Below are 106,873 nucleotides of genomic sequence, written 5' to 3' on the forward strand. Positions count from 1 at the left end.
TCCTGTACAGGAGCTTTTTTTTGCGTTGTAGTGGGATGAGAACTCCTTGGGGAGTGTCGGAGCATAAGCAGCGCTAGCATAAACTTCGCAGCCACAACCGTTGGGATAATATTCCTCTTACGATGTATAGTAGCAGGTTCATCTACAATCTACGTGGATGTCAAATAAAAAAACGGCCGTGATCCCATCCGAAACGGAGGGAGACTACCGTTTTTTCATACATCCAGCATGAACAAACTATTTATAAATTTACACTGTCGCCTTCGCCTTATGTGCAAAAAATTGCGGCAAATGCTCCTTATGCGCTTCCAGCAGCTCATCCAACACGGTTTGAGCAATGTCACCGCTTGGAACGAGTGGATTCAGTGTGAAGGCTTGCAGCGCTGTTGCGTAGTCACCTGTAACCGCCGCTTCAATCGTCAATTCTTCCATCGCCTTCATCACTTGCAGCAGGCCGCGCTGTGCAGGCGGGAATTTGCCAAAGTTTACAGGTTCAGCACCATGCGCACGAATTACACTGGTAATTTCAATCGCGCTGTCATAAGGAACATCATCAATTGCACCATTGTTACGTGTGCTAACCACCATCAATGTGCCTTTGTTGTTATAGATGGAATTAATAATTTCACAGGCTGCATCGCTGTAATGCGCACCGCCACGTTTGGATAATTCCTCTGGTTTGTAATCCAGATTCGGGTCTTTATATAATTCAAACAGGCTTTCTTCGAGACGTTTGACGACTTGACCCCGTGTTCCTTCGTTTTTGGCTTCCTCTAATTCTTCCTTCAGCATGTTGTCTGTCATGTAGTAATACCGATGGTAAGGGCAAGGCAGCATTTTCAATTGACGAACCTGATCATACAGAAAGCGCATGTTCTTAATATTTTCAACGACTTTCTCTGGCTTTGCGCCGGGAGCGTACAATCCTTCAATGACTTGCTCTGTTAATTCGGCCCCGGTTTTGTCATAAACTTTGTGCCAATGAAGGTGGTTAATCCCTGCAAATTTAAAGAACAGCTCGTCTTCCGGTTTGTCCAGCACAGCCGATGCACTCTTGATCGCGCCGATTGGAACATTACATAATCCGATGACTTTGTCCCACTGACCATAACGAAGTACGGCTTCGGTGACCATACCCGCAGGGTTGGTGAAATTGATAAGCCACGCATTCGGGCAGAGTTCTTTCATATCTTCAACAATGCTCAGGATGACAGGAATGGTACGGAAGGCTTTGAACATTCCTCCGGCACCGTTGGTTTCCTGACCGATCATACCGTGTTTTAACGGAATACTTTCATCTTTAATCCGGGCTTCGAGCAAGCCTACCCGAAATTGAGTCGTTACAAAATCGGCATCAACCAAGGCTTCCCGGCGATCCAGCGTCAAATGCACTTCACAATCAATGCCTGCTGCCTTCACCATCCGTTTAGCCATGGCTCCCACGATCTCCAGCTTTTCGCGTCCTGCCTCAATATCTACCAGCCACAATTCCCGAATGGGAAGCTCTGCATAACGTTTGATGAAGCCTTCTACTAATTCCGGAGTATAGCTGGAGCCGCCGCCGATAGTTGCTATCTTTAAGCCTTTTTTCATGATTGTTGCCTCCTGAGTACATTTTTTTAAACCGCTTTCTTAAGCTTCTATTTCACTGTAATCTCTGTAATGCATTACAGGTCAAGTGCTTTTAAAAAACTTATTTTGGGAAGGTGACAATTATAGGGTCGGGCACACGAACATGCTAAACACGAACATGCTAAAATAGAAAGAACGAGGTGAGGACTATGGCGAATATTCATGAAATTGCAAAGCTTGCGGGTGTATCCTCGGCAACGGTGTCCCGTGTCATTAATAACCATCCGTATGTGAGTGAACCGACTAGACAGCGTGTACAGGAGGTCATAGACCGACTGGATTACGTTCCTAATTTGAATGCGATTTCTTTAAAAACGGGCATGACAAAGCTCATTGGAATTATTTCAGTTTCTTTTAATGATTCATTGAATTTATTTGTGCGTGGTTTTACGATGTATGCTCAGGAACATGGTTTTAATATAGCGCTTTTTATTACGAACGGAGATAAGGAGCGGGAGCTTGAAGCACTGGAAATGTTGCGGAGAAAGCAGTTGGATGCCTTGGTTTGTATGATTCGCGTCAATGAGTGGAGTGTGATCGAGTATTATACCAAATATGGTCCGATTGTGACATGGCAGCGTGTGACTATAGAGGCAATCCCGTCTGTATTTATGGATCAGTATCAGGGCTATACGCTGGCGCTGGAGCATTTGTATGCCAGAGGATATCGGAAAATTGTAAATGTATATGGCAATATGCGGGGACTTAATACGAAGGAACGCATCCGGGCCTATCATGATTTTTGTGAAAAATATGATTTGGACGCTGAGGCCTTCACGCATTTTTATGGTTTAAATTCAATAGCAGAGGGTGAACAAATCGCTCACTGGTGGGGAGAACAACCTAACAAGCCGGATGCGTTCGCTTGTTCTACCGATTATTTGGCAGCAGGACTGCTGACCGAAGCACGAAGGCTCGACGTTTCTGTGCCGGATCAATTTGCGGTGGTCGGCTTTGATAACACAGAAATTTCGCATTTGCTGGATTTAACAACGATTCATTACCCGATTGATAAACAAGCTGAGAACGCATTCATCCTGATTCGCAACACCCTTGAAGGGCTGGATGAAACGTTACATCATTTGGAGTTTAAATTAGTGGAGCGAGCGACTACCTGATTTGGGGAAAGGACTTTGGTTTGATATGCCAATATCAAGAAAAAGTATATTGACACATGCCAATATTTGGTCAATAATTTGAGGTAGGATTATAAAAATTGGATTTTTTGTGTGAAAGGTGGTTATGACTTGGAACATACACCTACGGTTTTAGCGAGTTGGACAATTATTTAAGGGAAAACAACTTGACTTTAGCAGAATTTGCGGAGTGTTCAGGTGTTCATCAAAGAACGCTTAATAATTGGATTCTTAAGCATCGTCCTGTTGCTATACATCAGCTTGATCGAATGACGCTGGCTATGGGATTACCAGAAGGCTCTTTTTACGAACGATACATAGAACATTACATCATCGAACGTTCCCCGGATTGGCGGCGAATTGAGCCAGTGTTGTATCGCTGTGCTGAACTGGATAAGCTGGAAGCGATTCAGCGTGTAGTTGGTCATATCATGGACAAGCTGTTGTATTCCCCGAAACTATTTGATGCGGCGGAACGGTTATTCGCACAAGGTCGGCACGCTGCTGCGTTGTTGCTCTATGAGGGGGTTGCGGAAGGAGAGAAGTACCAGCACTCTGAACGTCTGGCCATCTGTCAGTATCGTATGTTTACGATTCAGGTTGGAGACGATCAAAGCCGAAATCTCAAGGTAGCTACGCTATTTGAGCCCTTTGTCGAACGTCTGGATGAAATAGATCAACTGGATGCGTTGAAGGATTTGGCAAACGTGTACAGGTCTTTGCGTCAATGGGACAAAGTTGATAAAACAGCTCGCATAATGAAGGAGAAAGCGAAAATCCAGTATTCAATAAAGCATCAGGAGAAACGAAAGCCCAGAGAGCATGAAAAGAAAACAAGGGGTCCGTTATTTGGATACATTGCTTATGCTGACCTGTTGTGTGCAGGTGTCTATGAAGCCCAAGGCGATTATCAGCAAGCTCTACAATATACATACGCCTACGCTAATTTAGATTGGGTCAAAGAGACGGACGAGGATACCCGACACTGGGTTAACTTGTTCAGACATTGGGCAAAAGCTAATGTTATTGTGAATAAGCTTTTATCTGGAGATGTGAGTGTGCTATACGAATATCTTAACTATATTGATGCATCGTCAGATACAACTCAAGAAGATAGGGTTACTCAACTGCTGAACATTATGATAACGGCTAACCGATATCAGCTAGATGTAAATGATATACTTAAACAGTTTGAAACAGAGATTGAGTCTTTTTCACATCAACCGTCATCGGGTGATATTTATGTTCAACAAGTGATGCCGGATTATTTCGCGTGGTTTGGTTACGAAATGGCCTACTATTATTTACATCAGGGGATGTACAGTGATGGCTTTAAACATTTGATGAATGCATCGATAAAAGCGAATATACTAAATAATGAGACATATTTTATAAATTGTATGGGTTTGTTTGTGCGTTTCCAAGCCCATGCATTTCCTGAAACCAAAGCAGGTTTTTTCAATCTCATTGAAAAGGTGTGGTTAAATAATGTTAAAAAAAATGGTACTGCTAATCGTTGCGAGTAGCTTTTTGTTTATTCTAACTGTACCAGTGGAGTCGCATAATCATGATGATGGTATTCAACCTCTTGTACAACATGGAGGATTTTAAACGGATAGGAACAAATGAAATCCCCGCTAACCTTAACTGGTCGGCGAGGATTTTTTTGTTGAAGGAATTACCAAACCGTTCACCGAATGAATTATTGAAGTGATCATTATGAAGCATATACATATAAAGTGATTACAGTCGGATATCGAACTGTTTGTAGCTGTATTAAGTCAGGTAAGAGTGTGTGTCGTCCAGCCACTGAGCGAAGACTTGATAGAGGTTATAGACTATGGTGGGGCTGTAGAAAAGTTTTCGCCTGAGCCGATCAAGATTAACGGAAAGTATTTCATGCAGGATCAGTTTGATTTTAATCCTTACTTTTTATTATCATTTACTAATTTTAGTATCGGATTAAGGAAATCTTCAAAATAGAAGCTCCCTCCTTCACTGGGAGTAGACACTTTAGTGTGGTCAAAAGATTCGAAATCTTCTGGTGTTGAAATATGATAAAGTGAGCTATTTTCCATTAATTCTCCTAAATCCTTATATTCATATTTCGGACGGGCAAAGCAAAGGACTCCAGGATATTCAAGTATATATAAGTGAGTATCAGTCAATCTATATTCCATACAATACCACCTCCAAAAATTATGTTATAAAATTCATGATACATTACCATGAAAATAAAAACAATTTAATACAAAAAAAGGGAGACAATAGTGATGCATATGATATATAATTAATGAAGTTTATGGAAAAAATAATTTTCTCTAAATGAAACTATTAAGGAGAGGATCAAATTGAAAAAATTAGTTTGTTTAGTCCTGTCATTAATCTTTTTGTCAGTAGCCTATCTTCCAACAGCAACATATGCTGAACAAGGGAGTGAACAGTCTTATGTTACAAAATATGATATTTACATAGACCCAAACTCAAAAAATGATCAGTCTAGCCCCCCGTTTAACTCTTTTAGCGCTGTAACTAATGATGTCTATGACTCTTCGTCGAAAATCATTAAACCAACAGGCTATGCAGGGGAGTTAATAGTTACATGTGATCAAATAGCGGGACGGATGTATTGTAACTGGAATATAGTCCTGAGTTCACAATATCAAATTAGTTATGTGAACTTTGATATGCATTTTCAAAAATCCGGTTTAGGTACTTGGGACACAATCGGGAGGAAAGGGATTACTAAGAGGGGTTCCTTAACAAATAGACAGGGTGATCACGAAAGTTTCTACATTGCTGATTGGGGGAAAGGTTATTATAGAGCTAGAGTAAGCGGTAATATTACTACTGTGAGTAGCGGTGTAGCTTACATGCTGCCTCAGAATTCAAATACAGTCCCATTATGATCCTACTTTGTTTCGGCGTATTGTAATTAAAATCCCCGCAACCTTAAGGTAACGGGGATTTATTTTATTATTTACTTTTTTCTGAATATGAATATCCCAATAAGTGCAACAACTATTATAGCGGGAATTCGCCATGAATGCGGTAGAAATTTAGTTAACCATAGGGCAGCAAATACCGTGGCTATTGCCAAATAGCCTAATCGTTCATTGGGTTCAAATTTCTTCCTATTGAAGAATACATTCAAATAGCCTATCGGCGGGGTTATAATGATCATTAAAATTATGACCATTGGTCTTAAATACCACTTTCTTTTCATTCTTCCTCCGTTATTCGTCGTTGTTAACTAAAGGAATTATCAAATCCATTGTCCATTGTTACAGTCAGAATAGCGCGTTCACCAGTTGGTTATGTTGGTTCGATTACATTATAAACTTTTTTTCATCAGGAAGCGTTTTGAGATCTCCATCCCCTACATTCGTTGCAAATGCACCTTCATAACCTACACCCCGATTATAAAAGCTTATTCTCATATTCTTTGAATCACTTTTAAGCTTATATGAATCAATAGTTCTATCTGTGCCTAAATCAATCATAACCATCTTATCTTAAGGAAGTAAATAGATTCGATACATAACCCCTAGTGATAACTGAGGAGCTGGTAGTTCGGTAGGTCATAAGCTGGATGACTATCCAGACGGGACGAAAATTAAATTTATTGTTAATTAAATACTTTTTATTAAAAGAAGGTTGTTTTTTTAATTGATTTATTGTTCGACAAAATTCCCCTTACTTCTCACTATACAAAGTGTAATGTTTATAACTGTTTGAAATATTTGTATAGGAGGAGAATTATTATGAAAATTTTCAAGAAAGTGTTCGTCCCTTTATTGGCATCAGTATTACTCTGCGCGACTGTTTTACCTTCGGTGAGTAATGCTGAACAAGTCACTAAGCCAGAGGTAAACCTAGTTCAAACAGAAGTTATTCAGACTGATCGTGGAGAGGCGACTGTAACAACCAACTTTAATGATGACAATCATAGAATAACGACTGTTGTTGAGAATGGAAAAACAACTAAAATTGAGTATTTCACAAAAGATCAAACTTTGCTGATTGACGGTGTAAAACAGGAGAACTTTAATGTTAAAGAGAGCCGTTCTGATTTTTCGTTAAATGCTGTTCCTTCAGGTGGAACCTTTGTAGGCAAGTTTGATTACTCCTATGATTGGGTGAATGTAGGAATAGCTTATGCAGCAGCGGCAATAGCAACGGTTACTAAAGCTCCTGTATCAACCATTCTCACAATTTTAGGCGTTGGGGCAAGCTTGAATACCCAATCTTATTATACGATTTATCAATATTCTTATCCTAGAAAGTGTGAAGCTATTCCTTACGCTAATCATACGGTGTTCTATCAAGATGCTTCACGAAACAAAGTAACTGGTACGGCTGACTCTGCAAAGTTCTTTAGTTCGCAACCATACCCTATCGGATGTACTCCATGAACAAATTTTTAAAACGTTATACTGGTATTTTGCTAGGCTATGCAATAGGTCTGGGAATATTTTATGCACTGGGGTATAAGTTTCAAGCTATGATGTTTTATATTATTTTGACTGGAACTGTAACTGGAGAGATAATCAATTTTGCATTGTCGAAACGAGAGAAATGAATCGGTCTATCCCTTGATTGCATTAAAAATCAAGGGATTTTTTTTCATTATTTATGAAAAGAGATCAAATTGCAAAAGGGTTGTTATCCAAACCAAAGGAACCTCTGTCCCCACTTTAGTAGTGGAGACAGGGGTTCCTTTGCGTAAAACTTGTGGCTTCCCATTTTATGCGAACTTTTGGGAAAGTCCTTTTTTGGTAGGAGCATCATTAAAAAACCTAAAAAACATCTTTTTGTTCTAAAATATTACATATAGGAGGGGATCATGCTGATGAATCAAGGTGTGACTTTACTTCGTGTCGAGAGAGCCAGGAGGAAACTTTATCAAGTCCAGAAAAAGTACGGATTTTTAACACATCCCAAAGTGATCGAACAATCCAAGAAGCTGGATGATCTGTTGAATCATTACCAAACGGGCAGATCAGATCATTAAGCTAATGTGTATTACGTGTTGCATCATATATCTAAGACCAGGATTGGAGGTAATGAAAAGTTGAATCAACGAAAACCTGTAACCCCTTTTGGGTGGGAGATCAAACAAAAACTGATCGAGAAAAGAATGGATCAAAAAACGTTTTGTACTACATATCAAATTCCGGCCTCCAGATTGTCCAATCTCATTCACGAGACACGTAAGGCTACGAGATATAGAAAGCAAGTATCCGAATTGCTTGGAATTGAAGAATAGCGTATCTTTATCTAATTCTGGAGAAAGTCAGTTCTATCTATACGCATGAATTCACACCAGCAGGGAAATGAGTACAGGCAGTGTAGCAAGAGATATGACAGCACTGATGACGAAAGCAGAGGCCGTTTCCGATTCCAGACTTTCAAAACGTGTAGCAATCATGGCAGCGACGGCTGAGCCAGGGAAGGAAACGAGTAATACCGCCTTCACCGTATCGGCAGACGAAAGGCCGCACAGGTAGGCAATCAGCAGCATCAATAGAGGCTGTACAATCGTTTTTAACAGCGCGATGGCAATGGCAGTTATACTGAAACTGATATTGCGCACGCCGATGGTCACACCGACCGCGAATAAAGCGGCCCCGGACGTAATATCGCCAATTTGATTGAACGATTTGTTCAATAAATCCGGGGAGTGGAAGCCGAACAAGGTCAAAATAACACCAATAAGCGGCACCAGCGCCAGCGGTTCTCTTAAACCGTGGAGAATGGAGTCCCAAACAAGCTTCCCGAGGTGGCCATTCCGCTCTTTGCCTGAGTTCCGGCTGGCGACGGTAGCTATAATGGTAGCCGCCGGATCAAGAACGGCATTGACTACGATCCCGGTAATCGCAATCGGAATGGCAACAGCAGAGGAACCGTAGATGGCACCTAGCACTGGAATGCCCATAAAGGCAAACGTCGGTTGGGCCGAGTTCAAAGCAAACATGGATGCATCCTTTACCGATTGCTTCACCGCAAACCGACCCACCAGCAGGAGGACGGCATAAAAGCCGACAATACCTATGAACAGAGCCAGCAAGAAAGGCCATTGCTCGATAAGAGATTTCCTGCTGGTGGTCGTAATGCCGATAAATAAATGCGCGGGCAGCGCAAATTTGGTAACCAGTGAATTTAGGGCTTTCGAGGAAGAGGCATCGAAGCTTTTGTAATGGCCTGCCAACCACCCTAAAATAATGACGAAGAAAATAGGCACCAAAATATAAAAGATATGTCCGACACTCATGGATTGTTCCTCCTGAAAGCCCTCTTAATGCGGGTGGTGTATTACGTTTTCCACTGCTTTTACCTTCGCATATTCCGGTTTCCACATCGCATCTCGAATGGCTTGTTCAACATCTGAAATATGTGCCTGAGCTACCTGATCCTGAATCGCGGCCTTCGCTACCGCAACCGCAACAGCGTATGAAACATCCCGTAATTTTCGGATATGAGGGAGCAGCGCACCGCCAGGCTTATTCGAATCTACGCCATTGGCAACGGCATCTGCTGCGGCTGTAAACATGGCAGGGGTGATCCTTTTGGCTTTGACTACAATTGCGCCAAGACCAAGTCCCGGGAAAACAAAGGCATTGTTTGCCTGTCCAATCTCAAATTCTGTACCGTTATAGGTGACGGGCTCAAAGGGACTTCCGGTAGCGATTAAGGCTTTGCCATCTGTCCACTGAATCAAATCCTCAGGTACCGCTTCTGCAAGGTTTGTAGGATTGGACATGGGCATGATAATCGGGCGTTCTACATGCTTGGCCATTTCCTTGATGATCTCTTCGGTAAAGGCATCCGCTACGCCGGAGGTTCCGATCAATATCGTAGGCTTTACCTGACGGATGACCTCTAGCAGCGGTATTTTTTTGTCATCAGACCGGGTCCATGAGCTGACTTCATCTTTGTTCCGCACATACGGCTTCTGATAATCCAATACATCCTCCATATCGTCCGTTAGCAGACCTCGATAATCAAAGGCCCAAAACGGCTTGAAGGAATCCTTCTCTGCAAGACCGTCCACGATCATAGCACCGCGAATTTGGTCGGCGTTGCCGATTCCCGCTGCCCCCGGGCCGAACACAAGTACTTTTTGCTCACGCAGCGGAATCTTGGTGACGCCTACCGCCGAAAGAATTGCAGCCAGGGTTACCGCTCCTGTGCCTTGAATGTCATCGTTAAAGGTGAGAATGCTTTGACCGTATTTTCCGATAATATGGCGTGCGTTCACACTACCCACATCTTCCCAATGCAAAAGCGCTTTTGGGAATTGAGCTAACGTTTTGCTGATAAAGGTATCAATAAACTGGTTATAAGCCTCTCCGCGAACCCGTTTATGGCGATTGCCGATATACAGCGGATCATTCAGCAGCTTTTCATTATTCGTGCCCACATCCAGCACAATCGGCAGCACCCGCCCGGGATGAATACCAGCCGCAGCTGTATACACAGCCAGCTTGCCAATCGCAATATTAATGCCTCCCACGCCCCAGTCACCAATCCCCAAAATACTTTCGGAATCCGTCACTACAATCAGATCTACATTCTCACCACTCAAGCCAGAATTATAGAATGCTTGTCCGATGCCGTTCGGGTCATCTATCGATAAATACACGCCTCCGGGGCGATTATACTCATGACTATATTCCTGAATCGCGGTCCCCACCGTAGGTGTGTAGACTACGGGCAGCATCTCACTCAAATGGTCGGTTAGCAGCCGATAGTACAGCACGACATTTCGATTGTGAAGGTCATTCAGGGAAGCGTTTTTGCGCAGCATGGTCGGTTGTGCCAAAAATTGCTGGTACGCCCGGACGCTCTGTTTCTCCAGAGAAAGGATGGTCGGCGGAAGAATTCCTTCAAGACCCAGTTCTTTGCGTTCCTCTTCGGTAAAAGCGACCCCCTTGTTCAAAAGAGGATTGGCTAATATATCCTTTCCTCGAAGCGGGGTGGATAATGACCCGTCCTTATTTACATAAAATGCTTCCATAGAAATAACCTTCTTTCACTTCGTATTGATGACCATTCGTGACGAAAGATGACATGTTGTCCATAGTATGGACGTGTAAATCTAATTTATTCGCCTAGTTTTCTATGACAAAATAACCATAATACATTCTGTTTTTGATCAAAAAGAACTATATATGAAGAATGGGGTGCAAGGTCTTTTGACGCTTATTTTTACAGAGAAAAGTGGTTCTAAATGCTTGTTTTCTGCTAAATGTAAAATATCAGTCTCAATTCGACATTATCCATATATATCAAGATGTGTGAGCTATTTTATTAAAAAAATATGAAGGATTTGTAGCCATGTTTAATCCCTATAAGCAAACATTTTTAATTCCTTTTTAAGAAAATAGAACTACCCGGAGGAAAAGGAGATGTTTGTGTGCAGGGACCTATAGCCATTTTTAGCGATAACCACAGGGCTATTGATTATCCCAACGTGATTTATTTTTACGAGTATATTCAGTGTGAGGATCAGGAGGCTACTTCAGTCTATGAAGACGCATGCTGCTGCCTGATTGATTACAGGGAGCCTGGACAGGCTGTACGGATAGCCAATCAGATCCGTAGTCGCTTTCCGCAGATGCCGCTGTTACTGGTGACGGATGTATCGCATCCGTTCAGTGATCAGCATATGGTGCAGATTACCGGAATAGGTCGTTTGCGCCTGCTTTTTTGGCAAGCCAATGACAACGAAGAGATGCTTTCCGAAATTCAAAGCTTGCTCTATCCCGAGTATTCGGCCAAAAGCCAGCATATTGCTTTCATCTTGTCTGTATATAACGAGGAGCAGCGTTTTGTTCATGTCAAGAAGTTTGCTGAACGGCTGCAAGCTTTTATCCGCAGTCATATTGTGGAGGGCTCTATTTATCTCATTGATGATGGCAGTCATGATGGCACGAATGCCTTGATCAAAGCGCTGGAGGCGGCGACAGACCTGTCCGTGAACCGGATTAATCAGAATCTGAGTCCGCTGCTTCAAACCAGGGAACTGGGACGCAATACCCGCAAGGCAGGAACGTATCTGGAAGGGATGCGCACCATCGGCGCGGATTACTACGTATTTGTGGACGCGGACGACTCCTTTTTTATTGAGGATATTGCCAGAATGATTAATGTCGTTCAGCAGGGCTACTATGATGTGGTGATTGGAACCAAGGACATGACAGCTGAAAACCGTTCCTTATTACGATCTGTAGTCAGTTTCGGCAAACGTGTCATTTCCCGGCCCTTTTTACCGACAGGCGTGGTGGATTCCCAGACAGGGCTTAAAGTGATGAGCTCGGTCGCTGTGAAGCGGATGTTCCCGCATTTGAAGGAACAGCTCGGGCTGGCGCTGGATCTGGAAATGATGTTTATCGCCAAGCGGCTCCAGCTTCGGGTGCTGCAATTACCCGTCAAATGTATTGACCGGGACGGATCGCACATCCATGTCTGGAAGGATTCGATTCGTTTTTTGCGCTCCATTATTGATATTTGGCGGCTGGATCGGCGGGTGAGATAAGAACGTGACAAACCGCTTGCGAACGTTGATGTTTCCTCTATTTAATGTGCTGCTAAACGGATTTAATTTTTTCTTCCATATTGCAGCGAGCTGGTATCTTACCGGACAAGCTTATGGTCAGGCGAATGCGCTGCTGGCCCTCTTTGCACTTTTGTCCGTTTTGGGCCTGTCTATTCAGCTATTAACAGCCAAGCTGGTCTCCAAGGGAGACAGGAAGCTTCCATTGCGTAGCCTGCCACTCGGTTCCCTATTGCTAAAAGCACCACTGTTGCTAACCGTGCTTGCCATGGTAATTTTGCTGGCATTTCATCCGCTGCTGCGCTCGCTATTAGGTGTCGAATCCGGCCCGCTGTTCATGCTGTATGGCTTGGTAGAGCTGCATATTCTCGTCAGCTCTTGCCGTGGAGATTTACAGGGCAGGGAACGCATGCTGGCGCTGAATGTGAACTATTACTTGGAGGTTTTAGGAAAGCTGAGCCTGTTCTTTATACTGGCTGCATCAGGGCTGAAGCTGGAAGCCTTACTGCTGGCAAGCTGTGGGGGAATGCTGCTGTCGCTGCTTCACGGCTGGGCTGTTTCGGTTCGGGGCTTATCTTTACTCGGACGGACTGGAGAACGTATACCTTCCGGGCTATGGAAATCACTAGGTCAGGATTTTACGGATAGTCTCATTACGAATTTATTTATTTTGTTCTGTATCTCCATTGACATGCTCTATGTGCAGCATTACTTTCCCGAACAGGCCAGCGGTTATGCGATTGCGTTGAAATACAGCCAGTTGGTCTATTACGTGTCGTACAGCCTGATAGCTGCCTTTATTCCAAAGCTCGGTGCGCAGGGTCATGATCGCCAAGCTCTGGGCAAGCTGGTTGCCGTCTATGCCGGATTAATGGCTGTTGCAGCGATCTGTGTATATGTGGGCACTACCTTTGTATTCCCGCCTTCTATTCCCGTACTATTCGGGTCTTCATACCAGTCGGCAGAAGCCTATATTCCGCTGGGAGGATGGGTGTATTGGCTGTTTTCTATTGTGCTGTTCTTTGTTCATGTGCATGTATTGGTGGGCAGACGCAAATTTATGTTCGGGCTGCTGGCCGGAGCTGCGACTTTACTGGCAGCCTTTCATATTGCACATCAAAACCCGTCTGACTTTCTGCTATCTGAATTGATTGTTTACGGCGCCATGTCTCTCTACTTTGTGGTAGATGCCTATGTATATTTGTTCAAAATAAAGATAAGAGGGGATTCAACCCGTGAATACAATACCTGAACAGGATGGTAAAACCGTAGTTCTGTTGCTCTCCTGGCGTGACATTCGTTCGCCTAAAAGCGGGGGAGCCGAAATTTTTACCCACGAAATGCTCAAACGCTCGCAGCAAGACCGTTTTCAGTTTATTCATTTTTCGCCCAGGCTTGAGGGGATGCCCGAGGAAGAAATCATAGACGGAATTACGTATATCCGAAAAGGAAACATTTATAGCGTCATTTATTATGCCATGCGCTATTATCGCCATCATCGTAAGCATATTGATTATGTGATTAATCAGGCGAACACACATCAGTTTTTTACACGTTTCTGGGTAGAGGCATCCAAGCGTATTTTCTTTATACATCAGCTAACAAGGGAAATATGGTTTGAAAATGCCGGATTCCCGCTAAATCATATCGGATATCGCTTGGAGCCATTGATGCTCAAGCTTGCTCGTAAGGATCGGACAATTACCGTATCCCCATCTACTCGTTATGATCTGCTCAAGCTGGGCTTTCACCCGGATCGTGTTCATCTGTTGCCTGAAGGCATCGAGTTTGAACACTGGCCTCGGGAACAATTCTTAACCAAGGAGTCCAATCCGACCTTTATGTACGCCGGGCGCTTTGTGAAATATAAAGGCATTGATCTGGTGGTTGAAGCTTTTGGAGAGCTTAAGAAAAAATTTCCTCAGGCTATGTTATGGATCGCTGGAAAAACCGATAAAACCTATGTGGCAGAACAATTATTGCCGATTATGAAACGGTATGGATTGACCTACGGAGAACCGGATGAACAGGGACAATCACAAGCGGATATTACCTTTTACGGATTTGTTTCAGCAGAGCATAAGCTGGAACTGATGAGCCGCGCCCACGCGCTCGTATTCCCTTCCCTGCGTGAAGGCTGGGGCTTGACGATTACCGAAGCAGCGGCTGTGGGGACTCCCAGCATCGTCAGTAATTCACCCGGACTGGTGGACGCGACGGATTTTGGGAAAAGTGGATACCTGTGCTTCCACGGCGACGTCCGGGGATTATCTGAACAAATGGAAAGAGCAGCAAACGGCGGCGAAGACTATATGGCCATGCGTGAGCGGGCGTATCAGTATGCGCTGGGATTTCATTTTGATCATACAGCGGCTGCGTTTGAGCAGTTGATGGGAGATTGGGTAAAGGAGGCGGAACAGAGTGGACAAAGTGGTCATTCTCTTCTCCACGTACAACAATGAACGGACGATAGAGCCTTGTTTGCGGAGCTGTATGTGGCAAAATTACAAGGATCTGCATATCGTGATTGCCGATGACGGCTCGGAGGATCAGACGGTGGAGACGATTCGTGCGCTAGCCGCAGGGAGTCCAGTACCCGTAACGATATTGGAGCTTCCTCATGGAGAGCGGGGAGTCGCGAGAGTCAAGGCGGTTGAGGAAGCCGGACGTTTGGGTGCCGAATACATACTTGTATTGGATTCCGATATGATTTTAGCCGAGCATTTGATTCAGCAGAGCATCGACTTTTTTGACCATCATCAGGACATCGGCGCATTGGTCGTTCCCGAGGAGGCCTATTCGGAAGCGACCAACTTTTTTTCCAAAGTCAAAGTCTTTGAGCGGAATGTGATTAACAACGCGGGTGACACCTTGGGAAAACGTTCGATTGAAGCAGCACGCTTCTGGCGAATGAGCGCTTATGAATCGACAGGCGGATTTAATGCGGAGCAGATTGCTTTTGAAGAAATACAGCCAACCCTGCGTTATATAGAGTCTGGCGGAGTCATCCGGCGGGCGGTGTTTACACGTGTATATCATGATGAAAAACAGGTCTATTTGCGTGATGTATTACGTAAAAAAGCTTACTACTTCTCGGTGATGGATCGTACGCTGTCGTCTGAGGAGGGGGGATTGCGGAAGGCGCTGGAACGGTGGTACTTTTTCCGTCCGGTGCTATATACATGGAGCAATCTGAAAAGCTATATTCGTCACCCGCTGCTAACGGCGGGGATGCTGTGGATGTATGCATGCCTGACCCTGATTGGGGCAGCCGCCGTGTTGAAGGGCGGCGCCCGTCACTCAGGCGATCTCGCTAAGGCGGATAAGGCGTAAGGATGAACGGCCCAGGGTCAGCGTATCCACCGTGTACAGGTCGAGATCGGAAGATTCCGACTCATCATACGGTATATACAGTGAGTGTGCAGTTAACTGAATGCCTTCCTGTTCAGGATGACGAAGCGAGCTGCCGACAGGATACAGCTCAGCAAGTGCAACATGTACAGCGGTTACGATATCTTGCTCATTGAGCAGCATATAAGGTCGGTATGGAGCATTCAGAATGCTGTCTAAAAATACCGACAAGTTGGAAGCCGCGTTCTGGTCTGCATACAGGCGGTTTCGGTTGAGCTTGGCTTCATCAAGCGCCTCGTATAGAATCTTTTTCAGTGTGTCATCATCCAGCTCCAGTGGTTTTGTCAAAAAATGGAATACGCCCACTTGATTAATCGCGGATAAAATGGTCTGCGTATGCAGGTGACCTGACAAAATGATCCGCACGATATGGGGATAATCCTTCTTGATCATGCGAAGGAAGGTAATCCCGTCCAGACCAGGCATAAGCAGATCGGAAACCACGACATCAATCGGGTGCTGTTCCAGCACCTGCAAGGCTTCTTTGGTGGTATGAGCGGTATGTAAGGTGAACCTTTCTTCCGACAATGTCCGTTCAAGCAGGGACAAAACCATAGGGCTGTCGTCAACAAATAGAATGTTTTGGGGTGTCATAAGAACTGCGCAACTCCAATCAGGAAGTAAGAAATGAGGAACTACATGTATAATATCAGCGTTTTGGCATTTTTGAAAGATGTCAATACAGAACGAGCGCTGCGTCTTTTTTGTGAACGATTCGACTCGACTGAGCATGCGCTCTGGGAAAAAGGAATGCGTCTGCTTCACCAGTATCATGCTGCACGGCATGCGGGAGTAACCCTGACCGTCTCCAGCGCACTTCAGCATATGGACGATCGTCATGATATTTACATTGTTGATCTGCGCGAGTATAGCGAAGAAGAGCTGGATCGTTTATATATTGCAAAAACCTGCGAGTTGCTGCTGCTGACGGACGGGGCAACGGAAACCGCTGCGAGGTTTGCTGCACTCCAGCGCCGGACTCCCCGGCTGCTGTGCGCACGGCTGCCGCTAGTCAGCTACGAGCTGGAATGTCTGATGCAGGCCATTCTGGGCCGAATTGAACCGAATGGAGGGGACAGGAAAGCATGAAGCGATGGGCGTTGTTGAAACCGGGTTGGCAAAAGCTGATCCTGTACCTGCTTGTTCTGGGCATGACCATGTTTCTGGCCATTGTGCTTCAGTGGTTTATCGTTCGGGAGTTCGGCAGTCAATTGGCAGATATTCAGGACGAGCAGCTCCGGTATGAAGTGCAGGAATTGTCCAGTCGTATATCCGAGCATTACGCGACATGGCAGGCTGAGCTGAATGAGCTTGCATCCGGCCTTGGCAAAAACATACTGAACCAAGGGACGCGTCAGTATACTGATGGCTTAAAGCGTGAAAGCGGGGCATTTTATGTGCTGGATGAACAGTATCGTGTGATCGCAGGACGTGACAACCGTGAGATGAAGAGCGCGGTGCAGCAAATTAAATTGCTGCAAAACGGCTGCGCCGTAAGCCCCTTTGTGACAGAGGATCATCAGCCTGCCCAGTATATCGTATGCAGGATTCAAGGGGCGCAGACGGGCGGATTTATGGTGCGTACCATTGACTCCGGTATGCTCAGCGGCATGATCAAGAATAAACCAGTCAATCAGCATGAGACTTTATTTTATAATGATCAATTCAAGGTTGTAGCTTCCCTCAACACACCGGATATTAATCGGACAGACATTACGGGCGTGACCCGCAGGCTGCTGGAGGGCAATACGGGCGTTGTTGAAGATCAGGGAGTGAAGCACGGAATAGGGTTCAGCCGCATGGGGGAGGAGGCTCTTTACATTTCCGTTAAGGATGTCGATCAGGACACTGCCCAGCGGATAAGCTCTTTTCGCAAAAAGGTGTGGCTGGTCATGGTTGTGCTATTGTTTATGCTGTGGGCCATGCTCGTACAGTTTCGCAAACGGATCGTGAAGGATACGCTCGTGAATAATCAGGTGTGGGACCAACGACGGGATGAAGATATGCGTCAGCAGCAGGATACGTATTACTTGCCGTTAATGCAGACGGTTGAGCAGCGGCTACAAGAGTTGCAAGAGCAGACTACGCGCCTGACAGGCGGAGACGATTTGAAGCTGTTAGGCTTTTATCATGATCTGGCGAACCGCTTTGAGGCAGCCTCCAGTCAGGGAAAGGGAGCAACCCATGAGGAATTGGAATATTTCCGTGAGCTGAATGAAAATTTCATTCAGGGACGTCTCAAACAGGAATCCTCACTGGGAGGTCTGCTGACTGGAGTCCGCACCTTGCGTGACGAGCTGGAAGAGAAGATGCACGACAATAGCGGAATCAGTTTCACAGATATGAATGAAGTGTTGTCAGAATCGCTGAAATGGGCGAACCGTTCGTTGAACATGAAGGATATTCAGGTCATCTTGCGGCAAGAGCCAGTTCCGTCCATTGCAGCCCAAGCACCGTTGCTGTACAAGACGATTCAGGGACTGCTGGAAAACGCGGTGCAGGCGATGGGACAAGCGGATGAGCTACCAGAGCATCAGGATCGAAGCCGAACGGGTCTGCGCACCAAGCGGCAGACTCAAGTGCTTAAGGTCAGCTCGCGGCTGGAAGAAGGAGAAATCGTTATTACCATTGAGGATACGGGCGGCGGTATCGATGACAAGATGCGTTGGAGCTATTTCCAGCCGGACTATTCCCAAAACTCGCAAGAGCATACGTTCAGCCTGTATCATATGGATGCCTATCTAAAGACGATCAGTGGCCGCTTAAAGCTGCGTAATACGGATCAAGGCTTGCAGGCAATCGTTCGTTTGAGAAGATAATCGGAAATTTCAAGAGAGGAGGGGGCCAGGCATGGTGAGAAAATGGATATTTCGATACCGCTATGATATGGCAGCAATCTTGCTGATGCTGGCTGTGATTGGCGTATATCTTGCGCCTATCTATGGACCAGGGCAAATCGTATTTAGTGATATTGCCTTTGGAGCCACCTCTCATCGGTATCTGGAGGAAATTATGGGGGTATGGAACGAACGGTGGTCTACCTCTACCATGTTCAATGCTCCCCGTATCCTTTATATCTTGCCCTTCTATGGACTTTCGTTGCTATTCGGGGAAAGCGGCCCGGTCTTGCTGAAGTCGTTTATCACGGGTCTGCTGTTTGTTTCGGCATTTTCGATGTATGCCTTTGCCAAGCGGCTGGTCAGTGTATATTATTCACCGAGCTTTACGAAAACTCGCATTTTTGCCATCATGATCGGCGCACTGTTTTATGCACTGAATCCGTGGGTTATATTCCGCATTCAGCATATCTATTTGCTCTGTGGATATAGCTTGTTCCCGTTAATGCTGCGTTTCTTTTTCAGCGCGGTTGATCCCAAATTTCAAATTCAGCAAATTAAAAACTATCATCCTCACAAGCTGTACCAGCGGAACTGGATAGACTTGTTTCTGTTGGCTGCGGTATTTACCGTCAGCGCCGCTGCGATTCATTATTTTTTCTTCGGCATGATTTATTTGGGCTTGTTCACCGTGCTCTTACTGATCAAACTGACCTGGACGCACCGCAAGGCCGGTCGCACCTATTTACAGCCGTTATACGGCAATTTTTTGCGTAAAGGGATCATTTTTGGCGTGTTCTTCGGCCTACTCAGTTTTTACTGGTTGTCCCTGTATCTCGGCAGTATGGTGATGGATGCCCAGGCGTCGCAGCATAATATCAACGTCGTCGATACTTTGTCCCTGTTCAGTCGTAACAGCAGCTTATACAATGTGGGCTATTTGCTGAGCTATTGGTGGCCTATGTTTTCCTTTTCCTCACTGCCTGCGATGTTTTATGTGGGAGGGGGTTTTTTACTGCTCTTGATTGGCTATGCGATGGTGACGCGCTCACACAAAAATCCGATCATTCTGATCTTTTCGTTGCTTACGCTCCTGTTTCTCGTTGCCGCCACCGGGACAACCTTCCCGTCCATTGCCAAGTGGTTTGTCATTCTGGTGACGAAGACCCCTGTGATTGGCTCGGTTTTCCGTGATCCCAACAAGTTTATCGGGCTGATTGCCCTTAATTTCGGGGTACTGCTAACCTTCGGCGTGATTCAGATTATGGAATGGTTTGGATCATCGCCGCTGCAACGAGTGTATAAAAGGCTGGTGCTGGTCATTGTCGTCCTGTGCCTTGGCGTGTATTTTGCACCCTTGCGTACCCAATTCATTGAGGGATATTACAAGCCTGTTCAAGTGCCGGAGGCTTATAGCCAAATGGCTGAAAAGCTGACAGACCCGGACCGCTTCGACAGCAAAGCCTTGTATTTTCCGATTGCAGATAATATGATTCAGAGCTTTAACGGCGTAGCCACGCCCAAATGGAATAAGGGTAAGACAGCAACCGAGAAGGCAACCGGGGATTTTCAGGTATACTCTTCTCCTAAAAATACAATCTTTCATCATGAAGGCAATGACCCCGGTATTACATATTATATGAACTTTCTGGAGTATTTGCTGGACAACGGACTAAGCTCGCGGTTAGGCTGGCTATTCTCCACTTTTGGGGTCAATCAGCTGGTCTACCATGACGAATATGAGGGACAGGAGAAGCGGCAGGATTTCCACCTGTCTCAGTTGGAGGGTCAGACCGGGCTGAAACGCACGTACAAGAACGGACTTTTTTCCATATTTAATCTGGGTCAGCCGCCCCCTTACATGAACATATTAACGAGCAAAATTGTAACACCTTACGGGTTTAGCCGACTGGAGAGCTACAGCCATCTGCCTGGATTTGATTTTAGTCGCTTCGGCGTATTATTCAGTGCGTTAAAGCCTGAGCTAAAAACCATTCAGACGGTCAACAAGGGGGATTATGTGGAAGCGGCCTCCTTTAACGATTTGCTGTTGTCACAGCTTCCGGCAGAGGATTATTTGCGTCCGTTTGATGTCATTGAAGATGGCAACGCCTTTTTAAAATGGTCCAAAACCTTTGCCTCGACCAACGATTGGTTATGGTATTTATCGTCCCAAAATATACGGAATTTCCCGTTTGATATGGAAATGGACGCTGGAATTGCTGTCACCTTTGCCAGTAAGAAGCTGGATGTGGCCCCTTATCAGATGAGCAGCATTGAGGGGAAAACAGTCGTGGATTTTGATTCTATGCTGCGGACCGAAACCTTTTTCAAGCCGGATAATCCGCAGTTGTTCAGCGTGGAGGCTAACCCGCGTGAGGAATTGAATAATGTGCCAACCCTGCACGGCGAGATTATGAAGGGAGACCCGAGTAATATATGGCAGGTCGCCAGATCCGGTTTGCTGGAAGCCAAGGAAAATAACCCGTACCAGTTTCAGATCACCGTCTCTGGACGCGGCACGAACAAAATGCATGTTAAAATGAGGTTTTATGATAAGCAGATGCGTGAGCTGGGGGTTAGCTATGTCGTGGCACCTTCGGAGGGATACAATTTTGACGGTGTAAAATTTTACGGGGAATATGTGTCCCCGCCGGGCAGCTACTGGATGCGAATGGATTTGTTAACCCTGCAACGCCCGCAGCAAAAGAACTACTGGTGGATTCATGATATCCAGTTACGTGATTTGGGACAATATAGTAAGCCTAACGCATTTACGATGCACAAAAAGCTGGAACAGCCGCAAACCTCGCATGTATATGCGAGAGTGTTTATGAATAAGGCAGGCGGGAAGCTACAGGTTACGCTGCCGGGTGGAGTGGTTAACATCAAGACCCATGATGAAGGCTTGAATCAGTTCGAATGGGTCGACTTGGGGGAGCATGCCTTTCCCAAAGGGGATACCCCGATTACGGTGAATAACCTGCAAGGCTTTAATGCGGTCAATCAATTTGCGATTGTACCTGTAGACCAACTGGATGAACTATCTTTTCCGGTGGAGCAGGCATTGAAGCGAGGCAAGCTCTTTTTCACTCTGGAGGCCGAGAGCGATTTTAACGCCCAAGGAAATGTACAGTCAGAGCGTGCTCTGCCGAGGCTCAGCATGGGACGGGGAATCAGCTATCAGCAAGGTACATTAAGCAGGGATGTGGAGATCGCCAAAACCGGAACCTATTCCACAGCTATTTTAGCTGATCTACCTGCCGGGTATCATGGGGCATTGACAATGAAGTGGACGAATGAAGAGACAGGCAAGGTACTGACAAGAACGATCCATACAGGTGAATCGTATACGCGGTTGCCCGTTACCTCTTCATCCGAAAAACAGGTCATTGAAACGGTGCCGAATCAGGATGGCTTTGCCAAACAAATCATTCAAATTCCCGGTCTGCTGAACGATTATGGACGTGTAGAGTTCAAGAATCTGTTTTTAACCAAAGGGAAGTATCGCTTAACGCTGGTGCTGGACAGTCAGGTGCCGTCCATGAGCGGGTATGGAGATATTCATCGGATGGCTGCGCAGGAAGTGGCGGTTATGCCAGAGGATAACACGAAGGAATCTTTAACCAATGATGTAGGCTGCGTGGCGGATATTCAGCCTGGCAAGACGAGTCTGTCATCAGGCGGCGAGGGGTTGTCCATTCGTTACGCACCGAGCTATTCATGTGATTGGAATATATATGCGTCGAAGAAGATGAAGGCTGAGCCGCTGCAAGAGTATGCCGTACAACTGGATGCGCGGTCAGAACAAATTGGGAGTCGGCATATGAAGGTTATTTTTTTGAATAAAGCCTCCCAAATCCTCCAGACCTCTTATATTAACGAGGTGGAGGAGCGAGATAAGGAGCAATGGAATCATTATGATCAGATTGTGAAGGCTCCGGCAGGTAGCGTCTTTATGCAGTTTCAGATTTTGGCACATGCGCATAAGAAGCAGTCAGGCTTATTTCAAATGAAGAATTATTCTATCGTCCCTTATCAGGCGATGATTACAGTGGATCAGCTTACGGTGTTTGAGGGGACGGATATGGAAACCTTTTTTACGGCTCCCCATGCTTCAGAAAGTATTCAGGCTACTCGTGAAAATTCCATGGAACGCAGCTTTACGCTGTATAATCCGACGCATCAGCAGGTGCTGATTCGGGAAACCGAGTCGCCCAATCCACTGTGGGAATTCAGACTGGGAAGTGAAACCCAGCGTGCCCGTCTGTCGGTGAACGGAGTGACTACCGGATTTGTAACCAGTGGCAGCGGAAGCGGCAAGGTCGTCATTATTCTGGCTTCCGCCTACCGTTTTGGCTGGATACTGTTCATCATTGGGATACTTGGTGGAGCGGCTTGCTTTCTTCCATATCGGCGATGGAAAAAACGAAAGATTCCATAGAAGGAAGTTATCATGATGCAATTCAGTAGCCATTAGAGGGCACGGCTACATCTCGTATTTGTACCCTCGGCCCCAAACGGTGCGGATGTGCTGAGGATTTTTGGGATCACGTTCAATTTTTTTGCGGAGACTGGAGATATGTACGTCAATCGTGCGATCGAGATAGGCACCGTCTCCGCCTTTAATCCGATCCATCAGTTCGCTGCGGGTAAAGACTTTGCCTGGATAGCAGGATAGCTCTTTTATAATGGAAAATTCAATTTGAGTCACTTCAACCTCCCGATCATCGACCAACAGGCTGTGACGGTAATCATTCACCCAGACCCGCACTTTTTTGAGTTTTTTGGTTATGGATTGGGACTCGGCAGGCATGTTGCGGCCACAGCGGCGCAGTAAGGCTTTGATACGGGCGGTTAGCTCTCTCAGGTTGAATGGCTTGCATAAAAAATCATCTGCTCCGTCTTCCAGTGCTTTAATTCTTATATTCAGAAGGGTATTGTTGGAGATCACCAGCACAGGAACCGTCGTATATTGACGGATTTGGCCGATTAGTGAGCATTCGACCATACCGGAAAACATAAGATCGGTCACAATAATATCAGGCTTAAAACGCATAAGTGTCGGAAGTGCTTGTTTGGAATCGTAAATAAGTTCGGTATGATAACCTTCTTCCTGAAGATGAAGGGCGATCATATCTGCCAAACTTTTTTCATCTTCAATGATAAGTATTTTAATGGACATGACTGACAGCTCCTGTACAAACAAGTATACAAATACATGATGTAATCATGCATAAATTGCGATTTATGCATACTTATGTAATCGGCATATTTATGAAAAACGAACAGTGCCATGTGGCATGTATTTATTAATTTAGAGGAAGAAGGTTGCATAAATGCGTATGATTTTATTATCTGGAGGTTCTGGTAAACGTCTCTGGCCTTTGTCCAATGAGAGTCGCCCCAAGCAGTTTCTTACGATTCTGCGTCATGACGAACGACCTGAAAGTATGCTGCAACGGATTTGGCGGCAGTTATCTGAAGCAAATTTGGCAGGGGAGGCCTATTTTTCAACGAGTGGAACTCAAGCTGAGCTGATCCGTGGGCAAATTGGGGCGGACGCTGTGGTAATTGAGGAGCCAACCCGGCGGGATACATTTCCGGCCATTTCCTTGGCTGCGGCCTACTTACATGACCAGGCAGGTGCGTCGCGCGACGAGATTGTAGGGGTCATGCCGGTGGACGGATATGCGGGGGATGAGTTTTTCGAGCATTTACGCAGGCTTCCATCTATATTGGAGCAATCCGGGAGTGACATCGCACTCATGGGAGCTGTTCCAACGGAGCCTTCTGACAAATATGGCTATATTGTTCCTTCGTCATCTCCCTCCCCCAATCAGCCGTATCTCAGGGTTAGCTCATTTGTGGAAAAGCCGGATTTGATTCGTTCGGAGGCGCTGATCCGGGAAGGAGCACTATGGAATTGCGGTGTGTTCGCTTTCAGGCTTGGTTTTTTATTGGACATGCTGGAGCAAAAGGGTCTATCATCGAACTATGAATCTCTTTCGACAAATTATGCAGAATTACCCAAAACAAGCTTCGATATTGCGGTGGTGGAACAGACCCGTCAGCTTTCGGTGCTTCCGTATCGTGGGGAGTGGAGGGATTTAGGAACGTGGGATTCGCTGGTGCGGGAAAGGAGCTCGGAGCTGAGCGGCCCGGGCTATATTTCGGAAGCTTCTCATGATTCGCATATTATCAATGAACTGGAGATTCCAGTTAGCATATGGAATGTCCCGGACATCATCGTCGTTGCCGGACCGGATGGTGTGCTGGTGACCGATCGACAGTCGTCCACCGGGATTAAGGATATGGTGACGGAAATTGAGATTGGCCCTCGCTTTGAGGAGCGTTTTTGGGGGAAACAAACGGTGTTGTCCCACCAACAAGCGACCAGCGGCTTACAGACAGTCACCAAACGGGTAGTCATCTCTGCTGGAAGATTTATCAGTTATCATGAGCATCAGTTCCGCAAAGAGGTTTGGACTATTGTGTCCGGGGTGGGAAGCGTCTGTATCGATGGAATAATGCAAACGGTCAACCCCGGTGAGGTTATCGTCGTAGAGTCGGGTACGAAGCATTATATAGGTGCTGTCGAGGGGGATTTGGAGTTCATCGAATCTCAAATTGGGCATATTGTGTCAGAAACCGATATTATTAGATACGAATTTCCCGACTCCATTTAACACTAGATATCGTATGAAGTAAATCTATAATAATAGGACCCAGCCGGTACAGACGATGCTATCATAAGGTAGTGAAGGCGAGTTAGGAACTGTTTTTCTTGAAAACCTTAAATCATCTGAAAATTCCCCAAAAAGGTATCCATGCGGTGAACGCGTGAATACCTTTTTCTGCATGTAAGCTTGTCCGTAAGACACGGTATAGGACGATGCTTATAAAATCAGTTTCTTGGAAATCAGCCACTCTTTTACCACATCCGTACTGAGGTCTCTTTCAGGTGTCCATTCCACTTTATCTACCAGCTTGCCATGTCTGAATTCCGCAATGGTGGGGGTATACTTTACGTTGTATTCCTCTTTGAATTTATTCCATTGAGGCTTGTCCTTATGAATTTTGTGAACATTTAAAAAAGTGATTTTGGAGCCCAGATCATACTGCTCGATCATCTTATTAAAGTTAGGCTCAAAGCGGTTGCAGTCACCGCAACTGGGTCTGCCAACATAGACAAACACACTTTGATCCTGCTGGATCAGGTTTTTAAAACCATCAACTGTAACCGCATTCAAATGATCGTATATTTCGGGATAATTGCTTTTACTCGCTTGAATCTCTTTGTCTTTTTGCTGAACAACCTGCTCCAGATCCTGAAACTTGAACAAAGCCGAAATAGCGATAGCAATGACGAGCAGCACAATCACGCTTAAACCGATAATATATCCTTTTTTCACAGAAATCCTCCTTTATTTAACAGTCTTATACACACCATAAACGATATTTCCATTTTTCGCTGTAATACTTGTCTCATTTTTACTTTTTTTCTACGAATCATGACATAAACATAAAAAAGGATATACTTGTAAAGAACTTAGTTGAGGGCAAATATAAGCTGCAGTGGGAGGAACGCAAAAGAAGCTCCCCGCAAGGGAAGCTTCTTTTATACGTGAGGCAATGTTACTATGTTAATTCATAATTAGATAACTACTGTCATCAAGTAGTCTTCACGTTTCACTTCAGATTCTGCTGTTTTCAGAACATCCAGGTACTTAGCAGAATTCGTCACAATGATCGGCGTAGCCGTTGGGTAACCTGCGGCTTTAATTTGCTCAATGTCAAATTCGAGCAGCAGTTGTCCTTGAGTAACGATGTCGCCTTCTTTTACGCGCTTGTCAAAAAATTGTCCTTTCAGCTTCACTGTATTCACGCCAACGTGGATCAAAATTTCTGCTCCGTCATTGGAAGTAATACCGATAGCATGTCCGGTCGGAAATACCGTCGTAATTGTTCCGTTTACAGGAGAAGTCAGTACGCCCTCTGTAGGTTCAATCAGAATTCCTTTACCCATAGCCCCTGAGGCAAAAGCGACATCAGAAGATTCTTCGAGTGGCAACACTTTACCTTGCAGCGGACTTACGAGAATTTCCTTCTCAATCACAGTTTCTTTCTTCTCAGGTGTTGGTGCTGCTTTGACAGTTTCTTCTTTTGGATCATCAAAGCCCAATACCATAACTAGCACCATTGCAAGTACAAAGGCAACGAGCAAGCCGATGACAAGCCACAAGAATCCAGCACCAAAATAAGTAGGCAATGCCAACAAACTAGGCAGGGAGAAGGATTTTGCAGTCGCTCCGCCGGAAGCGATAATAGCCCCTCCAATACCACCGGAAATACAAGCATAAATAAATGGCTTTTTCAATTTCAAAGTTACGCCATAAATCGTTGGTTCTGTAATCCCAAAAACAGCCGCCAGCGTAGAGGAACCTGCCAAAGCCTTCATTTGAGTATTGCGGGATTTCAGGAATACGCCTAATGTTGCACCAGCCTGAGAAAGTACGGCTGCTGTAAGCATCGGAAGCATCGTGTCATAGCCCAATGTTGCAATATTCGACAGCATGACCGGAACGAAGCCCCAATGCACGCCGAAAATAACAAACACTTGCCAGAATGCCCCGGCAACAGCACCAGCGACCAGCGGGCTTAAATTGTATACCCAGGTAAAGCCGTTCGCCAAGCCTTGACTGATCATGTTACCTATTGGACCAAAGGCCAGGAATGTCAACGGAATAACGACCAGCAAAACCAGCATCGGAACGATAATATTTTTCACCGATTGATGGATAAAGGAATTGAACCAGCGTTCCACATAGGACTGAACCCAGACTGCGAGAATAATTGGAATAACACTGGAACTGTAATTAATCAGAATGATCGGAATACCCAGAAACGCCAATCTTTCCGGGTTGCTTACCGCTGCTATAACCGCCGGATAGACCAGAGCTCCGGCGATTGCGACCGATACAAAGGTGTTTGTCTTAAATTTACGGGATGATGTAACAGCCAGAAATACTGGCAGGAAATAAAATACGCTGTCCGAAGCAGCGCTTAGGATCAGATACGTACCGCTTTTATCATTAATCCAATGGAGTGACAAAATTAATGCCAGAATCCCTTTGAGCAAACCGGCTCCGGCAAGAGCGCCCAAGAGAGGCGAAAAAATGCTGGAAATGACATCGACGGCTTTACCAAGAAAGTTCGTTTTTTCGGAAGACTCTTCCTTTTTCTCACCTGCATTTTCGGCATCCTGCAAATTCGTTTCTGCCATCATATGCTCAAATACTTGGCCTACATTGTTGCCGACGACAACTTGAAACTGGCCGCTGCTTTCAACCACCGTAATGACACCGGGCGTTGCTTCCAATGCAGCTTTGTCTGCTTTTGTACGATCATTTAATTTAAATCTCAAGCGTGTAGCGCAATGGAATACCGAATTGACATTCTCTTCGCCGCCAACGAGGGTCACTATTTTTCTGGATAGCTCTTTATCGCTCATGTTCAGAACTCCTTATGGGTTATTCTTGTTATGGATAGGACTCTCTGTTTACTTCATGTTGCTAAGATGCGCCGGCGTGCATCTTTTTAACCTTGTAAACAAGAAAAACCTAAACTCGTAGCGAAAGCAACACGTCCTCTCCTTAAAGAAGAACGTGGATTTCGCCATCAGTTTAGGTTTTGCCTGCCTTACCAGTCACAATCCTTATACGATGAAATTATGAAGTTTTTAGCCAGATTTATGGTTTGGCTTGTTACTTGGCAATGTTATTCCGCAATATTATTTCGCTCGGTCACTCGATGAATATGAATGGTCAGATATACATATTCGTCCTTGCTTAAATATTGATCGTATGTTTTTTCCAGATACTCATTGATCTTTTGCGCACAAGCGAAAGCTTCGGTATACGTCTGCTTTACCTGGTTGTACAAAAATTCTTCGCCACTGTGAATGACCTCTTTACGAATCACCCGCATCGCAAAATATTGCAAATGTGTCAAAAATCTCGAATAGCTAAAGGAGGACTCATCCAGCACAATACCGTAATGATACGTAATAATATTCAATATATGCTGAACAATCTCGGTCATTTTCAGCGTAGACTTCATTTCGTTACCGTCGATCCGAGCATTCACCATATGCAATGCGATAAAGCCCGCTTCGTCTTCGCCCAGCTTCACACCAAGCGTATTTTCAATTTTTTGCAGAGCATCCAGCCCAACCTCAAATTCTTTCTTGTAAAAGCGCTTAATCTCATACAGCATCGCGTTTTGGAGCGCGAGCCCCTTCTCTTGCCGCTGTATCGCAAAATGAATATGATCGGTCAGCGTTAAATAAATGTTATCGCTTAATTCCGTATCCAGCACTTCCGTTGCATGGGTCACAATTTCATTTACGACCTCCAGATGCGATACAGGAATATCGTTCAGCAGCTCCGTTAATTTGGCTGTGAACTCGTTTTCATTTAACATGAAGATTTTATCTATTTTATGATCATCGACTTGGTCCCCAGCTACCTTTTTGAAGGAAATGCCTCTTCCCATCACGATGACCTCTTTGCCTTTGTCGTTTTTAGTCAACAGGACGTTGTTATTGAGCACCTTCTCAATAATCATTGAAGTTCCCCCTCCCATCCTTTACCAATAAAAAATGCCTAAGCACAATTCAACACTATTGTTAGCAATAGCACTCAATTGAACTCAGGCATTGCCCGCATCACCGGTCACAATCCTTTATATAGTGCTATTGTAGCACAAAAAAAAGCGATTTCAACATATTTTATTCTTATTCGACAAAAAACATTACAAATGAATCAATTTCATAAATGATTAAGCCAACGAAATGTATACTACATATAGACAAACTAAACTATTTTGATCTATATGTATTCTTTATTAAAGCTACTGAGGGTATTATGAAATTGATTCAAACACAGGTCCTTTCGCCTAGCCCCTCAGTTAAGCGTTACTCTAAGTAGTCGTGCGTTCAATGAGGCTGTATTGCAGGGGTTGCAGCTCCATTTGGCGGCCTACGAGCTGAGGGGAAAGCATGTAAAAGGCATTTTGCGCCTGAGCTTCAATTGGATTCTGAACGGTTGTAATGCCCATCGTATGCGAGAGCTCCGTGTTATCAAACCCGACGATCGCCAGATCTTCCGGCACGCTCAGCAGTTGTCTGCGTGCTTCGCAGAGAATACCAACCGCCACATAATCGTTGGAGCACAGAATAGCCTGTGGGAATTCGTCCCGATACTGTAACAAATCGCGCACTACCTGCTCACCGTCACGGATGTTATAGATGGAAGATTGATTCCAATGCTGCAATACAGGAAGATTATGCTGCTCCATGATATACGCATAGGCTCGTTGTCTGCTGTGGGTGTTGATGCTGCTTGGGCGGCCAAAGGCATTGGCTATACGAGTATAGCCTTTTTGTATCAAGTGTTTTAGCGCTAGCATGTATCCTTCGTATTGGTCCATGGCGACGGAGCGAATATCGGTATGATCCATTCGTTGCCACGACACGATCGGGCCATACTTGCAATAAGTGCTTAACAAATCGGTATCATTTACACAGGAAATGATGACCAGCGCATCAACTCTTTTTCTTTTCAGATCTTCGAAGGCCTGAAGCTCTTTCTTCTTGTCTTCTCCCGAAGTATAAATTATCGTTTGAAATTCGTACTGGCCCGCCACCTCTACAAAGCTATTCAGAAATGCGAGAACAATTTCATTAATGGTTGAAGTGATGATGCCAATTTGAAGGGTCTGACCCTTGGATAAGGAAATGGCGTTCCGGTTGGGAACGTAATCCAGCTCCTGCATGATTTTTAAAATCTTGCTTCTCGTCTCCTGGCTAACATGGGGGGACTTGTTTAACACTCTGGATACCGTAGCTTTGGAAAAGCCAGCCAGTTTGGCAATTTGATCAAGATTCGACATGCTGCTTCTCCTCACATATGAAAAATATTTGACATGAAACGCGTTACAACGTTTAGGATGCTTATGAGGGCATTACTTCTATTTTATAGCATCTGTCGATGCATTTCAAAAAAACGTTCCTTATGTTGTGGTATTATTCTGGCAATACTTGCGATATCGTAAAGCTAAGCCTTTAGGAAACGAGGGGATTTGCGAAATGACGATTCAAATTGCATATTTAGGATTTGGCAAAAGTACAACCAGATATCATCTGCCCTATGTTCAGATCAGGGACACCTTTCAAGCATCGAGAGTGTTCACACGCCAAGTGCGGGAGGACATGGAAACGGCCTACCCGGACATTCAGTTCTCGGATCAAATTACGGACGTTCTGGGCGACCCGGAAATATCACTCGTCGTTGTATGTACGCCAGCGGCATTAAGCAGCCTTCCCCGTCAATCGTTGATTTCCGGCGATAGACTCGCCATCAAGAAAGGAAGTTACGCTATATGAAGCTCGGAATGATTGGAACTGGATGGATCAGCACAGAATGGGTTAAAGCCGTGAAAGAAGCTGGCGGCTGGGAGATTACAGCACTCTTTGTTCGAAATAAGGACAAAGGCGGAGTTTTTGCCGCTGGGTGTCAGCTTGAAAACATTACGCTGTATGACAGTTTGGAAGAGATGGCTCAATCCGATATTGATGCCATTTATATTGCTACGCCCAATTCCTTGCACATGCCGCAAGCGCGTCTTTTTTTGGAGCATGGCAAACATGCGATTGTCGAAAAACCGATCAGCCTGACAGAACAGGAATTGCGAGAAGCTTACGAGTTGGCTGACCGAAATGGTTGCTACCTGCTGGAAGCGGTTCGTCATATTCATGAGCCTAATTTTTTGCGCCTTAAGGACAACTTGAAGCGCGTGGGCAATATCCAGGGTGGCACCTTGTACTCCATGCAATTTTCCTCCCGGTATGATCAGTTGCTTTCAGGAGATACTCCTAATATCTTTTCTCTGTCTTATGGCGGGGGTGCATTAATGGATCTGGGTGTGTATTCGCTGTATTTTGCCATTGATTTGCTTGGAGCCCCGACATCAGGCTTGTACCGTGCCAAAAAGCATGAGAATGGCGTGGATTTGGGTGGCCCGATCCTACTGTCGTATCCCGATTTTACACTGGTGATCCAACTGGCCAAAAATGCTGTAACCACCAACCGTGTTGAAATTTACGGGGACCAGGCCACTATGATCTCCAGTGGTGTCTCTGGTATCACGGACGTAACGGTTCTGGATGTCCGTACTCAGGAAACAGATACTGTAAGTGCTCCTGAAACTCATCATTTCATGTTTTACGAGGCTCGGGAATTTTATCGGATCATTGCCGAAAAGGACAAAGACCGCTACGAAGAATTGAAGTCATTGAGCATTGAGGTTCAGAAGATCAGCAATGAGCTGCGCCATCAAAATGGCATTTATTTTGAAGATGGACAAAAATAACTAAAGAAAAGAGGCTCTCATACTATGACTAAGATATTAAAAGGATTTCCGAAAAACTTTCTGTGGGGCGGGGCAACCGCAGCCAACCAATTGGAAGGCGCTTTTGACGTAGATGGAAAAGGATTGTCCAGTGCGGACGTGATTGCTTATGTACCCAAAGCAGAGCGTACAAACGATCATGCTATGGAGGTTTCGTCCGAGCGACTCGAAGACGTTTTATCTGGCAAGGTAAATGCCCGTTTTCCAAAGCGCGAAGGTGTGGACTTTTTCCATCATTACAAAGAAGATATCGCATTATTTGCGGAAATGGGCTTTAAGGTATTCCGCATGTCCATCCACTGGTCGCGGATTTTCCCGAATGGCTATGATGCCGAGCCGAATGAAGCAGGACTGCAATTTTACGACAATGTATTTGACGAGCTGCGCAAGTATGGGATAGAGCCACTGGTGACATTGTCCCATTACGAAACACCGCTAGGTCTGACACAGAAGTATAATGGGTGGCTGGGTCGCGAAGTAATACAGCACTACGTCAATTATGCTGAAACGGTGTTTACACGTTATAAGGATAAAGTGAAATACTGGCTGACTTTTAATGAGATCAATGTGATGACGATGAGTCCGTTCACAGGTGGTGGTGTGGTCATTGATCGTGTAGATAACAAGCAGCAAGCGATCTATCAAGCTCTGCATCACCAGTTTGTGGCGAGCGCATTGGCGACAAAACGAGGCCATGAGATTATTCCAGGCTCTCAAATCGGCTGTATGCTGGCTCGTATGGAAAGCTATGCACATACGTGTAACCCGGAAGACGTGCTGAAAAGTCAGCATGAAAACCAGATGAATCTGTTCTTTACGGATGTACATGCCCGTGGGGAATATTCAAATTATATGAACCGTTATTTTGAAGAAAATAATATTGTCTTGCACACAGAACCCGGCGATGCCGAAATTCTGAAAAACAACACGGTCGATTACATCTCATTCAGCTATTACATGACCTTGATCGTCTCTGTAGGACCGGAAGGCGAGAAGGCAGCGGGGAACCTGTTTGGCGGCGTGAAAAATCCATATTTGCAATCCTCTGACTGGGGCTGGCAGATTGATCCGATCGGCCTGCGTGTTACGCTGAACACATTATATGACCGTTATCAAAAGCCGCTGTTCATCGTGGAAAACGGCTTGGGTGCATATGACAAGGTGGAAGAAGACGGCTCCATTCACGACACGTATCGCATTGATTATTTGCGCCAGCATATCGCTCAAATGAATGAAGCGATTGCGGACGGTGTGGATCTGATTGGTTACACTAGCTGGGGACCTATCGACCTTGTGAGCATGTCTACTTCCGAAATGTCCAAGCGTTACGGATTTATTTATGTTGATCTGGACGATGACGGTAACGGAACACTGAAGCGCTCCAAGAAGGATTCGTTTGACTGGTACAAAAATGTAATTGCCACTAACGGCGAAGAACTGTAATCCAAGCTAACTGAATATAACCCGATATGGTCTGGGTGCGGGTGCGGCGGAGAACATCATGAAGATGAATCTGGCTGCGCCCGCCCTTATTTTATAGGCTCATCTTAAGATAACCAAACGACTTCACAAATTTTTCACTTGTAAAAAGCTGAAAGTTTTCTGTATAATAAAAAACAATTTCATATGTCTGGTTGATGTTTGCGGGAGATGGAACGTAAGTTCCGACCGAAGGGGCAAAACTCTCAGGTGCTTGGGCTGATTACAGCAACAAGCGGGACCGTAAACGGACAGAACTCTGGAGAGACCCTTAATTGGGCGCCGAAGGTGCACCGCAGATATCATCTGCTTAAACTCTCAGGCAAAAGGACAGAGACGCGAATAACCTGTGACAGGGGATGCCCTAGGCTTTTTTATGAGCTGTTAGTGGCTGAATCCTGCACAAGATGGTTGTATTTTTTCGTGCCTTTAACCTCTCCAGGAGTCGAATCAGCGGATTTGACTCTTTTTTGTTTTTTAATATGCTGGAGGAGCGGGTTGAAATGAATTTGGTACATGTGTTAGAAGCGATTAGCAGTTGGATATGGGGTGCCCCTCTGATCATTCTCGTTATGGGAACAGGTCTGTGGCTGACCATACGGTTGAAAATGTTGCAGGTTTTCCGCCTGCCTCTGGCGATCAAGCTGATCGGAAAGGCCCCAAATGAAGGTAGTGGGGATGTCAGCAGCTTTGCGGCCCTGAGTACGGCGCTGGCGGCTACAGTAGGTACAGGAAGTATTGTCGGCGTCGCGACAGCGATAAAACTGGGCGGACCGGGCGCCCTGTTCTGGATGGTTGTTGCAGCCTTTTTCGGGATGGCGACGAAATATGCCGAAGGTGTGCTTGCAGTAAAATACCGGGTGAAGGATCGGAATGGACAATTTTCCGGCGGCCCTATGTATTATATTGAAAAAGGGCTTGGACGCCGCTTTAAACCGTTGGCGATGCTGTTTGCTTTTTCCGGGATGCTGGTAGCGCTGTTCGGGATAGGAACATTTCCTCAGGTCAAAGCGATTGTATCCTCAACCGAAAACAGCTTCGGTGTTCCGCCAATTGTAACGGCATTGATTATTGCTACCCTTACGGGACTCGTTACCATTGGAGGGCTCAAGAGCATTGCCAAGGTATCGACCAAAGTAGTCCCCTTCAAAACAGGCTTGTACGTGTTGATCTGTATGATCGTACTGATTCGGTTCGCCGATCAGATTCCTGCCGCACTCGCGCTTGTGCTGCATTCGGCATTTTCCACGACGTCTGCGACGGGTGGATTTGCCGGAGCTACGATTATGCTGGCGATGCGCAGCGGGGTAGCCAGAGGGATTTTTGCCAACGAGGCCGGATTGGGAAGCGCACCGATTGCAGCCGCAGCCGCCAAAACCAAATGGCCTGCGGAGCAAGGGCTGATTTCCATGACAGGTGTGTTTATAGATACGATGATTATTTGCGTGATGACCGGGCTGACGCTGCTGGTTAGCGGCGTATGGAGCGGTCCTACCGATGCGGGCTTGATGACGCAGCAAGCTTTCTCCAGCGCATTCCCGCTTGGTGCGGAACTGCTCACAATCATTCTGATTATGTTCGCGTTCACCACGATGCTTGGCTGGAACTACTATGGAGAACGCTGTGTTGAATATTTGCTGGGTGTCAAATGGATTAAGCCGTACCGTTATCTGTTCATTGCGCTGGTTGCCGGAGGCGCGTTTATTAAGCTGGATGCGATCTGGTTACTGGCAGATATCTTTAACGCCATGATGGCTTTCCCGAACTTGATTGCACTGCTTGGCTTGTCGGGAATTGTAGTTGCAGAAACCCGTACCTATATGGATTCCTTGTATCCTGACAAGAAAAAGGGAATACTTGCAGGTGCCAGTGCAGGAGCAGCTATAGACATAGAAGAAAAAGGACAAACAGTCAGCTCGTAAAGTCCGATATATCCGGATTTAAGAATATTGACTCTGCAAGATCATTTGCCAGGATAACGAAAGGGAGTGTCCCTCAGCCATTACAGGCTGGGAGGACACTCCCTTTTTGCGTTTTAGAGCAGGATAAAGCTGGCTCAGTAAATCTAATCTTTGACCGCTCCAGCTGCAAGATCGGAAATAAACTGGCGGCTAATGAAAAGAAATAAAATGATAAGTGGCAGTACAGCCAACAGGGTGCCAGCAATGACCATCGCATAATCCGTATTGTAAATACCGTTTAATTGGGACAGCGCAATCTGGAGCGTAAATTTGCGCTCATCGGTTAATACGATTAACGGCCATAAATAATCATTCCATGCTCCTATGAAGGTGAATGCGCCGAGAAAAGCGAAGGCAGGACGTAGAATCGGGAGCGCCACATTCCAATACAGCCGAAAAAAGCTGCATCCGTCCATCCGTCCTGCATCCAGCAGCTCCTTTGGAATGGATTCCTCTGCATATTGGCGTATCCAGAAGATGCCGAAGGCATTCACCATCCCCGGAATGATCAGCGCTTTGAACGTGCCCACCCATCCAAAGGCGGCCATCATGACAAAGGAGGGGACAAGCGACAGTTGGGAAGGGACCATCATCGTAGCCAGCAGAATGATGAATAATGCTTTTTTGCCCGGAAAATCAAACTTGGCGAATGCAAACCCGGCCAGTGAATCGAAAAACAGCACCAATAGGGTAACGGAGCTGGCTACAAAAAGCGTATTAAAAAAAGCTCCGGCAAAATCAATCTGCTGCAACACTCTCGTCACATTGCTCCAGAAGTGGCTTCCAAACCATAACTGCGGTGGAAAACGATAGATGTCCGAAGTTGTACGGGTAGCCATGACGATAAGCCAGTAAAAAGGAAACATCGACAGAATCATTCCCGCCAACAGCCCGGTATATAAAATAACGGATTTTACACGTGCCTGCATCATGTTGTAGAACCCCCTTTCTGCCGTTATTTTTTACCTTGTACGAGCTTCCAGTTCACGATGGAGAACAGGGCAATAATGAGGAACATGCCCCATCCGACGGCTGCACCATATCCAAAATAGTTGTTAATGAACGATTCACGATACAGATACAACACAATGGTCATGCCACTTGCTCCGGCACCGCCGTCATTACCGACCAGCACCTGCGGCTCGGTGAACAACTGCATGCCCCCGATGGTGGACGTAATTACGGTAAACAGGATGACCGGACGAAGCATAGGAATGGTGATGCGAAAGAAGGCTTGCGCTCCGGTTGCTCCATCTATTTTCGCAGCCTCATACAGCACATGCGGAATACTCTGGAGTCCGGCCAGGTAGATGATCGCGTTATAGCCGGTCCATCTCCATACAACCATGGAGGAAACGGCGATTTGGATCCCCCACGGCAGATTAAGCCACTGGATCATAGGCAAGCCCAGAAGTTGCAGCAGGTAATTGAGAAATCCGAAATTATTGGCAAATAAAGCGCCAAAGATGATGGCAACAGCCACAATGGATGTCACGTTCGGCAGAAAAAATCCGACCCGCCACAGGGTACGCATTTTGACAAAAGGTGCATAAAGCAGGAAGGCAATAATCAGTGCAAAAAATAGCATCGGAATCGTCGAGTACACCCAGATCGCAAAGGTATTACCCACAGCCTGCCAAAATTCGTTATCTGTCACAAGGTAGCGAAAGTTACCCCAGCCGTTATAGGTCATGTCTCCGATACCATCCCATTTATGAAACGCCAGATATAATGAAAAACCGATCGGAAACAAGCCGAATATGCCAAACAGCAGGTAAAAGGGCGAGATTGCGGCATATACGGCACGGTGCTTCCAGATTTCTTTCAGCATATTGACCACACGCCTTTTTTAAATTTTTGATTTTTTACCGCTGTAATTCCCGTTCTATTCGGTCCATCGTTTCCGTCCATAATGCATCGGGATCGGCATTCTGCTTGGCGACATTGGCAAGGCGGCGGGTCACAATGCCGTGGATGACAGGATATCGTTCGCCGAAATAACTGCTTTTGACATTACGTGCGGAGGCGGCAAAGATCAGTCCGGTGGCCTGACCGCCAAAGAAAGGCTCGGGTGTCTCCATGACAGGATCGTTATAGACGCCGGGAGTGGACGGGAACAGCCCGATTTTTTGGTAGGCTTCCAGTTGGTGCTCCGGGTTTTGCAGCCAGGTCAGGACTTCAAAGGCTTCTTTGGGATGTTTGCTGGATTTGAGGATGGAAATGAAAGATCCACCCAAATTGCCGTCCCCTCCAGGGGCACGGGCGACTCTCCACTTGCCCGCAGTATCCGGCGCGGCCTCCGTGAGAACCTGCTTCATCCAGATTGCACCTACAAAAGAGGCAACTTTTCCGTTATTGACCGAAGCATTCCATTCGGGGGTCCAGCCATCCGCATTGGCGAGTAGATGCTTCTTGTGAAAAGCCACGGCGGTTTGCCAGCCCAAACGGATATGAGGGGATTGATTACCGATGTAGCTGCCGTCCGGCTTGAAGTACAGGTCTGTATTTTGAGCAAGCATCTGATTGTAAACGTTTACAATATTATCAGTTAAAAACGAACGGCTTCCGAGCTTTTGCTGAAGCTGTTCTCCGGCGGCCATATAATCGTCCCATGTGCGAATCGTAGCACTGACCTTTTCAGGATCACTGGGCAGACCAGCCTGTGCAAAGAGATCGCTGCGATAAAAGAGGGCGGTGGGACCTGTATCCATCGGAAAAGCAATCATTTTGCCGTCAGGGGTAATGCCCTGATTCCATTTCCACTCCAAATACTGATCCTTGAATGGATCTGCTCCCAGTGTTCTCAGATCATAAAAACGATCCGCACTAGGAAATAACTCTACCATCCAGTCGTTCAAAGCTACGATGTCCGGTTCACCGGAATGGGCTGCCAGAGTCGTCTTAAGCTTGGCTTTGAAATCACCGCCGATTTTTTGGGTGTTCAATTCAATGTCGGGAAACTGCTTTTCGGCACGAGCGAGTAGTTCATCGTCAATAGAACGGTTCCAGTACCATAATGTAAGCGTTATCTTTTTGTGATTTGGCAAATTGCTTTCAGATGAATGACTTTCAGAGGACAGAGGGCCGCTACAACCACTAATCATAGTGAGGAAAGCAAGACATAACACCAGCCATCGTACTGTCTTCACGTCATTTCCCTCCTTGCTGTCTGAGATGGTCTACCTGCTGAACAAGTTGTGAATGGTTTAGCTCCATCATATGAATCTGTTATCCATTTATGTGCATAATACCTTAACCAAAAACAAAAAAATTGAAATAAAGCATGTATAGAAATTAAATACTCTAAAGATACTATCGAAAAATGATAAAGCAATAAGTCAGATATTATGACAAAAGTATCTCAATCGTCAATGCTGGGCAATATCCTGGAAAAATCCAATGATGAATTCGAAGAACGACTTCTCTATAGCGGTGTGCAGTTCCCCAGCAGGATAGGACAGATAGATTGTTCGCATACATCGAGGCTCCCTGATTTGAAGCAGCTTGATGTCTTCGGTTACGATGTTTCTCCACAGGATAGAAGGAATAAAGGAGATGCCAAGTCCTGTTTGAATCAACCCTCTTACCGTAGCCGGATCATCACTTTCAAAGACGATGTTCGGTTCAAAAGGGGTATGAGTAAAAAAGCGGTCCGTTGTTTTCCTAAGCGAATTACCAGGTGTAAGGCTGATAAACTTCTCATGCTCTAGATCTTTCAGGAATACGGTGTCCTGAGCGCTCAGAGGGTGAGATTTTGGTACGCCAAGCAAAATTTCCTCCTCCAGCAGAATCGTATGCTCGTTGTCTGCCAACTCTTCGGACGTAATCGCAAAATCGTACGCCAGTCCTTTCTTCACCATCGCAGGGTGCTGGGTCAGGTTGAATCTAATTTGAGGGTAGAGATCGCGAAACTTACCGACAAGGTTGGGCAATAGCATAGAGCCGACGGCGACGTATAACGTGATTACCTCTACCTTTTCGTTCTTCATTTCTTTGACTTCGGATATGCCTTGCTCTAGCGCTGAGAGCGACTGATTCACTCTTTTCAGGAACTTCTTTCCATATTCATTCAGCACGATATGTTTTCCTTCGCGGTCAAATAGCTGCACACCCAATTCCGTCTCCAGGTTTCTAATCATTTTACTTAAGGCAGGCTGTGAAATAAACAACTCGTTCGCGGCACGTGTGACATGTTCATACTTCGAGGTCACTTGAAAATACTTAAGCTGCAAATAATCCATTATGGAGTATCTCCTTTATAACCATAAGGTTATCAATTATATGTGAATATATATATTTTACAGGTATTTGCTTACTTATTACAATTGACAATGTAAGAAAATGAATCCGCTAAAGGTGGTGAGATTCTGAACATCGTTTTTACATTTCCCGGCCAGGGGTCACAGGTTCCTGGAATGCTCCAAGATGTGCCCGAGTATGTGAAAAAGGCAACAAGTATCATCGGAACTGAACTGCGTGATGATGAGGAGGCCATGGGCTCAACGGTCTGGATTCAGACGGCACTCTTCGTTAAGGAGACGGCAATAGCCTACCGCTTGATCGAGCAGGGAATCCGGCCCCAATTCGTGGCAGGGCATTCCATTGGTGCATTTCCTGCGGCGGTCATCGCGGGAGTTCTCTCGTTCGAGGATGCGCTTCGGATCGTATGGCTCCGTGCCCGGTTGATGGAAGAAGCCTTTCCTGAAGGCTATGGAATGGGTGTAATTATTGGGCTTACGAAGGCAGAGGTTCAACAAGCCGTGCTTCTCTCCCATAGTGAGGCGACGCCAGTCTATATCTCGAATATAAACGCAGAGCAGCAAATCGTCGTATCCGGATCATTGGTAGGGTTAAATAATGCATTTATGCATGTGAAAGAGCTTGGGAGCGCTAAAGCGACGCTTCTGAAGGTTCCGATTCCTTCACACTCCCCGCTGATGTCAGAGGTAGCCAATAAGCTATTGCTGAAAATACACACTTTTTCTTTGCGGGACGCTCAAATACCATATTTGGTAAATCATACGGGCAGAAAGACGAAAGCCAAGGAAAAAATTGCAGAGGACCTTGCCCTAAACGTAGCATATCCCGTCCGGTGGATGGATATGGCGGCTGTCTGCGTCGAATCGGGAGCTGACTGTTTCATCGAAATGCCGCCGGGCCATACTCTTTCCAGACTTGTCAAGCAAGCCCACAAGAGTACCCGGCAAATGGCCGTGGACGAAATCGGTCTGGAAGCGACTCAGTATCTGATTAGAAAATGGAAGGAGCAAGAAGAATGAATAAAGTACTGCGATCCTGGTCACAAAAACGTGATAAAAAGCAGGAAAAGTTAGGAAAAGTGGAAAAGTGGCTGGACGGAAAATATATCGACTCCTCCCGAATCGTCGACCTGATGGAGGCGTTAATTGAGCCAGGCGCGAAGGTCGTCCTGGAAGGAGATAACCAGAAGCAAGCGTCTTTCCTTTCCCAGAAGCTGCTGGAAGTCGATCCTGGCAAGGTGCATGATCTGCATATGATTATGTCCAGCATTTCAAGACCTGAACATTTGGATATTTTCGAGAAAGGCATCGCCGGGAAGCTGGACTTCTCCTACAGTGGCTCCCAAAGCCTGCGTGTTGCGCAAATGATTGATGACGGGATGCTTAAGCTCGGTGACATCCATACGTATTTGGAATTGTTCGGACGTCTCTTCATTGACCTTATTCCAGATGTGGTGCTGGTAGCGGCAGACAAATCAGATCGCGAGGGCAATCTGTATACCGGAAACAATACGGAAGAAACTCCGACGATCGTGGAAGCGGCCGCTTTCAAGGATGGGATCGTGATCGTGCAGGTTAACGAAATCGTGGACGAGCTGCCGCGAACCGATATTCCAGCGTCCTGGGTCGACGTCATTGTACAAGCCGACAAACCGTACGCATTGGAAGCACTGTTTACCCGTGATCCGCAGAATATTACTGAACTGCAAATCCTGATGGGCATGATGGCGATCAAAGGCATTTATGGAAAACATCAGGTGCAGTCGCTTAATCACGGCATTGGCTTTAATACTGCAGCGATTGAGCTTTTGCTGCCGACCTATGGTGAACAGCTTGGCCTGAAAGGGAAGATTGCCAAACACTGGGCCCTGAATCCGCATCCGACTTTGATTCCGGCGATTGAATCCGGTTGGGTCGAAAGCATTCACAGCTTTGGAGGCGAGGTCGGTATGGAGAAATACATTGCGGCTCGTTCAGATGTGTTCTTCGTCGGCAAGGACGGATCTATGCGCTCCAACCGCGCAATGTGTCAGGTTGCAGGCCAATTCGCTGTAGATATGTTTATCGGATCAACGCTACAAATGGACAGTGCAGGCAATTCGTCTACCGTTACTTCCGGCAGACTGTCCGGTTTTGGAGGAGCACCGAATATGGGGCATGATCCTCGGGGACGGCGACATGCGACGCCTGCCTGGCTTGACATGATCGAGCGCCCGACGGAACTCTCCAAAGGCCGGAAATTGGTCGTGCAGATGGTTGAAACATACGGTGCCAACAAAAAGCCAGTATTTGTGGATTCGCTAGATGCCATCAAGGTGAAGGATGAATCTGGCCTCGCCATTACGCCGGTCATGATTTACGGGGATGATGTCACCCACGTCCTTACCGAGGAAGGCATTGCATATCTCTACAAGACGGACAGCATAGAGGAGAGAAAGAAGGCGCTCGCGGCAATCGGAGGCGTAACACCTTTAGGAATGGAAAGTAATGAGAGCGATGTAAGCCTGTTGCGTGACAGAGGGATCGTGGCCTATCCGGAGGATCTTGGGATTATGCGCAGACAAGCCAAGCGCTCGATGCTGGCAGCACAGACGATTAACGACCTCGTAGATTGGTCAGACGGATTGTATGATCCACCGGCTAAATTCCGGAGCTGGTCTTAAAGCCATGCTCACGATGAAGCATTCAGCCTTCGCGGCTTCTCTGGCTGCCAAAGCTGTAAAGGCACTGATGGAAGAGGCTCTTCTTACGCCCAAGCCTGGACTTGTCGATGCCAGAGACAATGGCTCTCATACAGATATGTCCATCAATCTAATGCTTGCATCCGCAAGAGTATTGGAGGATACGTTTCGGGAAATAGCCATTGTGTCATACCTTCACCCGGTGGACCAGACTTTGCGCGAGCAGATCGCTCTAATCGGGCGGGAAGGCGAAAAGGTGATGCTCAGGGCTACGAATGGTGTCAATACACATAAGGGCGCCATTTGGGCCCTGGGGCTTTTAACGAGTGCACGGGCAGCCTTTCCAAAGGAGCGGGACCCTCATCAGATCATGAGCATTGCAGGAAGAATCGCATCGTTCCATGACCGATACCGCCCGATGCAGCAGACGAATGGACGAACGGTTAAGAAGAAATACGCGGTAGTGGGGGCAGAGGAAGAAGCGAAGCTAGGCTTTCCGCACATCCGGGACGAAGCTTTGCCTGCTTTGCTGCGCGCCAGGGCTTGTGGGAAGAAAGAGGTCGAAGCACGCTTAGAAGCTTTATTGGCCTTGATGGCATGTGTGGATGATACCTGCATCCTGCACCGCGGTCAGTTGACGGATCTGATGGCGATTCAGAGTATGGCCGCAGCGTTCCTTGCAGCAGATGGATTAAGAACCCAGTCGGGCAGAAAGCTGCTCTACCGCTTGTCCGAGTATTGTAATGTTAGACAGCTCTCACCCGGAGGCAGTGCCGATCTGCTAGCTGCCACATTATTTCTAATCGATTGATACTTTTAATTGGAGGTGTTTCTGAAGGATGGAAAAATTACAGTTTCAATACCAGACTACGAAGCCCATCTGTAAGCCGGCACATATCGGTGTTGTCGGTTCGGGAGATTTGGAGATTATTGTAGAGCCTGTAAAAGGCCAGACCACCAATGTCAGCATTTTAACAGGCAGTGAAGGATTTGAACAAGTATGGGAGAATGTGCTGACACGTTTTTTTACCCGTTATCCGATTACTGCCAATATTACGGTTCATGACTTCGGAGCCACTCCGGGGGTAGTAATGCTTAGATTTACGCAAGTGCTGGAGGTGCTTGACTATGCAGAATAGTTTTGTGGAGCTGAATGGACGCGAGAGAGCTAGGGCGCTACTGGACGAGGGGACTTTCAGGGAGTTGCTTGGACCGTTAGACAAAATCCAATCCCCGCACCTTGAACCGCAAGGTATTGTTCCTCAGAGCGATGACGGAATCATTCTGGCTTTTGGCGAAATACGCAAACAGAAGGTCTTGATCATTTCGATGGAAGGCGCTTTTCAAGGAGGGGGGATTGGAGAAGTCAGCGGCGCCAAAATTTCCGGAGCGCTCGAACTGGCACTGGAAGAGAATAAGAAAGGGAACAAACTATATCCCGTCATGATCTTTGATACAGGGGGGGTTCGGCTACAGGAAGCGAACTATGGGTTGTTGTCGATTTCGGAGATTGCCACCCAGATCGTTGCCCTGCGTAAATACGTCCCTGTTGTCGGACTGATCCCGGGCCGCGTAGGGGCATTTGGGGGGATGTCCATTACTGCAGAATTGTTTACCACTCTGATTGCTACGAAGAAAGCGCGCCTCGGTCTGAACGGGCCGGAGGTCATAGAGCAGGAAGCAGGGGTTATGGAGTTCGATGCCAGCGACAAAGCCTTAATTTGGAACACAATCGGAGCCAACCAGCGCTTCCAAACCGGATTGATTGACGTAATGGTGGAAGATACGACGGATGCCGTTATCGAAGCGATTGATACTGCGCTCAAGGCACTGGCGAAGCCTGCTAAAACAGAGCAAATTGATTTCTATCTGACCCTGTTAAACACTCTTGATCCTACAGAAGCTTGGACACCTGAGCGCTATCGCGAATTTTACACGCAGATACAGCCTGTGCAGCAGCCTGTCCCGCTGGCAAAAGAGGGCGCGTCCGACATTTCGGATAGTAGAGGTTATCGCTGGTTCTCCCGCTTGACGGGCATTGCTCACCCAACCAGCGATGTTCCTTCAGTGCTTGCAGCAGACGTGGATAAGAACGGGCAACTGTGCAGATATATCGCCATTGTTCCGAATGCCACCAATCGATTCCCGCGCGTCAGAAAAGGCGAGGTTGGTATGCTTGAAGGCTGGACGGTGGCTCAAATCATTAGGGACGCAATCCGTCAAGATGAGAAAAAGGAAACGAAGCGTCCGATCATTGCCATTATTGATGTACCGAGTCAAGCCTATGGCTATAAGGAAGAAATGGTCGGTATCAGTCTTGCCCTGGCTGCAAGTGCAGATGCTTACGCAACTGCTAGATTAGAAGGCCATTCAGTCATCGGTGTGATTGTCGGTAACGCGATTTCCGGGGGCTTCCTCGCGCATGGGCTGCAATCGAATCGTTTGATCGCACTGGATGACAGCAAGGTCAATATTCAGGCAATGTCCAAGGCTTCTGCTGCTCGAATTACCAAGCGGACGATTGCCGAGCTTGATGAAGCTACCAAGAAGGTTCCAGCTATGGCCTACGACGTTCGTAGCTACAGTACTCTGGGGGCATTATATCAGATGCTGAGCGGTATCCATGCAGACGATCCACAGAGCAGCGATGTAGCCATCGTGGAAAAGACCGTTTCCGAGGCGATCGAGAGTACGAAAGGAGCGCCCCGTGACCTTAGCTTCCGATTGCAGACCAAGGAAGCTATGGCGGGCGGACGGACTGCAACCCGCGGCGTTCGAGATGCGCTTTTGGAGCAATGGTAATCCATCCACATGATCTGATTGAAGTGTCCAATTTGAAATATCTCTCCTTAAATGAAGACAAGGAGTGGGTAACCGCCTCGCTGAGGCGGACCCCCTTTGTGGTCGTTCGCCGAGCCGATCCGTCGGCAGATGGTTATATTCCCGTCGGAGTACGTGGACAGGAACGGAATCAACGGGAAGCTGCATTTCTGGACCCGAAAGGGGTGTGCCAGATCGTGTCTCCCTATGCGATAGCGAAACGTCAGATGTGGAACTTCTTGTCTACAGAGAGACGACAACAGCCTGTTCTTCAGTTGATGGACGTTGTAGCAGAAATGATGGCAGATTGGCGCTGGGGACCAGCGGGAAGTGCAGGATTCGAAATAGCGACAGGATGCCCCGCTGTGAAGGCAAGCAGTGATCTTGATCTTGTAATAGATGGTTCAGAGGCTATTGATTATTCTACAGCTGAAGGCCTGTTGCGCAAGCTGGAGCAGTTGGACGTTCGAATCGATATTCAATTAGAGGTGAAGGAAGGCGCCTACGTCTTGCGCGAGATCCTTGAGAGACGGACCAGCACCGTGATGCTGCGAACTTCTTCAGGTCCGAGGCTCGTCCGCAATCCTTGGCAATGATGAATGTACTATAATAACGGCAAAAGGGAGGAATGCACGACCATTTGACGTATGCCAACATAAGCTCTCAAAGGGGAAGTGCGTATTATGGAAAACACTACCGGCCAAAAAGTTAATATTAATGAAAGTGACATCTTAAAGGTGTTTGCGGTCAGCGGAGCGATCCTGCAAAGCGTTCTGGGCATGTTACTGAAGTATGCCCACACTAACACGGATATGGCCTTACTAGGCGTTATTTATAATTTAGTGAAATATACCGCGCCGGTCTTTATTTTTGCCATCGTGTATGGCATGGTGATGAATAATCAGCATACCAGGGTATCACATTTTTACAAGGAAAAATTCAGCGAGCTCGTGATTCCTTATTTTCTGTGGGCGTCAGCCAGCTTGCTCTTCTTCCCGAACATACAGGTTAATCAACACGTTACTTCGTTTTGGACGCTCATTGAGTCTTATGTGCTCGGTAATTCATCACCACAATATTGGTACACGGTGATGATGCTGCAATTTCAATTGCTGATGCCAGTCATTATTTTCGTCTGCTATAAGTACCTGGCTAAGCCTTTACGGGTCATTCCGCTGCTTATTGTGAGCTTTATAATCTTCGGCGCCTGGGTATGGATGTATTATATCTATGTATTCCATGGAGCTTATGCGACCAGTTTGCTATACCTGGACCGCTTTTTCGTCAGCTATTTTATTTATGCTCTACTAGGCGGAATCGCTTGGGTGTTCAAGGAAAAATTCGACGGGGTGCTCCGACGGATTCAGTTCATACTCATTCCGGTGATGCTGCTTATTCTCATTTGGATAAATCGCGAATTTTTCAGCTTTGGATTCAAGCATATGTCATTTGGCAATCTGATTTATCTGAAGCCGTCCATGACCTTGTACAGCTTGGTAGTGATTTTCCTGATTTACATGCTGGCAAGACATTTGATCAGCGTAAATTCCCGTTCACTTCCCTATTACAAATGGTTTTCTACTTATGCGTACAGGGCCTTTACAGCGAACGTATTCATTCTGGTCATCGTGCTGCGCTTGGTCGGTGACTTGGTAAGTCAGCTTCCTTTATTTGTAGCGCTGCTTTTGGTTTATCTGACGACTGTGGCCTGCTCCTTCGGCGTCGTCTATGCCTTTGCGCAGATAAAGGTAAAGGTATGTCGTGAATGGTTATTTTTGAAACAAAAAAGAGCGCACAGCACCAATCTAAGATAAGTACCTAAAAGAAAATAATACATGTAACAACGTATATATGACACTATAATTTAGATGTATCTAAGTTATTGGCGTATTGACGGCAACCCAAAAGGGTATCTCGATGATTGAAGAGATACCCTTTTCGTGTAAAGCAGCATCGGAGGAATTCAAGAGCCATCGAATCTGAACTTACTTACATCAAACGCTGTATTTCATCTTTTAGAATTTCGGATCGCGTACCGAAAATAACCTGTACCGTACCGCTGCCAAGCCTGATGACTACCGACGCTCCGAGCTGCTTGAGAGCTTGGTCGTTAACCGCTTTGTCGTCTTTGACGACGAGACGCAGCCGTGTGATGCACGCATCGATGCTTTGGATATTGTCCGAACCACCGAGATAGGTCAGCACCTTGCCTGCATGACTGGACTGACTGTCGGATGCAGCACCCGCCTTTTCATTGGGTTTGGGTTCGTTAGTGTCAGGCAGGAGGCTGTCTTCTGCATCGTCTTCACGCCCAGGGGTTTTTAGGTTGAATTTGAGAATGATGAATCGGAACAGGAAGTAATATACGACGGCAAAAGCAAGCCCGACCAGGATCATTCGCAATGGGTGGGTGGAGAGCTTCATATTGACCAGATAGTCGATGAGTCCTGCCGAAAAAGAAAAGCCGAGTTTGACATCCAGTAGGTACATGATCAGGCCACTCAGACCTGTAAGCAGTGCATGGATGCCGTAAAGCAACGGTGCAACGAACATAAAGGAAAATTCGAGGGGCTCGGTAATTCCGGTCAGGAACGATGCCAGCGCAGAACCGATGAAGATGGAAGCGACCGCTTTACGTTTTTCCGGTTTGGCCGTATGAATAAACGCGAGGGCAGCCGCAGGCAGAGCGAACATCATAATGGGGAAGAAGCCGGACATAAACATTCCTGCCGATTTATCGCCTGCGAAGAAACGTGTCAGGTCACCATGAACGACCTCGCCTGCCGCATTGGTGTAGTCACCGATTTGAAACCACGCGATAGCGTTCAATACATGATGCAAACCGAGCGGGATCAGCAGCCGATTAGCGATCATGAATACCATCGACCCGATTCCGCCAAAGCCGACAATCCAGTTGCCGAAGGCTGCAATCCCATCTTGTATCGGACTCCAGATCATACCGAGCAGAATGGCCAGAATCATGGTCGTGAAGGCCGTGATCATAGGGACGAAACGTTTGCCCGAGAAGAAACCGAGCCAATCCGGAAGCTGGATGTTGTGATATTTTTTGAACAGAAAAGCAGACCATCCGCCGATAAAAATACCACCCAGTACCCCCATGTCCAGCTTGACGTCATCCGGGATATATGCAAATATGCCCGGTACTGCCGCCAAAATGCGGGTCAGCACCATGTAGGCAATGACTGCTGATAATGCGGCTACAGCATCCCCGGCCAGGCCAATGGCAACACCGATGGCGAAAATTAACGCCAGATTGCCGAAGATGGCACCCGCCCCCTCGTTCAGAAAAGGAGTGACATAATGATTCAGAAATCCGCCCACTTCGGGACCAAGCGGTATGTCCGTTTCATAGTTAATCAGAGCCAATCCTTGTAAAATCCCTGCGGCGGGTAGTGTGGCTACTGGAAGCATTAACGACTTGCCGATTTTTTGCAGAAATTTCAGCATAACATTCTTCCCTTCTTCGTCGAGTTTGGGAGCGTCGTACCATCCTGAAATCCTTACCGGACAACAAAAAAGAACCGCAAAGCGGATCTCTTTCCTTTCGCTTTCTAGCTCATAACTATGAGCCTGGTCGTATGCCCAAAGACTGGTTTGACCATTTTTTTACATCATAAATCGGGGAGTCTGACATGGTCAACGATTATTTTAGTACATGGAAAAACGTAAATCCGCAGTTGACATCGCTTACATGCTTATATAATATCAAATTTAAGTTAATAATCGTGACGGAGATAAGAGAGCCACGCAGACATCCCATGTTAGAGCACAGGGGGTGGTTTGTGATGGCTTTTCTTTTTTTGTGCGCGGTGAAAGCGATTGAAAATCAGTTGATCTATTGAGGAGGTAGGTTGTATGTCGCCATACGCAGCCGAATTCATAGGGACGATGATCCTTATTGCCCTAGGTGGCGGAGTGTGCGCAGGGGTGTCCCTGAAAAAATCCTTTGCCCACGGCTCTGGCTGGATTGTGATCGGATTGGGGTGGGGGCTCGCGGTCGCCGTTGCAGTATATGCAGTTGGTCAGATCAGCGGAGCACACTTGAATCCGGCGGTGACGCTGGCGCTTGCATTTCAAGGAGCTTTTTCGTGGAGGGATGTTCCGGGCTATATTGTAGCTCAGCTTCTTGGGGCCATGGCGGGTGCCGTGATTGTGGTTTTGCATTATTTGCCCCACTGGAAAGAGACGGAGGACACAGCAACCAAACTCAGTGTATTTGCTACAGGACCGGCTATGGATCATCCGTTTGCCAACGTGCTTAGTGAAATGATAGGTACTTTCATCTTTGTTCTTGCTTTGCAGTCATTCGGTGCCAACTCCTTCGCTGAGGGATTGAATCCACTCATTGTGGGTTTTCTAGTTGTCAGCATCGGCTTGTCCTTCGGAGGGACTACAGGTTATGCTATTAATCCGGCTAGAGATTTGGGCCCGCGTCTTGTGCATTGGTTGCTGCCGATTCCCGGTAAAGGCACATCGAACTGGAAATATGCCTGGGTGCCAATTGTAGGTCCGTTGCTGGGGGGCTCTTTCGGAGGGTTGTTTTACCAGACCGTATTTAAAGGGAATATGACTCTAGCTTTCTGGATTGTGTTGGGTATGATTGTAGTGGTGCTTATGCTTACCTTTCGTTTCAGCCGTACTTATAAAAGTGATAAAGCTCATAAAATGACAGCATAAAATGGATTCATTACAGGGGAGAGATCAACGATGGAAAAATATATTTTGTCACTGGATCAGGGAACAACAAGCTCAAGAGCGATTTTGTTCAACAGTAAAGGGGATGTGGTGTACTCGGCTCAGCGGGAGTTTCCGCAATACTTTCCTCATCCCGGCTGGGTGGAACAGAATGCGAATGAAATCTGGAGTTCCATTCTGGGGGTTATTGCATCCTGTCTATCCGAATCCGGTGTAAAAGCGAACCAGATTGCCGCCATCGGCATTACCAATCAGCGTGAGTCGGTAGCGGTGTGGGACAAAAATACAGGACTGCCTGTGTATAACGTACTTGTATGGCAGTCGCGCCAAACCTCGGAAATCTGCGAAGAACTGAAGCAGCAAGGGCATGAAGAGCTATTCCACAGTAAAACAGGGCTGTTGATAGACCCGTATTTCTCTGGCACAAAAGTGAAGTGGATACTGGACCATGTAGAAGGTGCGCGCGAAAAGGCGGAACGGGGCGACTTGCTGTTCGGTACGATTGATTCGTGGCTGATCTGGAAGCTGTCCGGCGGCAAGGCGCATGTGACAGACTATTCCAACGCAGCCAGAACGCTGATGTATAACATTTATGAGCTAAAGTGGGACGAAGAGCTATTGGACATTCTAGGTGTGCCAAAAAACATGCTGCCTGAGGTACGACCTTCTTCCGAGGTATACGCGCACACCGTGGATTATCATTTCTTTGGTCAAAATATACCGATTGCTGGCGCAGCAGGTGACCAGCAGGCGGCTTTATTTGGTCAGGCTTGTTACGAAAAAGGGATGATCAAAAATACTTACGGCACAGGTTGCTTCATGCTGATGAACACGGGCGATCAACCCGTGGAATCCAAGCACGGACTCATTACGACCATCGCTTGGGGGCTGGAGGAAGGCAAGGTGCAATATGCGCTGGAGGGGAGTGTCTTTGTAGCGGGCTCGGCCATCCAGTGGCTTCGTGACGGTCTGCGCATGTTCCGTGAAGCCAAGGACAGTGAAGCCTATGCAGCTCGCGTTTCCTCTTCGGAAGGGGTGTATCTGGTACCTGCTTTTGTTGGCTTGGGCAGTCCGTACTGGGATAGCGAGGTGCGTGGAGCGATGTTTGGCCTGACACGGGGCACCACGAAGGAACATTTTATCCGCGCAACACTGGAGGCACTTGCTTACCAGACGAAAGACGTGCTTGCCGCGATGGAAATTGACTCCGGCATTGCCGTGAAGACATTGCGAGTGGATGGGGGAGCCGTGCTGAACAATTTTCTGATGCAATTCCAGAGCGATATTCTGGATGCCACAGTAGAACGGCCTGTGATCTATGAGACGACAGCACTGGGAGCCGCATGTCTGGCAGGTTTGGCGATTGGATACTGGAAGAGCATGGATGAGCTGCGCAAGCGTGTGAGGGTGGAGCGATCTTTTACCCCCGGTATGGATGAAGAAACGCGCAGCAGTTTGTATGAAGGCTGGAAAAAGGCTGTGAACGCGACGATGGCCTACAAGTAATAGCTTAAACGAAGGATCTCTTCTAGAGCAACGCAATATCATTTTCGGTTACACGTAAGACATTTGAATTGGGCGTTATATTTTATCCGCTCCACTGTTGTTTACTCTGATTAAAACTTAAATACCCCGTAAGATGGACACTTTGAGAGAAAGTGTCCATCTTACGGGGTACAGTCATGTAACACTGAGATGACTCCCTTTTTTCGTTAAAGAGTTATAGAAAGCTGGCACACTCTATGAGATATGTTATTAGCCCAACTTATCTTAGCTCTTAACCATCGTATGGTTCCAATTTTGCCGGGCTCCGCAGGAGCTGCGAATGACTAGCTCCGGTTCTACTTTAATACATTTCGTTTCCATTTGTTTATTCATCAGGTCAAATAGCACCATAGCGGCTAGTCGGCCTATTTTTTGTTTATCTTGTTTGACAGTGGTCAGTGGAGGATCGGTGTAACGACAGGCTTCTATATCATCACATCCCACCACAGCAATATCCTCGGGTACCCTCAAGCCGCTTTCCTTGAAAGCACGGATGACACCGAAGGCAAGCAGGTCGGTAGCCGCAAAAATAGCCCTTGGTAAATCTCCTTGCTGTATCCACGTCTTCGCTATCTGGTATCCATCTTCCGCTGCGTAGTCCTTAGCATACACGACCCATTCGGGTCTGACATCAAGACTAAACCGTTTTAGTGAAGCAATAAAGGCTTCTTCTCTCTCCTTAATCACCAGGGACGGGCGTTCAATTCCAATAAAACCCATATCTCGGTAACCATTCATGTAAAAATGCTCAACAACCTTCATTGAGATTTTCTGATTGTCGGACATAATGTAACAGGAACTGTCTCCGGTTAATTCAATATCCACACCGATGCAGGGGATGGGGCTGGCGTCGAGATCAAAAACGCTCTTCTCCACTTCATCTCCGGCAATAATAATGCACCCGTCCACTGAAAAATATTTCGAACGAGCCAAATAGTCCTCTCCATTGTCCAGAAATTTTTCATTCGAAAAAAACAGCAGGTCGTAACCGAGCAAGCCAATCTGTTTTTTGAAGACATTAATGATATCTACAAAAAAAGGATGGCTAAAATCGACATTCAGCTTGCCAGCGAATATAACGCCTACCAGATTTGATTTTTTGGTAGCAAGCGTTTTAGCCGAGGAGGAGGGTCTATAGCCTGTTTCCTCCATAATTTTAAGCACCCGCTGCCGGGTGTCCTCACTGATATCCGTATAATTATTTATAATTTTTGAAACCGTTGCTACAGAAACGCCTGCCATACTCGCTATTGTTTTTATATTCATGAAATCCTCCAAAACTAAACTGGTTTAGTTGAATTGACTTTTCATTCTAAATTTAATGATTACTCGTATTCTATGCTACCTCATAGAGGAGAGTCAACAGTGCTTTTAGGATATATTTTAATATAATATGGAAAAATAAGTTTAAATTAGTGGTGGCTCATCTTTTTTTAATATTTCACAAATCTCTATTTACAAATACAGAGCATTCGTTACATAATGGTAAATGTAAACAGCGAAACTGCTTTCGTAATGTGTGGATGTATGTATTCTAAAATGTTATGGGGGGATTCTGCAATGCTAAAAAAGAGTGTTTCTTTACTTCTTGTAACCGCTTTAATCGTGGTATTGGCCGCTTGCGGTAAAGGTAGCGGAACTGCACAGGAGGGGAATAAGAAGGTCACGTTAAAGATTATTCATTGGCAGCAGGAAAATATTAATAACTATATAAAGGAATTCAATAAAAAGTTTGAAGAGAAGTATCCAGATGTTCAGGTGGAGTATACGACGGTTCCTGCTGATTCAACTTATGATCAACTGATGCAAACGCGTATGAATGCTGGTTCAACCGGTGATGCAGACATTATTCCTCTGAAATTCAGCTTCGTAGGCGCACCGCAGGAATGGTCCAAGGGAGCAGCTGATCCAATGTGGAAGCAGTGGATTGACGGAGGGCTCATTGCAGATCTGTCAGATCAAGCTTTTATCAAAAACTATAATCCTACAGATGTCAAAAATGCCATGACCTATAAGGACAAGGTATACGGGGTAAATATGGGTAAGGTGGCACTGACAGGTCTGTTTTACAACAAGGAGATTTTTGGAAAATATAATCTTGCTGTGCCCACAACTTGGGATGAGCTGGTACATGTGATGAAGGTGCTTAAGGATAACGGCGTAGAACCGATTGGTTTCGGCGGTAAGGATGTATGGCCTATTAACCTTGCTGTCCAAGGGCTTCAAGCCTCTATCCATGATGATCAGCTGGAATATATTAAAGGGCTGTGGACAGGGAAGACAAAGCTGACAGACCCCGTCCAGCTTGAAGTGCTGGAAAAAACACAAATTTTGATGAACAATGCCATTGGTGGATTTATGGGGATTGACTATGGAACCCTGCCAAGCTTGTTTGCTACAGGGCGTGTAGCTATGATTGCAGATGGCACGTGGGATGCAACGACGATCCAGACAGCCAATCCAGAGATGAAATTTGGTTATTTCCCGATTCCAGGCAGCAATGATCCCGCAAAAAATAAAAACCTTGCAGGCAAGTACGATATGACATGGATGGTATTGGAAAAGTCGCCAAACAAGGATTATGCGATCAAATGGCTTGAAATGCTTTCCGAAAAGCAGAACTATACGGATTTTGTGAACGCCGCCGGATTTTTGCCGACACAGCCTGATGTGAAGATAAGTAGTGAATTTGTTAATGAAATCCAGCCCTCACTGGAGAACTTCAAGCTCTCTTGGGATCAGCTGTTTATCAATCGTAAGAATGTTGGACAGTACATTAAGGATGCCAGCGTACATGCTGAATTTCTGACGCCTGCCGGTCCGCTAAAGACGCCTTTGGAGCTTGCCCAAAAATCTCAGGCAGACTGGGATGCGGCAGCCCCTAAATAAATCAAAAGGCTTTACATGAACGCAGATTGGCAACTGTAAAGCTCCCATAATAATGTAAAAAGGTGTGAGGCCCATGTATCCCTTCGGAAAGGGTGCGGCCCGGTTAATGCCGTATCTTTTGCTGAGTATTCCGGTGCTGCTCTATTTGCTTCTTGGCTTTGGTCCCTCAATGGTAACCGTACTGTTTTCCTTTACAGATGCTTCAGGGGTTCCGGGACAAACGTGGAATTTTGTTGGATTCGAGAATTATATGACCTTTTTTACCTCTTCCGATTCTGGAGATCGAATCGCTTCTATTGGTCGTTCCCTATATTTCGCCGTAGCTGTGGTTGTGATTCAAAATGCAGTAGGGCTGTTCATGGCCGTCATTATTAATAAAAAGCTCAAGGGTGATGTGTTTTACCGCGCTGTATTTTTCCTGCCCGTTGTGCTTGGGGTAACAGTATCCGGACTGATCTGGCAGCTGATTGCCAATCCGCTTGGCGGTCCTGCGCAAGCCATGATGAACTTTTTTGGAACCAGCTCCAACTTTTTCGGGGACTATGATATTGCATTTGAACTGATTATTTTTGTGCAAATTTGGATGTACATGGGTTACTCGATGACTATTTTCTTAGCCGGACTCCAATCCATTCCCAATGATTTATATGAAGCAGGGTATATGGATGGCGCTTCTGGGTGGAAAGCGTTCAAAAACATTACCTTTCCGATGATTGCGCCGTCCTTTACAGTCAATATGCTGCTGTCCATTATTGGAGCCTTGCAAACCTTTGACATTATTTATGTGCTGACAGGTGGTAAATTCAACACGACGACACTTGCGTTTGATGTGTATGCAACAGCCTTCGGCTCCGGGACGTCGGATTACGGCCTTGCCTCCGCAGTAGCTATGATCCAGTTCCTGTTCGTATTTACGGTGTCGATGATTGCTCTGTATTACTTGCGCAGAAGAGAGGTGGAAATGTAATGAGCAGTACCAAAGGAACAAAATTACTGAGCTACATCATCGTACTGCTCATGCTTTCGTTATATTTATTCCCGCTATTCTACCTCTTTAATGTATCGATGAAGACTCAAAGTGAGTATCTGATTGATCCTGTGGCTATAGCCAAGAGTCTGCGCTTGGAGAATTTCATGGATGCTTGGGAAAAAGGGAATTTCTCTCAGTACATGTGGAACAGTATTTTGTATACGGGCGTATCTACGCTATTAACGTTGGTGATATCCGTGTTTGCAGCTTTTCCATTGGCGCGGGGATACGTTAAGTTCAGCACCTTCTTTTATGTGTTTTTCCTGATATCCATGTATCTTCCGAACCCGCTGATTCCGCAATTTGCTCTCATTAATAGTCTGGGACTTTACAATACCCAGCTTGGTTTTATTATGCTGAAAACAACGGGTACTGGCATTGCCTTCCTGATGTTTGTGGGATATATCAAGTCTGTCTCCCGAGAGCTGGATGAAGCGGCTGCTATGGACGGGTGCGGATATTCCCGCTATTTGTTTACGATTCTTGTACCGCTGATGAAGCCGGTGTTGGCGACAGGCATCATTTTGACAGCGATTGGGGCGTGGAACGATATTATAGGTCCTACCATTTATTTGTCTGATCCCGCGTATCAGCCAGTGACCAAGGGATTGTTCTCCTTCTACGGACAATATATGAACAACTGGCCGCTGCTCGCTTGCGGTATCCTGATTGTTACACTACCGCTGGTTATTTTGTATATTTTCCTCCAGCGCTTTATTGTTGGCGGTGCAATGGCCGGAGCTGTGAAGTCTTAAATCCTGAAAGGATGATACCAAGTATGAGTGAGAATACCTTTTTATTTCCAGCCACTTTTATGTGGGGAACCTCGACCTCTTCTTATCAAATTGAAGGTGGTGTAGCTGAGGGAGGAAGAACGCCTTCCATTTGGGATACTTTCTGTCAAGCACCCGGGAAGGTGATAGGCGGTGACAGCGGAGATATGGCTTGTGATCATTTTCACCGCTTTAAGGAAGACGTGCAATTAATGAAGCAGCTTGGCTTTCTACATTACCGTTTTTCCGTGGCCTGGCCGCGCATTATTCCCGCACCCGGCGTGGTTAACGAACAGGGATTACTCTTCTATGAGCGCCTGCTGGATGAGATTGAGTCGGCCGGGCTCATTCCGATGCTGACACTGTATCACTGGGATCTTCCGCAGTGGATCGAGGACGAGGGAGGTTGGACAAATCGAAGGATTATTCAGCATTTTATGACGTATGCCTCTGTAATCATGGAGCGATTTGGACAGCGTATAAGCTGGTGGAATACGATCAATGAGCCCTATTGCGCCTCTATCTTGGGCTATGGTACAGGAGAGCATGCTCCCGGCCATCAGAACTGGAAGGAAGCCTTTACTGCCGCCCATCATATTCTGATGTGTCATGGGATAGCCATCCATTTGCACAAGGAAAAGGGTCTGACAGGTAAGATAGGCATTACACTGAACATGGAACATGTGGATGCCGCTTCTGAGCGACCTGAGGACGTAGCCGCTACCGTCCGCCGAGATGGCTATATCAATCGTTGGTTTGCCGAGCCGTTGTTTAACGGGAAATATCCAGAGGATATGGTGGAATGGTACGGGGCGTATCTGAACGGCTTGGATTTTGTACAGCCTGGTGATATGGAGCTGATTCAGCAGCCGGGGGATTTTTTGGGCATCAATTACTACGCCCGCAGCGTCATTCGAGCGGCTACAGACGCTTCGTTGCTTCAGGTAGAGCAGGTTCGCTTCGAGGAACCGGTAACGGATATGGGATGGGAGATTCACCCCGAATCCTTTTATAAGCTGCTGACTCGGATTGAGAAGGATTTTACCAAGGGCTTGCCCATTCTGATTACGGAAAACGGAGCAGCGATGAAGGACGAACTGATGGATGGGAAGATTGAGGACACTGGACGTCAGCGCTACATTGAGGAGCATTTAAAAGCATGCCATCGCTTCATCGGGGAGGGAGGGCAACTCAAGGGCTATTTTGTCTGGTCATTCCTTGATAACTTTGAATGGGCTTGGGGCTACAGCAAACGTTTCGGTATTGTACATATCAATTACGAAACGCAGGAACGGACACCCAAACAAAGTGCGCTGTGGTTCAAGCAAGTGATGGCGAATAACGGGTTTTAAACAGAGTATCATGATAATTTAAGCCGTCATGCTGCAATAACAGAGCATGACGGCTTTTAAGACTGCATAAATTTTTGTGTAAGGGGGACTATGCTGAAATATCTTGCATATCCAATATAACAGGGCAGTGGTCGCTGCCCGTAATATGGCAATCAATGCTTGCATCTATCAACATCGGGCGAAGTCTGTCCGAGACGAGGAAGTAATCGATCCGCCAGCCGATGTTCCGTTCTCTCACCTTCGGCATGTAGGACCACCAGGAATAAACATCCGTCCTGTCAGGATAAAAGTATCTGAAGGTGTCTATAAATCCGGCTTCGAGCAGCTGTGACATTCGCCCCCGTTCCTCAGGCGTAAATCCGGCATTGCCGTAGTTGGCTTTTGCATTTTTTAAATCCATTTCCTGATGAGCCACGTTGAGGTCACCACAAACAATGACAGGCTTCAATGCATCCAGCTGTTGCAGATAGCTGCGGAAACGGTCCTCCCATTCCAGTCTGTACGGCAGTCGGGTCAAATCCCGTTTGGTATTCGGAGTATATACATTAACCAGATAAAATTTCTCGAATTCCAAAGTAATGGTTCTGCCTTCAGGCTCCCCATTTTCTTCAAGTCCATAATGCACAGAAAGAGGCTTGATTTTGGTGAAGATAGCTGTGCCGGAATATCCTTTTTTCTCGGCATAATTCCAGTACTGTGTGTATTCCTCCATATTCTCCATCAGGATTTGTCCCTCTTGAAGCTTGGTTTCCTGTACGCAAAAAATATCAGCATTCGTTTCTTTTAGATAAGTATAAAATCCTTTGGTCACACAGGCTCTTAAGCCATTAACATTCCAAGATATTAATTTCATTGTTGATCTCCTTATACTCATCGCGGTCAAGCGGTGTGATTGAATTTATCCTCGGTTGAGTAATGCATAGTGGAGACAGCCTTTCTACATTAAAATAGCTTGTAATATGATACTTGAACCTTAAAAGAGATACTCTCTATCGGTCGAGACTGCGAAGCTTAGGCTAACGATGCTTATGCTCCGACGTCCCCCTAAGGGGATTCTTATCCCACTGGAACACAAAAAAGCTTCCTACAATAAGTAGGAAGCTTCTGCAGTACGTCCCAGGAGGGATTCGAACCCCCGACCGACGGCTTAGAAGGCCGTTGCTCTATCCAGCTGAGCTACTGGGACATAAAATTCAAGCGAATATTAATGTATCACATGAGCAAAAAAGATTCAAGTCTTTTTTCATATTATTTGATTGTTTTAGTCTTTGTGCAGTATAAATTCAGAGTAGGTGTGGTTTTTTTTGCCTTATAAAAGGGTATGTTAGAATACAGGTGAATATGTTGAAGACGAGAGGTTGGACTTCGGCCGCTGTTTCTCATATAATCTACAAATACTTTAGCTTACGGAGGAGAGGGGGTGCCTTGAATAAAGGACTCCAAGGTGACGACAAAAGAAAATAATATTGTATTGTTTCCGAAGACACTGGATTACTATCAAATTCAACTCACTGTGATGCTTGAAAACGAGCGTTACGGAGAGGCGATGGCGATGCTGCGTTTTTTGATGCAGTGTCAGGGACAGGAACAGAAGCAATACGAAGAGTGGGAGGCCCTTTTACAATGGCTGGAGGCCGCATTTCCACAGTATGCCGACAGAGGGGCGGACACGGACGCTACGGCAGAAGATGAGGTCAATGAAGCAGAACTGGCCCGCCGACATGCGCGCTTCAAGCAGGAGCAGGATGCAGGCTACGGCAACAAGCTGCTACATATGGCTATGGATGAACCGTTGTCGGAACAGACGATTTTAGCGCTGGAACAACTGTCTTATCTGGATCTGCCAGAAATCGACGATGCGTTGCTTAACTGGATTAAGGAACGGGAAATCCACCCTCTGCTTCAATTCCGTGTTTTGCAGACACTGCGGCGACGCGGAATGGAAGGGACGATTGAAATCAGCCGGGGAGATGAAAAGGCGGAAATCGAGATTGAGTCGATTCCGCTGCAGCCGGATGAATTTCCTGAGCCGATTATGCGTATTCTGGAGCGGGTGGCCGATCAGACTGAGGTACATGAGCCTACGCTGTTCTATTTTGCGCAGGAGCTATGGTCGCAGTTTGTGATGGCAGTGTACGGTACAAAAGATTACAGATCAATGCTGGTGGAGGAGGACGGGATGCCAGATATTTGGGCGGCAGCACTCCATCAGACGGTATCGGAGAGTCTGAGTGGCCACAAGGATGAGGAAGAAACCCGTGCTATATATGGCATTACCGATGCATTGCGCTTCCGTTTTGAGCAGGTATATCGGTCGATGCGTCTATTCGTAGCGGCGGGAATGAACACTCCATAACGGCCGGAAACGTTTACCTGTGAAGCATTCAAGGAGCTGCCCTTGAAAAAGATAGTAATGTTAGATATACTATAGTGGTTATTTTGTGTGCGTTGATCATATGAAAACTAAGTGAAGATTTTGTTGGAGGGGAAAGCATAAAATGAAAGCAACTTGGGAGAAAATAGAGAAGAACCTTGGGGTTCTTGAAGTTGAGGTTGACGCGGATCGTGTAGCCGCTGCACTCGACAAAGCTTTTAATAAAGTGGCTAAACAAGTAAGTGTACCAGGATTCCGTAAAGGTAAAGTACCACGTCCTATTTTTGAAAAACGTTATGGTATTGAAAGCTTGTATCAGGATGCAATTGACTTCCTGCTGCCAGAAGCCTACAGCCAAGCTGTAGAAAAAACGGATATTTTCCCGGTAGACAGCCCTGACGTTGAAATTGATCAATTCGCTAAAGGCGAATCCTTCAAATTCAAAGCCAAGGTTACTGTTAAACCTGAAGTGACTTTGGGTGAGTACAAAGGCGTTGAAGTGCCTGTAAGCAAACTCGAAGTAACTGACGAAGAGCTGGCTCAAGAGCTGGAGCGTTTGCAACAACGTCATGCTGAGCTGGTTGTCGTTGATGAAGATGCTGCACAATCCGGCGATACGGCTATTATCGACTTCGACGGTTCCGTTGATGGCGCACCATTCGAAGGTGGACAAGCTGAGAAGTATTCTCTGGAGCTGGGCTCCAATACGTTCATTCCCGGCTTTGAAGAGCAAGTGATCGGTTTGCACACAGGCGATTCCAAGGACGTTGAAGTAACGTTCCCTGAGAACTACCATTCTGCTGATCTCGCTGGCAAACAAGCAGTCTTCAAAGTGAAGGTTCATGAACTGAAACGCAAAGTTCTTCCTGAGCTGGATGATGAATTTGCAAAAGACGTAAGTGAATTTGATACACTGGCTGAATTCAAGGAAGACTTGAAAAAGCAACTGCTGGAGCGTAAGGAAAACGAAGCTAAAGCTGCCCGTGAGGGTGCGGTAGTAGAGAAGGTTGCTGAGAACGCAACAATCGACATTCCTGAAGCCATGATCAAAAGTGAAGTGCAAAACATGGTTCGCGATTTCGACAACCGTCTGCGTAGCCAAGGCATGAATCTTGAAATGTTCCTCGGATTCTCCGGCCAAAGCCAGGAAGATCTGGAAGCGCAAATGAAAGTGGATGCTGAGAAGCGTGTACGCAACAACCTCGTGCTGGAGCAAGTGGCAAAAGCGGAAAACATCGAAGTTTCCGAAGCGGAAATTGATGAAGAGCTGAAAAACATGGCTGAAGCTTACAAACGTTCGGTTGAAGAAATTCGCAGTATTCTGGAAGGGAACGGCTCGTTCGCAAACCTGAAAGAAGAAATTTCACTGCGCAAAACGATCGCTTTGTTGTTGGAAAACAGCAAAGAAGTTGAAGCGCCAGCTGAAGCTGCCGAGTAATTCAAACGATAAAATATATGGGGTATGCCGAACAGGCTGCAACGTAGCAATTAGATAGGGATAAGGCACGTAGTGAAAGTTACGTGCCTTATTTTTAACTTAGGCAATCCATATTTTAGTCGTTTATGGAAAGTGCTGTGAGTTGCGCTTTCTTGTTGTACATAAGTCACTGCTGTACATTTGCACATACATACGAAACATGGTTAAATATGAGAAGGTCTCGGCTAAGCACGTTGTATAACAGCCCGCACTGCATGTATGAGCGGATGCAAATATGACACGAGACTCTGAACATGTTAAAATATTTTGTAAGGTATTCCCGTTTCATGCTTGCCGCTTCCGTTTTAATGGGACTTAAGGAAGTGGATGAATACTGGTGTTCATTTCAATAAAGAAAAGAGGTTGGTCGTGATGAGTCTCGTCCCTATGGTTGTGGAACAAACGAATCGAGGAGAACGATCTTACGATATTTACTCGCGGTTGCTTAAGGATCGCATTATTTTCCTGAGTGGCCCGATTGATGACGATGTCGCCAATCTCGTCATTGCACAGCTATTATTCCTTTCTGCGGAAGATCCGGAGAAGGATATCAATTTGTACATTAACTCGCCGGGCGGTTCTGTAACTGCGGGCATGGGTATATATGATACAATGCAATTCATTAAGCCAGATGTATCGACGATCTGTGTAGGCATGGCTGCCAGTATGGGTTCTTTGCTGCTCACAGCAGGTGCTCCAGGCAAGAGATATGCGCTTACCAACAGCGAAGTCATGATCCATCAGCCGTTGGGTGGCATTCAGGGGCAAGCCTCCGATATGCTGATCCATGCGGACTGGATTCTCAAAACGCGTGCCAAGCTGAATCAAATCTATGTAGAGCGTACGGGTCAGCCCCTCGAAAAAATCGAACGTGATACTGACCGGGATTTCTTCATGGAAGCGGAAGAGGCAAAAGCATACGGCATCATTGACCAGGTGCTGTCTAGACCGATTAATCTGTAAAGGGGTGGCTCTATGTTTAAATTTAATGATGAAAAAGGACAACTGAAATGTTCCTTCTGCGGTAAATCTCAGGATCAGGTTCGCAAGCTAGTTGCTGGACCGGGCGTATATATATGTGACGAATGCATCGAGTTGTGCACAGAAATCGTGGAAGAGGAATTGGGTCATGAGGAAGAAGTAGATCTGAAAGACATTCCGAAACCAATGCAAATCCGTGACATTCTGGATCAATATGTAATTGGTCAGGATCAAGCAAAAAAATCGTTGTCCGTAGCGGTATATAACCACTACAAACGTATTAATACGCAGAACAAAATTGATGATGTGGAACTGCAAAAAAGTAACATTTTGATGCTCGGACCTACAGGTTCAGGTAAAACGTTGCTTGCGCAAACCATGGCTAAAATCTTGAACGTTCCTTTTGCCATTGCAGATGCCACTTCCCTTACGGAAGCAGGTTATGTGGGCGAAGATGTTGAAAACATTTTGCTGAAATTGATTCAAGCTGCCGATTATGATGTGGAAAAAGCTGAACGCGGCATTATCTACATCGACGAAATTGATAAAGTAGCCCGCAAATCCGAAAACCCGTCCATTACGCGTGACGTATCGGGTGAAGGTGTGCAGCAGGCTTTGCTTAAAATTTTGGAAGGCACGGTTGCTTCTGTACCTCCACAAGGTGGTCGTAAGCATCCTCATCAAGAGTTCATTCAAATTGATACCACGAACATCCTGTTCATTTGCGGCGGTGCCTTTGACGGTCTGGAGCAAATGATCAAACGTCGTGTCGGCAAGAAAGTCATCGGCTTCAATGCGACTACAGATCAAAAGGATTTGAAACCGGGTGAATATACTTCTATGGTATTGCCTGAGGATCTTTTGAAATTCGGTCTGATTCCAGAGTTTGTAGGACGTTTGCCGGTTATTTCTACGCTGGAGCCGCTTGATGAGAACACATTGGTTCGTATTTTGTCTGAGCCGAAAAATGCGTTAGTCAAGCAGTATCAGAAGATGCTTGAACTGGATAATGTTACTTTGGAGTTTAAGCAAGATGCTCTGGAAGCCATTGCCCGTGAAGCCATCAAGCGTAACACAGGTGCCCGTGGTCTTCGTGCGATCATTGAAGGCATTATGCTGGATGTGATGTACGAGGTTCCTTCCCGTGATGATATCACGACTTGCGTCATCAATGAGCAGGTTGTAAAAGATAAAATCGCACCTGAACTCGGTGGTACAGATAAGGATAAAAAACAAGAAGAGAGCGCCTAAGGATTGATACTTCGCGATCTCTAAAACATGAGAAGCCGGATCTCCACTTCACTAAACCCATATGAGGTTTTATGGGGTGGAGGTTTGGCGTTAATGGGAGAGAAAAGTACATGTTCTTAAGACAAGACACACGTCCCGTTAAAGTCGGGAATCTGACGATTGGCGGCAGCAATGAAGTCATCATCCAAAGCATGTGTACGACCAAAACAGCAGATGTGGAAGCTACCGTCGCTGAAATTCTCCGTTTGGAAGAGGCGGGTTGCCAACTTGTACGTGTCACCGTCAACAATGAGGAAGCTGCCGCAGCCATTAAGGAAATCAAAAAACAGATCCATATTCCGCTCGTAGCGGATATTCACTTTAACCACAAGCTGGCCTTGCTGGCGATTGAAAACGGAATTGACAAGGTTCGTATCAATCCCGGCAACATTGGTCGTCGTGAAAAAGTGGAAGCTGTCGTTAAGGCATGCAAGGAAAAGGGAATTCCGATTCGGATTGGTGTGAATGCCGGGTCATTGGAACAGCATTTGCTGGATAAGTACGGCTATCCTACGCCGGAAGCGATGGTAGAAAGCGCACTGTATCATATCGGTATACTGGAAGAGCTTGATTTTCACGATATTATCGTGTCGCTGAAAGCATCTGATGTGCCTATGGCGATTGCTGCTTATACGAAGGCAGCCGAAATCATCAAATATCCGCTACACCTGGGTATTACCGAAGCGGGTACGCTTTTTACCGGAACCGTTAAGAGTGCAGCGGGGATGGGAGCTTTGCTGGCAGCAGGTATTGGTTCGACTATGCGTATTTCGCTGAGTGCCGATCCAGTTGAAGAAGTGAAGGTTGCGCGGGAACTGCTCAAAACCTTTGGGCTGATCACGAATGCTGCGACTTTGATTTCCTGTCCGACTTGTGGACGTCTGGATATTGATCTGTTCTCTATCGCCAACGAAGTCGAAGACTATATTGCGAAACTCAAGGTGCCGATTAAAGTGTCGGTACTGGGTTGCGCGGTGAACGGTCCGGGGGAAGCAAAGGAAGCCGACATCGGTATTGCCGGAGCGCGCGGGGAAGGACTTCTGTTCCGTTATGGAAAAATGATCCGCAAAGTACCCGAGGCTGACATGGTTGAAGAATTGAAAAAAGAAATTGACATCATCGTCAAGGCGTATGAAGAGACGGGGAAAATTCCGGGTCGCGAGGAACGTCATACAGCTGAGAAGGTATAAGCCAAATCGGTTCTCATAAAGAGGCATAATCATATTCTATTGCCATCATTTAAACGCCGTGGAAGGCAGCTCTGCTACAGAACTGTTCTTCGCGGTGTTTTTGTATTTTCTCTCTGATCTTTTGGAAGACTGCCGTTTAGCTATTGGGGAAAAGGAAATACTGTTTTTCATAGACGGCATTTTAGCGGCATTTTCAAAATGCTGAGATGAGAAACGGAGGAAATACGATGGACTTTACTATGATTTTGTTGTTGGTGCAAATGTTTTTTGGGATTGTCATCGGTCTGTATTTCTGGAACCTTTTGCGGAGCCAAAAGACGAACCGCAGCGCAGTGGACCGGGAATCCCGCAAGGAACTGGATAAGCTGCGCAAACTGCGCTCCATTTCATTAACCAAACCGCTGGCTGAACGCACTCGTCCCGCCACATTACAGGATATTGTCGGTCAGAAGGACGGACTGCGTGCGCTCAAGGCAGCGTTATGCAGTGCGAACCCCCAGCATGTTATTATTTATGGCCCACCAGGAGTGGGCAAGACGGCTGCTGCGCGCGTGGTGCTGGAAGAGGCTAAGAAAAACCTGTCCTCCCCGTTCAAGGGAGACGCCAAATTCACGGAGATTGATGCGACGACTGCCCGTTTTGACGAGCGGGGTATTGCAGACCCGTTGATTGGTTCGGTGCATGATCCGATTTATCAGGGTGCTGGAGCGATGGGGGTGGCGGGTATTCCGCAGCCCAAGCCCGGAGCTGTAACGAAGGCACATGGTGGCATGCTGTTCATTGATGAAATTGGCGAGCTGCACCCTACACAGATGAATAAGTTGTTGAAAGTATTGGAGGATCGTAAAGTACTTTTGGAGAGCGCGTACTACAACTCGGAGGATTCGAATACTCCTGCTTATATCCATGATATTTTCCAAAATGGTTTGCCTGCCGATTTCCGTTTGGTAGGTGCGACGACCCGTTCGCCGCACGAGCTGCCGCCTGCCATTCGTTCCCGATGCATGGAAATTTATTTCCGTGCTCTCCAGCCGCAGGAAATTGCTCGTATTGCTGAGGATGCGGTCCACAAGCTGGGCTTCGGTCCTTGCCCGGAGGCGGTTGAAGTTGTACAGCGCTACGCCACAAATGGCCGGGAAGCCGTCAATATGATTCAGCTTGCTGCCGGATTGGCACTTACGGAGAAACGGGAACGTCTAAACGCCTCGGATGTGGAATGGGTAGCAGGCAGCAGCCAAATTCAACCGCGTCCTGACCGGAAAATACCGGGTCTGCCACAAATCGGATTTGTTAACGGTTTGGCCGTATATGGCCCGAATATGGGCATGCTGCTGGAGATTGAGGTTACAGCAGTTCCGGTTCCTGCGGGAAAGGGAACCTATAATATTACGGGTGTAGTTGATGAGGAAGAGATTGGCGGTGGCTCCCGTACGCTACGGCGTAAAAGTATGGCCAAAGGCTCTGTGGAAAATGTGTTGACCGTTTTGCGTACACTCGGTTTATCGCCGTCGAATTACGATTTGCATATTAATTTCCCCGGAGGAACACCAGTAGATGGCCCGTCGGCAGGTATTGCGATGGCAACAGCTATTGCTTCTGCAATGCGGGGAATTCCGGTGGATCACGAAATTGCGATGACCGGAGAGGTCAGCATTCACGGGCGTATTAAACCGATTGGCGGCGTATTAGCCAAGGTTGAGGCTGCTTTTCAGGCAGGAGCTAAAAAGGTGATCATTCCGCAGGACAACTGGCAGTCTCTTTTTGACAGCATTGAAGGCTTGAAAGTCATTCCGGTGCAGTCGGTTACGGAAGTATTCCGGCACGTATTTGGAGATCAATTGACGTCAGATTTACCTGTACACACGCCAATTGAGACTTTTCGCCCATCCCAATCTTCCCTGTTGCAGGCCGATGGGACGCATAACGGGACGATATCGGACACAGGATCTTGCTAATGAACTACCCTTTCATTGGTTTTTTCATAAAACATTTGATAAAATATGAAAGATAACAACGTGAAGGATTGTAAAATCCGGAACCTGAGAATCACTGGAGGTGCGAAAGCGATGGGACCCAACAAGACAAAAGGTCGTCGTTTTCCTTTGCTGCCTTTAAGAGGACTTCTCGTCTACCCGAGCATGGTTCTGCATCTCGATGTGGGCCGGGAAAAATCGGTCAAGGCTTTGGAAAAAGCGATGGTTGAAGATAATTTGATTCTCCTGTGTTCTCAATCAGAAGTAAATATTGAAGAACCCGCACAAGAGGATATTTTTAGAGTCGGCACGGTAGCCAAAGTGCGCCAGATGCTCAAGCTTCCCAATGGAACGATTCGGGTGCTGGTGGAAGGGCTGGAACGTGCCGAGATTATTCAATATACGGACAATGAGGAATATTACGAAGTACTGGCGAAGGAGCTGCATGAGGCAGAAAACGTGCATCCCGAGACAGATGCGCTTATGCGCACGGTTCTGACCCAGTTCGAGCATTATATCAACTTGTCCAAAAAGGTAACCCCCGAGACGCTCGCTGCGGTATCCGACATTGAGGAGCCCGGACGGCTGGCTGACGTGATTACAAGCCATCTAACGCTCAAAATCAAGGAGAAGCAGGATATACTGGAGACGATCGACGTAACTCAGCGTCTGGAGAAGCTTCTGGATATTTTGAATAACGAGCGTGAGGTACTGGAGCTGGAACGTAAAATTAACCAGCGCGTGAAGAAACAGATGGAGAAAACGCAGAAGGAGTATTACCTGCGTGAGCAAATGAAGGCGATCCAGAAGGAGCTTGGCGAGAAGGAAGGTCGCGCGGGAGAAGTAGAAGAACTGCGCAATCAGCTAAGTGAGCTGGAGCTACCCGCTCCTGTGAAGGAGAAGGTTGAAAAGGAAATCGACCGTCTGGAGAAAATGCCCGCAAGCTCTGCCGAGGGCGGGGTTATCCGTAATTATGTCGATTGGCTGTTAAGCTTGCCATGGAACAAGTTTACGGATGATGATCTGGATATCGTCAAGGCTGAAGAGGTACTGAATGATGACCACTATGGACTGGATAAGCCGAAGGAGCGGGTGCTGGAGTATCTGGCTGTTCGCAAACTGGTGAAGACCATTAAGGGGCCGATTCTGTGTCTCGTAGGGCCACCGGGGGTCGGCAAGACCTCGCTGGCTCGTTCCATCGCCAAGTCCATGGGGAGGGAATTTGTCCGCATCTCGCTCGGGGGCGTGCGGGATGAAGCGGAAATTCGTGGTCATCGCCGCACTTATGTGGGCGCGATGCCAGGGCGTATCATTCAGGGGATGAAGACGGCAGGAACGTCTAATCCAGTCTTTTTGCTGGATGAGATTGATAAAATGGCTTCTGATTTTCGAGGTGACCCTTCGGCGGCGTTGCTGGAGGTGCTTGATCCCGAACAGAACAATACGTTCAGTGACCATTTTGTCGAGCTGCCCTTCGATTTGTCCAATGTGATGTTCGTGACGACAGCCAATGCTGCGCACAACATTCCGCGTCCGCTGATGGACCGGATGGAGACATTGTACATTCCGGGTTACACCGAGCTGGAAAAGCTCGAAATCGCCAATCGTTATCTACTGCCCAAGCAGAAGAGAGAGCATGGTTTGGAAGAGGAGCAGCTGGACATCGGGGAGGATACGCTGCTGCGTGTCATCCGCGAATATACCCGTGAATCCGGCGTGCGGAATCTCGAACAGCAAATGGCTTCTCTGTGCCGCAAGGCTGCGAAGTCAGTGGTATCCGGCGGAGAAGGCCCGATTCGAATTACACCGGATAATCTGAAAGATTATTTAGGCGTCGCCAAATTCCGTTACGGTGTAGCGGAGCTGGAAGACCAGATTGGTACGGTTACAGGCTTGGCGTGGACAGAGGTCGGCGGTGAAACGCTGATGATTGAAGTGACGGTCGTGCCCGGCAGTGGAAAGCTGATTCTTACAGGTAAGCTGGGAGACGTTATGAAAGAATCCGCGCAGGCAGCATTTAGCTATACTCGCTCCAAAGCGGTTGAGCTGGGCATTGCTACGGACTTTTATGAGAAAAATGATATTCATATCCACATTCCGGAGGGAGCGATTCCGAAGGATGGGCCATCGGCGGGGATTACCATTGCTACAGCGTTGATTTCAGCGCTGACCAACCGTCATGTATCCAAGGATGTGGCTATGACGGGTGAAATTACCCTGCGCGGCCGCGTATTACCTATTGGCGGATTGAAAGAGAAGTCGCTGGCAGCCCACCGGGCAGGCTACAAAAAAATTCTGCTTCCCAAGGATAATGAACGGGATCTAAAAGATATTCCCGACAGTATCAGGCAGGATGTTGAATTTGTTCCCGTTGCCCATATGGATCAGGTGCTAAAGCATGCTTTGGTTGAGCAGGCAAGGGTACATTAGAGAGGAATTAAGGACACGATGAAAGTAACAAAAGCAGAATTTATTATTAGCGCGGTTGGCCCCGATCAGTTCCCTGTGGACGCTTTGCCGGAGATTGCTCTGGCGGGGCGTTCCAATGTAGGGAAGTCGTCACTGATTAATCGGTTGATTAGCCGTAAAAACTTGGCGCGCACCAGCTCTACGCCGGGGAAAACACAGCAGCTCAATTATTACCGGATTAATGATGATCTCTATTTCGTCGACTTTCCGGGTTACGGCTACGCAAAGGTATCCAAAACGTCCCGTAAAGCCTGGGGGCAAATGATTGAGTCGTATTTGCTGGAACGGGAGCCGCTCAAGTTGGTGCTTCAAATGGTCGATTTGCGTCATCCACCGTCTAAGGATGATATCATGATGTATGACTGGTTACGCCATAACGGACTCCCGGTATGCGTTGTAGGCACGAAGGCAGATAAAATCCCCAAAACACGGCGGGAGAAGCATTATAAAGTAATCAAGCAGGAACTCGGAATACTTCCTGGGGGTTTGTTTATCCCCTTTTCATCTGAAGAAGGCATGGGTAAGGATGAGCTATGGTCGGTCATCTCCAGCTATATTGAGAACGACGAAGACGAGGAACAACCGGAAATCTAAGAAGAAGGACGTCCATGGAGGGCGCTCTATCGGAAAAGATATATGCGAAGAATAACCATGGATTTATTCCATGGTTATTTGTTTTAAGACTGGTTCAAACTATATCAAACGATAGAGAATATTTTGGATGTTGGAGTTTGCCATCCAATTTTCATAAACAATTCATAAAACAGCCGGAGGAGATTCGGACTTCTGTGATATAATTAACATAGTTTATGATAACAGTGGTTATTCTTATTACAGTTTAGGCAGGTGAACTTGCAATGCACATCGTCGTTGTTGGGTTGAATTATCGTACGGCGCCTGTGGAAGTCAGAGAGCGTTTTACATTTGCGGAACAAGATTTACCAAAAGCGCTGGAACAACTCAAACTCACCAAAAGTGTGTTGGAGGGCGTAATTGTCGCAACCTGCAATCGGACTGAAATATATGTCGTGGTGGACCGCCTTCACATGTGCGGTTATTTCATACGCAGTTTTATGGAGCAATGGTTCGGTATTCCCCGCGATCAATTTACACAGCATCTATATATATATGAGGACGAGCAGGCCATCCGGCATTTGTTCCGTGTGACTTGTGGCCTGGATTCTATGGTGATCGGAGAAACACAAATTTTGGGACAGGTGAAGAACGCTTTTCTTCAGGCTCAATCCCAGAAAATTACGGCAACGTGGTTTAATATGCTGTTTAAGCAGGCCGTCACATTGGGCAAGCGTGCCCATTCGGAGACGTCCATTGGAGAAAGCGCCGTATCCGTCAGCTATGCAGCAGTTGAGCTTGGCAAACGGATTTTCGGGATGTTTACCGATAAGAAGGTGCTGATTCTCGGTGCGGGTAAAATGAGCGAGCTTACCGTTAAGCATTTGTACAGCGGGGGAGCAGCCGAGGTCATTGTGGCGAACCGGACTTTGTCCAGAGCGGAAGATTTGGCTTCCAAGTTTCACGGAACGCCGGTCACGATGGAGGAAGGTATGAATCGGTTGGCGGATGTGGACATTGTCATTAGCTCGACAGGTGCACAAGGATATATTCTGGATCGGGAGCGGGTTGAAGCCAGTATGAAACGCCGTCGGTCCCGGCCTTTGTTTATGATTGATATCGCGGTTCCACGTGATTTGGACCCGGCTATTGGCGAATTGCAGAATGTTTTTCTTTACGATATTGATGATCTGGAAGGCATCGTGGAGAGTAATTTGGAAATGCGTCGTACCGAGGCTGCCAAAATTGAGCATATGATCGAAGGGGCACTTGGCGAGTTTTATCAATGGTTAAAAACGATGGGAGTGCGTCCGGTGATTCGTGCTTTACAGGAAAAAGCAGAGTCTGTGCATCAGGATACGCTGGAAAGCTTGTTCAACAAGCTTCCCGAGTTGGATGAACGACAACGCAAAGCGATTAGCCGTTTGACGAAAAGCATGCTGAACCAGATGATGCATGATCCGATCAATTCGGTGAAGGAACTGGCTGTCCAAAAGCAGGGGAATGAGGCGCTTGAACTGTTTAGCCACATTTTTGCTCTGGAGGATCGTTTGGAGGACGCCGCTCAGAAAGTAGATAAAAGCGATGCATCCGCGTTAATGAAACCGGAGGCCGGTATTCATGAAAAATCTGGTCAGGCCCAAGCCTCGCCAGCGTCGTTTGCGCCGGCTGGCCTGTAAAGGCGGGTGAGTGGACGTGGCTTTAAGCACGCTTATATATGATTCGATGATTTATGTTTTTGCCCTGAGCCTTCTGTTTGTATTCTCGGATGGCATTCGCCGTAATGCGAGTGCCAAACGGACAGGTACAGGGCTTCTTGTTGTCGTTCTTGTGCTCCAGCTTGTATATATGGGAATAAGAACCTGGAACGAAGGACATCTTCCAATTTTCGTAACCTACGATTTTTTATTTCTGTTTTCATTTATTTTGGTCCTGATTTCTTTAATTCTCTCACGCTATCAGCGGTCGGAATTTGCGGTATTGCTGCTTAACATTATTAGTTTTGCGGTTCTTGTGCTCAATAATATATGGATGGAGCCCACCGACAATCCGCTTGGAAGTTGGCATACGGTGCATGGGCTGCTTCTCATCCATATCGCTTTGGCCAATCTTGGCTTTGTAGCCATGACGGTAGCGGCTGTATTTTCTGGGCTTTATCTGTTTTTGCATCGTAAATTGAAAGTCAAGAAATGGAATGATACGATCCGGCGTCTGCCGAGTCTGGAAATGATGGATCGGTATACCCATATGGCGCTGTTGATTGGTACTCCTTTGCTTGGGGTCTCCATTGTAGTTGCCGTCATTTCTATTATTGCTGAAGAACGCTGGCGTCTGCTACTGGATACTAAAGTATTGATGACAGCGATAGCCCTGTGCGTGTATATTGTATTTTTAGTGAGCAAAAGATTCAATCAGAAGTCGGGCCTCGTGATGGCAAAATGGGCATTGGTGGGCTACACGCTATTGATTCTTAACTTTTTGCTGAATTCCTGGTCTGTATTTCATCAGTGGACGGGAGAGTGAATGGCCATTTGCAGCATTTTGTGCCGATTTCGCTGAATTGTAAAAATAAGATCTGCTGTATTGTGGGCGGTGGAAGGATAGCGGAACGCAAGGTAAAGGGACTGATGGAAAGCGGGGCGTTCATTACCGTCATCAGTCCGAATATAACGCCGGATTTACAGGTTCTAGCCGATCATAAGCAGCTCCACTGGGTAAATCGCGTATACCGCGAGGGTGACCTCCAGGGAGCCTTTCTTGTATATGCGGCGACCGATCGGAGAGATGTGAACGATGCGGTTGCGCATGAGGCCGGACAAAGGGGTATACTGGTAAATGTGGCGGATCGTTCGGAAGAGGCGGACTTTATAACGCCGGGCATCATCCGGCGGGGCAGGCTAACGATCAGCGTATCCACCGCAGGTGCAGGTCCGGCTGTTACGTCCGAAATTACATCGGCTTTGGATACGCTGTTTGGTTGGGAATACGAACCGTATCTGGATTTCATGTACGATATGCGGCAAGCGATTAAACGTATCGTATCTTCCCCGCAGCAAAGGGCGAAACTGCTGAGACGTTTGGCGAGTAGCGGAATTTTGGAGCAAATACGACGTCAGGAATTTACGGTATGGACTCAAGAAGAGATAGACACATGGATTGCGCAAAATCAGGAGGAATAGCATGCGAACAATTGTGGTAGGTAGCAGACAGAGCGCGCTTGCGCTAACTCAGACCGGGCATGTCATCGAGGATTTGAACGCGTTGTGCGCGGAGCATGGGCTGGATATGCAGTTTATCGTAAAAAAAATATTGACCAAGGGCGACCGGATTTTGGATGTAACGTTGTCCAAGGTGGGTGGCAAAGGGCTGTTTGTCAAAGAAATTGAACAGGCCATGCTGGCTGGTGAAATTGATATGGCAGTACATAGTATGAAGGATATGCCGTCAGAATTGCCTGAAGGGCTAGTGAACGGCGCGGTGCCGCGTCGGGAGGACCCGCGGGATTGTCTCGTTACCCTGGGATTCAAGAGTCTGGAGGACCTGCCGCAAGGGGCAAAGGTCGGCACAAGCAGCCTGCGCAGAGCTAGCCAGATCAAGTCATTACGACCGGATCTTCAATTGGAGCCTGTGCGCGGTAATATTGATTCCCGCCTGAAAAAGCTGGAGACTGAAGGATTTGACGCCATTATTTTGGCTGCGGCAGGTTTGAACCGGATGGGCTGGAAAGACCGAATCACGTCCTATATACCGGAGGAAGTCTGCTTGCCAGCAGTCGGACAAGGAGCGCTCGGTATTGAGTGCCGTGCAGACGATGAAGAGCTGCTGGCATTGCTGCGCCTGTACAACGACGAGGATACCTCGGCTACGGTTGCGGCAGAACGAACCTTTCTGGGCGTGCTGAATGGGGGATGCCAGGTGCCAATCGGGGCTCACGCAGTCTGGGCTGACCAGGAAATCCGCCTCACGGGCATGGTAGGCTCGCCGGATGGCGAAGTTATTTTGAAGGAAACGCTCCAGGGAAATGATCCGCAAAAGCTGGGAGAAGCGGTGGCGGCCAGCTTGATCGCCAAAGGAGCGGAACAGATTCTGGCGCAGGTGAGGGGGTAATGGAATGGCGGGAAAGGTATATTTAGTAGGCGCAGGACCTGGTGACGCAAGACTGATTACGGTCAAGGGCTGGGAATGCATTCAACTGGGTGATGTTATTGTCTATGACAGACTGGCAAGCCCGCGCCTTTTGGGTTTGATGAAGCCGGGTGCCCAAAAAATATATGTCGGCAAGCTGCCGGATCGTCACACCATGAAGCAAGAGGAAATTAATCAGTTGCTGGTGGACTTGGCCTTGGAAGGAAAAACGGTTGTTCGGCTCAAAGGGGGAGACCCCACCATCTTTGGTCGGGTTGGAGAGGAAGCCGGGCTGCTGCGTAAACACGGTATTTCCTATGAAATCATACCCGGCATCACTTCAGCAATCAGCGTACCCGCCTATGCGGGCATTCCGGTTACACACCGGGATATGGCCTCATCGCTGTCTATCATTACGGGGCATGAAAGTCCGGACAAGCTCGACAAGAGTATTCATTGGGATAAAGTAACGAACGCAACGGGCACACTGATCTTTATGATGGGTGTGGCGAAGATCGGCTATATCAGTGAGCAGCTGATGAAACACGGCAAATCGCCAAGCACACCCGTTGCTTTAATCCGTTGGGGAACCCGGGCGGAGCAGGATACACTGGTGAGTACGCTGGCAGATATTGAGGCCAAGGTGAAAGCCGCGAATTTTCAGCCTCCCGCCGTTATCGTCGTCGGAGAAGTGGTTAATCAGCGTGAACAGTTAAAATGGGCTGAGGATATGCCTTTGTTTGGCAAGCGGATTTTGGTTACACGTGCGCGCGCCCAGGCCAGCAGTCTGGTTCATCGGATTGAGGAGCTCGGTGGAGAGCCTTATGAATTTCCCGTCATCCAGACGGTTGTCCCTACGGACGAGCCAACGAAACGGCAAATTACTGAGGCGTTTGCACGATTGCCTGAATACGACTGGGTATTTTTTACCAGCGTTAACGGAGTGGAATACTTTTTCACTCATCTGAAGGAACAAGGCAAGGACGTTCGTTCGCTATTTAAGGCGCGTATTGCCGCAGTCGGACCGGCTACAGCGGCGGCACTTCGCACGCACGGAATTGAAGCGGAGCAGATTGAAGGCCCTTTTCAGGCAGAGGGCTTGCTCGAAGCGTTTGAGCAGGATTTGCAGGCAGGGCAGAACGTATTTCTGCCAAGAGGCGATCTCGCTCGGTCCTGGCTGCCGGAGAAGCTTAGAGAGCTGGGACTTGAGGTGACCGAGGCCGATTTGTATCAAACCGTGCTGGCGGCAAACGCACAGGATGATGAGCTACTCAAGCTGCTTGAGGAACGTGCCATCCATGCGATTACTTTTACTAGTTCCTCAACAGTAACCTTTTTTCTGGAAGCACTCAGGCAGATGGGAGTCGAAAATCCGCTGTCGCTGCTGGAGGGAGTGACGATCGCTGTGATTGGCCCTCTCACTGGAGAAACAGCGACCCAAGCGGGCCTGAACGTCAGCTTCATGGCGGAAAAGGCAACCATTGAAAGCCTGATCCAATCGCTATGTGACTGGAAACAATCAAGCGCTGTGACATCATAATTATATTTTACCAATATGGATGTATAAAAACTGGAGGTTTGCAATCATGAGTGTTCCTTTTACCAGACATCGGCGTTTGCGTCAATCCGCTGCTATCCGCAGTATGGTGCGTGAGACGGTATTGAATCCAGCTGATTTTATCCAGCCGATCTATGTAACATTCGGTACAGGAGTGAAGCGGGAAATCAGCTCCATGCCGGGTGTGTACCGATTTTCTCTGGATCAACTGGAAGAAGAATTGAAAGAAATTAGTGAGCTTGGCATTCCTGCCGTGCTCCTGTTTGGCATACCGGAGACGAAGGATAGCTTGGGGACTTCGGCTTTTGTGGACGATGGTATTGTTCAGGAAGCTACACGTCTGATCAAGTCGCGTTATCCCGAGCTGCTGGTTGTGGCTGACACTTGTTTGTGCGAGTTTACGGATCATGGGCACTGCGGCATGGTCCACATGCATGAGCATGATGGTGAGGTATGTGGTGAAGTGCTGAATGACGAATCTCTGGAGGTGCTGGTACGTACAGCCGTTTCCCAGGCGAGAGCGGGCGCTGATATTATCGCGCCATCCAATATGATGGACGGCTTTGTGCAGGCGATTCGACAAGGGCTGGATGAGGAAGGCTTTTCGCATATTCCGATTATGTCGTATTCCGTCAAATATGCGTCTGCTTTTTATGGTCCTTTCCGGGAAGCGGCAGATTCTGCACCGCAATTCGGTGACCGCAAATCCTATCAGATGGACCCTGCCAATGCACGTGAAGCATTGCGAGAAGCAGAATCGGACGTGCTGGAAGGTGCGGATATGCTGATGGTGAAGCCATCCCTTTCCTATCTGGACGTTATGCGTACAATTAAAGACCAGTTTGATCTGCCTATGGTGGCTTACAACGTCAGCGGTGAATACGCGATGGTCAAGGCGGCAGCTCTTCAAGGCTGGATTGATGAAAAAGCGATGGTGCTGGAGATTCTGACGAGCATGAAACGTGCGGGTGCGGACATGATTATTACCTACTCCGCCAAGGATGCGGCAAGATGGTTGAAGCAGTAAGCGTATCTTTCAGAAGACAGGAGTGATCAGAATGATCAACGAACAACGAACAGTGCGCGAAGATGCGCGCTCCAAAGTAGCCTTTGATGAGGCAAAGCAATATATTCCGGGTGGCGTAAACAGTCCGGTCCGGGCTTTTAAATCCGTCGGCATTACGCCCGTTTATATCGACCGTGGAGAAGGATCGCGGGTATATGATATCGACGGTCAATCCTATATTGACTATGTTTGTTCATGGGGACCGCTCATTATGGGACATGCGCATCCTGAGGTCGTTAAGGCTCTACAGGCTGCAGTTGTCAAAGGAACCAGCTTCGGAGCGCCGACGTTGGCGGAAACCGAAATGGCGAAGCTCGTTTGTGAGCGTGTTCCTTCCATGGATATCGTTCGTATGGTCAACTCGGGAACCGAGGCGACGATGAGCGCGATTCGACTTGCACGCGGATTTACGAGCCGCAGCAAAATTCTTAAATTTGAAGGCTCTTATCACGGTCATGCTGACAGCTTGCTGATTAAAGCAGGCTCTGGTGTTGCTACACTGGGTCTGCCCGATAGTCCAGGTGTACCCGAAGCCGTGGCCACACATACGATCACCGTTCCTTATAATGATTTGGCTTCGGTGAAACTGGCCTTTGAAAAATTTGGCGAGGAAATTGCCGCCATTATTGTCGAGCCGGTAGCCGGGAATATGGGAGTCGTACCGCCACAATCCGGATTTTTGGAAGGACTGCGCGAAGTGACCCGGCAGTATGGAAGCCTGCTGATTTTTGATGAAGTTATGACCGGATTTCGGGTAGGACTTCATTCAGCTCAAGGTCGCTTTGGTGTGACCCCGGACCTCACATGCCTGGGCAAAGTTATTGGTGGTGGACTGCCTGTCGGTGCTTATGGTGGACGTCGCAATATTATGGAGCAGATTGCACCATCGGGGCCAATCTATCAGGCGGGTACGCTTAGCGGAAATCCGCTGGCTATGGCAGCAGGCTATTCGACGCTTAAATTGCTGACGCCAGAAGTATATGATCGGTTGGAAGAGCGGGCAGCACGGCTTCAGGCCGGATTCGAACGTAATGCACGTGAGCTGGGCATACCTGTCACGATCAACCGTGTAGGTTCCATGGTTTGTCCATTTTTCACGGAAGAGAAGGTTGTCAATTTTGATACCGCCAAAACAAGTAATCAGGACCATTTCCGTCGTTACTTTACCGAATTGGTGAACGAGGGAGTTAGTGTGGCGCCATCCCAATTTGAGGGCATGTTTGTATCGGGCGTGCATACGGTGGAGGATATTGATGCTACCATTGAAACGAACTATCGCGCGCTCAAACGTCTATGAGCTGGCAAGGCGGCTGGAAAAGACGGGGACCGTGGCTGGAAGTCACACCGGGACGGGAAATCACAGAGGGGGAACATCGCACCGATGCTGTAGATCACTGGTTGCTGAACCGTTTGGAGCTACCGGACAAGCTGTGGCGCAGACTGCGACACGAAAAGCAGATTGAACTTGCGGGGGACCGGCTGCGGCTGGCCCTTTTTCCCGTTACGAACCTTGGTGTGACCCCTCGCTGGTACGATTTAAAGGTGCTGTATGAGGATGATTTTTGCCTGGTCGCACACAAACCGGCGGGTATGGCGGTACATCCGGACGGAGCTGTTAAAGAGGGTCCACTGACGTTGGATCATGCGGTCGCATCGTATTATGAGATGAATGGCATCCATGCAGCAGTACGGCATGTGCATCGCCTGGATACGGATACGACAGGCCCGGTGCTGTATGCCAAAAATGAATTCGCGTTGCTCAAGCTGGACGAGCAGATGCGGGCCAAGGATATCGGTCGCCGTTATGTGGCTTTGGTACGGGGTGAAGTCCCTTCATCACTGCGGACGCTGGATTGGCCGATTGGCAAGGACAGGCATCACAAGCAGCGTCGCCGTGTTTCTCCGACCGGACAGAGCGCGGTTACCCATGTGGAACTTGGTGAAGTGTGGGGGAGCGGTCAAAAGGCGGTTAGCCTCGTATATTTAACACTGGAAACAGGCCGAACGCACCAGATTCGGGTTCATCTTAGCCATGCGGGCTATCCGTTATTGGGGGATGTATTATACGGGGGACGGGCTGCTGATTTTGGCAGGCAGGCGCTGCACGGAGAGCGTCTTATCTTCCGTCATCCGCTGAGCGGTGAAACGATTACTGTGGAAGATGCTCGGCCGGATGATTTTCAAAAGCTGCATCAACAGCTATAAAAGATGGCATGCCTTCTATTTTGGCGCATATACTTGAACCTAGAAACGGTTTGCAATATGGAGTTTCCGTGCGCCTGACAGGAGTCAGAGGATGTGCGGAGGCTGCCCAAAGGAGGATGCCATCCTTGAACAAACAACAGAATGATCAGCCGCAAGGCTTGCGTTTTGATATTTATGAACGCATTCATTTGACGGAGGAAGCTGCCGGGATTGCTGAGTTGGAGGAAATTGAGCTTCTGCCACGCATTCAGGTTGTAACCCACGGCGACCATGCCGCTTTGCGAGGGCATTTGCTGCTGGAGGGCGTGTACCGCACACCTGAACAGGTAACGAACGAGCTTCATCATTTGATCCCTGTGGAAATTACGATTCCACTGAATCGGGTAGGAAGACTGGAAGACATTTCAGTTGAGATTGAGAATTTTGATGTGGACCTGCTATCATTACGTAGTCTGAATATTACAGGTGTTCTCTCCCTGCACGGGGTGGAAAGCTCCCATGCAGAGGAGACAGCGGTTTGGCTGGATGAGGAATTTACGGTGGTGCACGCACCTGAACATCCCGCTCGCCCCTTTTCCGCGAATGCAGAGCAGCGTCAGGAAGAAACTTATGCCACCCAGGATTCTGTATCCGATCATACGACGGAGTCTGAATCTTCATACAGGGTGCCAGCTCAGCAGGAGTACGCTTCCTGGGAACATCCATCACAGGAGTATGGGGAGCAGAAGTCATCACCGGAACACCAAGGTTATGAGCCTGCTGTAGACCCGAACCGGATCTATGAGCCTTGGACGGGTAAAGCTGTTGAAGACAGCACTTCCGAGGTAAAGCATGAGCATGAGACACCAGAAGTATGGGGATTTCAGCAAGAGGAAGCATGGACGGGAAGTGACCCGAAAATATCCTCCACCACTCCCGATGTGGTCTATGATCCTTTGCTGGCTGAACCGCATCATGCTACGGAGTCGGAGATCTATCTGGAGCCGCAGCTGGAAGCAGGTCAGGTGGATGATTTTAGACGTGAGACATTAGAGCAGGTGGACGCTGTGTCCCATGACATTGTTGCAGACGATAAACCGGAGATGCGCGTGGCGCTGAACAGCAAAAAGGACGAAAAAGCAGACGAGCCGGACCCAGTGGTCTACTCATCATTGCTACAATCCAGTCGTTCGGTGAAGGAAGCGGAATACCAGCAGCAACTGGAGCAAGAACCGCAGGCGCAGGCGCAGAAAGCCCAAGAAGAGCGTGAAGATGCCAAATGGAAAAACCTTTTTTTTCATACACAGGATGAAACGCCGTTCCGCAAAGTCCGATTATGCATCGTTCAGCGTGAAGATACACTGGAAACGATTGCTGATCGCTATCAACTCAGCACACGGGAGCTTCAACTGTATAACAAGCTGGCAGAGCATCATGTAGAAGAAGGGCAGGTATTGTACATCCCTTAATTCGGCCATTGGAAAATGAGCAACGGGTGTTGACTATAGTCAATGGGAAATGTATGATGTGGTATAGCTATTGAAAGACTGAGATCGGGAAGAGTAGGCAGCAAGCCCTTCAGAGAGTGGAATTGCAGCGCTGTGAGGTTCCGCAGGAAGCTACTGGCCGAAGTCACCCGGGAGTCGCCTGTTCGAACGGTCCCTCATTTAATCCCAACGGAAGGTACGAGGTTCACGGTAGAATAAGGCCGGTCCGCAGCCGTTATCTGCATAAGTGTCACACCATGTGTAATGGATCAGTGGATACATACACTAGGGGTGAAACAAAGGTGGTACCGCGAGAGAACAGCCTTTCGTCCTTTGAGGATGAAGGGCTTTTTTTATTTGCCAATTGAAAAATCATGGAGGTATCCTGATATGTCAGAACAAGACAACAAGACAACCTTGGAAATGCCGACAACGTACGATCCAAAATCAGCCGAGAAAAAATGGTACAAAACGTGGATGGAGAAGGGGTATTTCCGCGCTGGGCGACTTCCAGAGGCAGAGCCTTTTACAATCGTTATTCCACCACCGAATGTTACAGGCATGCTGCACATTGGACATGCTCTTGATTTTACTTTGCAGGACATTATTATCCGCACCAAGCGGATGCAGGGCTATGACGCATTGTGGCTGCCAGGGGCAGACCATGCGGGCATTGCCACCCAGACGAAGGTAGAGCAGAAGCTGCGTGAGGAAGGCTTGACGCGCTACGATCTGGGACGCGAGAAATTTTTGGAGAAGGTTTGGGAATGGAAGGATCTCTACCTGGACAACATTCATAATCAATGGGAAAAAATGGGATTCTCTCTCGATTATTCGCGTGAGCGTTTTACGCTGGATGACGGGTTGTCTCAAGCCGTTCGCGAAGTATTTGTCAAGTTGTACAAGAAGGGCCTGATTTATCGCGGTAAACGCATCATTAACTGGGATCCTGCTGCACGTACGGCTTTGTCAGATATTGAAGTGGAATACAAAGAGGTAAACGGAAATCTGTATCACCTGCAATATCCGCTTCAAGATGGCAGTGGGTTTATCACTGTAGCCACCACGCGTCCTGAAACCATGCTGGGCGATACAGCGGTAGCCGTACATCCTGAGGATGAACGTTACAAGCATATGATCGGCAAAACACTCGTACTTCCGATTATCGGACGGGAAATTCCGGTTATTGCGGACGACTACGTAGAAAAAGACTTCGGTAGCGGTGCGGTTAAAATTACACCTGCTCACGATCCGAATGACTTTGAAATGGGCCAACGTCACCAGTTGCCACAGATTACTGTTATGGACGAAACAGGTACGATGAACGCCGAAGCAGGCAAATATCAGGGCCTTGACCGCAGTGATTGCCGCAAGCAAATCGTCGCTGATCTGAAAGAGCAGGGTGTGCTGATCCGTATAGAGGAGCATGTGCATCAGGTGGGCCACAGCGAACGTACAGGTGCGGTTGTAGAGCCTTATCTGTCTACACAATGGTTCGTGGAAATGAAGCCTCTGGCAGCCAAAGCGATTGAAGTGCAGAAGGCTGGCAATGGCGTAAACTTTGTCCCGGATCGCTTTGAGCGTACTTATCTGCACTGGATTGAAAATGTGCGTGACTGGTGTATTTCCCGTCAATTGTGGTGGGGACATCGTATTCCGGCTTGGTACGATGAAGAAACCGGTGAGGTTATTGTATCGGTGGAGGACCCTACAACCTTGCCTGAATATGCTGGCAGAAAGCTGAAACAGGATGAGGATGTGCTGGATACATGGTTCAGCTCTGCCCTGTGGCCGTTTTCGACACTGGGCTGGCCTGAGCAGACTGAGGATCTCCAACGCTACTACCCGACCAATGTCTTGGTTACAGGCTATGACATTATTTATTTCTGGGTGTCGCGGATGATTTTTACAGCCCTGGAGTTCACAGAGGAAATTCCGTTCAAGGATGTGTTGATGCACGGACTGGTTCGTGATGCGGATGGAAAGAAAATGTCCAAATCCCTCGGAAATGGTGTAGATCCGCTCGACGTAATCGACAAATACGGTACGGACGCCATGCGTTACATGGTTTCTACAGGCAGCACGCCTGGACAGGACCTTCGTTTCCGTTGGGAACGGGTAGAGCAGGCTCGTAACTTTGCCAATAAAATCTGGAATGCGTCACGCTTTGCGCTGATGAATCTGGAAGGGGTCACTGCGGCGGATATCGACATTACCGGTGATTTGAGCACAGCGGATCGCTGGATCCTTCACCGTTTGAACGAAACTTCACGCGATATCACGCGTCTAATAGATGCTTATGAATTTGGCGAGACAGGCCGCCTTCTGTATAACTTTATTTGGGATGACTTGTGCGACTGGTACATCGAGTTTGCGAAGCTTTCCCTGTATGGCGAGAACGCAGAGGCGAAAAAGAAAACACAGTCCGTACTGGCGTATGTGCTGGATCGGACACTACGCATGATTCATCCGTTCATGCCGTTTATCTCCGAGGAAATATGGCAGCATCTTCCGCATGAAGGCGAAACGATTACACTGGCCGCTTGGCCTGTTTACGATTCGGCTTTCGAGGACAAGGATGCGGTAGCTGAAATGAATTTGCTGATCGACGTGATTCGCGCAGTGCGGAATATCCGTTCTGAAGTGAACGTACCGATGAGTAAAAAGATCGAATTGCTCGTAAAACCCGGCGATCAAGCCGTTCTCGATATCATTAACCGCAATGGGGAATATGTACGTCGATTCTGTAATACGTCTGAATTCGACACGGGATTGGAACTGTCTGTTCCAGATAAAGCCATGACTTCTGTAGTCAGCGGAGCAGAGTTGTACCTGCCGTTAGCCGGCCTGCTTGATATTGCCCAGGAAATTAGCAGACTCGAAAAAGAGCTTCAGCATTTGAACAGTGAAGTGGAGCGCGTGGAGAAAAAGCTGTCCAACCAAGGCTTCGTGGCGAAGGCACCAGCCAAAGTCATCGAGGAAGAGAAGGCCAAGCAAGCCGATTATTCGGACAAGCGCACCAAAGTTATCGCACGGATTGAAGAACTCAAGGGATAATTCCACTAACTATAAAATGACCTGAAGGTGAAGAGGATGTCAGATACAATCAGGGGCGGGGGAGCGGCTCCTTTACAAAGCTATGATGAAGCAGTGGAATGGATTAATGGTTTGATTCCGTTCGGAATCAGACCCGGACTGGAACGGATTGAGCAGTTAATGAGCATGTTGGGTGATCCGCAACGGCATCTTAAATTTGTGCATATTGCGGGAACCAATGGCAAGGGCTCAACCTGTGCTTTCTTAACCTCTGTTCTGCTGAAATGCGGTTATGATGTGGGAACCTTTACGTCTCCGTATATCACCCGGTTTACGAACCGATTCCAATTCAACGGGACGGATATTCCCGATGATACACTGGTCTTACTTGCCAATCGTTTGTATCCGTTGGTCAAGGAAATCGCGGCCAGTGATTTGGGATCACCCACGATGTTTGAGGTATCAACAGCGTTGGCTATTTTATATTATGCAACGGTGACTTTTCCAGATGTTGTGGTATGGGAGACGGGCCTCGGGGGAAGGATGGATGTAACTAATATCGTGAGTCCTATCGTCTCGGTCATTACGAATGTAGGCTTTGACCATACGGATATTTTAGGGGATACACTCGAACAGATTGCAGGCGAAAAGGCTGGAATTATCAAGCCAGGCGTACCTGTTGTTAGCTGTGTATCTCAGCCAGAGGCTATTCAGGTTATACGGGAAACGGCGGCAATGCAGGGAGCTACCTTGTATCTAGCAGGAGAACAGTTTACGTATGAACGGCTGAATGGGGACGAAACAGGACAGACTTTTTCGTTTGCGGGACCCTTCCGACACATGGAAATCGGCATCACGTTGTTAGGCGAGCATCAATGTGCTAATGCGGCAGGAGCTTTGATGACGCTTGAGGTGCTTCGTCAGTATATGGCTTTTGTGCTGGATGACGCTGAACTACTGGAGGGCTTTAGAGAAGCAGCCTGGGCAGGTCGTCTGGAACAGGTCAGCAGTTCGCCGCAAATTGTTATTGACGGTGCTCATAATCCAGAAGGGGCGCAGACGCTGGCAAAGAGTCTTCCCCAACTGTATTCGTACCGAAAAATGGTTTTAATGATGGGTATGCTGTCAAACAAGCATCATGAAGCATACTTGCAGCATATACTGCCACTAGTGGATACGCTTATCCTGACCGAGCCCGATTTCCGCCGCAAAATGAATGCCGCTGAACTGGCTCATCTCGTGGAGAAGCTGCGGCCGTCCTATGCCAAAACGGATTTGAAAATTATTGTAGAAGGTGACTGGAAAAAGGCTCTTCGCTTGCTTCAGTCACATACGGAAGCGGAGGATCTGGGGGTGGTGTCCGGAACACTGTATCTCATTGCGGATGTACGGGCTACCCTTATGTATCAAACCGATTCGGAAAAAGGTTGGTGAAATTTGTTGATTACTTCGGAACATGTTCATTTTATCGGTATCGGCGGTTACGGGATGAGCGCGATTGCTCGGGTCATGCTGGAGATGGGATATACCGTGACAGGCTCAGATGTGGCATCACAGGAGCTGACAGAAAAACTGGCGGCGAAAGGTGCAAAAATATATCTCGGGCACACGCCTGAGCACGTTACAGGGGCGGACATCGTCGTTTATTCGACGGCACTGTCCCGTGACAATGTGGAGCGGGTGGCAGCAGAGGAATTGAATATTCCGACCCTGCATCGTTCCCAGATGCTCGCACGGTTGCTTAACGAGCGTAAGGGAGTAGCTGTTGCGGGAGCGCACGGCAAAACGACAACCTCCTCGATGATCGCTTTGGTCATGGAGAGATGTAATGTCGATCCAACATACATTATTGGTGGCGAAATCACGAATTTGGGGACGAATGCCAAAGCAGGCAAAAGCGAGTTTGTCGTTGCCGAAGCGGATGAGAGCGATGGTTCTTTTCTGCAATATCATCCTTGGCAAGGTATCGTGACCAATATTGAAGCCGATCATTTGGAAAATTATGATGGCGACTTTAATCGTCTGAAAAATGCCTATGTACAGTTCTTGGGTCAAATCCGGCCGGATGGCGCGGCTATCGTATGTGCTGATGATCAGAACGTACGGGAAATGCTGCCTCAGATTCAGACTCGAGTCATTACCTATGGAGTCGAGCATGAAGCAGATTATACGGCAACGGATATCCAGTTGGGCGACCGTCGTTTAAGCTTTACCATGAATCGCAAAGGGACGGCGCTCGGAACCATCGAATTGTCTGTACCGGGTAAACATAATCTGTACAACGCTATGGCTAGTGTGATTTCTTGCTTGGAAGCAGGCATCCCATTTGAGCAAATTGCTGCGGCTATTGTGGAGTTTCACGGAGCAAAGCGTCGTTTTCAGGTGCTAGGCGAAAGCAATGACATTCTTGTTATTGATGACTATGCTCATCATCCAACAGAGATTGAGGCTACGATTAGTGCAGCTACAGTGACTGGCAAGCGTATTATTGCTGTTTTCCAGCCGCAACGCTACAGCCGAACTTTTTTCCTGCTGGATGCGTTCAGTCGTGCGTTCAGTGAGGCGAATGAAGTCATTATTACCGACATTTATTCTCCAGCGGGAGAAAAACAAATTGAAGGTGTGCATTCTTCGAAGCTCGTGGATTTAATCGTAAAGAACAGCAACGCGAATGCCATCTATCTGCCAACCAAGGAAGCTGTTATCGACGAGCTGAAGGATCGTCTTCAGCCGGGCGATCTTGTGCTGACAATGGGCGCGGGAGATATCTGGAAAGCAGGCGACGCGCTAGCACGTCATCTGCGCGAGCAGCAAGTGTAACAAGCATGCATAAAGTGTTACGCCGATGAAATACAACCATCAAGGGTATTCCGAACACGAAACGTGTCTTCGGGATACCCTTTTTTGTAATGTCCGGGGCATATTTTATCTTCCTGACTCATACAACAGACTATGAGGAAGTATGGGACAAGGAGGGAGCGCATCCGTGAACAAGGCAAAGATGACATTCCGGTTCGAGCAACAGACGCCGGAGACAAGCCGTGAGGAAAAGCTACAGGTGCTTCCATATAAAACCGGGCCGATAACTAGCCAGCAGCGTGAAACAAATAAAGAAGCGGAACGGTATGAAAGCGAGAAACAGTATCAAGCTGCTAACCAGCATGAAAGAGCGGAAAGAATTAACGGCATAGGTGCAAACAGCGGGACTGAACGAATTTCAGAAATTAACGAGCCTCTGGGCGTGAATAGACCTAGTACGAGGCGGCGTTTTGCTCCTGCCCCCATCGTGAAGGAAGGATGGGATGATCCGTTTGGGCGATCAGCAGCTTCCTGGTCAGATACGGATTTTCTGCCAGATCGTACGGAAGAGGATGAAGAAGAAACTCATCGTTCCAGTCAAGAGTACCGAAAGCGTCCGCCCCATCCCTCCAGATGGAAGCTGATTGGCTCAGTAGCCAGTGCGTTGATGACCGGGGGGATGTTTGGATACATCATGTTGCTGCTTTTTAACGGAGGTGGAGCTGTTCCTGGATCAGATCCGTCAACAGAAGAGGCTATTCCGGTTTTTAAAGAATCCGTTAGTACACATACACCATCTGTAAAAGAGAATTCCGCTCCTGTTACAGTTGTATCGGCTCAGGTCCCCCCACAAACCTATTACCTGCTGCAATACGGAGTATTCAGCACCCCTGAACGGGCTTTGCAAGCAAAGGAAGAGCTGTTGAAGGCAGGCATTGCCGCCGGTGGGGACACCGAGGATCAGAACCGAGTCTATGCAGGAATATCGCCAGACAGGGAACAGGCCAAGCTGCTCAGCAATCAACTGAAAACACAAGGAGTTGAGCTGTATGTCCGTGAGCTTCAACTGCCAGGATTCGAAAAAGCAGCTTTTGGGGGCGATGGTGAAAAGCTCACTACCTTTTTTCAGCTAAGTAGCACTTTGGTCGGCAAGCTGAGCGGGCTTTCCTCATCCTTGCTTGAAGCAGGCGGATCAGGTAAGGCAAATACCACCGAAATGAAGGAACTGAACGATCTGCATCAGCAGTGGACACAAAATATCGCTGCGCTTCCCTCCGGTCTGCCGAAGGAAGCGGCTGCTTCCGCATCCACGCTGGAAAAGGCGATGAACAGTGCAGTCTCGGCACTTGGAGAATATAACAAGAACACAGCCAAGGAGCATATTTGGGAAATTCAGTCTTCGATGATGGAATATGTTTTGCATGAGAAGGAATTTATACAATTCATAAAACAATAGATTCTCAATGTTTTCCGGCAAGGAACTGGAAATAGTTCCCCATGCCGGATTTCTGTTTGTATTGCAGTTGAAATCACCGTATAATAATGAAGGTGTCAAAAAATGGCGAGGGAAGATCAGGATGAAAAAAAATGTAGGAATGCTTATACTGTTTTTGTTGCTCGGTTGGCTCTTGGGTGCATGGATTGCCAAAGCCCTTCAATCGATCAAATTCCTTTCCTTTCTGACCCACCCCACTACGATATCCTGGTCGCCGAGAGCGGATCTGGATATTATCAGCTACAACATAACGATAAATTTTGAATTGAGCCTGCTTAGTCTGATCGGCATCATCGCCGCGTTCTGGCTGTACCGCAGGCTCTAACTGATGAAAAGGAGCTTCCCTTATGGACGGGAAAATTACGCCCCGCATTATTCTGGCATCGACTTCACCGAGAAGGAAGGAATTGCTTTCATTTCTTAGACTGCCCTTTGACGTGATGCCAAGTCATGCGGATGAAAGCACGCCTGAGAGCTGGACGCCTCAGCAAATTGTGGAGACCCTTGCGGTACGCAAAGCCGAAGTGGTCGTGAGCATTGCCAGCCAATCCGAAGAAGATGGATTAGTAATTGGCAGTGATACCATAGTCGTGCTGGATGGTTTGGTACTGGGTAAGCCTGTCGACCATGCGGACGCGGTTCGCATGCTGACAGCATTGCAGGGAAGAACCCACCGTGTATTCACCGGGGTGGCCTGCATATATACCGCAACCGGCAAAACGCTTGTCAGCCACCGCCAAACGGAGGTTACGATGAAGCCCCTGAGCCATGAGCAAATTGTGGCATATGTGAATACAGGTGAACCTTCTGACAAAGCGGGAGCGTACGGCATTCAGGGTTTGGGTGCTACGCTGGTGGAATCTATTCAGGGTTGTTATTTTAACGTCGTAGGATTGCCGCTTTCCCTGCTGTCGGACATGTTGTCCGAATTTGGAGTGAGCGTGTTGCAACCTTAAAGGGGATAAACATATGTTAGAGTCGCCAACACTGATGCTTCGCGACCTCCCTCATGAAGAACGACCAAGAGAGCGCATGATGACATATGGGGCGGATGCTTTGAGCAACGCGGAGTTGCTGGCAATATTACTGCGTACAGGAACACAAAATGAGTCATCGGTGCATTTAGCGCAGCGTATTTTGCAGCAGGCGGGGAACTTGCGCCAACTGGTGGATATGAGTATGACCGAATTGACCCAGATTAAAGGCATTGGCAATGCCAAGGCGATACAGCTCAAAGCGGGTATCGAACTGGGGCGACGGTTGGCATTGTCACGCCATTTGGAGACCCCGGTGATCAGTTGCCCACGGGACGTGGCAGATTTGCTGTTTGAGCAGCTTCGTTATTTGCAGAAGGAGCATTTTGTATGCCTGTTCCTGAATACTAAAAATCATGTCATTGCCCAGGAAACGCTATCCATGGGCAGCCTGAATGCCGCCATCGTACATCCTCGTGAAGTATTTCGGGCAGCGATCAAATGCAGCAGTGCTTCGATTATTTGCGCTCATAACCATCCGAGCGGTGATCCGAAGCCAAGCCCGGAGGATGTCCAGTTGACCCGTCGCCTGATGGAAGCGGGCAACATCGTGGGCATCGACGTGCTCGATCATATCGTGATCGGGGACGGAACCTTCGTAAGTTTGAAGGAACAAGGTCTGATATAATATACTATTTAAATCAAACATTTAAATCCGACCGGCTAGGCCGGCCTGAATAAACCGTTTATACATGGATAACAGATTTCAGGGAAGAGAAAAGGAGATTAACATCATGCTGGGTGGCTTTACAAAAGATTTAGGAATTGACTTGGGGACGGCAAACACGCTGGTATACGTAAGAGGAAAAGGGATTGTGGTTCGTGAACCTTCTGTAGTCGCATTACGTACAGACACAAAAACCATTGAAGCGGTTGGTGAATCTGCAAAAAAAATGATTGGTCGTACACCGGGGAATATCCGTGCGATCCGTCCGATGAAGGATGGCGTTATTGCGGATTTTGATACGACAGCAACGATGATCAAATATTTTATCCGTCAGGCGCAAGCTCAACGTTCTTTGTTTCCGCGTCATCCGAACGTGATGGTTTGTGTGCCTTCAGGCATTACTGCGGTGGAGCAGCGTGCTGTTGAAGATGCAACGAAGCAAGCAGGCGCGCGGGAAGCGTACACGATTGAGGAGCCCTTTGCAGCTGCAATCGGCGCTGATCTTCCCGTATGGGAGCCAACGGGTAGTATGGTTGTCGATATCGGCGGAGGTACAACCGAGGTAGCGGTTATTTCTCTGGGCGGGATTGTGACGAGCCGTTCCGTGCGTGTGGCTGGTGATGAAATGGACGAGTCCATCATCCAATACGTGAAGCGTCAATATAATCTGATGATTGGTGAGCGGACTTCAGAACAGTTGAAAATGGAAGTCGGGTCCGCAATGCCGCTGGAACAAGTGGAGACGTCGGAAATTCGTGGACGTGATCTGGTAACAGGTTTGCCGAAGACGATTACGATTACTTCGGATGAAATCAGTGAAGCGTTGTCCGATACAGTGAATGCAATTGTGGAAGCAGTCAAAGTGACACTGGAAAAATGCCCTCCCGAGCTGGCGGCGGACATTATGGACAGAGGTATCGTATTGACTGGTGGCGGAGCACTTTTGCGCAACTTGGACAAGTTGTTGGCGGCTGAAACCGGGATGCCAGTTATCGTAGCGGAAAATCCTCTGGATTGCGTGGCAATCGGCACAGGCAGAGCGCTGGAAAATATTCATTTGTTCAAATCGCGCAGCAGTTCCGCCGTCCGTTCCAGACGTTGAATCGGGGGTGTAGGAACTGTTTAAGCTGTTTGGCAATAAAAGACTATTTATTCTATTGATCGGAATCGTTCTGTTTATTGCCCTCATGGGGATCACACTTGGACAGAGAAATTCCTTAACCTGGCCGGAAAAGTTCGCCAGAGATTCAATTGGTTTTGTGCAAGGTATCTTCTACAGGCCCGCTTCAGCAATAGCGGGCTTCTTTGAAGATATCGGGAATATGCGGAGCATTTATAGTGAAAATGAACGGTTGAAAATTGCCGTAGCGCAGTTAACCGCTGAGCAGATTCAGACTTCTAACTTGAAAGAGACAAACGCCAGACTTGAGCAAGAACTGAAATTCACCCAAACGCAAAAGTCCAAAAATCAATATGATTATCGTATTGCACAGGTAAATAGCGTCAGTAATGATTCCAAAACGCTTGTCATTGATATTGGTGAAAAGGACGGGGCCAAGGTTGGTCAGGAAGTCAGATCACTTGAAGGGTTTGTAGGGGTTATTAGTCGCACAGCGAACTTCACTTCTACGGTTACGCTATTGACTACATTAGACCCTAAAAATCCAAATTCTTATGCTATCGCAGCGACAGCACTAGGCAAGGAAAATAATTCGTTCGGTATGATTGAAAGCTATGATCCGGCTACGAACAGATTTCAAATGACTCGCATTGAGGAAAATGATCCAATCGCAAAAGGTGATCAGATCATTACGTCCGGAGCAGGCGGGAAGTTCCGTAAAAATCTGTTGATCGGTACGGTAGAAAAAATCCAGGTTGGCGAGTTCGGACAAACACGTACAGCGATTATCAAACCCGCAGCCAGCTTCGTGGATTGGAAAGAATTGCTCGTTCTTTACACTCCTGAGGTACCGGAATAATGAAGATACGCGGTCAGGTTTTAATACTGCTGCTGTTTGTACTGTTTATAGCTGAAGGAACGATTCTTCCGTGGCTTCTTCCGGATAGTTGGCATCCAAGAATGGTTCCGAATCTCGTGTATGTCGTCATTTTGTTTGTATCCGTGTATTATAGTCGCCATACGGCATTGGTACTGGGTATTGTTTTTGGACTTATTCATGACGTTGTGTATTACGGGTTTATTATCGGACCTTACTCTTTTGCAATGGGATTGTCGGCTTATTTGCTGGGGCTGGTATTTACAGCTCGACGTGCGCCGATGCCTATTATGATGGGAGCTGTGCTGCTCGGCAGTTTTCTGCTGGATTCGATGCTTTTTGCCATTGATCATCTGTTCCAGTTGAACCATCAGACTTTCGACTGGGCGTTGGCTCAATATATGATCCCTGATTTATTTATCCATTTTCTGTTCGCCCTCATCATTTACGTCCCAGTTCGCAAGCAATTGCAGCGTTTGGATATCCGTGTGAAAAAGGAAGAGAAAGTCTAGGTCTTTTTACACACATTTTGTCCGGGTTAGCAGGGATTTCACGTTCCGGGGACGAAATGATTGAGATAGGAGGGACAGGCTAATGGCGGTAAAATCGAATCATGTCACGATTAAAGGCATCAAAGACGGCCTGGTATTCCTTCTGGACGATCAATGCGAGTTTGAGGATTTGCTGGGTGAGCTGCGTTTCAAGCTGGAGCACAGTCATCAAAATATTTTAACCGGCCCGATTATTCATGTAGACATTAAGCTGGGAAGCCGGGAAGTGACGGAGGAACAGAAGGAAAGCATTCTGGAGATTTTGAGACAGAAGGGGAATCTGCTCATACGGTCCGTCGAATCGCCCGGACTGCCTTCGGAGGTGCAGGGAAAAGCTCCCATTCACACCGTGACAGGGATTATCCGTTCAGGCCAGGTGCTTCATCATAACGGGAATTTGCTCTTTTTGGGAGATGTGAACCCCGGTGGAATTATAACGTGTACTGGTGATATCTATGTCCTCGGTGCCCTGCGAGGTATGGCGCATGCGGGGATGGAGGGAAATGGCGAGGCAATTATCGCGGCCTCCTATTTTGCACCAACACAGCTGCGAATTTCCGAAATGATCAGTCGTCCGCCCGATGAATGGGAGACGCGTGAATCCGGAATGGAATTTGCGTATCTCAAGGACGGCGCCATGCAAATAGATAAAATGAGTAATATTGTGCGTCTGGGCCGCGATTTTAACGTGTTCAAAGGGGTGTAGCACATGGGAGAGGCTATCGTCGTCACTTCAGGAAAAGGCGGCGTCGGCAAAACGACGACGTCAGCCAATATAGGAACAGCGCTGGCACTGCTCGGCAAAAAGGTGTGCTTGGTGGATACGGATATCGGCTTGCGTAATCTGGATGTTGTTATGGGTCTGGAGAACCGGATTATTTATGATCTGGTCGATGTAGCGGAAGGTCGTTGCCGTTTAAATCAGGCTCTGGTCAAGGATAAGCGCTTTGAGGAGCTGTATATGCTGCCTGCTGCTCAAACCAAGGACAAGAGTGCCGTAACGCCGGAGCAGGTTAAGGATATTATTTTGGAGCTTAAAAAGGATTTTGAGTATATATTGATTGATTGTCCTGCGGGTATTGAGCAAGGCTTCAAAAATGCTATTGCCGGAGCGGATCAGGCCATTGTCGTAACGACACCGGAAAACGCTGCTGTGCGTGATGCTGACCGGGTTATCGGATTGCTGGAAAGCTCACATGTGATCTCACCAAAACTGGTGGTTAACCGTATCCGTAACAGTATGGTCAAATCCGGGGATATGCTGGATATTGACGGCATTTTACAAGTGCTTAGCATAGACCTCATTGGGATTGTGCCGGATGATGAAATGGTGATCAAGTCAGCCAATACAGGAGAGCCTACCGTCATGAATCCGGATTCACAGGCAGCGATTGCCTACCGTAACATTGCTAGACGGATTTTGGGTGACACAGTGCCGCTCATGCAGCTGGATCAGAAGAAAAGCGTGATGACTCGGTTTAAGAAATTTTTTGGTATGGGTGGATGAAGAAAACAGTGGATTATGGCTGGGAGACGGCTCCGCGTGTGATTTGATCTTACGATCGCTGTTGCCACGGGATTCTTTTATTTGTAAAACATTTAGTGGTAAGAATCCCATGGCAAAGGCGAACGCTTCGCTTCTTCAGATTCAAATCACCCGCTTCGCTACTGCCTGCAAAATTCCTACACTGTTTTAAGTAAGAGTATGGATGTAGAGGAAAGATACGTACGAAGAATTACAGGCTTTCTTAAGCCGCGTAGTCCTTTCATCTTAATAACGAACACTTAAATAAGTAATAAACTTATTTAAGTGTTTTTGGTTTGTCTTTTTAAACTTCTATAAATCCTGAATCTTAATTTCAGACTCACTACATAACCGCCATATATACAGACCATCCGGTGCGCTTGCGTCGGATTTTTTCATTTTCAGATACGTAATCCTGAACCGGACAACATAAGTTGAAGCCCGTCCTCATAAGATGTACCAAACATACCTCGCTGGGGGGCTGGAACAGGATGAATAAAAACTCCGGAATCAAGCAGCGCAGAGAAGAACGCATACAGCAGCTGATCGCGAGAAACAAAGCGGAAGAGTATTCCTCAGGCATGAATCAGGACAGGTACAGGAACAAGGAAATGAAGCCGATGCCAGCAGTCAGTACCAACCGGCCCAGAGACCCGGAAACCGAATGGAAAAATGAACGACAACGCTGGCAGCAATCTTTTGGGGAGAACCGGCGTCCGTCTTTTTGGGTTTCTTTTTGGCGCAGGTCTGTGTTCGCTACAATGCTATTTGGGTTGGTGTGGGGATTATTTCGCTGGGATGTTCCCTATGCCGTCAATTTGAGAATGTTTATCGCGGATGCCTTAAATAAGGATATGGATTTTGCAGCCGCCGGACAATGGTATGAAACTTATTTTGATGGGGCCCCGTCCTTTTTACCGATCTTTGGAGAGGAACCTGAAACACACAAGGTGAACGCAGTCCGCAAAGGCTCTCCGCCAATTCAAGGGAATATAACACAGCCATTTGCGCTAAGTCTCAAAGGAGTGGAAATTGCACCCAATGCTGCTGGTAATGGGGCAATCGCTGTCAAAAGTATAGATGCGGGACGTGTGCTGGACATATTTAATCACCCGGAAAGTGGAATTACAATTACGATTCGTCACACTGGCGGTATTACGGTAACGTACGGACGTCTATTCCGCTCTACCTTAAAGGTGAATGATTGGGTCCAGGAGGGGGACGAGGTCGGTGTGCTGCCAGCAGGCCATAGTGGCAGTGAGGCGGCGACTCTGTTTTTTGCGGTGCAGAGAGGAGATCAGTATATTGATCCGGCGGAAGTGGTAGCCCTTGATTAATGTCCGGGGCGTGACTTTGTCTCTGCATCCACTGTTCGTACTGGTGATGCTAACCTCTGTGTTGACAGGACATTTTATCGAGATCATGACTTTGTTTACGCTGGTGTTCATTCATGAACTGGGGCACGCAACAGCAGCCACGTTGTTGGGCGCGCGAGTACTGACCATACAGATGCTACCCTTTGGAGGGGTGGCCGTCATTGACGACCAGGGGAAGCTCAACGTGTGGAAGGAGATTGTCATTGCGTTAGCTGGCCCTCTGCAAAACGGAATTATGATTGTCATCCTTCTATTGCTTAGAAATGTGAGCGGGGGGGAGCATGAATATATAAATTATATGATTCAGGGAAATGCCGTCATTGCACTGTTCAATCTGCTCCCGATTTTACCACTGGACGGCGGAAAAATAATGCAGGCGCTGATGAGTTTATCCATCCCGTATCACCGTACTCTAGTTTGGACTTTTCGAGCCAGCATCATGACCAGCCTGCTATTTTGTATCTATGGTATTTCGCCGTTATTAAGGCAAAGTGGACCTGTGCATTTAAATCTGCTGGCGGTAGGGATTTTTTTGCTTTATTCTAATATTGTGGATTATCGTAATATCCCCTATCGTTTTATACGTTTTTTGCTGGGAAGGGACGAGCTCTTTTACCGCGAGGCTGCCAAGGGAAGTATTGCCTTGCCAATTGTATCCTTGCCTATGAAACATTTGGAGCCTGTTTTGCGTCTTTTCAAAAGGGACCGGTACCATATGGTTTATGTCATGAATGAGCAGGGACGGATTGTAGCCGTATTGCCAGAGCAACGCCTTATTCGCTCTTATTTTGCAGCGCGTCCGTCGGATGGCGGAAAATCTAAGCCTAAATAGAAAAGTTAGAAGTTTTTATGGAGTTGAGGAAAGAGGCTGTATCCAGAGAGGTTGAAAAACCATGAAGCAAATGATCGTACAATGCCAGCAGCAGATGACTCAAATGGCACTGTTGGAAGAGGGACGATTGGTAGAATATGCAGCTGAATTGCCGCGAAAGCGGGGAATTCTGGGTTCCTTTTTCAAAGCCAGGGTCGTCAATGTACTACCGGGAATGCAAGCCGCCTTTGTTGACATTGGACAGCGAAAGAATGCCTTTTTATATGTGGATGACGTACTTCACGCCCATTTGGACAAGCAACCTGAGTTGAAGCCGTCCATTTCCGAGCTGTTGAAGGTGGGACAGGAAATTGTAGTACAGGTGCTGAAAGAGGCCGTGGGTAGCAAAGGGGCCAGAGTAACCACTCATTTTTCACTTCCAGGTCGCTGGATTGTGTACATGCCTCGCGCCGATTATGTGGCTGTATCCAAAAAGATCGAGCGTGAGGGAGAACGGGCTCGTCTGAAAGCGATGGGAGAGCAGCTTCGAACAGGTGAAGAAGGAGTCATTATCCGTACGGTTTCGGAGGAAATGAGCAGAGAAGCGATTGAAAATGACCTGAACCAGTTGCGTCAGCAATGGAAAGCCATTCAGCGTAAAGCTGCTGAACACTCGGCTCCATGTGAGCTGCACCGGGATTTGAGCATCGTCCAGCGTTTGATTCGGGATGTGTTTACACCGGAGCAGGATGAGCTGATTATTGACAGTGAGGAACAGGCAAAGGAAGCGGAAATATTACTACGTCAAATCAGTCCGGAGAAAGCTCATGTGCGCATATTTCGTGGTGCAGAAGAGACCATATTTAAAGCCTATGGCATCCATGAGCAACTGGAACGTGATTTTGCGCGAAAAGTATGGCTTCAGGGCGGCGGATATATCATCATCGACCATACAGAGGCACTGACTGTCATTGATGTGAACACAGGGAAATTTACGGGGGGCAGCAATCTGGAAGAGACGGTGACCCGGACTAACATCGAAGCGGCTGAAGAGATTGCCCGACTGGTGCGTGTGCGTGATATCGGGGGCATTATCATCATTGATTTTATTGACATGGAACAAGAGGAGAACCGACGTGAAGTGTCCTCTGTGCTGGAGTCTAGGCTGAAAAAGGACCGAACCAAATCATATGTCGTGGGCTGGACACGGCTAGGACTTCTGGAGATGACTCGAAAAAAGGTACGCGAGGAAAAGACGATTTTATAAGGCACTGCGTTTCCAAAATCATTTTAAACTAGAGGTTGAATGTGGACGAAGCTTATGCTACAATCTTTTAGTATGTGTCATGCGTAAGATTGGCTGCACATGCTGTAACCGCTCCAATCAGGTACTGAAGTACAGCATCTTCAGGGAAGTTGTCACCTGCGATTAGGCGAGTCTGAGACATAAGGAGGTGCAAGCAAATGTACGCAATTATTGAAACAGGTGGTAAGCAATACAAAGTTCAAGAGGGCGATGTATTGTTCATCGAGAAGTTGGAAGCTACCGATGGTGAAACTGTAACGTTCAACCGTGTTCTGGCAGTATCTAGCGACAATGGCTTGACTACAGGTACACCGCTTCTTTCTGGAGCTACTGTAACAGCTACAGTTGAGAAACATGGTCAAGGCCAAAAGGTCATTGTATACAAATACAAACCTAAAAAGAACTACCATGTGAAGCAAGGTCATCGTCAACCGTACACGAAAGTGACGATTGGAAAAATCCAAGCGTAAGAGGGTGCGATAAGTGATTATCGTGCGTATTACACGACTGGAGGATGGCAGCATACAGGGATTTTCCATTAAGGGTCATGCGAATTACGCCAAATCTGGCGAGGATATCGTATGTGCCGGCGTATCAGCGGTAACTGTAGGGACGGTCAATTCGATTGAAGCTCTTACAAACGTTGATATGGAATCGGAAATGGAAAACGGCTTTTTGAGCGCGTATCTTCCCCCTGGAATTCATCATGAGACGAACGCACAGGTACAACTGTTGCTGGAATCCATGGTAATCATGCTGACAAGCATTGCTGAATCATACGGTAAGTATATTCAAATAGAAAATAAACAAAGAAGGAGGTAGACATCATGTTGAAATTGACATTGGATCTTCAATTATTCGCATCGAAAAAAGGTGTAGGTTCCACAAAAAACGGACGTGACAGTCAATCGAAACGTCTTGGCGTGAAACGTGCTGACGGTCAAGCAGTTACCGGTGGTAGCATCCTGGTTCGTCAACGCGGAACGAAAATTCACCCGGGCACGAACGTGGGCATCGGTAAGGACGACACTCTGTTCGCGAAAGTGGACGGCGTTGTGAAGTTCGAACGTTGGGGCCGTGATCGCAAAAAGGTGAGCATCTACCCGATCGACGTTGCTCCAGTAGCAGCTACTGTAGAAGCTTAATAGCGGCTTAGACACGCTGAAAAGCCTCCGGCAATTTTGTCGGAGGCTTTTTTGTATGATGGTAATGAACTGGAAAGTCAGTCTGTGCTATACTGGATTAAGGTTCTTTATTAATCCATTTTAATTATCGCAGAACGGAGAGAAGCTATGTTCCAGCGGATAAGAGCGCCTCATCTGGCGTTGGGTTCCATTCTGATTCCTTTGGTTTTTTCACTGCTCTATCCTGCAGCACTAACGATTATCATATTAGCCGTGTGGTCTGTTATTGCCGTCTGTTTTAGCATGTGGCATATACAGAGACAGGTTGAAGCTGAGCGGAAAGCTGCTTTACGTTCTTTGGAGCGTACAGCTATCGCAGCTCTCAATCATCACCGGCATGACTGGATGAATGACTTGCAGGTGCTTTATGGCTATATTCGTATGAATAAGCATGATAAATCGGCTGCTTATGTGGAAACAATAAAAGGGCGCGTAGCAGAGGACAGTAAAATATCCAAGCTGGGTATTCCCTCGCTGGTGTTTTATTTGCAGTCTTTTCGCGTGAACGCCGGAAATTTACAGTTGTCGGTTCAGGTTGAGGAGCACTTAAAGTTGGACGCTGTCATGTCTCCCGAAGACGGCGAGTCGCTTGCCTCGGCCGTCATAGAAACGGTACGTGCGTATCAATATGGCGGGGGCCGGTCGTCCTGGGGAGAAGTGCGCAGATTAACACTTTATTTCGGTATGGATCAGAATGATGTTATCGTCCGGTTTGAAGGCAGTGACGTACCTGCTGAATTGAATTTGTTAAAGCAGGTCAGATCCGGACACGGAAGTGAACGCATTCGAACAGAGAAGCTTCCTACGGGAGAAATGCTTCAAATTCGGATGCAGTGTCAGACATAAGGAAGGTGTAACCATGTTTGTAGATAAAGCGAAGATTTTTGTTAAGGGCGGCGACGGTGGAGACGGGCTGATTGCGTTTCGCCGTGAGAAATACGTTCCTGAAGGCGGCCCTGGTGGTGGTGACGGGGGTAACGGTGGAGACGTGATTTTCCGCGTCGATGAAGGCTTGCGTACCTTAATGGATTTTCGGTACCAGCGGCATTTTAAAGCTAAACGTGGAGAAAAAGGCCGCAACAAAAGCCAACATGGAGCCAATGCGGATCATATGATCGTACGCATACCTCCGGGTACAGTCATCATGGATGATGATACGGGTGAAGTAGTGGCAGATATGACACGTCATGGTCAGCAGGTCATCGTGGCCAAAGGTGGACGTGGGGGGCGCGGAAATATCCGTTTTGCCACACCAAACAATCCAGCGCCTGAGCTGGCTGAGAACGGCGGAGAGGGACAGGAACGTTATATTACCCTTGAGCTTAAAGTAATGGCTGACGTAGGCCTGGTTGGTTTTCCTAGCGTAGGGAAATCTACATTACTGTCAGTTGTCTCCTCTGCAAAACCAAAGATTGGCGCGTACCACTTTACAACGATTACCCCGAATTTGGGGGTTGTGGATGTAGGCGACCATCGCAACTTTGTTATGGCTGATCTGCCTGGATTGATTGAGGGAGCTCATGAAGGCATAGGACTGGGACATGAATTCTTGCGGCACATTGAACGGACACATATCATTATCCACGTCGTGGATATGGCGGGCTCCGAGGGTCGTGATCCGTTTGAGGATTGGACTAAAATCAACGACGAATTAAAGCAATATAACGCGGCATTAGCCGAGCGTCCACAAATTGTGGCGGCGAATAAAATGGATATGCCGGAATCGGAAGAAAATCTGGCTCAATTCAAGGAGCAAATTGCTTCAGTTCGTCCAGATCTCGAAATTATGCCCATTTCCTCGTTGACACGCCAAGGCGTAAAGGAACTGCTCTATCGGGCTGCTGATCTGTTGGATCAAATACCGGACGAGCCAGTTGTTGAGGAAGTAGCGGAAGTGAATGAACGTAAGGTGTTTAAGCTGGATAAGGCAGAGGATGAAGGTTTCACCATTGTACGTGAAAACGATACATTCGTGGTGCACAGTGTCAAAATTGAGCGCATGATGAAGCGTATGCAGCTTAATTCGCACGATGCGATTTTAAAGTTAGCAAGAACATTGCGCCACATGGGTGTGGATGCTGAGCTGCGCAAGCGTGGTGCCGTTGATGGAACGCCTGTACGCATTGCCGATTTCGAGTTTGAATTCGTGGAAGGCAGCAGCTATTATTAAAGATGAAATACTTGTTTGAAGTATGGACGGTTACTACGCTATAGGAAACCCTATAGACGGCAGTAGCCGTTTTTTTGTACCGTTAGCTTGCCGATTGTCAGGAGTTTCGATATAATGTCCTCTATACAAAAACATAAGTCTTTGAGGAGAGGACGTTCGTGAAAGAGCGCTATTACTTAGTACGGGAAGATATTTTGCCTGAAGCTATCGTTAAGACGATCCAGGTCAAGCTGCTGCTTGCTTCGGGAGATGTTAAAACCGTGCATGACGCCGTGGAGCAAGTCGGGCTAAGTCGAAGCGCCTTTTATAAATATAAGGATGGCATTCATTTGGTCAACCAACTGGAGCGTGAGCGAATTGTCAATATCTCCATTGATTTGGAGCATCAATCCGGCATGCTGTCCAGAGTTCTCGGCAGGGTGGCAGATTACGGAGGCAATGTGCTGACGATCCAGCAGAGCATCCCGCTGCAAGGCAGAGCCAATGTAGTCATTTCGGTAGAAATGTCCAGACTCAGTGAAGAGCTAGGGGTTCTGCTGGAGGGCCTGGAAACCATCTCCGGTGTGAAGCGCGTTCGCCTGATCGGGCAAGGTTAAGAGCTATAAAGCTCATCAGATATAAGTTAGCAGGAGGGGAATGGATGAAACCGGTCAAAGTAGGATTGTTAGGGTTAGGAACGGTAGGAACGGGAGTCGTTCGAATCGTGGAAGGAAATCAGGAAGATTTGAGCAGACAAGTCGGTTCGCCGATCATTATTGAAAAAATAGCTGTTAAAAATATAGAGAAATATCGTTCCATTGAAGTCGATCCCGCCAAACTTACAGAGGACCCGTGGGAGGTCATCCGTGATCCAGAGATTGATGTTATTATCGAAGTCATGGGTGGCGTGGATCAGACGAAGAAGTACATTCTGGAAGCGCTGGAGCGCGGCAAGCATATCGTAACAGCGAACAAGGACTTAATGGCTCTTCACGGCTCTGAAGTACTGGCGAAGGCGCAGGAAAAGCAGTGTGATATTTTTTATGAAGCAAGTGTAGCGGGCGGTATTCCGATTATTCGGACGCTGATTGAAGGCTTCTCCTCCGATCGCATTACTCGTATTATGGGGATTGTGAACGGTACAACCAATTTCATTTTAACCAAAATGAGCCAGGAGGGGGTTTCTTACGAGGAAGTTCTCAAGGAAGCGCAGGAGCTTGGATACGCGGAATCTGATCCGACTTCAGACGTGGAGGGACTGGATGCTGCCCGTAAAATGGCTATACTCGGTACGCTCGGCTTCCGTACGGATGTAGAGCTTAAAGACGTAAGCGTTACTGGTATTACAAAGGTATCCAGTGAAGATATCGCTTTTGCCAAAACACTGGGCTATGAAATGAAGCTGCTTGGCATTGCGGAGCGTCAGGGTGATGAATTTACGATCAATGTTCAGCCGACGATGGTACGCAAACAGCATCCTTTGGCCTCGGTGAACGGGGTATTCAACGCAGTTTATGTACACGGTGAAGCCGTGGGTGAAACCATGTTCTACGGTGCGGGTGCAGGAGAAATGCCAACAGCTACATCGGTTGTGGCCGATCTGGTGGCTGTAGTGAAGAACCTCAAGCTCGGCGTGAATGGGCTTAAGGCCATCGTACCTTATAACCCTAAAAAAATCAGCAGTGACGAGGACGTGTATTTCAAAAACTTCGTACTTCTGCATGTAGATGATAAGGCTGGAGTATTGGCGCAGATCACACAGGTATTTGCTGAATTCGACGTCAGTCTGGCATCTGTGGTGCAGCAGCCAAATGAGGTCAATCCAGATGCTGAAATTATTATCGTTACCCATTTGGCTAGTAAGGCGAGTATGAAAAAGGTTCTGGAGCATTTTGAATCTCTGAATGTCATTCGCCGTATCAAGAGTGTGTATCGGGTAGAGGGATAGTTCAAAAAAAGCAGGAGGAATTGTTTGTATGACTGTTTTAAAAACAGCAAGAGTGCGTGTGCCTGCAAGTACCGCCAATCTAGGCCCCGGTTTTGATACACTGGGCATGGCGTTGTCCTTGTATGCATGGGTTGAATTGAAAGAAGCCGGACAGACGGCTTTCCATTTATACGGGGACGAAATGAACGGCATTCCCCGGGATAAAACGAATCTGATTTATAAAGTAGCACAAATGGTTTTTCAGGAGGCTGGAGTACCAGTTCCTGAGCTGGATATTTCGATGTATTCGGATATTCCACTTACCCGTGGTTTAGGCAGTAGTGCTTCAGCGATTGTGGGTGCGCTTGTAGGTGCAAATACGCTGATCGGCTCACCTCTGTCAGATTCCAAGCTGTTTGACATGGCAAGTGCTATTGAAAAGCATCCTGACAATGTGGGAGCCTCCTTGTTTGGCGGCATTATTACAGCGATGTGGGATGGCAAACATGCCAAGCATTTACGGCTTGAGCCGGATGCAAATCTGGAGGTTTTGGTAGTCATTCCAGATTTCCAATTGTCTACCTCCAAGGCCAGAGAGGTTCTACCCGCGCATGTATCCTTGAAAGATGCCGTATACAATGTGAGCCATGCTTCGATGCTCGTAGCGGCATTGGCATCAGGCCGAACCGATTTGATCGCCGAGGCGATGCAGGATCGGCTTCACCAGCCTTATCGGGCGGCGCTTGTACCGGGTATGACGGAGATTTTGCAGGAAGCGCATCATTATGGTGCTTTGGGGGTGGCTCTCAGCGGAGCTGGACCGACATTGCTGGCATTGGCGGATCGCCGGGAAAACCGGAGAGCGGAACTGGAACAGTATTTAACCGAAACGATGAGCAAGGAAGGAATCACTGCATCTGTTTTAAAATTGCGCCCAGAGAGCGAAGGCGTTAAAGTATATACTGATAAGAAAGAGATTTCTTTTATGGACATGATTAAAGGAGAAGTTACGATATGAAACGAATTGCACTTCTTCCGGAGGGGACCGTTTCCCATGAAGCGATTCGTTATTTGATAGGGGATACGCCCTATGAATTGCTGTTTTATAAGTATATAGCAGAGGTATTTCAGGCTGTGGACAAGGGAAAGGCTGACTACAGTGTAATTCCGATTGAGAATACAATTGATGGCTCTGTAAGTCTGCATATGGATTGGGTTGTACATGAGGTGGACATTCAGATGCAGGCGGAATGGGTGTACCCTTCTATTCAAAACCTCATTGGATATCGCAGTGAATTTACCAATGACCGGGGCGAGCTGGATTTAAGCAAAGTGGTCAAAATTATGTCTCATCCCGTGGCGCTTCCCCAGTGTAAGGAGTTCATACAGACTACGGCTGCTCAGGCTGAGCTGGAGAGTGCAGGAAGTACGGCGGAAGCCGTCGAAATTGTTAAACATAACCCGGGCAAGGGCTGGACTGCTTTGGGAACCAAGCTTGCGGCTTCCAAGCACGGACTGGATATTTTGGCCAGCAAGGTGACCGATCACGATAATAACTTTACCCGCTTTGTCCTGATCGGCCATCAGCCTATCAGCCTCCCGCGTAAACCTGAAGGTCAACGGACCAGTATTTTGGTGACACCACCGCAGGATTTTCCAGGGGCGTTGCATCAGGTATTATCTGCATTTGCGTGGCGCAGGTTGAATCTGTCACGGATTGAATCGCGCCCGACTAAAAAGCAACTGGGGAACTACTATTTTTACATTGAAATTTTGGAATCTCTGGATTCCATCCTGCTTCCCGCAGCATTTGCAGAGATTGAGGCTTTGGGATGTCATGTGCGTATCCTTGGTTCCTATCCAAGCTACAAGTATGTTGAAGCAGCGATCGAACCTATTTTAGAAGAACAATAATCGGAGGTGCAGTTCTTAATGGCAGAGCAATGGATTTATCTAGATGGACAGCATGTAACTAAGGAAAATGCAAAGGTTTCGGTATATGATCATGGGTTTTTGTACGGGGACGGGATATTTGAAGGCATTCGCATTTACAATGGTAATATTTTCAAATGCAAAGAGCACTTGGACCGTCTGTACGATTCTGCAAAATCAATTCAGTTAAACATTCCGCTGTCTCCTGATGAAATGCTGGAAGCGATGGCGGAAACGATCCGTCTTAACGAGATGCGTAATGGATACATTCGTCTGGTTGTATCGCGTGGTGCTGGAAATCTTGGGCTTGATCCTCTTCGCTGTCCGAAAGCAAGTATTATCATTATCGTGGAGCAACTCGCCATCTACCCCGAGGAAGCTTATCTGACCGGGCTTAAGACGATTTCCGTCTCTCAGCGTCGCAACATTCCAGATGCTTTAAATCCGAAAATCAAATCGTTGAATTACCTCAACAACATCCTGGTGAAAATCCAGTCTAACTATGCTGGTGTGGGCGAGGCTATTATGCTAAATTCCCAAGGCTATGTGACGGAAGGTTCCGCGGACAACATTTTTATCGTCAAAAACGGAGTGTTGTATACGCCGCCTTGCTATCTGGGAGCGCTTGAGGGTATCACGCGCAATGCTATTATCGACTTGTGCGCCGAGCTTGGTTATGCGCTCAAGGAACAGCCTTTTACGCTGCATGATGTGTATGTCGCTGATGAGGTGTTCTTTACGGGAACTGCAGCAGAAGTTATTGCTGCTTATGAAGTAGATGGTCGTACGATTGGTTCTGGAGTTGCGGGTCCGGTGACTTTGGAGCTACTGGCCGAGTTCCGCAAGGTCGTGGATCAAGACGGCTATAAAGTGTGGCAGGACTAAAAATAGTGAATCCTTTTGACTGGATGCCCGCAAGGGGATTCGGTTGAGAGGATTTTTTTGTTTGTATGGGGTCATTCGCCCGGGAAGTGCATAGGATGTAATAACAGAAGCCGGGCGTTTACCTATCCTGCCCGAACGAATGTCTAGGAGGTTTGTGACCTGTGAAAATACACATCGTCAAGAAAGGCGACACACTGTATTTGCTTGCCCAGAAATATAATGTGTCACTGGAAAAAGTTATTGCGGCCAATCCCCAATTGGCTGACCCGAATCAGTTAAGTATCGGCGAGAAAATCAAAATTCCGGCAGACCCTGTTGCGATGCAAGAACAGCCATCCACGGTTTATCAGCACAAAGTCAAGCAGGGTGATTCATTGTGGAAGTTGTCCAAGGCATGGGGAGTCCCGCTCAAGCTAATTATTGATGCCAATTCCCAACTTAAAAACCCGAACGCTCTACTGGTCGGGGAAACCGTCAATATTCCTCAATACAAAGGCGAGGCGAACAGTCCTGCTTCGGATCAAAAGAAGAACACAGGTGTCAAACAAGAGCTAACACAGCCTGAATCAGAGTCACCAGCACCAATTGCAAATAATGAAAACGAAAACCTACCTCAGACCAAGGCGGAACAGACTCAACCTAAAGCGGAGCTAACTCAGCCCAAGCCAGACAACACACCTATCCCTAAAGAGCAGGTGAACCAGCCTAAGGAAATAGTGAACGTTCCCAAGCTGCCTGAATTGAAACTGCCCGAAATTCCGATGGCGCCCGTAAACCCTGCTCCTCCTCAACCTATAGCTTTGCAACCAGTTCAACCAAAACCGCAGCTGCCTGCAAATGTTGAACTGAAACCTGTAACTGAGAAATTTTGCGGTTGCACGAACTCGGAGCCAGCGACAAATTCCCAATGGCCGATGCAGCAGCCAACGCATGATTACATCTCACCAACAAATACGGGACCAAACTCATGGTACCCAGGCATCGGGGTTGCCCAGCCATGGGGGAATGCGCCAGTAAATACTTCCTTTGTAGAGCAATGGGCTCCTTCGGTAGCCCCCAACCAGGGATATCAGCAAGACTGTGAGCACCCATGGAGTTGGGGAGCTGTACAAACAGCGCCTATAAATGTTCAACCGACACCATATCCTGTCTATCCGGACTGCATGTGCCCGGGGTATCATCCAAGCTATGAAGCGGCTGAGAATACATCCTATCCTGTCTATCCTCCATTTATCCATCAAGGTTACCCGCAACATCCTGAGAGTGCAGTCCAAGGCAGTCAGTGGGGCCATGAATGGGCCCCCCATCACAGCTTGCCTATGGGCGGGTATGTATCGGACTATAGCCAGTTACAAGGGCAACAATCCGCGAATCTCCCGCATCATCCGTTCGCCCATGAGAATGCACCTGTGAATCCATTAGAGGGGTATACCACTCCCTATATGTTTCTGCCTGACTGCGGCTGCCGGGAGGGGAACGTGGAGTCAGCACCAGATTTTTCTGGAACGCAGGGAAATGGCGAAAATCTGAATATTGGATCCCAAAACGAAGTTAACTCTTCTCCCAAACATAAAGATAGCAACGTGCGTAAAGGCAAGGGGAAAGATACCTCAGGCAATACAGCCAAAGAAGAGACATCCAAAGCCAAGGTTTCAGGTAAAAATGGTACTGCTAAAAATCAAAATTCCCACAAGACGGTAGCAACAGCTTCCCATTCCACTGCCCGTAGTTCCCGCTCTCGCAAAAATCCCTGGATTAAGGACTGACAAAAGGGAATTAAAAGTAGAGGTAACCTTTATGAAGGTGAAATCAGCCTATGATTAACCTAAAAGAGTGAAATGATGAAATAGAGAGACTGTTATTCCTCAGTGAACTGTGACCCTATTTGTGGACACATAG

General features: G+C 47.3%; 92 protein-coding genes, 1 tRNA gene, 2 pseudogenes, 2 riboswitches and 1 other annotated feature. Of the genes and pseudogenes, 76 read left to right on the plus strand and 19 right to left on the minus strand.

What is annotated here, in order from left to right; genetic code table 11:
* Positions 1-249: 249 nt before the first annotated feature.
* On the minus strand, positions 250-1,593 hold the full coding sequence (locus QD47_RS07830) for a 6-phospho-beta-glucosidase (RefSeq protein WP_044645605.1): 1,344 nt from the start codon (positions 1,591-1,593) through the stop codon (positions 250-252).
* Positions 1,594-1,781: 188 nt separating this feature from the next.
* Here QD47_RS07830 and QD47_RS07835 point away from each other — a divergent pair, with 188 nt between their 5' ends.
* Positions 1,782-2,750 carry a LacI family DNA-binding transcriptional regulator gene (locus QD47_RS07835; RefSeq protein WP_044645606.1) on the plus strand — a complete coding sequence of 323 codons (969 nt, stop codon included), beginning with the start codon at positions 1,782-1,784 and terminating at the stop codon, positions 2,748-2,750.
* A gap of 129 nt (positions 2,751-2,879) precedes the next feature.
* Positions 2,880-4,294 (plus strand): annotated as a pseudogene (locus QD47_RS07840) (helix-turn-helix domain-containing protein).
* A gap of 399 nt (positions 4,295-4,693) precedes the next feature.
* Here the strand turns inward: QD47_RS07840 and QD47_RS32085 are convergent.
* A complete protein-coding gene (locus tag QD47_RS32085; protein WP_044645608.1) occupies positions 4,694-4,948 on the minus strand; it encodes a hypothetical protein in 255 nt (84 codons plus the stop codon).
* A 171-nt stretch (positions 4,949-5,119) separates the two neighbouring features.
* Here QD47_RS32085 and QD47_RS07850 point away from each other — a divergent pair, with 171 nt between their 5' ends.
* Positions 5,120-5,677, plus strand: coding sequence for a hypothetical protein (locus tag QD47_RS07850; RefSeq protein ID WP_044645609.1), 558 nt, complete (start codon positions 5,120-5,122; stop codon positions 5,675-5,677).
* 420 nt (positions 5,678-6,097) lie between these two features.
* Here QD47_RS07850 and QD47_RS32090 read toward each other — a convergent pair whose 3' ends face one another.
* Positions 6,098-6,271, minus strand: coding sequence for a hypothetical protein (locus QD47_RS32090; protein ID WP_161797157.1), 174 nt, complete (start codon positions 6,269-6,271; stop codon positions 6,098-6,100).
* A 28-nt stretch (positions 6,272-6,299) separates the two neighbouring features.
* Here QD47_RS32090 and QD47_RS32995 point away from each other — a divergent pair.
* From QD47_RS32995 to QD47_RS07870, 5 genes and pseudogenes are all read left to right on the plus strand, one after another.
* Positions 6,300-6,404: pseudogene (locus QD47_RS32995) on the plus strand (NucA/NucB deoxyribonuclease domain-containing protein); the annotation flags it as partial.
* A gap of 128 nt (positions 6,405-6,532) precedes the next feature.
* Positions 6,533-7,183 (plus strand): hypothetical protein, encoded by a 651-nt coding sequence (locus QD47_RS07865; protein WP_052646728.1) that lies wholly within the window; start codon positions 6,533-6,535, stop codon positions 7,181-7,183.
* Positions 7,180-7,350: a hypothetical protein gene (locus QD47_RS32450; protein ID WP_200893399.1), complete on the plus strand. Its 171-nt coding sequence runs from the start codon at positions 7,180-7,182 to the stop codon at positions 7,348-7,350. The genes QD47_RS07865 and QD47_RS32450 overlap by 4 nt, the downstream gene beginning before the upstream one ends.
* A gap of 264 nt (positions 7,351-7,614) precedes the next feature.
* Positions 7,615-7,782: an aspartyl-phosphate phosphatase Spo0E family protein gene (locus QD47_RS30590; protein ID WP_082067123.1), complete on the plus strand. Its 168-nt coding sequence runs from the start codon at positions 7,615-7,617 to the stop codon at positions 7,780-7,782.
* Between the two features lie 60 nt (positions 7,783-7,842).
* Positions 7,843-8,037 carry a hypothetical protein gene (locus tag QD47_RS07870; RefSeq protein WP_044645612.1) on the plus strand — a complete coding sequence of 65 codons (195 nt, stop codon included), beginning with the start codon at positions 7,843-7,845 and terminating at the stop codon, positions 8,035-8,037.
* 51 nt (positions 8,038-8,088) lie between these two features.
* Here the strand turns inward: QD47_RS07870 and QD47_RS07875 are convergent, their stop codons facing one another.
* Together QD47_RS07875 and QD47_RS07880 are read right to left on the minus strand one after the other, a co-directional pair.
* Positions 8,089-9,042 carry an AEC family transporter gene (locus QD47_RS07875; RefSeq protein WP_044645613.1) on the minus strand — a complete coding sequence of 318 codons (954 nt, stop codon included), beginning with the start codon at positions 9,040-9,042 and terminating at the stop codon, positions 8,089-8,091.
* Between the two features lie 24 nt (positions 9,043-9,066).
* The gene (locus QD47_RS07880) at positions 9,067-10,788 is read right to left on the minus strand and encodes an NAD-dependent malic enzyme (RefSeq protein WP_044645614.1); all 1,722 of its coding nucleotides are present in this window, start codon (positions 10,786-10,788) and stop codon (positions 9,067-9,069) included.
* 399 nt (positions 10,789-11,187) lie between these two features.
* Between QD47_RS07880 and QD47_RS07885 the strand changes: the two genes are divergently transcribed.
* The 4 genes from QD47_RS07885 to QD47_RS07900 are packed head-to-tail and all read left to right on the plus strand — an operon-like array spanning position 11,188 to position 15,660.
* Positions 11,188-12,309, plus strand: a complete 1,122-nt coding sequence (locus tag QD47_RS07885; RefSeq protein WP_044645615.1) for a glycosyltransferase family 2 protein — start codon at positions 11,188-11,190, stop codon at positions 12,307-12,309.
* Between the two features lie 4 nt (positions 12,310-12,313).
* Entirely contained in the window at positions 12,314-13,579 is a 1,266-nt protein-coding gene (locus QD47_RS07890) for an MATE family efflux transporter (RefSeq protein ID WP_044645616.1), read from the plus strand.
* Complete coding sequence (locus QD47_RS07895) at positions 13,563-14,789, plus strand: glycosyltransferase family 4 protein (protein ID WP_044645617.1); 1,227 nt, start codon at positions 13,563-13,565, stop codon at positions 14,787-14,789. The genes QD47_RS07890 and QD47_RS07895 overlap by 17 nt, the downstream gene beginning before the upstream one ends.
* Positions 14,749-15,660, plus strand: a complete 912-nt coding sequence (locus tag QD47_RS07900; RefSeq protein WP_044645618.1) for a glycosyltransferase family A protein — start codon at positions 14,749-14,751, stop codon at positions 15,658-15,660. The genes QD47_RS07895 and QD47_RS07900 overlap by 41 nt, the downstream gene beginning before the upstream one ends.
* On the opposite strand, the gene QD47_RS07905 is transcribed toward QD47_RS07900, so the two are convergent.
* Positions 15,628-16,332 (minus strand): response regulator, encoded by a 705-nt coding sequence (locus QD47_RS07905; protein WP_044645619.1) that lies wholly within the window; start codon positions 16,330-16,332, stop codon positions 15,628-15,630. The two genes, QD47_RS07900 and QD47_RS07905, sit on opposite strands and share 33 nt — an antisense overlap.
* Positions 16,333-16,377: 45 nt before the next feature.
* On the opposite strand from QD47_RS07905, the gene QD47_RS07910 reads away from it, so the two are divergent.
* Genes QD47_RS07910 through QD47_RS07920 form a run of 3 tightly spaced genes read left to right on the plus strand, consistent with a single transcriptional unit; the run spans position 16,378 to position 23,019 of the window.
* Complete coding sequence (locus QD47_RS07910) at positions 16,378-16,827, plus strand: hypothetical protein (RefSeq protein ID WP_044645685.1); 450 nt, start codon at positions 16,378-16,380, stop codon at positions 16,825-16,827.
* Positions 16,824-18,557: an ATP-binding protein gene (locus QD47_RS07915; RefSeq protein ID WP_044645620.1), complete on the plus strand. Its 1,734-nt coding sequence runs from the start codon at positions 16,824-16,826 to the stop codon at positions 18,555-18,557. Before QD47_RS07910 ends, QD47_RS07915 begins: the two co-directional genes overlap by 4 nt.
* Positions 18,558-18,591: 34 nt before the next feature.
* Positions 18,592-23,019 (plus strand): polysaccharide biosynthesis protein, encoded by a 4,428-nt coding sequence (locus QD47_RS07920; protein WP_052646729.1) that lies wholly within the window; start codon positions 18,592-18,594, stop codon positions 23,017-23,019.
* 45 nt (positions 23,020-23,064) lie between these two features.
* Here QD47_RS07920 and QD47_RS07925 read toward each other — a convergent pair whose 3' ends face one another.
* Positions 23,065-23,760, minus strand: a complete 696-nt coding sequence (locus QD47_RS07925; RefSeq protein WP_044645622.1) for a response regulator transcription factor — start codon at positions 23,758-23,760, stop codon at positions 23,065-23,067.
* Positions 23,761-23,914: 154 nt separating this feature from the next.
* On the opposite strand from QD47_RS07925, the gene QD47_RS07930 reads away from it, so the two are divergent.
* The gene (locus QD47_RS07930) at positions 23,915-25,264 is read left to right on the plus strand and encodes a sugar phosphate nucleotidyltransferase (protein ID WP_044645623.1); all 1,350 of its coding nucleotides are present in this window, start codon (positions 23,915-23,917) and stop codon (positions 25,262-25,264) included.
* A 210-nt stretch (positions 25,265-25,474) separates the two neighbouring features.
* On the opposite strand, the gene QD47_RS07935 is transcribed toward QD47_RS07930, so the two are convergent.
* From QD47_RS07935 to QD47_RS07950, 4 genes are all read right to left on the minus strand, one after another.
* Positions 25,475-25,990, minus strand: a complete 516-nt coding sequence (locus QD47_RS07935; protein WP_044645624.1) for a thioredoxin family protein — start codon at positions 25,988-25,990, stop codon at positions 25,475-25,477.
* 242 nt (positions 25,991-26,232) lie between these two features.
* On the minus strand, positions 26,233-28,089 hold the full coding sequence (locus tag QD47_RS07940; RefSeq protein WP_044645625.1) for a beta-glucoside-specific PTS transporter subunit IIABC: 1,857 nt from the start codon (positions 28,087-28,089) through the stop codon (positions 26,233-26,235).
* Positions 28,090-28,355: 266 nt separating this feature from the next.
* On the minus strand, positions 28,356-29,204 hold the full coding sequence (licT, locus tag QD47_RS07945; protein WP_044645626.1) for a BglG family transcription antiterminator LicT: 849 nt from the start codon (positions 29,202-29,204) through the stop codon (positions 28,356-28,358).
* Positions 29,205-29,558: 354 nt separating this feature from the next.
* On the minus strand, positions 29,559-30,530 hold the full coding sequence (locus QD47_RS07950; protein ID WP_044645627.1) for a LacI family DNA-binding transcriptional regulator: 972 nt from the start codon (positions 30,528-30,530) through the stop codon (positions 29,559-29,561).
* 196 nt (positions 30,531-30,726) lie between these two features.
* Between QD47_RS07950 and QD47_RS07955 the strand changes: the two genes are divergently transcribed.
* The 4 genes from QD47_RS07955 (at position 30,727) to QD47_RS07970 (ending at position 35,449) form a co-directional block, all read left to right on the plus strand.
* Complete coding sequence (locus QD47_RS07955) at positions 30,727-31,023, plus strand: hypothetical protein (protein ID WP_044645628.1); 297 nt, start codon at positions 30,727-30,729, stop codon at positions 31,021-31,023.
* Positions 31,020-32,009 carry a Gfo/Idh/MocA family protein gene (locus QD47_RS07960; protein ID WP_044645629.1) on the plus strand — a complete coding sequence of 330 codons (990 nt, stop codon included), beginning with the start codon at positions 31,020-31,022 and terminating at the stop codon, positions 32,007-32,009. Before QD47_RS07955 ends, QD47_RS07960 begins: the two co-directional genes overlap by 4 nt.
* A gap of 24 nt (positions 32,010-32,033) precedes the next feature.
* Positions 32,034-33,491, plus strand: coding sequence for a glycoside hydrolase family 1 protein (locus QD47_RS07965; RefSeq protein WP_044645630.1), 1,458 nt, complete (start codon positions 32,034-32,036; stop codon positions 33,489-33,491).
* Between the two features lie 191 nt (positions 33,492-33,682).
* A riboswitch (glycine riboswitch) is annotated at positions 33,683-33,759 on the plus strand.
* Positions 33,760-33,776: 17 nt separating this feature from the next.
* Positions 33,777-33,871: riboswitch (glycine riboswitch) on the plus strand.
* 159 nt (positions 33,872-34,030) lie between these two features.
* Positions 34,031-35,449, plus strand: coding sequence for an alanine/glycine:cation symporter family protein (locus tag QD47_RS07970; RefSeq protein ID WP_044645686.1), 1,419 nt, complete (start codon positions 34,031-34,033; stop codon positions 35,447-35,449).
* A 143-nt stretch (positions 35,450-35,592) separates the two neighbouring features.
* On the opposite strand, the gene QD47_RS07975 is transcribed toward QD47_RS07970, so the two are convergent.
* From QD47_RS07975 to QD47_RS07990, 4 genes are all read right to left on the minus strand, one after another.
* Positions 35,593-36,420 (minus strand): carbohydrate ABC transporter permease, encoded by an 828-nt coding sequence (locus QD47_RS07975; RefSeq protein WP_014277627.1) that lies wholly within the window; start codon positions 36,418-36,420, stop codon positions 35,593-35,595.
* Positions 36,421-36,443: 23 nt separating this feature from the next.
* On the minus strand, positions 36,444-37,319 hold the full coding sequence (locus tag QD47_RS07980) for a carbohydrate ABC transporter permease (protein WP_044645631.1): 876 nt from the start codon (positions 37,317-37,319) through the stop codon (positions 36,444-36,446).
* A gap of 34 nt (positions 37,320-37,353) precedes the next feature.
* Complete coding sequence (locus QD47_RS07985; RefSeq protein WP_044645632.1) at positions 37,354-38,637, minus strand: ABC transporter substrate-binding protein; 1,284 nt, start codon at positions 38,635-38,637, stop codon at positions 37,354-37,356.
* A 219-nt stretch (positions 38,638-38,856) separates the two neighbouring features.
* Entirely contained in the window at positions 38,857-39,729 is an 873-nt protein-coding gene (locus QD47_RS07990; RefSeq protein WP_044645633.1) for a LysR family transcriptional regulator, read from the minus strand.
* A gap of 174 nt (positions 39,730-39,903) precedes the next feature.
* On the opposite strand from QD47_RS07990, the gene QD47_RS07995 reads away from it, so the two are divergent.
* The 7 genes from QD47_RS07995 (at position 39,904) to QD47_RS08025 (ending at position 47,062) form a co-directional block, all read left to right on the plus strand.
* On the plus strand, positions 39,904-40,767 hold the full coding sequence (locus QD47_RS07995) for an ACP S-malonyltransferase (protein WP_044645634.1): 864 nt from the start codon (positions 39,904-39,906) through the stop codon (positions 40,765-40,767).
* Positions 40,764-42,410 carry a malonate decarboxylase subunit alpha gene (gene mdcA / locus QD47_RS08000; protein WP_044645635.1) on the plus strand — a complete coding sequence of 549 codons (1,647 nt, stop codon included), beginning with the start codon at positions 40,764-40,766 and terminating at the stop codon, positions 42,408-42,410. The genes QD47_RS07995 and mdcA overlap by 4 nt, the downstream gene beginning before the upstream one ends.
* Positions 42,411-42,414: 4 nt before the next feature.
* On the plus strand, positions 42,415-43,239 hold the full coding sequence (locus tag QD47_RS08005; protein WP_044645636.1) for a triphosphoribosyl-dephospho-CoA synthase: 825 nt from the start codon (positions 42,415-42,417) through the stop codon (positions 43,237-43,239).
* A 28-nt stretch (positions 43,240-43,267) separates the two neighbouring features.
* Positions 43,268-43,567, plus strand: a complete 300-nt coding sequence (locus QD47_RS08010; RefSeq protein WP_044645637.1) for a malonate decarboxylase subunit delta — start codon at positions 43,268-43,270, stop codon at positions 43,565-43,567.
* On the plus strand, positions 43,557-45,230 hold the full coding sequence (gene mdcD, locus QD47_RS08015; RefSeq protein ID WP_044645638.1) for a biotin-independent malonate decarboxylase subunit beta: 1,674 nt from the start codon (positions 43,557-43,559) through the stop codon (positions 45,228-45,230). Before QD47_RS08010 ends, mdcD begins: the two co-directional genes overlap by 11 nt.
* Entirely contained in the window at positions 45,224-45,844 is a 621-nt protein-coding gene (locus QD47_RS08020; RefSeq protein ID WP_044645639.1) for a malonate decarboxylase holo-ACP synthase, read from the plus strand. The genes mdcD and QD47_RS08020 overlap by 7 nt, the downstream gene beginning before the upstream one ends.
* Positions 45,845-45,931: 87 nt before the next feature.
* Positions 45,932-47,062 (plus strand): acyltransferase family protein, encoded by a 1,131-nt coding sequence (locus QD47_RS08025; protein WP_044645640.1) that lies wholly within the window; start codon positions 45,932-45,934, stop codon positions 47,060-47,062.
* Positions 47,063-47,237: 175 nt separating this feature from the next.
* On the opposite strand, the gene QD47_RS08030 is transcribed toward QD47_RS08025, so the two are convergent.
* Positions 47,238-48,716 (minus strand): PTS transporter subunit EIIC, encoded by a 1,479-nt coding sequence (locus QD47_RS08030; RefSeq protein ID WP_044645641.1) that lies wholly within the window; start codon positions 48,714-48,716, stop codon positions 47,238-47,240.
* Positions 48,717-49,124: 408 nt separating this feature from the next.
* On the opposite strand from QD47_RS08030, the gene QD47_RS08040 reads away from it, so the two are divergent.
* A complete protein-coding gene (locus tag QD47_RS08040; protein WP_044645643.1) occupies positions 49,125-49,946 on the plus strand; it encodes an MIP/aquaporin family protein in 822 nt (273 codons plus the stop codon).
* Between the two features lie 30 nt (positions 49,947-49,976).
* Positions 49,977-51,470 (plus strand): glycerol kinase GlpK, encoded by a 1,494-nt coding sequence (glpK, locus tag QD47_RS08045; protein WP_044645644.1) that lies wholly within the window; start codon positions 49,977-49,979, stop codon positions 51,468-51,470.
* A gap of 264 nt (positions 51,471-51,734) precedes the next feature.
* On the opposite strand, the gene QD47_RS08050 is transcribed toward glpK, so the two are convergent.
* Positions 51,735-52,775 (minus strand): LacI family DNA-binding transcriptional regulator, encoded by a 1,041-nt coding sequence (locus QD47_RS08050; protein WP_044645645.1) that lies wholly within the window; start codon positions 52,773-52,775, stop codon positions 51,735-51,737.
* Positions 52,776-53,069: 294 nt separating this feature from the next.
* Here QD47_RS08050 and QD47_RS08055 point away from each other — a divergent pair, with 294 nt between their 5' ends.
* From QD47_RS08055 to QD47_RS08070, 4 genes are all read left to right on the plus strand, one after another.
* Complete coding sequence (locus QD47_RS08055; RefSeq protein ID WP_044645646.1) at positions 53,070-54,398, plus strand: ABC transporter substrate-binding protein; 1,329 nt, start codon at positions 53,070-53,072, stop codon at positions 54,396-54,398.
* Between the two features lie 73 nt (positions 54,399-54,471).
* Positions 54,472-55,365: a carbohydrate ABC transporter permease gene (locus QD47_RS08060; RefSeq protein WP_044645647.1), complete on the plus strand. Its 894-nt coding sequence runs from the start codon at positions 54,472-54,474 to the stop codon at positions 55,363-55,365.
* The gene (locus QD47_RS08065) at positions 55,365-56,183 is read left to right on the plus strand and encodes a carbohydrate ABC transporter permease (RefSeq protein ID WP_044645648.1); all 819 of its coding nucleotides are present in this window, start codon (positions 55,365-55,367) and stop codon (positions 56,181-56,183) included. The genes QD47_RS08060 and QD47_RS08065 overlap by 1 nt, the downstream gene beginning before the upstream one ends.
* Before the next feature lie 23 nt (positions 56,184-56,206).
* The gene (locus QD47_RS08070) at positions 56,207-57,553 is read left to right on the plus strand and encodes a GH1 family beta-glucosidase (RefSeq protein WP_044645649.1); all 1,347 of its coding nucleotides are present in this window, start codon (positions 56,207-56,209) and stop codon (positions 57,551-57,553) included.
* Between the two features lie 88 nt (positions 57,554-57,641).
* Here QD47_RS08070 and QD47_RS08075 read toward each other — a convergent pair whose 3' ends face one another.
* Together QD47_RS08075 and QD47_RS08080 are read right to left on the minus strand one after the other, a co-directional pair.
* The gene (locus QD47_RS08075; protein WP_044645650.1) at positions 57,642-58,406 is read right to left on the minus strand and encodes an exodeoxyribonuclease III; all 765 of its coding nucleotides are present in this window, start codon (positions 58,404-58,406) and stop codon (positions 57,642-57,644) included.
* A gap of 259 nt (positions 58,407-58,665) precedes the next feature.
* Positions 58,666-58,739 (minus strand) — tRNA-Arg (locus QD47_RS08080).
* Positions 58,740-58,997: 258 nt separating this feature from the next.
* On the opposite strand from QD47_RS08080, the gene QD47_RS08085 reads away from it, so the two are divergent.
* From QD47_RS08085 to QD47_RS08300, 43 genes are all read left to right on the plus strand, one after another.
* On the plus strand, positions 58,998-59,909 hold the full coding sequence (locus QD47_RS08085; RefSeq protein ID WP_200893400.1) for a hypothetical protein: 912 nt from the start codon (positions 58,998-59,000) through the stop codon (positions 59,907-59,909).
* A gap of 142 nt (positions 59,910-60,051) precedes the next feature.
* The gene (gene tig, locus QD47_RS08090) at positions 60,052-61,365 is read left to right on the plus strand and encodes a trigger factor (protein WP_044645651.1); all 1,314 of its coding nucleotides are present in this window, start codon (positions 60,052-60,054) and stop codon (positions 61,363-61,365) included.
* A gap of 411 nt (positions 61,366-61,776) precedes the next feature.
* Positions 61,777-62,367 (plus strand): ATP-dependent Clp endopeptidase proteolytic subunit ClpP, encoded by a 591-nt coding sequence (gene clpP, locus QD47_RS08095; RefSeq protein ID WP_044645652.1) that lies wholly within the window; start codon positions 61,777-61,779, stop codon positions 62,365-62,367.
* Between the two features lie 12 nt (positions 62,368-62,379).
* Positions 62,380-63,636 carry an ATP-dependent protease ATP-binding subunit ClpX gene (gene clpX / locus QD47_RS08100; protein ID WP_025684004.1) on the plus strand — a complete coding sequence of 419 codons (1,257 nt, stop codon included), beginning with the start codon at positions 62,380-62,382 and terminating at the stop codon, positions 63,634-63,636.
* Positions 63,637-63,746: 110 nt separating this feature from the next.
* Complete coding sequence (ispG, locus tag QD47_RS08105) at positions 63,747-64,865, plus strand: flavodoxin-dependent (E)-4-hydroxy-3-methylbut-2-enyl-diphosphate synthase (RefSeq protein ID WP_014277611.1); 1,119 nt, start codon at positions 63,747-63,749, stop codon at positions 64,863-64,865.
* Positions 64,866-65,092: 227 nt separating this feature from the next.
* Complete coding sequence (gene lonB, locus QD47_RS08110) at positions 65,093-66,820, plus strand: ATP-dependent protease LonB (protein ID WP_044645653.1); 1,728 nt, start codon at positions 65,093-65,095, stop codon at positions 66,818-66,820.
* Positions 66,821-66,931: 111 nt separating this feature from the next.
* Positions 66,932-69,268 (plus strand): endopeptidase La, encoded by a 2,337-nt coding sequence (gene lon / locus QD47_RS08115; RefSeq protein WP_044645654.1) that lies wholly within the window; start codon positions 66,932-66,934, stop codon positions 69,266-69,268.
* Positions 69,269-69,286: 18 nt separating this feature from the next.
* Entirely contained in the window at positions 69,287-69,901 is a 615-nt protein-coding gene (yihA, locus tag QD47_RS08120; protein WP_044645655.1) for a ribosome biogenesis GTP-binding protein YihA/YsxC, read from the plus strand.
* A gap of 263 nt (positions 69,902-70,164) precedes the next feature.
* Entirely contained in the window at positions 70,165-71,559 is a 1,395-nt protein-coding gene (gene hemA, locus QD47_RS08130) for a glutamyl-tRNA reductase (protein ID WP_044645657.1), read from the plus strand.
* Between the two features lie 16 nt (positions 71,560-71,575).
* Positions 71,576-72,403, plus strand: coding sequence for a cytochrome c biogenesis protein CcsA (gene ccsA / locus QD47_RS08135; protein ID WP_044645658.1), 828 nt, complete (start codon positions 71,576-71,578; stop codon positions 72,401-72,403).
* 8 nt (positions 72,404-72,411) lie between these two features.
* Positions 72,412-73,059 carry a precorrin-2 dehydrogenase/sirohydrochlorin ferrochelatase family protein gene (locus tag QD47_RS08140; RefSeq protein ID WP_044645659.1) on the plus strand — a complete coding sequence of 216 codons (648 nt, stop codon included), beginning with the start codon at positions 72,412-72,414 and terminating at the stop codon, positions 73,057-73,059.
* A 1-nt stretch (position 73,060) separates the two neighbouring features.
* On the plus strand, positions 73,061-73,987 hold the full coding sequence (gene hemC / locus QD47_RS08145; protein ID WP_044645660.1) for a hydroxymethylbilane synthase: 927 nt from the start codon (positions 73,061-73,063) through the stop codon (positions 73,985-73,987).
* Between the two features lie 4 nt (positions 73,988-73,991).
* Positions 73,992-75,545 carry a uroporphyrinogen-III C-methyltransferase gene (cobA, locus tag QD47_RS08150; RefSeq protein ID WP_044645661.1) on the plus strand — a complete coding sequence of 518 codons (1,554 nt, stop codon included), beginning with the start codon at positions 73,992-73,994 and terminating at the stop codon, positions 75,543-75,545.
* Positions 75,546-75,591: 46 nt separating this feature from the next.
* Positions 75,592-76,590 carry a porphobilinogen synthase gene (gene hemB / locus QD47_RS08155; RefSeq protein WP_044645662.1) on the plus strand — a complete coding sequence of 333 codons (999 nt, stop codon included), beginning with the start codon at positions 75,592-75,594 and terminating at the stop codon, positions 76,588-76,590.
* A 31-nt stretch (positions 76,591-76,621) separates the two neighbouring features.
* On the plus strand, positions 76,622-77,926 hold the full coding sequence (hemL, locus tag QD47_RS08160; protein ID WP_044645663.1) for a glutamate-1-semialdehyde 2,1-aminomutase: 1,305 nt from the start codon (positions 76,622-76,624) through the stop codon (positions 77,924-77,926).
* Positions 77,923-78,834: an RluA family pseudouridine synthase gene (locus QD47_RS08165; protein WP_044645664.1), complete on the plus strand. Its 912-nt coding sequence runs from the start codon at positions 77,923-77,925 to the stop codon at positions 78,832-78,834. Before hemL ends, QD47_RS08165 begins: the two co-directional genes overlap by 4 nt.
* Before the next feature lie 125 nt (positions 78,835-78,959).
* Positions 78,960-80,282: a LysM peptidoglycan-binding domain-containing protein gene (locus tag QD47_RS08170; protein WP_044645665.1), complete on the plus strand. Its 1,323-nt coding sequence runs from the start codon at positions 78,960-78,962 to the stop codon at positions 80,280-80,282.
* 408 nt (positions 80,283-80,690) lie between these two features.
* On the plus strand, positions 80,691-83,357 hold the full coding sequence (locus QD47_RS08175) for a valine--tRNA ligase (protein WP_044645666.1): 2,667 nt from the start codon (positions 80,691-80,693) through the stop codon (positions 83,355-83,357).
* Between the two features lie 36 nt (positions 83,358-83,393).
* Entirely contained in the window at positions 83,394-84,770 is a 1,377-nt protein-coding gene (locus QD47_RS08180) for a bifunctional folylpolyglutamate synthase/dihydrofolate synthase (protein WP_044645667.1), read from the plus strand.
* Between the two features lie 6 nt (positions 84,771-84,776).
* Positions 84,777-86,156 carry a UDP-N-acetylmuramate--L-alanine ligase gene (gene murC / locus QD47_RS08185; protein ID WP_044645688.1) on the plus strand — a complete coding sequence of 460 codons (1,380 nt, stop codon included), beginning with the start codon at positions 84,777-84,779 and terminating at the stop codon, positions 86,154-86,156.
* Positions 86,157-86,322: 166 nt separating this feature from the next.
* Positions 86,323-87,591: an SPOR domain-containing protein gene (locus QD47_RS08190; protein ID WP_044645668.1), complete on the plus strand. Its 1,269-nt coding sequence runs from the start codon at positions 86,323-86,325 to the stop codon at positions 87,589-87,591.
* A gap of 121 nt (positions 87,592-87,712) precedes the next feature.
* Positions 87,713-87,955, plus strand: coding sequence for a DUF4321 domain-containing protein (locus tag QD47_RS08195; RefSeq protein WP_044645689.1), 243 nt, complete (start codon positions 87,713-87,715; stop codon positions 87,953-87,955).
* 22 nt (positions 87,956-87,977) lie between these two features.
* Positions 87,978-88,586 carry a Maf family protein gene (locus QD47_RS08200; RefSeq protein ID WP_044645669.1) on the plus strand — a complete coding sequence of 203 codons (609 nt, stop codon included), beginning with the start codon at positions 87,978-87,980 and terminating at the stop codon, positions 88,584-88,586.
* 13 nt (positions 88,587-88,599) lie between these two features.
* Positions 88,600-89,292 carry a RadC family protein gene (gene radC / locus QD47_RS08205; RefSeq protein ID WP_044645670.1) on the plus strand — a complete coding sequence of 231 codons (693 nt, stop codon included), beginning with the start codon at positions 88,600-88,602 and terminating at the stop codon, positions 89,290-89,292.
* A 106-nt stretch (positions 89,293-89,398) separates the two neighbouring features.
* Entirely contained in the window at positions 89,399-90,433 is a 1,035-nt protein-coding gene (locus QD47_RS08210) for a rod shape-determining protein (protein ID WP_044645671.1), read from the plus strand.
* Between the two features lie 49 nt (positions 90,434-90,482).
* Entirely contained in the window at positions 90,483-91,310 is an 828-nt protein-coding gene (mreC, locus tag QD47_RS08215; protein ID WP_327204664.1) for a rod shape-determining protein MreC, read from the plus strand.
* A complete protein-coding gene (gene mreD / locus QD47_RS08220; RefSeq protein ID WP_044645672.1) occupies positions 91,310-91,840 on the plus strand; it encodes a rod shape-determining protein MreD in 531 nt (176 codons plus the stop codon). The genes mreC and mreD overlap by 1 nt, the downstream gene beginning before the upstream one ends.
* Before the next feature lie 82 nt (positions 91,841-91,922).
* Positions 91,923-92,585: a septum site-determining protein MinC gene (gene minC / locus QD47_RS08225; RefSeq protein WP_014277588.1), complete on the plus strand. Its 663-nt coding sequence runs from the start codon at positions 91,923-91,925 to the stop codon at positions 92,583-92,585.
* A 3-nt stretch (positions 92,586-92,588) separates the two neighbouring features.
* Positions 92,589-93,386 carry a septum site-determining protein MinD gene (minD, locus tag QD47_RS08230; protein ID WP_014277587.1) on the plus strand — a complete coding sequence of 266 codons (798 nt, stop codon included), beginning with the start codon at positions 92,589-92,591 and terminating at the stop codon, positions 93,384-93,386.
* A gap of 509 nt (positions 93,387-93,895) precedes the next feature.
* Positions 93,896-94,741, plus strand: coding sequence for a M23 family metallopeptidase (locus QD47_RS08235; protein ID WP_044645673.1), 846 nt, complete (start codon positions 93,896-93,898; stop codon positions 94,739-94,741).
* Positions 94,734-95,612 carry a M50 family metallopeptidase gene (locus QD47_RS08240; protein WP_044645674.1) on the plus strand — a complete coding sequence of 293 codons (879 nt, stop codon included), beginning with the start codon at positions 94,734-94,736 and terminating at the stop codon, positions 95,610-95,612. The genes QD47_RS08235 and QD47_RS08240 overlap by 8 nt, the downstream gene beginning before the upstream one ends.
* A gap of 61 nt (positions 95,613-95,673) precedes the next feature.
* On the plus strand, positions 95,674-96,858 hold the full coding sequence (locus QD47_RS08245) for an Rne/Rng family ribonuclease (RefSeq protein ID WP_044645675.1): 1,185 nt from the start codon (positions 95,674-95,676) through the stop codon (positions 96,856-96,858).
* A 96-nt stretch (positions 96,859-96,954) separates the two neighbouring features.
* Positions 96,955-97,042 (plus strand) — a sequence feature (ribosomal protein L21 leader region).
* 13 nt (positions 97,043-97,055) lie between these two features.
* Entirely contained in the window at positions 97,056-97,367 is a 312-nt protein-coding gene (gene rplU / locus QD47_RS08250; RefSeq protein WP_014277583.1) for a 50S ribosomal protein L21, read from the plus strand.
* A gap of 13 nt (positions 97,368-97,380) precedes the next feature.
* Positions 97,381-97,719: a ribosomal-processing cysteine protease Prp gene (locus QD47_RS08255; protein ID WP_044645676.1), complete on the plus strand. Its 339-nt coding sequence runs from the start codon at positions 97,381-97,383 to the stop codon at positions 97,717-97,719.
* A 5-nt stretch (positions 97,720-97,724) separates the two neighbouring features.
* Entirely contained in the window at positions 97,725-98,042 is a 318-nt protein-coding gene (gene rpmA / locus QD47_RS08260) for a 50S ribosomal protein L27 (RefSeq protein ID WP_014277581.1), read from the plus strand.
* A 147-nt stretch (positions 98,043-98,189) separates the two neighbouring features.
* Positions 98,190-98,927: a Spo0B domain-containing protein gene (locus tag QD47_RS08265; RefSeq protein WP_044645677.1), complete on the plus strand. Its 738-nt coding sequence runs from the start codon at positions 98,190-98,192 to the stop codon at positions 98,925-98,927.
* 13 nt (positions 98,928-98,940) lie between these two features.
* Positions 98,941-100,251, plus strand: coding sequence for a GTPase ObgE (obgE, locus tag QD47_RS08270; RefSeq protein WP_044645678.1), 1,311 nt, complete (start codon positions 98,941-98,943; stop codon positions 100,249-100,251).
* A 158-nt stretch (positions 100,252-100,409) separates the two neighbouring features.
* Positions 100,410-100,847, plus strand: coding sequence for an ACT domain-containing protein (locus QD47_RS08275; protein WP_007431685.1), 438 nt, complete (start codon positions 100,410-100,412; stop codon positions 100,845-100,847).
* Positions 100,848-100,891: 44 nt separating this feature from the next.
* The gene (locus QD47_RS08280; RefSeq protein WP_044645679.1) at positions 100,892-102,178 is read left to right on the plus strand and encodes a homoserine dehydrogenase; all 1,287 of its coding nucleotides are present in this window, start codon (positions 100,892-100,894) and stop codon (positions 102,176-102,178) included.
* A 28-nt stretch (positions 102,179-102,206) separates the two neighbouring features.
* Positions 102,207-103,175, plus strand: coding sequence for a homoserine kinase (gene thrB / locus QD47_RS08285; RefSeq protein WP_044645680.1), 969 nt, complete (start codon positions 102,207-102,209; stop codon positions 103,173-103,175).
* A complete protein-coding gene (gene pheA / locus QD47_RS08290; RefSeq protein WP_044645681.1) occupies positions 103,172-104,071 on the plus strand; it encodes a prephenate dehydratase in 900 nt (299 codons plus the stop codon). The genes thrB and pheA overlap by 4 nt, the downstream gene beginning before the upstream one ends.
* Positions 104,072-104,089: 18 nt before the next feature.
* A complete protein-coding gene (gene ilvE / locus QD47_RS08295; RefSeq protein ID WP_044645682.1) occupies positions 104,090-104,974 on the plus strand; it encodes a branched-chain-amino-acid transaminase in 885 nt (294 codons plus the stop codon).
* A gap of 161 nt (positions 104,975-105,135) precedes the next feature.
* The gene (locus QD47_RS08300) at positions 105,136-106,740 is read left to right on the plus strand and encodes a LysM peptidoglycan-binding domain-containing protein (RefSeq protein WP_044645683.1); all 1,605 of its coding nucleotides are present in this window, start codon (positions 105,136-105,138) and stop codon (positions 106,738-106,740) included.
* Positions 106,741-106,873 lie beyond the last annotated feature (133 nt).

The sequence above is a fragment of the Paenibacillus terrae genome (genome assembly GCF_000943545.1).
Lineage (GTDB): Bacteria > Bacillota > Bacilli > Paenibacillales > Paenibacillaceae > Paenibacillus > Paenibacillus terrae_A.

Excerpts from the sequence above, each read along its gene's own strand:
- QD47_RS08065 (WP_044645648.1), top strand. The coding sequence starts at position 55,365 with ATGAGCAGTACCAAAGGAACAAAATTACTGAGCTACATCATCGTACTG.
- QD47_RS08030 (WP_044645641.1), bottom strand. The coding sequence starts at position 48,716 with ATGCTGAAATTTCTGCAAAAAATCGGCAAGTCGTTAATGCTTCCAGTA.
- hemC (WP_044645660.1), top strand. The coding sequence starts at position 73,061 with ATGCGAACAATTGTGGTAGGTAGCAGACAGAGCGCGCTTGCGCTAACT.
- QD47_RS08070 (WP_044645649.1), top strand. The coding sequence starts at position 56,207 with ATGAGTGAGAATACCTTTTTATTTCCAGCCACTTTTATGTGGGGAACC.
- thrB (WP_044645680.1), top strand. The coding sequence starts at position 102,207 with ATGACTGTTTTAAAAACAGCAAGAGTGCGTGTGCCTGCAAGTACCGCC.
- QD47_RS07915 (WP_044645620.1), top strand. The coding sequence starts at position 16,824 with ATGAAGCGATGGGCGTTGTTGAAACCGGGTTGGCAAAAGCTGATCCTG.
- minD (WP_014277587.1), top strand. The coding sequence starts at position 92,589 with ATGGGAGAGGCTATCGTCGTCACTTCAGGAAAAGGCGGCGTCGGCAAA.
- radC (WP_044645670.1), top strand. The coding sequence starts at position 88,600 with ATGTTAGAGTCGCCAACACTGATGCTTCGCGACCTCCCTCATGAAGAA.
- QD47_RS07955 (WP_044645628.1), top strand. The coding sequence starts at position 30,727 with ATGACGATTCAAATTGCATATTTAGGATTTGGCAAAAGTACAACCAGA.
- glpK (WP_044645644.1), top strand. The coding sequence starts at position 49,977 with ATGGAAAAATATATTTTGTCACTGGATCAGGGAACAACAAGCTCAAGA.
- QD47_RS08055 (WP_044645646.1), top strand. The coding sequence starts at position 53,070 with ATGCTAAAAAAGAGTGTTTCTTTACTTCTTGTAACCGCTTTAATCGTG.
- QD47_RS08075 (WP_044645650.1), bottom strand. The coding sequence starts at position 58,406 with ATGAAATTAATATCTTGGAATGTTAATGGCTTAAGAGCCTGTGTGACC.
- yihA (WP_044645655.1), top strand. The coding sequence starts at position 69,287 with ATGAAAGTAACAAAAGCAGAATTTATTATTAGCGCGGTTGGCCCCGAT.
- QD47_RS07965 (WP_044645630.1), top strand. The coding sequence starts at position 32,034 with ATGACTAAGATATTAAAAGGATTTCCGAAAAACTTTCTGTGGGGCGGG.
- pheA (WP_044645681.1), top strand. The coding sequence starts at position 103,172 with ATGAAACGAATTGCACTTCTTCCGGAGGGGACCGTTTCCCATGAAGCG.
- QD47_RS08210 (WP_044645671.1), top strand. The coding sequence starts at position 89,399 with ATGCTGGGTGGCTTTACAAAAGATTTAGGAATTGACTTGGGGACGGCA.
- QD47_RS30590 (WP_082067123.1), top strand. The coding sequence starts at position 7,615 with ATGCTGATGAATCAAGGTGTGACTTTACTTCGTGTCGAGAGAGCCAGG.
- QD47_RS08180 (WP_044645667.1), top strand. The coding sequence starts at position 83,394 with ATGTCAGATACAATCAGGGGCGGGGGAGCGGCTCCTTTACAAAGCTAT.
- obgE (WP_044645678.1), top strand. The coding sequence starts at position 98,941 with ATGTTTGTAGATAAAGCGAAGATTTTTGTTAAGGGCGGCGACGGTGGA.
- cobA (WP_044645661.1), top strand. The coding sequence starts at position 73,992 with ATGGCGGGAAAGGTATATTTAGTAGGCGCAGGACCTGGTGACGCAAGA.
- ilvE (WP_044645682.1), top strand. The coding sequence starts at position 104,090 with ATGGCAGAGCAATGGATTTATCTAGATGGACAGCATGTAACTAAGGAA.
- minC (WP_014277588.1), top strand. The coding sequence starts at position 91,923 with ATGGCGGTAAAATCGAATCATGTCACGATTAAAGGCATCAAAGACGGC.
- QD47_RS08235 (WP_044645673.1), top strand. The coding sequence starts at position 93,896 with ATGAATAAAAACTCCGGAATCAAGCAGCGCAGAGAAGAACGCATACAG.
- tig (WP_044645651.1), top strand. The coding sequence starts at position 60,052 with ATGAAAGCAACTTGGGAGAAAATAGAGAAGAACCTTGGGGTTCTTGAA.
- QD47_RS08050 (WP_044645645.1), bottom strand. The coding sequence starts at position 52,775 with ATGAATATAAAAACAATAGCGAGTATGGCAGGCGTTTCTGTAGCAACG.
- licT (WP_044645626.1), bottom strand. The coding sequence starts at position 29,204 with ATGATTATTGAGAAGGTGCTCAATAACAACGTCCTGTTGACTAAAAAC.
- QD47_RS08010 (WP_044645637.1), top strand. The coding sequence starts at position 43,268 with ATGGAAAAATTACAGTTTCAATACCAGACTACGAAGCCCATCTGTAAG.
- lonB (WP_044645653.1), top strand. The coding sequence starts at position 65,093 with ATGGACTTTACTATGATTTTGTTGTTGGTGCAAATGTTTTTTGGGATT.
- QD47_RS07975 (WP_014277627.1), bottom strand. The coding sequence starts at position 36,420 with ATGATGCAGGCACGTGTAAAATCCGTTATTTTATATACCGGGCTGTTG.
- hemL (WP_044645663.1), top strand. The coding sequence starts at position 76,622 with ATGATCAACGAACAACGAACAGTGCGCGAAGATGCGCGCTCCAAAGTA.
- QD47_RS07905 (WP_044645619.1), bottom strand. The coding sequence starts at position 16,332 with ATGACACCCCAAAACATTCTATTTGTTGACGACAGCCCTATGGTTTTG.
- rplU (WP_014277583.1), top strand. The coding sequence starts at position 97,056 with ATGTACGCAATTATTGAAACAGGTGGTAAGCAATACAAAGTTCAAGAG.
- QD47_RS07960 (WP_044645629.1), top strand. The coding sequence starts at position 31,020 with ATGAAGCTCGGAATGATTGGAACTGGATGGATCAGCACAGAATGGGTT.
- hemB (WP_044645662.1), top strand. The coding sequence starts at position 75,592 with ATGAGTGTTCCTTTTACCAGACATCGGCGTTTGCGTCAATCCGCTGCT.
- rpmA (WP_014277581.1), top strand. The coding sequence starts at position 97,725 with ATGTTGAAATTGACATTGGATCTTCAATTATTCGCATCGAAAAAAGGT.
- hemA (WP_044645657.1), top strand. The coding sequence starts at position 70,165 with ATGCACATCGTCGTTGTTGGGTTGAATTATCGTACGGCGCCTGTGGAA.
- QD47_RS07875 (WP_044645613.1), bottom strand. The coding sequence starts at position 9,042 with ATGAGTGTCGGACATATCTTTTATATTTTGGTGCCTATTTTCTTCGTC.
- QD47_RS07910 (WP_044645685.1), top strand. The coding sequence starts at position 16,378 with ATGTATAATATCAGCGTTTTGGCATTTTTGAAAGATGTCAATACAGAA.
- QD47_RS07930 (WP_044645623.1), top strand. The coding sequence starts at position 23,915 with ATGCGTATGATTTTATTATCTGGAGGTTCTGGTAAACGTCTCTGGCCT.
- QD47_RS07925 (WP_044645622.1), bottom strand. The coding sequence starts at position 23,760 with ATGTCCATTAAAATACTTATCATTGAAGATGAAAAAAGTTTGGCAGAT.
- clpP (WP_044645652.1), top strand. The coding sequence starts at position 61,777 with ATGAGTCTCGTCCCTATGGTTGTGGAACAAACGAATCGAGGAGAACGA.
- QD47_RS08165 (WP_044645664.1), top strand. The coding sequence starts at position 77,923 with ATGAGCTGGCAAGGCGGCTGGAAAAGACGGGGACCGTGGCTGGAAGTC.
- QD47_RS07995 (WP_044645634.1), top strand. The coding sequence starts at position 39,904 with ATGCTCCAAGATGTGCCCGAGTATGTGAAAAAGGCAACAAGTATCATC.
- QD47_RS07980 (WP_044645631.1), bottom strand. The coding sequence starts at position 37,319 with ATGCTGAAAGAAATCTGGAAGCACCGTGCCGTATATGCCGCAATCTCG.
- QD47_RS08245 (WP_044645675.1), top strand. The coding sequence starts at position 95,674 with ATGAAGCAAATGATCGTACAATGCCAGCAGCAGATGACTCAAATGGCA.
- QD47_RS07835 (WP_044645606.1), top strand. The coding sequence starts at position 1,782 with ATGGCGAATATTCATGAAATTGCAAAGCTTGCGGGTGTATCCTCGGCA.
- QD47_RS07830 (WP_044645605.1), bottom strand. The coding sequence starts at position 1,593 with ATGAAAAAAGGCTTAAAGATAGCAACTATCGGCGGCGGCTCCAGCTAT.
- mreD (WP_044645672.1), top strand. The coding sequence starts at position 91,310 with ATGAAGATACGCGGTCAGGTTTTAATACTGCTGCTGTTTGTACTGTTT.
- QD47_RS32085 (WP_044645608.1), bottom strand. The coding sequence starts at position 4,948 with ATGGAATATAGATTGACTGATACTCACTTATATATACTTGAATATCCT.
- QD47_RS08200 (WP_044645669.1), top strand. The coding sequence starts at position 87,978 with ATGGACGGGAAAATTACGCCCCGCATTATTCTGGCATCGACTTCACCG.
- QD47_RS07880 (WP_044645614.1), bottom strand. The coding sequence starts at position 10,788 with ATGGAAGCATTTTATGTAAATAAGGACGGGTCATTATCCACCCCGCTT.
- clpX (WP_025684004.1), top strand. The coding sequence starts at position 62,380 with ATGTTTAAATTTAATGATGAAAAAGGACAACTGAAATGTTCCTTCTGC.
- QD47_RS07940 (WP_044645625.1), bottom strand. The coding sequence starts at position 28,089 with ATGAGCGATAAAGAGCTATCCAGAAAAATAGTGACCCTCGTTGGCGGC.
- QD47_RS32450 (WP_200893399.1), top strand. The coding sequence starts at position 7,180 with ATGAACAAATTTTTAAAACGTTATACTGGTATTTTGCTAGGCTATGCA.
- mdcA (WP_044645635.1), top strand. The coding sequence starts at position 40,764 with ATGAATAAAGTACTGCGATCCTGGTCACAAAAACGTGATAAAAAGCAG.
- QD47_RS07990 (WP_044645633.1), bottom strand. The coding sequence starts at position 39,729 with ATGGATTATTTGCAGCTTAAGTATTTTCAAGTGACCTCGAAGTATGAA.
- QD47_RS08005 (WP_044645636.1), top strand. The coding sequence starts at position 42,415 with ATGCTCACGATGAAGCATTCAGCCTTCGCGGCTTCTCTGGCTGCCAAA.
- QD47_RS08280 (WP_044645679.1), top strand. The coding sequence starts at position 100,892 with ATGAAACCGGTCAAAGTAGGATTGTTAGGGTTAGGAACGGTAGGAACG.
- QD47_RS08060 (WP_044645647.1), top strand. The coding sequence starts at position 54,472 with ATGTATCCCTTCGGAAAGGGTGCGGCCCGGTTAATGCCGTATCTTTTG.
- QD47_RS32090 (WP_161797157.1), bottom strand. The coding sequence starts at position 6,271 with ATGATTGATTTAGGCACAGATAGAACTATTGATTCATATAAGCTTAAA.
- mdcD (WP_044645638.1), top strand. The coding sequence starts at position 43,557 with ATGCAGAATAGTTTTGTGGAGCTGAATGGACGCGAGAGAGCTAGGGCG.
- QD47_RS07865 (WP_052646728.1), top strand. The coding sequence starts at position 6,533 with ATGAAAATTTTCAAGAAAGTGTTCGTCCCTTTATTGGCATCAGTATTA.
- QD47_RS07950 (WP_044645627.1), bottom strand. The coding sequence starts at position 30,530 with ATGTCGAATCTTGATCAAATTGCCAAACTGGCTGGCTTTTCCAAAGCT.
- QD47_RS07970 (WP_044645686.1), top strand. The coding sequence starts at position 34,031 with ATGAATTTGGTACATGTGTTAGAAGCGATTAGCAGTTGGATATGGGGT.
- ispG (WP_014277611.1), top strand. The coding sequence starts at position 63,747 with ATGTTCTTAAGACAAGACACACGTCCCGTTAAAGTCGGGAATCTGACG.
- lon (WP_044645654.1), top strand. The coding sequence starts at position 66,932 with ATGGGACCCAACAAGACAAAAGGTCGTCGTTTTCCTTTGCTGCCTTTA.
- QD47_RS08175 (WP_044645666.1), top strand. The coding sequence starts at position 80,691 with ATGTCAGAACAAGACAACAAGACAACCTTGGAAATGCCGACAACGTAC.
- QD47_RS08195 (WP_044645689.1), top strand. The coding sequence starts at position 87,713 with ATGAAAAAAAATGTAGGAATGCTTATACTGTTTTTGTTGCTCGGTTGG.
- QD47_RS08040 (WP_044645643.1), top strand. The coding sequence starts at position 49,125 with ATGTCGCCATACGCAGCCGAATTCATAGGGACGATGATCCTTATTGCC.
- QD47_RS08025 (WP_044645640.1), top strand. The coding sequence starts at position 45,932 with ATGGAAAACACTACCGGCCAAAAAGTTAATATTAATGAAAGTGACATC.
- QD47_RS08265 (WP_044645677.1), top strand. The coding sequence starts at position 98,190 with ATGTTCCAGCGGATAAGAGCGCCTCATCTGGCGTTGGGTTCCATTCTG.
- QD47_RS08020 (WP_044645639.1), top strand. The coding sequence starts at position 45,224 with ATGGTAATCCATCCACATGATCTGATTGAAGTGTCCAATTTGAAATAT.